The organism is Persicobacter diffluens (genome assembly GCF_036244895.1).
In the GTDB taxonomy this organism is placed as follows: Bacteria; Bacteroidota; Bacteroidia; order Cytophagales; family Cyclobacteriaceae; genus Persicobacter; species Persicobacter diffluens.
Map to the genome: position 1 here is coordinate 576,714 of NZ_BQKE01000002.1, position 115,343 is coordinate 692,056.

A 115,343-nucleotide genomic window follows, 5' to 3' on the forward strand; every position below is an offset into this window, starting at 1 on the left:
GGATGGGAACCGGAGGCAGAAGCCAAAATTATTCATACTTTCAAAGCCGTACTGGGAGAATATGAAAACGGGGTAAAACTAGACCGTAATGCAAAAAATTGCTTCATCCACTTTTTCCATATAGAAAGTGGAAAGCCAATGGGTAAAAATTACAGTCCCATCGACACAGACTTAATGATCGGGGGAGCACTTTTCGCCAAGCGATATTTCAATGAAAGTAAAGAAATTGCACACTATGCTGACCTGCTTTGGAGCATGGTGGACCAGACTGCTTTCATTGCAGATACCGATGAAGGTAAGGTAATGCTCAATATGCTTAAAAATGGAGAAAAAGGTAAAAATAGCATTGGCCCCTATAATGAGTATATGATCGTAAATTGGATGGCCAAAAATCATGGCCCGGAGGGAAAAAAACTATGGAAAAATAGCTATGAGGATCCTCAACAATTAAAACGTGCGGTCTATATTACCAATGCTGGGGAGGAAATTCCGGTGATCTCTCCTTCCACGACTCGCTTTACCTCTATGTTTACTTTTATGTTTAATTTCATGTTCGTGCATGAGTTCTCCAATAGCGAAGCCTACCGTGCCGAAATGAAAAATGCCGCATTGGCCGACAGAGCATGGTGGCACGACCGGACGGAATTAGAAGCCAAAGGAAAGCAGCCTTATGAATGGGGAACCACCGCGGGAGTGGGGCTGAAAGCAGACAAAAACGGGCAAATCAAAGAATCTTACAGCGTAGATCGTATTTGCCTGAATGACAAAGTAGGCACGCAGGCAGATCAAAACCCTTACAGAAATGTGGCACCAAGTGCCATGGCTGGATTTTCTCCGGTTTTACCAGAGATAGTAGCAGCAGACTTAATTGCGCTATGGAAAGATCCCCGTAATGTCGGGAAAATGGAATTACCCAAAAGAGCCGGCATTTCGGATGGCGGAGATTATATTTTATGGAAATATTCCTACCATGATCTGAACTGGAAACCTCATAAAGTAGAGGGGGTAGATTATGGCTGTATGCTATTAGGCATGGCTGCACTTCCTCAGCATTTAGGGCCCGAATTCTTCAATACATTTAATGATTTCTTTAATCCTGAAAGGCCCGAATATACCCAGCCATGATTAAAAATATTTAGAAAAAAGAAGGTGTCCATGACACCTTCTTTTTTATCCCTCACGATGTAATCATTAGACAAAGGAAAAAATGGCTTGATTGCGAAAAATCACTGGAAACTTGTTTAAATACAATACAAATCAAAATGTTAGTTTACTTTTTCACCAGAGAAAACCATAAAAAAGAACAAAGCAAAATAAAAGGGGGCAAAACTGCCCCCTACTAAATGAATTAGGTTTACTGTCTTGTTACCCTAATCTTAACCTACTTCAAATTAAAAATCATATTTTAAAAATCATATTATTTCTGAAAATAAAACATAGGATTAACATAGCGTTAGAGATTACACAAAAGTACTGGTTTCCAGTAAAATCCTAAATTCGTTTAAAGCCTAACAAAGCGATTTCTTCCTTCCTACAAAAAGTCGTTTAGGATTAAGCCGGATTATTCATGCATAAACCCTCCTATAGCTGCAAGGCGGAAAAAAATGAAGGAATTTTTCCTATTTCGAGTTTTTTCCAACGAAACAGATGAATAAGGAGAAAGCAAGCATGCCCAAATTTGGGCTATTATAAATCAAAGAAAATAAATTGTAATGATCTGAAATTAAACCACTTACGCTCAGTTAATAAATATAGTGGTGAATAATTCGGAATAAGCTTCCATTCAAAAGCCGGAGAAAAAAAAGGCCTAAATGGCCAAAAAAAATACAAGAAGTGGAAAAAAGCCTAGCAGGTTTATTCTTATTATTAATGCAATCCCCCAATAAGCCCTATCGCCGAAAGCCGGGACTTGAATAATTTAGGCTTTCGGAAAGGCCGGAATCAATTAATTGTTTTCATTAATATTTTTAATTGTCTTTGAATAAACGCCCTTGGCCTGTTTATTTGTCTGAGGGTTTTCATTGGAGAGCTTGTGCATTACCATGAGATCTTCTTTTAACCTCTCCAGTTTATTTAACCTTCGATTCAACTCCATCAATTTATTTTGCAATATCCCCTCCAATCGACCAGACATTTCATTTCTGGAAACTTTACAGAATTTTACAAAAATTTGACGAGTATTGATGTTATCCTGGGTCTTTTTAATTTTGAAATCGGTCTCCAAAATTTGGGTCTCAAGGTTATTTTTCATGTCTCAGTTTCGGGTTATTCTTAACAAGGTAACCTTTTCTCATAAAAATAATGATCAAAACAAAAAATTTATGACCATCGCTTATTTATACCCTTTATTGGATAAATAAGTTTAATAAAAATAGATATATTTCGTTTTGAATCCTTCATTCATTTGAATAAATCTACTTGCGAGCAAGCGCACACTATTCCACTAAATCAAAACATCATCCACCGAAAAAACTTGCCTTTAGTCAGATATCTATCCGCAAATGCCTGCTGCTTCTTAAAGTCGGCTTCTAATAATTGTATTTCAGCCAGTAATTCCCTGATCTGCAACTGAAAAACGTCTTCCTCTGCCTGCAAATCACCTAGTTGCAATTTCATGCTTGAAAGACTCGAAGCCATCGTTTTTAATAAAAGGGCAATTTCTTCATCCTCCATTTTGGGCTTTCTAAATGAGTGCCGTCGACTATCAACAAATCTGTTGTAATCCACCACAAAGCTGTTATACAGACCAACCACCTCATTAATCCGCCCATTTACCCAAATCCGATTTTGAGATATTAAATAGGAAACCCACCTCGGGTGATCTCCTCCCATAGCTTTCATTCGCTTATAGCTTCCCTCTGCTCTTTTTAGCCTGTCATATTGTAAATAATCTACTAATGAATCCTGAAAATTGAAATAAGCCGCCTCATTTGCCCCACTATATTCCGCATGAATAAAATTAGCAACTGAAAGGGGCGCATCCAAAAACTGCCACATCGGATCAAAAGGAAAATGATCCGCAATAAACACGTCGGGATTTACCAAAAAATATTCTTCAGAATAAGACGGGTAAAAAGTACCCTCCATTACATAACCTGCCCCCCAGGTACAATCCACCAAATAAAAATGCCCCTCTATTTTAATCCCATTCCAGGCATGCCCCCCTCCGGGCGTGGATGGTTTCGAAAAACCCTCTATAAGGTAAGTTTCAAGCCCGACACTTTTCGACAAAGCATGAAAAAGAATACTAAAGTGTGCACAAACCCCTGACCGCTGTTTTAATACGTGCTTTAACAGCCTTTCCTCCGAATTACCATACAGGTAATATTCGAATTCAGTATCATACTTTATCTGTTGACAAACCCACTTATAAATTTGTAAGGCCTTATCTTCCTCCATCAACAAATCTTTTGTTAAAAAGTGGGCAATTTCATCGACTTGGGTTATGGAATCAGGAACAAAAACCAATTGACTTTCCTCAGTGGTGGCTTCTAACAAAAAATACCTTACCTGCCCCAAAACTTTAGAGGGAAATAGTATAAAATGAATGACGAAAAACAGCTTACTCATACCAACTTAAAACCATGGCCAATAAAAATACTCACCTATGCGGGATTTGAAATCTCAAAATTGACCGGCTTTTTCACCACCCGCTTCACTCTGTTTGAGGTAGAATATACCGCATAAATATAAACATGTACACTAACGCCCATTCCTTTTGGCAAATCAAAAGGATAATTTACTATACCATCTTCTGCATATAGCATTTGCATTTTATCAAAATCAAACGCAAAACAATCTGAAATATCATGTTCGGATATATAGAATTTCACATCCTTCCGAGATTTATCGAGAGATATTTGCAACACATACTCCTCCCTGGTATCCAGGTAATCAAAATATTTGACCTTAATTTGTGGAAAATCTTTTAACTCTTTTCCCTTCCGGTTATATTCTTTTAAACCGAAGCAGGGCCAATCTTCCTTATAGGATCCTTCGGCTTTTAATCGTCCTTTTTGATCGTACACCTTAAATGGTCCGTCTAACTTTCCTGCCCGATAATTTGACTGCTTATAGAGCTGTCCGTTTTCAAAGTAGTAATTACTCTCTCCGTGTTTTTCATTATTATGATAGTTCAGACTTAGCCGTAACTGACCATCTTTATAAAAATCTTCAGCCTTACCCTCTCTACTCCCCTCCACAAAATTAACCCTTGACCTGACTATTTTGGTTCCTTTATAATAAGCCACCTTTTCTCCATTTCTTAGAGGGGGCTTCTTCTTCTTTTGAGAAAGAATCGCCTCTGTCATCAATTGGCGTTTGACTTCTTCACAACTACTTAAGGTCAACAAACATATCAGAATAGCAGAAACAACTCTCATCGCAATAATTAATTAAAAACAACTTAATATTTAAATCAAATATTAATAAAAAAGCAATCAATAACAAAGCAAGTATAAAAAATAATAGCACTATCAACTCCCCTTTTTATTAAATTCCATCCTGTGCATAATTCACTTCTTTGGCATTATTCATTTTCAAAAAAAGCCCGGGATCATATCGAATGTTGTGCTTCGATATTCTGCCTTTTATTTAGCATATCGCTTGATAACGAACAATAGAACTTGGCGGTGCCCAATCAAGGCAACCTATGAACTTCCTGCAAACGTCCATCAGAGCGGCATCAGGGAATAATGAGATGAGTAAAGTGATACCCTTTTCAAATAGAGGGGCCTTTTCGTTGGGGGCTACACTCGCTCTGGCTAAAAAAATCCCAATTACGACCTGCTAAGTTTGAGATGCTCACCTATAAACTTAATGCCGGTGATTATCAGCTTCCGTCCTCGATATATTAATAGCCTCAATTTGGATAAGCTGACTCGTTCATTAATTCTTCTGCTACCTTGTGCAAAACTTGATATAGGAAAAATTACTTTCATTTTTTCCCGCCCGGCAACTTAATGAGGATTTAAGTAACTACAAACCGGCTTAAACCATCAGCAAATTAAATATCTAAAGAATGGACTAATTCACAATACAGCACATTAAGAAACCGCTCTCCCCTCTGAAATTTTGTGGCTTCAATCAAAGCCCCTAAGACAATAAAATGGGATTATAACCTTTTTCTCATTCGTTTTATTTTAAAACCCCTTCTTTAAACGCCATACTTGCAACCTAGTTTGTTTTTGCAACAATATTTCATTTAATGAAGAAGATTTACACGCTACTTTTGCTGGCGATTTGCTTATCCTGCCAGGAGGCAGAAGATCCCAAATTGGAGATTTTTAATTTCGAGTATGGCCGTGGTGGAGACGGACATGGAGATGATCGAATCGGCTATATAGGGGCTGATTTGCATTTTGCCGCTGAGGTTTACGCCGAAAAAAGAATGGATGAGGTGGTGCTTTCTATCATCGATCAAAACGGAGAAGCGGTACAAATATGGGATTACTCCGACAACTATAAGGGTATTCGAAACCCTCATATTCATGAACATCCGGTGATTTCAAATGAACTCCTGGCTGGTGATTACCAGATTCAATTTAAAATTTCAGATCAGATCGGTCAGCAAACTAAAAAGATGGGAGATCTTAAACTACTTTCATCCATGGAGCTGCAAAACATTGCGGTAGAAGGAGAAATTCTACCGGGAGAAGAGATCCATATTGCATTTGGCCTGCTATCGCTTTACCCTATAAAGGATGTAAATATTGAAATCATTTCATCTCTGGATGAAACCATCTCCAATCAATACTACAATTTCAGCCATGAAGATTTCAACTATCTGCCCTTTAGCGATAAAATGAAAATTGAAGAGGCCGATGCTACAAATGAGCCTTTCCACATCAAAATAACGGCAAACGACAAAGAAAACAACACCTTAATATATACTTACTCAGTAAAATGAAACAACTTTTCAAATTATTATTCGCCCTATTGATTATCGCAGGATGCTCAAAAGCCGACGAACCAACGGATGGGACCACTCCTCCAGAAGACAACAACCCTCCATTAGAAGATCCATCTTTCCTTGAATTTGAAGGAGTAAAGCTTGCCATCTCTTATTTTCATAATACCGAAATTGAATTGCGTAAGCCACATGATGACCGTGTGGATATATTATACGGCAGAGAACTGGGATACAAATTCAAACAGGAGACCTCAAAGCAAGTAGACTATATCGTAGTTTATGGGCAGAACCATGTTGAAACCATCTTCACTGGTCTGGACTGGCATATCAACCACTGGCACACTTACGAACCTGAAATAAGTATCTCTACTCAGGTGGACAATCCAACAGTGCCCAGCTGGCCTGGAGCTTTTATCGCTTACAGATCGAAAAACTCGGGCAACTTTTTTTATACCACCAATGAAGATCTGATCCACAAGAGACCGGCCCGTGAAATCAAGGAATTGGGTACTGTTAAGGAAAGTGTAAATCCTATTCATATTGATAACATCAATATGGAGGATTATTTTGGAATCGTGGATGCGGATAATCAGATTAAAATCATCAATGCGGAAACGGAAAAAATTTTGAAAACTTATGATCAGTTCAATGAAGTTTATTCGGCTGTCCGACATGCTAAAGTTTGGAACAGAAGTTTCGGGGTATTTGCTACTGACCAGGGATTATTGCGGGTGAAAATCATCGCAGACCAGGATGACCCGAATTATCCGGTATCTGAAGAGATCATTCCTTATCCGGAAGATTTTGGAAACACCAAATTTACCGAAATGCTGTACAGAAGAGAATCACGCGCTTTCCCGGATCCATACTTAGAACATGTATGGGGAATTGATCGCAACGGTACGATTTATAAAATCAATCCAGACCCGGAAGAAAACGAAGAAGTATTCCGCAAATTATATGAAGGGGATGCCATTGAAAGCTGGTACATGGATTATGAGCGCACCTTATTTTACATTTTAACGGAAGATCACTTGTTAACTTCTCATGAAGTAAAATCTTTCGGACAAATCGCCAAGGCACAATACAAAGGTGGTGAAAATGCTAAAATCGCTGCCAGTAAGAAATTCGTTTATGTGCATGCGGAGGGCGATGCTAAAATCGATCGATTCGATGCAGAGGATTTAGTACAGTATAGCCCTATCCAATCAGAAGAAGTCATCGCTGATTTTGGAGTTTACGGCAATGTAGAAGAGCATCCGATTGATAACCACTAACAAGTACAGATAAAATTTCATTATCCCAATGCTTAAAGGTCCGCTATTTTAGCGGGCCTTTTTTTAATTCATTGCCATAATTTTGGATCCCCTGCTCAGCCAAGCTAGAACCCGACTCATATTAAAATCTGCTAAGGCTCATTTTCTTCCTATTCGAATTGAGATGTTATTCTACCTCCTTCCGAGTATAAAATCCGGAGATACTATTAATGGAAATACTAAGCCCCTATCAAAGACTTTTGACTCCATTTCCACTACTCAATCAGTATCCTTACAATCCTTGCCTAGCGTATCCCCCACTATGCGCCAACCTTTTTCATTGAGAAGTTTATCTCGGGCTATTTTTGCTACTACACTGCAATAGTTTAGGCCCTCAGCACCCACTTCAATTTTTTCTATTATTTCTTGATTCGATAAGCTGATAAGCAATTTCTCATAATTTTGCGGACTCATCGCAGTGAAATCAAGGAAATGCCCCAATGGACTGCTATTCGAGGAATAGTCGTTCAAACTCCTGAAATCCCACTTGCTGATATCTCTATCAAAAGAATGTGCACCACAAAATATCCCCTCCATATTAGCCACCTTACCTACATTCCACTTACTGATATCTCCATTAAAAGAACTAGCATCACTAAACATCTTAACCATAGATGTTACTTGATCCACATTCCAATGACCTATATCTCCATTAAAGGAGCGAGCACCCCAAAACATCCTGGTCATATCGGTGACATTCCCCACATCCCAATTACTGAGATCACCGGTAAAGGAAGTTGTGAATGAAAACATTACAGACATATCAGATACATTCTCTACATTCCAACCACTAAGATCCCCATTAAAGGAACGAGCGCCGGAAAACATCCTGGACATGTTTGTTACACTCCCTACGTTCCAAGCACTTAGATTTCCATTAAATAAACTGTCTCCCCAAAACATCTCGGACATATCGGTTACATTCTCCACATTCCAGTTACTGATATCGCCAGTAAATGAACAAGCCTCTGAAAACATCCTAGACATATCGGTGACATTTCCTACATCCCATTTACTGATATCCCCCTCAAAGGAAGTAGCACCACAAAACATCCCGGACATATCGGAACACTCCCCCACCTCCCAACTACTAATATCTCCATTAAAGGAAACAGCGCTATAAAACATATGAGACATATCCCTTACATGCTTCACATTCCAGTTACTAATATCGCCACCAAATGACCTGGCGTATGAAAACATACCTGACATATGAGTGACACCCCCTACGTTCCAAGTACTGATATCGCCATTAAACGAACTAGCGCTCCAAAACATATTGGACATATCGATTACACTTGCCACATTCCATTTACTGATGTCTCCATTAAAGGAACGAGCAAATGAAAACATCTCGGACATATCCGTTACCTTCCCCACATCCCAGGTACTAACATCCCCATTAAAGGAATGAGCGTAAGAAAACATCCCAGACATAGTTGTGACATTCCTCACATCCCAATTACAGATTCCTCCGGTAAATAAACTAGCGCCATAAAACATCTCGGACATATTAGTGACCTGACTAAAATTGGGAATGTCCTCTGCTAAACTGACTAAATTAGATGCGCCCCGAAACATTCGATTAGTGCTGAACCATTGATTACCCCCCCATTGATCTACTGAAATAATTTTGTTAGGATTGATTACTCGATACCTCCAAATAGTGGGATTATCAAAATTGATTTGAGGAAAATGACCACTAATGCTAATTTGATATTGCCCTTCCTTACTATAGGTATGCCTAATGGATTCTAATTGATCACCTCCTCTGGCGACACTACTGCCATCCCCCCAATGAATAGTATAATTGGCTCCATTCATACCAGCACTTCCGTCAATATAGATCTCGAAATCCTTACTTTCCTCCGGAATCTCAATAGTAAATATAAAAGATCTTTTTTGTCCATAAACATCTACTTTTGTAAATATACATAGCACAAAAAAATGGATAATGAATAAATATTTATTCATGGAAATAATAGACATCTACTTTTGGTAATTTTAAAAATATTATTCAGCACTTAGCCTTAACTCAATATAAGTATAATTAATAATACAAGGGTTACTTAAGAGGGCTTTATTATAAAAGAGCCCATAAACAACCACTAATCAGATAATTTCAATTATTAATCCAAATGAATTAGAGATCCCTATTATGGCGGCGTATTTTCCCCCTCTCCATCCCCAAAAAAATCCGTCAATTCACAAAATTACAAGCCAGACAAATAGTTAATTTTTAACATAAACCCCATCTCGAGATATTATTCTGCCTCAATTTGCCAAATCCTCCTAAGGGATGCTCGCTTTAACACCACCTTAAATAAGGACAAACCTCAAACTAAACTACGAAAAACCACCATTAATAAATTTAAAATAACGCCTCCTCAGCAAAATTTAGCTCCTTACCGCCGCCCCCTCCACCTTGTAAGAAATACAGTATAATTTTTCTAATATTTCACAAAACGCAAAATCACTACCTACTTTTAATAAGTAGGATTTTTTTTGCGTTTTTGAACTTATTGATTTTCAGTAAATAGGAATATAATTGGAATTTTAACAATGTGTATTAAATTTGTTTTATTTATTAGCAATGATGTTGTATTATTGCAATATGTAATCCAATGATTTTAATCGATATTAATATGGAGGCATCTGGAAAATAGTCTTAAAAATGCTGTTCTCAAGCATTTAGATCCCTCCGTATCACGAATCATTAGAATACCATACCAATCTTAACCTAATACTTATGTTTAAAAACCTACTATTATTAGGGATGGCTATGGCCATTACTAATTTCGCCTATGCGCAAAAAAGGCTATGTGCCACAGAAGAAGTTCATGAACGTTTATTACAATCTGACCCAGACTTCGCCAGAAGACAAAACGAAATTGAAAATCTCACCCGTCGCTTTGAGGAAAACCCGGAGCAATTCAGAGTCTCCGGAGATCAAATCATTATCCCCTGTGTCATACATGTGGTTTACGCCAATGCCACCGAGAACATTTCAGATGCACAGGTACAGTCCCAAATAGATCGCCTCAACAAAGACTTTGGCGCCACCAATAGTGATTATGACAACACCCCTTCGGAGTTTCAATCGGTCAGATCCGGCGACACCAAACTACGATTCGAAATTTTGGAAATCAGAAGGTTCTCTGATAGTCGCGATACCTGGGGCACAAATGATGCCGTCAAATATGAATATCCGCCTGTAGAGCCGGAACGTGTTTTAAACATGTGGGTCGCTGATATTGGCGGAGGAATTTTAGGCTATGCCCAATTTCCCGGAGGAAGCCTGGCGACTGACGGCGTGGTAATGTCACCTCAATATTTTGGAGATGCCACTGCCACCGGAGGTAGCAATTTTTATCTTTCCGCACCATTTGATCGCGGAAGAACTGCCACTCACGAGGTAGGCCACTGGCTCAATCTACGCCATATTTGGGGGGATGGCAATTGCTCGGCAGACGATTTTGTGAGCGACACCCCGGTTGCGGGCAATCCCAACTATGGCTGCCCTTCTGCTGGCACGAACAGCTGCCCTTCCTCTCCGGGAAATGATATGTTCATGAATTATATGGATTATGTGGATGACGCCTGTATGTTCATGTTCTCTGCCGGACAAGATAACCGCATGCAGGCCACTTTTGCCAATGGTGGTGGCCGAGAAGGCTTTTTATTGGATCCGATTTACACTCCTGGCGGAGGTGGCGGAACGCCAAGCTGTTCAAATACTATCGAAAATTATCCTTATGCAGAAAGTTTCGAAAGCGGTTTAGGCGATTGGACACAAGGTAGCGGAGATGACTTCGACTGGACCAGAGATGCTTCCGGCACTCCATCTTCCAACACCGGACCCGCTTCAGCCGTGGACGGTAGTTATTATATGTATGTGGAATCCTCTTCGCCAAATTACCCTTCAAAAGTAGCGGAGCTATTAAGCCCATGTTTTGATCTGAGCAATCAATCCGCTGCCGTACTTACTTTCCAGTACCACCTGTATGGTGCCTCCAATATGGGGAATCTTGCTTTGCAAATATCGGTTGATGATGGAAGCTGGACGAATCTATGGTCGATTTCCGGCAATCAGGGAAATAGTTGGAATGAAGTCAGCTTGGACCTTAACAACTATTTGGGCAGTACGATTAAACTAAAATATGTAGGTACTACGGGAAGCACCTGGCAGGGAGATATGGCCATTGATGCTTTCGCCATCAGTTCTGATGGCAGTGGAGGCTCCGGAGGTTCAGGCGGAACTACTCTGGCGACATTAACCATCACTTTCGACAATTATCCCGAGGAAACCCGATGGGAAATATTAGAGGGATCGACCGTCATCGCCTCCGGAGGCACTTATGGATCAGCGGCAGATGGCTCTACTCTGGTAGAAGACATTGCTTTAGAAAATGGTTGTTATGATTTCGTAATTTATGACTCCTATGGAGATGGCATTTGCTGTTCTTATGGAAATGGTTCCTACAGCCTCACCGCAGGTGGATCAATATTAGCCTCAGGAGGGAGTTTTGGCTCCAGCGAAACCTCCAGTTTTTGTATAGACGACAATGCACGCGCCAGTCAGTACTCCGTACGTCAGGAAGGGGTTATTCCGGAAGGTTTTGCTGTATTTCCGAATCCAGCATTCACTACACTAAAAGTTTTTATGGGAAAACTGAACAATGCAAAATATACCCTGGTGAATACCTCTGGAAAAGTATCTAAAACAGGATCAATTTCAAATACTAATAATGAAATCAATGTTTCTGAATTAGAGCCCGGATTTTATATATTACGCGTAATAGAAAAAGATAATATATTAGTCAATAAAGTACTAATACTTTAGCTGTAAGCCGAATTATTGAACGCTAGATTTAGTAAAACGCCCTAAGAAACTCCATGCTAGCTCGTTGAGGTTGGTCTTTCTGAGTTCCTAATCGGCCCATTTTGAATAGGCTTACTTCTTCCTCCTTCGTGTGCTTCTTGGTAAATACTCAAAATAGGAAAACTCCTTTATTATCTCCGCCCTGCCGCAAAGAGAGAATTTAAACGTGAATAATTCGGCTTTAAGAACGAAAAGCTGCCTTTTGAAAAAGGCAGCTTTTTTGTATTTCGAATTGTCTACTTTCTTTTTACAATTTGAACCCCATAGTACAGAGCAGCAAATTCCCATGGAAAACAATATTTTCCGTTAAATATACCTTTAACACAACATTACTTCAAAAATCCCTGCGCACGCAAATCTTTCTGAATCTGCCCGATATCATCCGGAAATTCCCCGGTGATCAGCCAATTCACATCAAAACCATTATGAATAGCCGCATCCATTAAATAATGACTACTCCCGATCAGCTTCCCCAACTCTTCCAGTAATTCATGAAATTCAATCTGGTAATCCTCATGCAATCCCTTGATCAGCGTTAATATTTTATAAGCCCGCGCGATTACATAAACACAAAGCTTGTGAACTTTCCGCGGAGGTGCCTCCTGAATATTTACAATATTATTCCGCAGCACTTCATTGAGCATCAATAAATTCAAACGCACTTCCCCATATTTATCCTTAGTGGTTTTCACATGCTCACTTATTCTTCCACTGATATCCCGCATCCCCATCATCAGATAACCTGGACTATAAAAGGATTTGGTTTCATACGTTACCCTATCGATAATCCAATCCTCCATTTCTGCCCGACGGTCTTCGGAGCTATCTTCACTCACCAATTCAAAATGCAGTTTTCGCATCAAGGCCGGATCCTTTTTAATCAGCCGCAAGATCAGCTTATCTTTTTCTTTTTCGGGTAAATTGCTTAAAGCTTCCTTAAATTCTTTATCAATGGCCATGTTGTACAGAATGAAATTTTTCATCAATTTAATAAAAAACTTTCGATTTTGGCCAGCTATAGCGCATTCAAGGAAATGCACTCCGCGGCCATTGCAAAAAACTTACCTCCGGTTTATATTCGAGAATGAAATTCCTGCTTTACCTCCACCTGTTCTTTTTTGCGACTACCCTTCATGTGAGCACGAAGGCCTGTTCGTGCGAAAATTTAACCCCTGCTTTATTCAAAGAAATGCTGAAAGAAGCTGATTTCGGAATGGTCGTCAGGCCGATCGCCATCCTGAAATTTGATGAATCCATGCAGCCCGTCTTCCAAACCAAAGGAAAAGGATCGAGGGTGAAGGTAAGAGTCGAAAAATGGGTTAAGGGACAACAATCTATCGAAGAATTAATCTTACTGGTGGGTGAAATGGGATGTCCGGAGAGTTTGGAGGTTGATCAACAATACTTTGTTTTCGGAGATCGTATTACGGAAATAGTCGCTATTCGCAATCTCCTAGAAAATTCCAATCAATCAAAATACACGCAACTCCCTCCTCCGGCACCACCAAAACTAAAAGGGAACAGGCTTATTTTTTATCATCAGCCTTCACCCATGGATACGGCCCTAAATCATATTACCCCAAATCAACTGACGGTGCTTACGGATGCCTGCCGGATATTTACCATGGAAACCCTCCAAGCTTTCCTTGAACCCACAGAGCAGAAAGTCCAAAAACAAAAACCGGCTATGGATTAATATGGCAGCCTGAATTCCCGCTGTTCCCTTCAAGGAGAAATCAGGAAGCCCCAAAAATAAAAAAAGCTCTCCAGTGTTATGGAGAGCTTTGTATATAATGATCGTATATCCCTTACGATATTATGCCATTTCTACAGCAGTCACTTCATCCTGTGACTTCACGATGTCAAGCATCAATTCACCAGTAGCAATGGTCTGACCTTCTTCAATCATAATATGGTTCACATATCCGCTGTATTCTGCAAAAATGCTGTTCTCCATTTTCATAGATTCCAAAATCATGATCGGCTGATCGCGTTCTACTTTGTCTCCGCTTTTCACCAGGATGCTTACCACTTTTCCAGGCATTGGCGCATCCATCTTTTTACCAAATTGAAGTTGTTTTACCGGCGCTGCCTTCTCAACAACCTTTTCAACTTCCTTAGGCTTGTTCGCTTCGAATTGCTTCTTCTTCAGATTAGTTAAATAAGGACGAGCAACTGTTGGGAACAATTCCAACAACAATTCTTCCTCGTAATTCTCTGCTAACTGAACGTTACCTGCATCCGCCAATTTAGGATTATCCTGCTTCTTATAGTTGCTGGTATCGAACGGGCGTTCCTCAGGGAAACCACAGATTTTCTGACGGAACTCAGGCGCCACCGGAATCGGCGTCTTACCATAATCTCCTTTCACCAAAGCCTTGAACTGGTTAGAACAGTTGGCATACATGTCCTTACCTGCTTTCAAACTCAAAGCTGCATTCACTGCTTGCGCCCCTACAATCTGACTGGTAGGCGTTACCAATGGAGGTAAACCGGCATCCAAACGTACCTGAGGGATCAGCTTCATCGCTTCATCCAAAATTTCTTCAGATTTCAACGCTTTCAACTGTGCTACCATATTGGAGTACATACCACCTGGAACCTCCGCCTCTTTTACCTTGGTATTTGGTTTCGGGAAGTTGAAGTGATCCTCTATCTGGTGACAAGCTGCAAGCAATTCGTCTTCATTACCCGCATTCACCGCAGCGATCGCCTTATCAAATAACTGATCCACATTCGCAGGAAGTTGATCAGTTAATGGGTTGAATGGTTTTGGCAGACTCGCATAAGCATCAAAATCTTTTAATTCCGCGCGAATATCAATCAATTTCTCATTGATACGTGCAACGGCTTCCATATTCACATCCAACTCGATGCCCAACTTCTGACAGAAAACGTACATCAACTGAATAGCAACACCAGCGGAACCACCTGCAAAGTTCCAGATACAGGTATCCACGATATCCGCACCACTCATTACCGCAGCCAATACCGCTGCAGTACCGTAACCAGGCGTACAGTGGGTATGGAAATCAACAGGAATGCTCAATCTTGATTTGAATTCTTTCACCAATTTCGCTACGCGCATTGGAGGAATCAAACCACTCATATCTTTTATAGAGATCATGTCAGCTCCCAGGCCTTCCAACTCTACTGCCTTATCAATAAAATATTGATCGGTAAATACTGGTTTTGGAAGTTTTTTACCTGTGAAAATAGCTTTCACACGATCCGCAAAAGTAATATCATACTGAGGATCAATGGTGTAACATACTGCACAATCGGCAATACCACCATATTTTTTTACGTATTTAATGGTCGACTTTACGTTATCCGTATCATTCAACGCATCAAAAATACGCATGATATTCAGACCATTGTTAATCGAGGTTTTACAGAATCCCTCAATAATCTCTTCGGTATAAGGCGTGTAACCAAAAAGGTTACGTCCACGCGAAAGAGCAGTAAGTTTACTAATGCCGCCAACAGCTTCATCGATGCTCTTTAGGCGGTGCCACGGATTTTCCCCGAGATATCTCATCACAGAGTCAGGCACAGCTCCACCCCACACTTCCATCGCGTAAAAGTTAGCCTCCTTGTAATCCGGAAGCAGACGCTCAACTTGATCCTGTGTCATTCTGGTCGCAAACAAAGATTGCTGACCATCTCTGAGTGTTAAATCTCGAATTAAAAGTTTTCTTGTCATTGGTCTGATATTTATTTAAGAGCAAACAGTTAGCTATCTCCTGCTCTATGAAAGTTCAAAAAAAATATTAACACTATGGTGGCAAGAAATACAATTCCTCTTGCATATAATATGATTTGAATCAGCTCTAAAGATTTGTTTATGAAAAAAAAATTAAGCCAGCGCATAGTTTAAATTAAGAATGACTTTTATCATAATATCAACCTGTTTTGAATCAATAAAATAATACTATCGATAGCATCGCATGAAAAAAAATAAATGCGCCAGGCTACCTTTTCAACACCAACTCCCTTTAACAAGAAAGCGTTTCAGTCTCAAAAAAATGGCCACGAAATAGCATCTAATTACCCGAAATTTTCGGATCGAGATCATATCAAGCTTTACCACCTCCTATAAAAATTCGAAACAACACCCTAAAAATCAAAACATTAATTACTCTAACCAGAAAAAGGAAACGGGTTATCCTACTGCCGTGCATCGTATTGCAATAAATTACGCCCCCAAAAAAGGAACAACATAAAAATTGAAATTATAGAAAAAAAGAGTTACCACAATCATACTTTCAAACGGCGCTTTTACATGACTTTTATCACCCCTAACCCACTCTTTTGTCAGTCCGGATTTAAGTTAAAATCAAATTAATTAAAAAATAACCTCACTAAAACTATACAAAAATCAATCATATATATAAAAAATATCACCACCCAAAATATGGCATAATTAACACTTCAAAGAATTCAATTTTGATTTACAACGTCAGACAACAACAATATCAGGCAAACTACAATAAATAACATACTGAAGGGGCTCACTTATTGGCTTTAAATACCTGCACGCTAAAGAACTACTACAGCAAGGCCCCAGCTCATCCAAGCGTCCTTCAATTATCCAAGCCACCAGTCATTTCTTAACTAAAGTCAATGCACCGGGGAAAAAGAGCCGCTATCTTAAGGCGTGTTTAAAAGCCAAAATTCGCAGCGAACATTTGACTATTGCAGAAGCGATAAAGGAATATTTTGAAAAAAAAGCATGACTAATATTGAGCAATTATCCAGATCGCTACCAATAACTCGAATTTGCAACCGGATGGTGTGCTTATAAACAGGCGCTTAACCATCATGAAAACAAAAGCTACTCCTATTATGAAGACCAACATTAAACTACTTCGAATCTTATACCCTATCTGGATGATCATCGGCATTGCAAGTATCGTTATTATCCCGGAAAGCTTAGCCAAATCCGAACCTATCCGCTATTTATCAGAGCACCTTTTGATATTTCGTTTAGGCATTCTAGGCAGGCTAATCACCCAGCTGTTATTCATCATCATTCCATTCTTGCTTTTCCGATTATTTGAAAAGGTAAACCAACCTCAGGCATTGCTTATGATTGCATTTGCCTACCTGAGTATCCCCCTCACGATATACAACGAAACGCATCAATTAATATTACCAGAGGTGTGGAATCAGCCCGCCATCTTTTACCAACATTTATTGCTATACCAACAAGGGCAGACCCTAACTGAACTGTTTTGGGGATTATGGCTTTTCCCGCTTGGTCGATTAACACAACTTTCCGAACAATTCCCGAATTGGATCACCGGCGCTTTATGGTTGGGGGGTTGCGGCTACCTTATCGGAGGCATTTCTAACCTATTATTCCCCGGTCTTCCCTATATTTATAGCATCAGCGAAGTACTGAGCATGGGGGAATTAATATTCATTTTGTGGATAATGATCAAAGGCCTCAAACCTATAACCCCTTCTTTTGAAGCCGACTTTTCAAACGACTTAAAGACTCCGGCTTAATTCCAATATAACTGGCAATTTGATGTTGAGGAACGCGTTGAAATATTTCCGGCCTTTGTGCCAATAATTGCCCATAACGTTCCTCCGGATTGGAAATGATAAAATGCGCTAATTGATCCTGAATACGACCATTTTGATTTTCCACCTCCTGCAAAATGAAATCTGCCAGTCTTGGAATTTTTTGACACATTTCTTTCTCAAGCTGTTCCGTCCCCACCGTTAAAATACAATCTTCCAGACATTCCCAGTTGCGCGCAGACACTTGCGTTCCCCTCTGACTGCTAAAAGCAGTCACTGAATCTCCCTCCAGGAAGAAATTAGTACTGCGATCTTCCCCTTCTTTCAACACAAACTCTCGCACACAACCCTTCAATACAAAATAACAGTGCCGGGCAATCTCCCCCTCTCGTAATAAAATGCTTCCCTTGGGAAAAAACCGAATATCGGATTCCCGAACAATCAATTCCACTTCTTCAGCGGAAAGGATATCAAAGGCCTGTAGGTATTGTTGAAGAAGATTTTGCATGATATTTAAAATAGTTAGGAACGGAATCCAAAGACTACTACAAATTAAAACTTTTAAATATGTTTCAACCTACACCCTCTTCCACAAATTCGAATAATTAAAAGTGATTCTGGCAAACTCCTCAACAATAAGTCGGCTATTTTATCAAAACAATCCGATTCTACCTCTTTTTATAGCAAATAATGGGGATCAATAACCCTTTAAACTATTCATTTTTGGTAAGATCCTTAAAAAAGCCACAAAGAATAAAAACCAACCGAAAAGCAGCCCTGCCTCATTATCACATATATACAGCTGGATATTTCCCTCATGCGATGCTACTGCAGGTACCTGAAGAAAATACAATGGAAAACTTGAAATTGGAAGACCTACTACCCATTGAGAAAATCATATTATACCCTGCCACAAAAGAATTCATATAGAAAAGGAAAAATGAAAAAAACCAAGGGCTAAATAAAAGTTTCAGATTCGTATATTTACAACAAATTCATCGATTGCAATATAACACCAATGAATAAGAAAAGAATAATTGTAGCAGGTGCGACCGGTTGGGCGGCCAGTGAATTGTGCAGAGGGATAGCGGCAGCAGAGGATTTAGTATTGGTTGCCGCAATAAGCAGAAAAAATGCTGGTGGTGATCTGAATGAAATTCTAAACCTTGGGTTAACAGCCGAAATCCCAATCTTCAAGACCGTTGAAGAAGCGGTTGAAGTTGAGGCGGATATCTTTGTGGAGTATACCAAAGCTGAAATTGCCAAGCACCATGTCATGACCGCCTTATCTGCTTCTTTGGACGTAATTATCGGTACCAGTGGACTAAATGACCGTGACTATCAGGAAATCGCCACGGCAGCAGACCGCTGTGAACAATCTGTTCTGGCCGTTGGAAATTTTGCTATTGGCGTGGTACTATTAAACAAATTTGCCGAAATGGCGGCACGTTATATGCCGTCCTGGGAAATTATTGATTATGCCAAAGCAGAGAAAAAGGACTGTCCAAGTGGCAGTGCCAAAGAATTGGCCAATCGACTTTCTAAAGTGGGTGCCTCCCAAAAAGTGATCCCCGTAGATCAAATCAATGGACCAAAGGAAATTCGCGGGGCAGATTTGAATGGCACACAAGTACATTCGGTTCGTTTGCCCGGTATTAACATTGCGCTGGAGAGCATTTTTGGATTACCGGATGAACAACTCACCATTAAGCATAATGCCGGCGGAAGTGCAAAACCATATGTCGGAGGGGCCTTACTGGCTATCCGGAAGGTCAGCAAGTTAAAAGGTTTTCAACGTGGTTTGGACACTGTAATGGACTAATCAAAACTATAAAAGGGAGGCGAATCAAGCCTCCTTTTTTTATGAAAGAGCCATCCTATTGGCATACAGAGGTGTTTTTGCCGGATTTTTATGGGACAAAAAAATCAGGCCCCAAACAGCGTTTTATGAACCAACATCATTCCCTAAGTTCCCATTCTTCATCTGCCACCATTGATTGAACGCTCTTTGTAAATACATCAATCAAAAGGGTAAATTCACTCATTTACTCTATAAACATAGCCCAAATCAAACTTGCTGAAGTCCTCGTCTAGCTGCAAGGGGAAAAATGAAGGAATAATTCCTTATTCCATTTTTTCCCAAGAAAACAGATGAAGGAGAAACAAGCAATCTTGCCCATATTTGTCTATTTATAAATCAATAGGCACAACCTTATTAAGTTGACCATAAACCTTTTAAGCCGACCTCATAAATTTAGGGATAAACAATTTGGACAATATAATAATTGAGGCCTAACAAAAAAAAAGCGGCCAAAAGGCCGTTCTCCAATAAAAGCACCAAAGCGGGCCTTTTCAATTTTATCGCAACCGAATTATATAAGCTCTTGGCCACAGCTTACCGGTGATATATACCTGATCATTGGTCGCATTATAAGCAATACCATTCAAGACATCAGCCTGTGGATTCATTTGCTTATTGTCTGCAGCGAGTTGAGAGAAATTATAGCGTTTCACTACATTCCCCGTCGCCGGATCAATCTTCAAAATATCATCTGTCTGCCATTGATTGGCAAAGATAAAGCCTTTGATATATTCCAGCTCATTGAGATAGCTCACCTTGCGGCCATTTTCCGTCACCTTAATTTCCTTAAGTACGGAAAAGGAAGTAGCATCCATGAAACGTAGGTGTTCAGATCCATCACTTATAATCAGACTATTACCATCATGCGTTATTCCCCAACCTTCAAAATCATATCGAAATTTATCTAACTTTTCATAAGTTGAGGCATCATAAATAAAGCCTGTCTTTCCATGCCAGGTCAACTGATAAATTTTCCCATCCATCACCGTAATGCCTTCCCCAAAATAGCGATCGTCCAGATCAGCCTTCCGTTCTCCAATTCCGGTGGTATAATCTATCGCCGAAATCCAGGAGGTACCATTACCTCCTGTACTTTCTAAAAGGGTGTTTTCATGAAAAACCAAGCCCTGAGTGAAAGAGCCGGTATCGTGACCAAGGGTCATTAAGACATCATAACCTTTGTCTTCAACCACTTCCTGGGTGGCATTATTATTTTGATTGTTATGCTTCTCTTCGCAGGCGGCCACTGCCATTAAAAGGCCTAGTGCCAAAATTTGTGTTTTCATAATCGAAAGATAGAAAAAATCATTTATATGCTCCAATAATATTTCCTTTAGCCATTTTTTCAGTCGGAAAAGCCATTGATTGAAAATAATGAGCCGTTGATTGATCCTTTTTCCAAAATACCTGACCTTCTCTTTAATTGGCCCTCAAATCATCAATGATTACATGAAAAACCTGATCCTGCTTTTATTACTGCTCCTCCCTTATTTATCGATGGCCCAAGCAAGCCACTTCCTCCCCTATACAATAGTAGACACTGGACAAAACCGCTGTTTTGACAACCGAAACGCTATTAGTCCTCCCCAAAAAGGGGAAGCCTTTTATGGACAAGATGCCCAACATTCAGCTCTCCCACCGAATTATCAAAAAATAGAACAGGACATCGTCCTGGATAGCAACACCGGTTTGTACTGGCAAAAAGCCTATAAAATTATGACGGTGAAAGAGGCTCAAAAATGGGCGAAAAATTGTGAGGATGGCGGCTACACCGATTGGCGTGTTCCCACTATCAAAGAAGTGTACTCCCTGCTTAATTTTAGTGGGGTAGACATCAGCGGGCCAGATATGAAGCAATTGCCAAATCAGGCTAAACCCTTTATTGATACCCGCTATTTTGATTTTGAATACAGCGCCAATGGCCCACGTATCATCGACAGCCAATTGCTTTCCAGTACCTTTTATGAGGGAAAAGTAATGGGCAAGGACCGGGCAGTTTTTGGATTGAATTTCGCAGATGGCCGCATAAAAGCTTATCCGGTGAATGACCCGCGAAGCCAATCCGGAAAACAATTTATGGTACGTTTGGTCAGGGGAAATCCGGAATATGGAAAAAACGAATTCAAAGACCATCAAAACAGCACCATTTCGGATCTGGCGACAGGATTAATGTGGAGTAAAATGGATAGCCAAAAAGGCATGAATTGGGAAAAGGCACTGGCCTGGGTACAAGAGCGAAACCAGGAAAAATATTTAGGCTATAGTGACTGGCGCTTACCCAATGCCAAAGAACTGCAAAGCATCGTGGACTACGCCAATAGTCCTCAAAAAAATGGCAAAGCCGCCATTAATGAACAATTCGATATCTCTTCTATACGGCTTTCAAATGGACAAAAAGACTATCCCGCTTTTTGGACTTCTACCACACATATCAACCAAAAGGGAGGGCGGCAGGCCATTTACATCTCATTCGGACAGGCGATGGGTTACTTTAAGCCTCCACACCAACGAAATGGAAAGGGCGTTTTAATGGACGTTCATGGCGCAGGTGCGCAAAGAAGTGATCCGAAAACCGGAGATCTTGCCAACTTCCCCCATGGTAAAGGACCTCAGGGAGATGTTATCAGCATCAACAATTACATTAGATTAGTAAGAGATCTATAATTTATGACATCAATGATTACTTTTCAGGTTACATGCAACCCGAGGACTTCATGCATTTTCAAATTGCGCAATATTAAGGTCGCAATCGGTTAGACTCCCAATAAAAATGCATGTAAGGAATAAAAATTTTTTGAAATTTTTTGAACTTGAAAAAATACAATTCACCCTATTTCAAACATTATTACTAAAGCCCATATTAGTTATTGTTGCGTTAAGTGATTAAGCTTTTTTCCAAATTTTATTCTTTAAATTGACTCTGTTTCAAAACTTTCAAAAAGCAAGAGATTTGTTATACAACAATTTTTCAATAGTTTTGGTCTTTACCAATTTTAACCTTACTCAATGAAAAATCTATTTTTACTCGCTCTTCTCCTATTGTCATTTGCTTGTACTAACAACGAATTAAAACAAGAAAATCTAACTTTAGAGGAAGAGACTACCACTTTAGAGGGTAGAGGATGTGGCACTATGGAAGTCTTTGATGAACAAATGGCCAACAATCCGGAATTCGCACACAACATCCAGGTAATCGAAGAGCAAGCTAGCAATTTCGACATCACTAAATTACGCCTGGTAAATGGTCAAATCGAAATACCTGTAGTGGTGCATGTAATTTATCGTACCAATGCAGAAAACATTTCAGATGCCCAGGTACAATCTCAAATTGACGTCCTGAATGAAGATTTTAACCTTCAAAATTCAGATGCCAGTTTGATTCCTTCAGTTTTCAGCGGTGTAGCGGCCAACGTTGGCTTAAATTTCAAATTAGATGCCATCACCCGTACCTACTCCTCCAAAAGAAGCTGGAGACCAAATGATGACATGAAAAAAGCCTCCAAAGGTGGAGTGGATCCGTGGGATCCTTCTCAATACCTAAATATGTGGGTGGTGAACAGCATCAAATCGGGAAGAAGCACCATCTTGGGTTATGCACAGTTCCCCGGGGGACCAGCGGCTACTGATGGAGTAGTGATCGGCTACAATTTCTTTGGTCGAGTAGGTACCCTATCCGCCCCTTACGATTTGGGACGAACTACCACCCATGAAGTGGGGCACTGGCTCAACCTTCGCCACATTTGGGGCGATGGCGGTTGTGGTGTAGATGATTTTGTGGCAGACACCCCAATTTCAGATGGGCCAAATTATGGCTGTCCTTCATTCCCGACTGTCCGTTGTAGCTCAACGGACATGACGATGAACTATATGGACTATGTTAATGATGGCTGTATGTACATGTTTTCTAATGGACAAAAAGACAGAATGCTATCTCTATTTGCACCGGGTGGCTTCCGTGAAGGAATGGCCATATAATTAAGAAATTAATTCCTTAAACCGATTAACCATTGGTGTACGGAAATACAAAGAGGGTGCTCAAAAAGGAGCAGCCTCTTTTTTTAACGTCAATTCTATTTAAAACGGAAATCTTATGGATCGATCAGCGAAAATTCCAAGACCATTTTCCAATCAATGATCAGGTATTATTAAGCCGGATTATTCCTGCTTAAATCCTGGTTAAGCTGCATGGCGGAAAAATCAAGTAATGCTTACTATTTCGGTTTTTTCCTACAAAACACATGAAAGACGCGAAAGCAAACTCACCCCATTTGGGCAATTAAAAATCAGATAAAATACTTATAATCACCCGACTAATCAGCCCTTGGCTTGAATCCATAAACTCAGCGGTGAATAAATCCCCCTTAGTGATTTCCCCTAACCCGTTATTAATGCCCCCGGCATACGGCCTTAGCCCAACTTACTCCCCATCCTATTTAATCAGCTAACAATCAATAAAAAACAAAATATTTCAAAAACTTGCTTCTGTACTCCACTATGAATATTTTTCTATAAGCATATACTCAAACGAAAAATTCCATGAAGCACCTGATCTTTTTTCTGGCGATTACTTTCCTTCTTACTCCTTTGAGGGCACAAGATCGGGTAACCGGTCTTACTTTTGCCAGCAGATCGGAGGTCATCGCCCAAAATGGCATGGTTGCCACCAGTCATCCACTGGCTACTCAAATTGGCTTGGATATTTTAAAAAAAGGTGGAAATGCCATTGACGCGGCAATTGCGGCCAATGCCGCTACAGGTCTCATGGAGCCTACCGGAAGCGGAATTGGGGGCGACTTATTCGCCATCGTCTGGAGCGCCAAAGATCAAAAATTATACGGTTTAAATGCTTCCGGAAGATCACCTCAGGCGCTTGACCTGAAATACTTCCAAGCTCGGAATATGGACCGCATACCAAAATTTGGTCCTCTACCGGTATCCGTTCCGGGCTGTGTGGATGGTTGGTTTGAGTTGCACCAAAAATTCGGACAGCTGAAAATGGAAACCATTTTCGCACCAACCATCCGGTATGCGGAGCAGGGCTTCCCTGTTACTGAATTAATTGGATACTACCTGACCGCTTCTTCCAAAAGATTTAAAGATTACCCCAATTTTGCGGATGTCTTTATGCCTGAAGGCAAGCCCCTTTCTAAAGGAGATATTTTTCAAAACCCCGATTTAGCACAGACCTTAAAAATCATCGCCAAAGAGGGCCGAGATGCATTTTACAAAGGAGAAATGGCGAAAACCATGGCTGATTTTTTACAAAAAGAAGGAGGCCTAATGACTTTTGAGGATTTTGCAAATCACCATTCAGAATGGGTGACGCCCATTTCTACCAATTACCGAGGCTATGATATTTGGGAACTCCCCCCAAATGGACAGGGAACTGCGGCCTTACAAATCCTCAACATCATGGAAGGCTATCCGGTAGCGGAATGGGGATTTGGCTCATCGGAATATATCCACCATTTTGTGGAAGCAAAAAAGCTGGCTTTTGAGGATCGGGCCCAATATTATGCAGATCCGGATTTTGCAGAAATCCCCATAGAGGAGTTAATTTCAAAAAACTATGCGGCAAAGCGAAGGAGCCTGATTACAAATCGGGCAGGCAAAAGCTATCCGGCGGGTAAATTAAAAGATGGGGATACCATTTACCTGACCGTAGCCGATAAGGAGGGCAATATGGTTTCCTTAATCCAGTCTAATTACAGAGGTATGGGATCCGGCATGGTGCCGCCGGGATTGGGATTTATGTTTCAGGACAGAGGGGAATTATTTTCCCTGGAGGAGGGCCACCGCAATGTAGTGGAAGGAGGCAAACGTCCTTTCCATACGATTATCCCGGCTTTTATCACCAAAAATGGAAAGCCATGGGTGAGCTTTGGTTTAATGGGCGGTGGAATGCAGCCTCAGGGTCACGCTCAGATTGTGATGAATTTAATAGATTTTAATATGAATTTACAAGAGGCCGGAGATGCACCCAGGATGGAACATCAGGGCTCTTCGGAGCCAACCGGAGAAGTAATGACCAATGGTGGTGAAGTAAAATTAGAATCAGGATTCCCCTATCAAACCGTCCAGGAATTATTACACAAAGGGCATCAGGTGGGTTACAGTTTAGGGAGTTATGGCGGTTATCAGGCCATTATGTGGGATGAAAACAAAAAGGTTTACTATGGAGCTTCCGAAAGCCGGAAAGATGGACATGCAGCAGGATACTAAAAAACGTAATGCGACTCACCTCCTCAACAGATTATAAATTTGATAGGGATTAGGAGAATTCATTATCCTTTCATTAACTTAAAGCAAATTTCATTCACAAAAGTCGAATTGAAGTAAGCATATGAACAGAATCAGCCTTATACTCTCCTTTTTTATTTCCTTATCCTTGTATTCCTGTGGAAATAATAACTCTCCTCTGCGAAATAAAGCTAAAATCCCTACTCCCAAATACCAGTTTTCAGAAATAAAATTCGACAGTCTCTCCGTAAAGAAAAAAGCATATATTCCCGTTTACAGTGATATTTACCTGATCAGTGAACAGCGAAAAGTACTTTTAACGGCAACGGTATCTATCCGTAATACCTGCTTTAACCAAACCATGTACCTGAACCGGATGGATTATTATGATTCAAAGGGGAAATTGCTGGAAAAGCATGTCACCAAAACAATAGAAATTCCACCGTTAAACTCTGTTGAATTCATCATCGAACATAAAGAAGATAAAGGAGGTGCCGGTGCAAACTATATCGTGGATTATGGCTTTGTGCAGGAAGACAATGCCCCATTAATTGAAGCCGTAATGATCGGGATTTCGGGGAATCATAGTATTTCGTTTACCAGCAGAATGGTTCCTCTGCATTGGGAGGACTAAGGCTAAATTTAATGCTGCCAATACCAAATTAATCCGAAATATTAATCCCTACATGAAGATGCTTACACTAAGGGGATTGTTATCGGATCGTTGAGAATGAATGAACTGATTTTTATAATAGCCCCAATTTTAGGGAGCCTAAGTTGTCATTCATCAGTTTCCCGGGAAAAAACTAGCAGTAGTATAAATTGCTTCCTCTTTCCCGGCATGCAACTAATTGAGGGTTTAAGGGTGAATGACTCCTGTTAAAAAAACATAAAGAATTATTCCCAAAGGCATCAAACATTCAGTACTTAGAATTCATTGGTATTCTAGAACCGATTCCTCCGATGAACAAAGGCCTGATTGTATTTTTTTTATTTACCTTCCTCTTAGGAAGCTGTGATTCCGATAAAAAAAACTGGAGCAAAAAGCACCGTATCAAAAGTAAAATGCTCCTTTTTTACAATGGAGAAATCCTTACAATGCGAGGAGATACTCCGGAATATGTGGAGTCGCTGGTGGTTCAAAATGGACACATCGTTTTTTTGGGTGATTTAAATGAGGCACACTCCCAATTCCCCAAACACCTAAAAATAAACCTGAAGGGCAAAACATTACTACCGGGATTCATTGACCTGTACAGTAACTTTTCATTTGATCTGGGACGGGCGCATTGGCAGGACATATCCCCAAAAACGATTGGAGAGGACTATCAATTATCAAATATCCTTTATCATCTTAAACTTTCTGCGGGAAATGAACAGGAATGGCTTGTTGCCTGGGGACTCAAACCGGAAAAACTATCCCCCAAAGAAAAAATCACCTCGGCACTGTTAGAGGAATATTTCCCCGATAAAAAGGTGGTGCTCATCCATGAGAATTTTCAGTCTGCATTATTAAATAGCGAAGCTTTCGAATGGGCCATGAGCAAAAACCTGCTATTCCCCCAGCCGGAAGAAATCGCAATGCTCACTAATTATTGGCTAAGAGGAGAATCCTGGCATTCGGTTTTCGACAATCTTCCTTTGGGGGATATAGAGGACAAATTAGTTCGGCTTGAAGAGATTCAAAACCTCTATGCACAAAATGGATATACCCATATTCAGGATGGAAATGCCCGATTGCAAGAGCTGATTTGCCTAAAAATAGCCGCAGAAAGACAGGCGCTCCTTCAAGATATTTCCGTTTTACTCCCTTTTAAAACTTATACCTTTCTGCAAAATGATAGTCTTGAATTTGCCATTGGAAACTATGAACACCAACTAAAAATTCAGGGGGTAAAAATTTCCAAGGAGGGGGAGGGAATCTCGAATACCTATGCTCTTACGGAAAATCTGAATCAAAAAAAGATGCTCTATGAGGCCGCTTTGGCGACCTTAAAAAAACAAATCACACTTTTAACACAAAGAAAAATCCCCATTTGGTTGAATGTGGAAAATATACCGGAGACTGATGTCCTAATGAAGTTTTTTCGATCAATGGGTTATCCGAAAGAAGGGTGGCCCAATCCTGTCTTACTCAACCCTAAACTGTCCGCTAAATTGACCGCTGCCGATATCAAATCCTTTCAGCTTGCAGGATGCTATTTATTTCCTTTGAACACCGAAAATCAAAATCTTTCAGCACCCACCCATACACCGCTGGAGCATTCTTTCTCTCACTTTCTCAAGGCTCATATTCCCACCGCTATTGGAAGCCAATATCCTTTTGGCGAATTTCGACCTTTCCTGTTAATGCAACACATGAGAAATCTTCAGCCTGACACCTTAAAAGATACATATCAGATTTTGAAATGCCTCACTGCTTATCCTGCACTTCAACTAGGGGAAGAGGAAGAAAAAGGTATCCTCAAAACCGGAGCGCTAGCGGACTTTGTCATCCTTGATCAAAATCCACTGAAGGTAGGTGCTCAAGCATTAGCGCAAATTCAGGTGACAAGAACCATAAAAGGGGGAAAGACGATTTATCAAAAAAAAGATTAGTGGCCTATTTCCCCCACCTGCCCGCTGGTCAGCACGATTAAATCCCGTGGAACCAATTTTAACTGATAACCTCTTAGAGCATATTTAAAAGCCCACCATCCGACTTCAAATTCGCATTATTGGAAGCGATTTGAAATTATTTCTCAACAATAACGCTGCAATTCTCTTAAAATAATCCCGTATCGCTTCTGCAATAATCAAATTTTAGTTGCGAATTTTGGCTTTTAAGCACGCTCATAAACCCGCACTAATATTGACGGTATCTAAATCCAATATTGCCTGATCAAAAAAAGTAGGATAATTTTTCTTCATCCCCAAAGGGGAACAACCTCCACGGATATAACCGATCAATGGCAATACTTCTTTCATGGGCACCATCTCTATTTTTTTATTTCCCGATAGCCGGGCGGGTGCTTTTAAGTTCACCTCCTGCCCCCCGGATACAAGCTACCACAACTGCCGTTTTATCCTCTCTTAAAATGAGGGTTTTAACCCGGATTATTCATGCTTAAATCTTCGTTTAGCTGTAAGGCGGAAAAATGAAGGAATTTTTCCTAATTCGAATTTTTTCCACCGAAACAGATGAATGAGGAGAAAGCAAGCTTGCTCAAATTTGGGTTATTAGTATTCAAATAAAATAAGCTTCAAAGAACTAAAAATAAGCCACTTCCGATTGGTTAATAAATTTAGCGGTGAATAATTCGGGTTAAAGATTTGCTGAATATCCTGTCCCGTTTTTACAGCCACCGACACCGCCCCTTTCCCCCTCTTTCTCCACCTCATAGGTTAACAGTTCATAAGCCACCTTATGCTTATTCAACAGACCAGCGACATTGTTTTTTTTCGCCATAGATTTAAAATTTCCTATATTGTTTTTTATAGATTGTTTAAAAGCATACCATCCGGCTGTAAATTCGAATTATTGGAAGCGATTTGAAATTATTTCTCAACAATAGCGCTGCTATTCTCTCAAGAGAATCGGGTATCGCTACTTCAATAATCAAATTTTCGCTACGAATTTTGGCTTTTAAACACCCTCTTACAAAAACAATCATTTTTATGCGCCGGTATCAGCTTTTTGAATTTGAAGATTTGCCATATTTCCCAAAAAAAATCCGGAATTACGGAACCGACTTTCTTCAATTCGTTGCCAATCAGTTTAATTTCTATGAAGGACTTATCCCGATACTTCAAAAAGGGATTCAAAAAAGTGGCCGCCATCAAATTATTGATTTGGCTTCCGGTGGAGGTGGTGGATGGAAGTCCATCATTCCCCAACTGCAAAAAGTGGAAAGTAAATTTCAGATACGATTGACTGATCTTTATCCGAATATCACCGCTTTCAAAAAGCAACAAGCACAATTCCCTGAGGTCCTTCATTTTGAGAATCAAACGGTGTCCGCTTTAAATGTCCCCTCTAATTTAAAGGGACTTCGCACCATGTTCCTCTCTTTCCACCATTTCAATGAGAAAAATGCCGTACAAATATTACAAAATGCGGTGGAAGAGCAACAGGCTATTCTCATTGTGGAGGCTCAGGAAAGAAATTTACTCAACCTGATCAAGTTTTTCTTTTCGCCGATCAATGTATTATTAACCACTCCTTTTATCCGCCCCTTTTCAATAGGCCGGATCCTCTTTACTTATTTAATTCCTATTGTACCATTTTTTGTATGGTGGGACGGATTCGTTTCAGTATTAAGAACCTATACCCTGCGGGAAATGAAGGAAATGACGGAAAAACTACAAAACAGCCGTTCGTTTGAATGGGAAATCAAAAAAATAAAATCTGGTCCGGTGGAAATCCTATACCTATTAGGAACTCCTAAAAGCAGGCAATAAATGATTTTGCTAAAATAAGGGGTCCTTTCAAGCGCATCACCAGCAAAAATTAAACTTAAACCGAATTATTCACCGCCAAATTAATCGACTACCATAAGGTGCTTATTTTCATTTCCATAAGATTGTGATTGCTGATTTGTCCATAATCCAAATTTGGGCAAGCTAGCTTTCTACTCATTCATCTGCTTTCTTGGAAAAAGCCCGAATCAGGGAACGATGCCTTTCTTTCACCCGATTTGCAGCCAAACGAAACATACACCATTTGGGCTAAAACCTCCCAAAATTAAAAAGGGGCTAAAACCTTCCCTTCCCATTCGGGTTATGCTAAAAAAAGCTATGTTGATAAAATACTATTTCCCACTTCTATTAACATTATTTTTAGCGGCCTGTCAAGCCAGTATTCAGTTCCCTCCAATTTCTGAACAAGAAAATCCGGAATATTATCCGGGCCAGATCATTTGGAGAGACCTGGTGACCAGAGATGCTCAAAAAGCCAAAGATTTTTATGGGGGTGTTTTCGGATGGGAATTCGACGCACTCTACAAAGAAGGCTATCAATATTTATTAGTGAAAAACAATGGCAAACCCATCGCCGGCATTTGGGGAGTACCCGCAAAACCCGAAGACTCTGGTGATGAGTGGATTAGTTCCGTCAGTGTCTCTGACGTTAAAAAAACGCTTAACGAATTGCAGCCATTGGGTGCAGAAAGTATTGGAAAGGTCATACACCTAAAGGGTAGAGGAACTTCCGCTTTAATCAAAGATCCCGAAGGCGCCTATATTTCCTTAATAAAAAGTGATTCTGGTGATCCTGCAAATGATATTGAGAGTAATCACGGATGGATCTGGACAGAATTATGGACTAATGATTTAGAAAAAAGTAAGGCTTTTTATCAAAATATTGGATATACCATTGAACAGGTGCCGGGCCAGGCGGTAGCGTATTGGGTCCTTAAAAATGGAGATCAGCAATGTGCCGCCATGATTCAGAATCCATTAGATAATATACGGTCCTTATGGGTGCCTTATATAAAAGTGGCCAATCCGCACATGATTTGTGATAAGGTGAAAGCGCTGGGCGGAGATGTCATTATGAAACCACAAGAAAACATTCGCAATGGAAGCGTTGGCATCTGTGCAGACCCCCAAGGCGCCATTTTCGCTGTTCAAAAATACCCACTAAACTAATCAGTCATGAAATCTGTAAAACGAATATTTCTCCTGCTGCTTTGGAGCAGCCTTTTAATGATGGGCAGCTGCATGAATCCTCGCTTATCTACCAGTGCGGGTGTTGATGTTCATTGGGGGCCTAATGGACCACAGGTAAGGCCGCATATGAATGTGGGCGTTTATGGAGGCGGACGCTTATAAAACAGTCCGCTACCATTTCGTAAAACTGACATAACACTGGGGTCGTGCTTTAAATCCACATTAGAAAATCGACCCCGTGCCTACTTCCCGTCACCCTTTTTACTAATCCTTATTTCATTTTTTAACGGTATTTATTTTTTTATCTAATTACTCCAATTCAATTATACCCCCTCCTTAATTTAAGCTTGATGGTTTCATAAGACGCTTCAGGCAAAATATTTACACACAATCCGGTAATATTGCATCATCAGAATATGTGATCTAATCACATGATAATATTCGTTTTTTAAAAGAAATATTTATTTGAATATAAAATTTCTTACTGGAATTGTATTGCCTAAAATTTACCACAATTATTAAAATGAGTTTGCAAAATTTTTACCCTTTGCACTTTTCAAAAAGAAAACTATTTCGATGCGCCACGGCCTCTTTTCTTTTGGGAACCTTAACCTTTGGACCCGCCTGGGCGGAAAAATCCGCACCAGAATTATCAGAAAATGATTTATTGGAATTAGCACTAGGCCATACCGTTAAAGGTCGTGTTTATGATGCCGTTACCGGAGAGCCCATCATTGGGGTTACCGTCGCCATTGAAGGTACCAATACAGGATCGTTCACCGACATTGAGGGTAACTTCATGGTAGACGCAGAGGAAACTGATGTTTTAGTGGTTTCATTTGTGGGATATGAAAGCCAGCGCATTACGGTAGGCACTCAAAGTCAACTGGATATTGCGCTGAAAGATGTTTCTCAGGAATTAGCAGAGGTAGTGGTAACTGCCTTGGGGATTAAGCGGACTGAAAAATCATTGGGTTATGCCGCTTCTATTGTCCCCACCAATGATTTAGCAGAAACAAAGTCTACTAACTTCACCAACTCCCTGGCGGGTAAAGTTGCCGGTTTACAAGTAGTGGGTTCCACGGGCGGGGTGGCTGGTTCTTCCAGAATCACTTTGCGTGGGGAATCTTCGCTCAACCTTTCCGCTAACGGCCCTTTATTTGTAATTGACGGGGTGCCGATTTCTAATAATACAGAAGGTTCGGGAGATTTTGCAGCCAATGCGGGTAACCTTCCGGTAGACTTTGGAAATGGCGCTTCCGAGCTTTCCTCAGATGATATTGAAGACATCACCGTATTGAAAGGCGCAAATGCGGCAGCCTTATATGGGTCCCGTGCCGCGAACGGAGTGATCATGATCACCACAAAAAAAGGACAGGATCGTTTTCAGGTCGATATCAATGCTAATATCACTTTTGAATCCTTATTGATGAAGCCTCGCTTCCAGGATCAATATGGCCCGGCGGCAGATAAATTAACCGGACACTGGGGGGAAAGAATGGACGGATCGCTTCGCCCGGTATATGGACCAAATGGCGTGGAGATGATGCCCAATATTGCCAGAGGTCATACCATGATCGAAGACTTTTTTGAAACCGGAGTGTCAGCGACTAACAATGTGGCTATTTCTGGTGGAAATGGTAAAGACACCTATCGCCTTTCCTATACGAACACTTACAAAAGTGGCATTACGCCATCCAACGAATTGAAGCGTAACAGCATCAACTATTCCGCAAAGAATCAACTAACGGATAAATTGACGCTGAACACTACCGTAAACTACATCCACTCCGGCTCTGATAATATTACGGCAGTAGGACATGGTGCAGGAGCAGTAATGTACAATTTCTACGACCGTAATGGCTTCACCCCTTTGAATGCAGATGTAAGCTGGGGAAAAAATTACTGGATGCCGGGCATGGAGCATACCCAACAATACTCCGCTCGCTATATGGAAGATGGCACCAATGGAGGAAACAACCCCTATTTCGTAGCCAATGAGTTCAAAAACACATTGGATAAAAATCGCCTGATCGCCAACTTCAATTTGAATTACGAAATCACAGAGAAACTTTCTTCCATCATTCGTGGTGGTACCGATTTCTACAATGAGCACCGAACCTCTCGTGAGGCCTACTCTTCTACCCGTAATTTGGAAGGAATGTACCGGGAAGAAAAATACGGATACCAGGAAAATAACTTTGACTGGATTACCACTTTTAAAGACGATTTTGGCGCCAATTGGAAAGGAACTTTTGTAGGGGGAATGAACCTCATGAGCCAAAAGAGAACCAACTCTATGATTCACGGCATCGGACTGACTACTCCGGGTGTTTACTCGATCAACAACTTTAAAGGTAATCCGACAGTAAGTCAGCTAAACACTGAACGTGCCATCATGGGTGTTTATGGTACCGCGCAAATGGCTTTTAAAGATTTCTGGTTTATTGATGTAACCGCTCGTAATGACTGGTCCTCCACCCTGGTAAACCCTTTTGCCGCAGAAGGAGATCAGAATAAGTATTCTTTCTTCTACCCTTCGGTATCCAGTTCCCTGATCCTTTCGGATATTATGGACATGCCAAAATTCATGAACTATGCTAAAGTGCGTGGTGGATTCGCCATGGTAGGGAATGATACCGATCCTTATATGACCTATGCCACCTACGTTTCTGGGGCATTACCGGGAACCAACACCAACCCTGGTCTTAATCCAAATGCGAACCTGAAACCGGAAATGACGACTTCTTATGAATTTGGTTTGGATGCGCATTTCTTCAATAGCCGCCTGACGATGGACCTGACTTACTACCATATGGATTCTCGTGACCAGATTTTGGTGGCGCCGGTTTCTACCTCTACAGGTTATACCGAAACTTTGCTTAACGCCGGGCATATCCAAAACCGTGGAATTGAGATCGCCTGGAATGCCGCTTTAATTGAAAACGAAAACTTCAAATGGAACTTCGGCGGTAACTTCACCCGCAACTACAATGAGATCAAATCTTTAGCACAGGACATTGATTCTTATGTAATTGCCCGACCTACAGATGGAGGTTCTTCTCCTGGTACCCAAACCGTAATCGCAGAAGTAGGCGCAAGAATGGGAGCACTTTCAGGATATGGCTACCAACGTGTACAGGATCCTTCCAGCCCTTACCACGGAATGATCATTTACAATGAAGAAGGACAGGCATTGCGTAAGGATGAAGCAGAAATTTGGGGGAATTACAATCCGGACTGGACGATGGGTCTTCGAAATGAATTCTCTTACAAGAATTGGCATTTGAGTGCTTTATTCGATATCCGTAAAGGAGGCAGCGTTTACTCTTATTTCCACTCCAATATTTATGCAGCAGGTCTGGCGGAAGAGACATTGCCGGGTCGTGAAGGAGGCCTGATGATCACCGACGGTGTTTATGTGGATGGTGACGGTAACTTCCGCGCTTTTGAGCATGAGGTAGACGCGCAAACTTATTATACGGAGAAATTTGCCCGAAATAATATGGAAGCCAATACCTTTGATGCCACCTTTGTGAAGCTTCGTGAATTGTCCATCGGATATTCCTTCCCAAGAACAATGATTGCTAAAGTGGGATTACAGTCCTTACGGGTATCGGCCGTAGGTCGTAACCTATGGATGTGGTCTAAGACCCCTTACATCGATCCGGAAAACATGACCATGAATGCGGGTTATACCATCCCGGGCTTCGAAGTAGGTCAGTTGCCTTCTACCCGCAACTTCGGCTTCAACATCAATATGACTTTCTAAATCTGATTTCATGAGGGGACCTGTTTCCCCTCTCAAAATATTATCAACATGTTTAAAAATAACAGATTCATCGCAGCTGCATTAGCCTTGGTATTGGGAATGAGCTCATGTACGGATCGATTCAAAGATATTAATACTGATAAAAATGACCCGACAGTAGTAAGTCCGGGTGCTTTGCTGGGTAATGTCATTTTTGAAGCAGGAAAAACCATTTCAGATCGGAATATGGACATCATGACGGATGTGGTGCAATATTCCTCCGGGAAAATTGGCGGTCAGCGTTCTTTTGCCAACTTTAACTGGTCACCGGATACGGGCGAAGATCTTTGGGATATGATTTATCTGAACATGACCAATGTGCGGGATATGAACGAAAAGGCCGCGGCATTGGATCAAAAAGCCTATGAGGGCGCAGCCTTGGTAATGGAAGCCTATTTAATGAGCTTAGCCACCGATGCCTTTGGTGATGTGCCTTATAATGAAGCCTGGAGTTTGGAAAGCAATATCTTGCGCCCATCCTATGATACTCAGGAATTGATCTATGATTCCCTACTGGTGAAATTGGATCGGGCCAATCAATTATTTGCAAATGATGAAATCGGCATGATCACCGGCGGAGATTTCATTTTCGATGGAGATGTGGAGGCCTGGAGAGGCTTTGGAAATGCTTTACAATTACGTTTATTAGCACGTATCATCAAGCAAGATCCTGCTCAGATAAATAAATTCGCTGAAGTCGCAAAACGCCCATTATTGACTTCAAACGCCATGTACACCTTCTCTGGCGTAGCACCGGACCTTTCTCCGGTTTCTCTTTGGAGAGAGACAGACTTTAACCTGAGAAGACTTTCTGTAACCATGGCCGAGCTAATGAATGATTTGAATGACCCGCGTCGTTCGGCCTATTACGAACGTCCGTCCGGAGAAACAGAATGGGTCGGATGCCCAATTGGTTATACTATCGCGCAATTTGATAACGACAAAAACAACCCTCGCTATGCGACCCTTAATCAAAGCTTTTTAAATAATGGGGCCTATGCCAATGCTACCTTTATGAGCTATGCGGAGCAGGAATTTCTATTGGCAGAAGCAGTATTGAATGACTGGATTAGTGGCGATGCTGAAATCCATTACAATCGAGCGGTTACCTCCTCTATTGAATTTTGGAATAATTATGGCGCCAACGGCCTTTCCGCAGCGGAATATTTAGCACAACCCACGGTGGCCTTCACCGGGGAATTGGAACAGATCCTGACTCAAAAATATATCGCGCAATTTGCCAATCCCTATGAAGCCTGGTTTGACTACCAGCGTACCGGATTTCCGTCCTTACAGCTCGATCATACGGCTAAAATCAACAATGGCGATCATCCGGCGAAAAGATTCATGTACCCTTCCTTCGAAGCCATGTCTAACCATGACAATATGCGAGCTGCCATAGATCGTACCATGGGAGGGGTTGACAATATCAATGCAAGCATTTGGTGGAGCAAATAAAGGAATTGCTTACATAAGTAACATTTCAAAAAAACTTACCTAAAAGCCATTATCTCAAAAGGATAATGGCTTTTTTATACAAGTAGTAATATTGCGTATTTAATCATTCGATTGATCAGCTTCTTGTAAATAATTAATTCACAAGCTTTTTGTCCTATTATTTTAGACTTTACCGGCTAAAAAAAAATCTAAACATTACATCTCAAAGAAATTCAACCTTTAACAAAAACAAAGACTGGCTGTATACTAAAACACGAAGTTGCTTTCAGGAAAATACCCTATGTCTATAAAAAAAACACCTCCGCACTATTTTGGACTTCAAGAGGAAGACCCTATTGAATTGAAAAGGAGCATTTCCACCTTTAACTTGTTTATCATCATTGGCATTTTGATGAACCTGTCATTTTTGGTATCCACTTTATTTACCGACAATGCCCCCTTGCAAATATATGGGCTGATGTGCTTTTTATCTGCCTTAATTCCAATCCCATTTATCTTATCAAAGAAATTTTTCTTGGCCAAAATCTTCTTTACACTTGACGGCATGCTCACTATATTTACAGGTGAAATACTCCATGCTTCGATTTCAGGCTCTTATATTTTTTTATTCGTTGGATACATATTTATCTTCTTCAATTTTGAAAGAAACCGAACGAAACTCATCATTTTTCTTTACAGTTTAAACACCCTTTTTTTATTCCTGAGCCAAACCATAAATTTACCTCCGGAAATACTAGTGGATAATCCTGATTATCATAATCAAGAAATGAAAATTGTCCTTTTTATCCTGGCAGCTGTATACTTCTATCTATTATGTAAAACTTTTTTTAAAGATTACGATGAAGCGCTTTACCAATCGCATTTACTAAATCGGAAACTAACCAAAGTGAATCAAGATCACAAAAGAACTAACAGAAGACTTAAAAACGCCCTTGAACAGGTACAACAATTAAATAAAATTAAAAACCAATTTACCAGTATTATCAGCCATGAAATCCGTACCCCGCTTAATGGCATTATTGGGCTCATCCATTGTCTAAAGGAGGATGATACACAGCCAAAGCAGGAAATCATCAATCACCTGGATCATTCTGCCCAAACGCTGATGGCTTTAGTCAATGAAGTATTAGATTTTGAAAAGTTTCAAAATGGTAATATGGAACTGAACCCGACCCACATCAACCTCAAAAACTATTTACAGCATGTATTTGACAATCATCAAGCAAATTTACAAAAAAAAGGATTAGAGGGCACTGTACTTTTCTCCGGAGAAATCCCTGAATTCGTTGAGCTGGACCACCACCGACTCTCTCAATGCCTTAACAATTTAATCAGCAATAGCATTAAATTTACCGAAAAAGGAGCCGTGAACCTGGAGGTCATTTTACACCATCTGAACGAGCAGGAATGTCACTTGGAATTTGGGGTTCGGGATACGGGTATTGGGATCAAAAAAGAAAAACAAGCGAATATCTTCCTTCCTTTTCAGCAGGAGAACAACACCATTTCCTCCAGGTACGGAGGCTCCGGTCTCGGGCTCGCCATTTGCAAAACGATCATTGACCTCATGGGCGGAAACCTGGCCCTGCAATCAACTCCCGATAAAGGGAGTTATTTCTATTTTGTATTGAAATTACCCATTCCCAAAAATATCTCTGAAAATGCCACACCAACCAACAAAGCGCTTATTTCCTCCTCTACCTTTTTCCATCACCAAAGCATATTAGCGGTAGATGACAACCCCATCAACAATTTAGTCATCAAAAAATTACTTCAAAAATATAATTTGAATATCATTTTTGCCGAAAACGGGGAGGAGGCGATCCAAAAATATAAAAAACATCCGGAAATCGACCTCATCTTAATGGACCTGAATATGCCGGTGATGGATGGCTATCAGGCTACGGCCGCTATTCGTCAACTTAATGATAAAATCCCTATCATTGCCATTAGTGCCACTATGCCTTCCGAACTCAACAAAAAGATCATCGGCAAAGGCTTCAACGCCGCCATCATCAAACCTTTTAATCCAGCTGACCTGACTGATATACTTTTTCAACATCTGGAAAAACCGGAATTAAAAAGAATAAAATAGCCCTTTAACCCGGATTTTTCATGCTTAAGCCGGATAATTCATGCTTAAATCCTCGTTTAGCTATAAGGCGGAAAAATGATGGAATAGTTTCCTATTTTGAGTTTTTTTTTACGAACCAGAGGAATGGGGAGAAAGCAAGCCTGACCAAATTTGGGCTATTATAAATCAAAGAAAATAAATGGTAATGAACTGAAATTAACCTCCTTGCACTCAATAAATATAACGGTGAATAATTCGGGTTAAGAGCGTGTTTAAAATCCAAAATTCGTAGACAAAATTTGATTATTGCAGAAGTGATACCGGATTATTTTGGAGAGAATTGCACCGCTATTGTTGAGAAATTATCCAAAATCGCTTCCAATAATTCGAATTTGCAGCCGGATGGTGTGCTTTTAAACACGCGCTAAAACTTATGATGCCTATAGCGTTTCAGAAACTCTTCCGGTGATAGGCCGAAGTAAAATTTAAAGTTGGAATGAAATAATTCCACCCTTCCATAACCTAACTTTTTCGCGATATCCGAAAAGGACATATTAGTCTGTAGTAAAAATTTCGTAGCCTCCTGCAATTTTCTTTTCCGAATGTAATCATTTGGATTTAAACCGGTTTTCTCCCGGATCATATTATGAAATGCATGGCGATCCATTTGAAGCGTTTTCACCAGATGCGATTGATTTAAATCCGTTTGCGCTAAGCGATCCAAAATCACCTCATCCACCCGATTTAAAAAAGCATCTTCATGCGCCAATAAATAATCCGGCACCTCATCCTTTTCCTCTACCGCTATCCGAAGGGCCATCCTTTTGGTAATGCGATTTAGCGCTAAACCACCCCCTATCAGTAAAAATAGCACCAACACCCCAAAAAATAACACTATTCTTCCCCAGGGAAAACGCCAGGGAAGTTGAACGGACTGTGCGGCACTCCACTTAGCCGGACCTATACTACTTTTCCATTCGATGGCTTCCATTTGAACAAAGCTTTCCTCAGAGGTCAGCAGTGCCTGTTTACTGTTAACAATCTGCCAATTCATGCTTGCATCCTTTCGCCAGGCAATAAAAGCCCAAGCCTCAGGCATTAAAGTGCGAACGCCTAATTTAAGGTCAAATCCCGCTCCGGCTTTTGCTTCCTCAACATATTGTTGGTGAGAAAAACGTACATTTAATTGCGATAAATCATGAATAGGAAATATTATCCGATGGAGCGTATCCAGCAAAAACATTTCCTCATGTTGATATAACAGATAGGCGCCATTACGATGTTCCAAATCGGTAAATGATAGGATAGTATCCCTTTGCCACTGAAATAAATCTACGGGCTGATCAGAACAGTACACCTTACCTTCTTTGAGCTCCCAGGGAGCAACATCCTGAAGGCTTTCAGGTGACTGCTCAGCAGCAACAAACTGTATTTCCACATTTAAATGATCCACCACCACACCCCAGCCCTTTTCTACCAACATCCATTTTCCTTTCGCTGGCATAGGTTCAAAAACGGCTTCCTTTAACAGATATAAATCTCCATCCTGCGTTTTAGTCATTATTCCAATTCCAGCATCGGAAAAAATAGCTTCCACCATTTTCTCCATAAAAAATGAAGCCTGCAAATTCCCGTCAGAAAAGGACACCACTTTCAGCTTGGATTCCTTTTGCAACCAAACGCCTTCGGGGGTGAGCCCAATCAACTCATACGCCTGAAAAGGTTCCGCAAAAGGATGCCAACTTAAGGCTTCCTGCTCCCAACTTAATTTATATATCTCCCCGGTCTGCACCTGCACCAAATATTCCTTCGTTGACCATTGCAATACTTTCCGAATGGGAAAGGGTGCCGACTCCAAACGGACCGAGGAAGAATCTAAATAAGCAATGTTTTCCTCACCAAAAAGCAGGCGTTGTTGAGGCCCCATCGCAAATACCTCTTGGGCATTAAAAGGTGGAAGGGCGCTACTTTGAAAAGAAAAATCACCACTACTGCACCATAATGAATCAGCGGAAAGAATAAGTAATTCCCCCTTGACCTCTTTCATTTCCATCAATCGCTCAACCTGCATCAGTTTGTGCCATTTTTGATGGTCCAGAAAATAAATTTGTCCACTGCTATCAGCCACAGCCAGTGTTCCAAAACAGGAAACCATATGCTGAGGAAAAACCGGTAGATCCGGAAGAACCGGCAATCTTTGCGCCAGCGAACTCAAACACAAAAACTGAAGCAAGGAGCACAGGAAAAGGAAGTTAGTATGCATTATCTAAATTTGAGGAGCAACCATCTCACAGGGAACAATTTAAGAATATAAAAAAACATCCATGCAAATTTTGTATAAATTTTACTTTGCGTAATAAAGAGGAAACTAATAGTGCGCTAAAGCGTCCTTTAGAAGAGAAACATCTCGTAGAAGTATCTTGAAAAGCTACAATATGATAGGGGAATTTGAAATATTCCAAAACAGATGTAATGCTATTATTAAGGAGGTAAGCTTTCTTTTGCTATGTACTAATCCAAAATCACTTCCAAATGCCTCTTTTCCTAACAAACAGTCTACTTCCTAACAAATTACCCGCTTAAAAAAAACTAAAGTATTTGATCATTTATATCAGCCTGCCACCCTACCCATTGAATTTTTTTTATGAAGTTAAAGTTGCTCATGTATTAAGAAGAAGCATATAAGCTATTCCGAAGGCCTTCCAAAATTTGAAAATGAATGAATTTGAAAAACAGTCTGGCAAAAACAAAGCCCCCAAATACGAAAACTCCCATCAAAATACACTTAACTTCCTAGGGGCAAAATCCCTAACTATCAATACGCTGGCTACCAACCCGGACTTATAAGAATTCCTCATTTAGGATTTAAATCATTAAAAAACAAAACAGTGAACGACATCATATCTCAAATACAGTTCTCCCTAAAAAATTACGCTGACCTCCCTGCCCTTTCGGATTACCAACAAAAATCCATGACATATGAAGAGGTAGGAAAGACCATCGCCAAATTGCACTTGTATTTCGAGTTGTTTGAAATTAATCCCGGGGATAAAATCGCCCTCATTGGAAAAAACTCTGGGCATTGGGCAAATATCTATCTGGCCACTTTGACCTTTGGGGCCGTCATTGTCCCCATTCTTCCCGAATTTAAAGCAGAGGACAGCGAACGCATCATTCATCACTCGGATGCCCAATTACTTTTCATAGAAGACCATTTTTTTGATCAAATGGAAACAGCACATCTGCCACAATTAAAAGCCATATTTAATCTCAGTGAATTTGAATTACTATACTCCCAAAAGAATTTCGAAAACCTCCATGACAATTATGAGCGACAATTAAAATTTAAATACCCCAATGGTATTAATGTACAGGAACTTGATTTCAGGATTCCCGAACCGGAGGATTTGGCCGTTATTAGCTATACCTCAGGCACGACCGGATTTTCCAAAGGGGTTATGCTTCCCCATCGGAGCCTGAATGGTAATATTGAATTTGCACGGGATAATATGCCTTTAAAATCAGGAAACCGAATCGTATCCTTTTTACCACTCGCACACACTTACGGTTGCGCTTTTGAGTTCTTATTTCCTTTTACTTTGGGTTGTCATATTACCTTTTTAACAAAAACCCCTGCGCCCAAAATTATCATGAAGGCTTTTGCGGAAATTCAACCGCACCTGATTTTATCAGTGCCGCTGATCATTGAGAAAATTTATAAAACTAAGATTGTCCCGGCATTGCAAAAACCCATGACGGCTTTCCTGATGAAAATGCCCATCCTCAAATCCATCGTTCATCAAAAGATCAAACAACAGCTGATGGAAGTCTTTGGAGGGAATTTCAAGGAACTGATCATCGGGGGAGCCGCCTTTAATCCGGAAGCAGAAAAATTCTTCCGACTTATAAAATTCCCATTCACCATAGGTTATGGCATGACGGAATGTGGGCCTTTGATTGGCTATGCCTCCTGGGATACCACCGTGCTCGGGGGGTCCGGCCGACCGGTAGATGCGCTGGAAGTGAAAATTGATAGTCCGGATCCGGAACATACCATAGGTGAAATTATTTGCAGGGGCAGCCACTTAATGTTAGGCTATTATAAAAATCCGGAAGCCACCCAGGCCACCATTGATCAGGACGGCTGGCTGCATACGGGTGATTTGGGGCTTATGGATGCTCAAAATAATATCCTGATCAAGGGCAGAAGCAAAAGTATGATTTTAGGACCCTCAGGAAAAAATATTTTCCCGGAGGAAATTGAATCCCTATTACTCAATATGCCGATGGTAGCAGAAGCCCTTGTGGTTGACCGTAATGGAAAATTGACCGCCTTGGTATATTTTGACCATGCAGAAATGGAACAAAATCATCTTGGAGAAAATCAAATCCCTGCTTTATTACAGCAATATAAAAAAGCAGTCAATCAAAAACTTCCCGGCTACATGCAAATTAAGGACATCAAGCTACAGGTGGAAGCTTTTGAAAAAACCCCAAAGCGCAATATCAAGCGGTTTTTATACCAGCAATAAAAAAAAGCCATGCAATTGCATGGCTTCCGAAACATTACAAAATAAACTATAGATAGGATGATATTTCGCTTTCAATCTTGACAAAAAACTTAGCCTATCGGTTCATAAATCGGCTCAATAAAAAATTATAAATAATACAATACCTGTATCATAAAGTTATTATAAAGAGCATATTTAAAAGTCAAAATTCACAGTGAAAATTTGATTATTGCAGAAGCGATACCCGATTATTTTGAGAGAATAGCAGCGCTATTGTTGAGAAATTATTCAAAATCGCTTCTAATAATTCGAATTTGTAGCCTGATGGTGTGCTTTTAAACACGCTCTTATACTTTATGGGGCAACAACAATAGAGCTGTCCACCAAGGCTCCTATTTAGAAGGCAAATGCTCCAGCTGATAGACCATTTCAGACAACTGAGCAGCCGATAGTAACTCCGGACGCTGGCGTGGTGGATAGTTTTTAAAGGTCATCACATATTCCGCCAGCTTTTCCTTAGTAGGAACGAACAACCACATTTTCTGTCCATACCAGGCCAGGTACATACCGGAATGGTCTGCAGCCTCAAAAGGATCTTGGCGCAAATTGTAAATCTTTGGCCAGGAGACATCGAATCGATGACCTGAGAACCACATATCCGGACCTTCCCCTTCCTGAATCACGAAATGGATTTTCCAATCATTCCATCGCATCGCCTGAATCACCCCATTATCCGCAATGTACATAAAAGTGTCTCGCGGCCCCTGCGCTGTTTCACCGGCCAATCTTGGAAGGAAATTATACCCATCCAAATGCACTTTATAGGTCATTTCTCCTGCCTGATGGCCCTGCAATAACTTCTCTTTTATTTCAGGCTCACCGGTAGCAGCCATTAGGGTAGGCACCCAATCTTCATGAGAAATGATGTCATTAATTTTAACCCCCGGAGCAATAACACCGGGATAACGTACCAAAAGAGGAACGCGCGTTCCGCCTTCCCAGGTAGAACCCTTCTCTCCACGGAAAGGAGCAGTACCGCCATCCGGCCAGGTCATTTTCTCTACCCCATTATCCGTAGTAAAAATAACAATCGTATTTTGATCTACCCCTAAATCCTCCAAGGCTTTCAAAAGGACGCCTACATGGTCATCCAATTCTTTCATTCCAGCCTGATAAAGCCCCATTTCATTTTGCAGTTCCGCATATTTTTCCTGTAAATGCGTCCAAACATGCATACGCGTGGTATTATGCCAAATGAAGAAGGGTTTGTCTTCTGTAACCGCCTTCCGCATAAAATCCACCGACTTTTCCAGTATTTCCTCGTCTACCGTCTCCATTCTTTTTTTGGTCAATGGCCCGGTATCACGAATGACCCCATCAGCGGAGGAATGCAGCACGCCGCGAGGACCATATTTTTTCCTAAAAGCAGGGTCACGTGGATAGGCTGGATCTTCCGGCTCCTCCTCTGCATTCAAATGATAAAGGTTCCCATAGAATTCATCAAACCCATGATTGGTGGGCAAAAATTCATCCCGATCACCCAGGTGATTTTTTCCAAACTGACCTGTAGCATAACCTAATGGCTTCAATAGTTCGGCCAAGGTGGGATCCTCTTTTTGTAAACCAATTTTAGAACCCGGCATACCAATGGTGGTGAGACCAGTTCTTAGAGGAGACTGCCCCGTAATAAATGCAGAACGTCCCGCCGTACAGGACTGCTGACCGTAAGCGTCCGTAAACAAAGCACCCTCATTAGCCAGACGATCAATATTCGGTGTGCTACCTGCCATCATGCCCTGATTATAAGCTGAAATATTCCAATACCCGATATCATCTCCCATAATCACCAAAATATTGGGCTTCTTCCCAGATTTACCTTTCTCGGCCATCACGGGAACAACCACTATTAGCCCCAGGGCTAAAAACAATACATCTTTAATAGATCTCATAAAATATATTTTCCTAATACATGGTTATAAGTGCATCACTAAAGGATAAATACATGCGGTATTGACAGGAAAAAGTCCCATTTTGTCCAACTTCGTCTACCATCCACTACAGCCTTGCTGAATGCTAATGATCGGCTCAATAGGTCAGTGAATTGATCACAGCCTGAACTTTTTTGCTTCATTTTTTATCAACAAAAAGGGTTTTTATAATGGTTGGAAAGGTGATGAGCGTTTTTAACCACGAATGGCACTAATTTCCATGAGCTATTTTCTGGAAGCACTTCGCCGTGTTGACTTACTATTTCAACCTTAGCCCGGATTATTCAGGCTTAAATCCTCGTTTAGCTGTAAGGCGGAAAAAATGAAGGAATAGTTCCTTATTTCGAGTTTTTTCCAACGAAACAGATGAATGAGGAGAAAGCAAGCTTGTCCAAATTTGGGCTATTATAAACTGAAGAAAATAAATTATAATGAACTAAAAATAGGTTACTTACTCTTAGTCGATTAATTTACCGGTGAATAATTCGGGTTAGGTCGTGTATTATTCTTTTTTTGTAACTGTAAGGTTCAGAAGTTAGATAAGTGGTGAGTTTTTTAGCCGCAAATTTCACAAATTTTCACGAATTATTTTCTGGTAACTTTTTGGTCTGTTGGTGGCTGCGATACTTTCCACTCCAACAAACCGGCCTTGATCAGTGGACGTACAGGCAAAGGTTATGCTAGCAAAAGCGAAAGGGACACGCCTCTTATTTATATTTCTTTTTTTATCAATATATCGAAGAAAGGAATAATTGAATTTATAATGAGTGAATTACCGATCTCGCTTTTCATGAAAAAGCCCTGCACTTCAAATCCTTATCTTGAACAATAAGCTCTACTTATTCATCGTAGAATTAATGGGGATATCATTAGTTTTTGTATTTTGGAATTAATGACACAAAACAACAAAACAATTTCCATTATAGGCTGCGGATGGTTTGGCTATCCTATGGCCTTAAAACTTATTGAAAAGGGTTACACTGTTTTAGGTACCACTACTGGAAAAGAAAAATTGACTTCTTTTACCAAAAATGGAATAAAGGCCTTCCAATTCCGCCTCACCGACCCATTACCTGAAGCACTGAGTCAATCAAACATCGCCCTAATCAGTATTCCCCCAAGAAGGAAGGTAATGCCCACAAATACCTATTTACAAGGGCTGGAAAAATTAGCAAATGAACTCAAAGCCGGTCAGGTCGATAAGGTCATCTTTATAAGCACCACAGGTATTTATCCAGATGATGAGCCATTAGCACAGGAAAACGCAACTGCATTAAAAAGTCCCTTTGTTGAAGCGGAAAAAATTTGGCTCGATCGATTTGAAAAATGCTTAATTCTGCGCTTCGCCGGGCTTTTTGGCCCTCATAGATTAGCCGGAAGATTTTTGGCGGCAAAGAAAGGCCTGGCAGACAAACCCATCAATATGCTTCATTTAAACGATGCGCTGGGCTTTTGTCAATATGCCCTTTCCCGGCAATTGGAAGGCATCTATAATGTTTGCAGTCCGCAGCATCCATTTCGTAGTGAATTTTATCCCAAAGCCAGTCAACAATTAGGACTGGAACCACCGACTTTTAGCCAAATTGAAAAAAGTAAAACGGTTTCTTCCGACAAAAGCCTGAAATCGGGATACCAATACCAATTCCCCAACCCTATTGAAGCCCTGTAAGCCATGAATAAAAAGGAAAAATTCCTCCCCTACACTGCTCCGAAATTGGAAGCAAAAGACGCACTTGCTGCTGCCAAAGCGTATTATCAAAAGATCAATCAAAGAAGAAGCGTTCGCCATTTTTCGGATGATCCTGTGGATCCCGAAATCATTGAAAACATCCTGAAAGCCGCTAACTGCGCGCCAAGTGGCGCCCACAAACAACCGTGGAGCTTTTGTGTGGTGAGTAATCCCGAATTAAAAAAAGCCATTCAGCTGGCAGCAGAAAAAGAAGAATATGAGAATTACCATTCCCGCATGAGTGATAGTTGGCTTAAAGATTTAGAAATCCTCGGCACCGACTGGCATAAGGAATTTCTTTCCATTGCCCCCTATCTCATCATCGTCTTTAAAAAGTCCTATGACCTCATTAATGGAGAGAAAAAGAAAAATTATTATGTCAACGAATCTGTTGGCTTAGCCTGTGGCTTTTTGATTAATGCCATCCATGAAGCCGGACTGGTAACCCTTACCCACACCCCCAGCCCCATGAATTTCCTGCATGAATTACTAGAAAGACCTGAAAATGAAAAGCCTTTTCTATTACTTCCGGTAGGCTTTCCGGCAGCGGATGCTGAAGTACCCAATTTGAAAAGAAAAGATTTGGACGAATTTACCTACTGGTATCAATAAACCTAAAAATTAAGGCACACCATCCCACTTTTCTGAGCCTGTACCGATGGAAAAATCAGAAACATCCTGCATCTTTGACGAAAATTAAATCATGAGCAAGACATACATCAACTGGAGTGGAGGAAAAGATGCTTCCTTTGCGCTCTATCATTTTTTGAATGAAAACCCGGGAGGAATAGGAAAAATTTTAACTACTATTAGCGAGGAACAGCAGCGCATCACCATGCATGGGGTCCGCAAAGAATTACTGGAGATGCAAGCCGATGCCTTAAACATCCCGCTAAAAATGGTACAACTTCCTCCTTCAGAGGATATGGATAGTTATAACCGTGTAATGGCAGAAGCCATGCATGAGCTTAAAGCCGAAGGATTTGAACAAGCCATATTTGGAGATATCTTTCTGGAAAATTTGAAAGCCTATCGTGATGAAAAACTGGAAGCCTCCGGTATTAAGGGCATTTACCCGCTTTGGAAAAAAGATACCCATGCATTGCTGAAAGAATTCATTGCACTGGGATTTAAAGCCATAACGGTATGTGTAAATGACCGTCTCCTGGGAGAGGAATTCATTGGCCGGATCATTGATCAGGAATTTCTTGACGCGCTTCCCGAAGGTGTGGATCCTTGTGGTGAAAATGGAGAGTTTCATACTTTCGTTTATGATGGGCCAATTTTCGAAAAACCTCTTCCTATTAAAATAGGAGAAAAAAAGAAATTCACTTACCCCAAAAAAGAAGGGGATAATTGGGACCACACTTATTGGTTTTGTGATTTAGAAAAAGCATAATGACTTCCACTAAAAAAAGCATTTTAGGCCTGCTATTGGTAGTTCTCTCCCATTTTACTGTCCAGGCGCAAATTGGATTAATGGGCGCAATGGATAAAGAAATTGTGTTGTTAAAATCCAAAATAGAAAATTTAGATTCCACCCAAATTGGTGGACAACAATTTTATTCAGGAACGCTTTCGGGCCAGGAGGTAATCCTCTGCAAAAGTGGCATAGGCAAAGCCCAGGCCGCCATGACCACCACACTACTGGCTACCACATTCAAGGTCACGCAAATATGGTTTACCGGAATCGCAGGAGCGGCAAAGCCGGATCTTGAGGTCTTAGACATCGTAATCGGAAATGCCTTTTTCCAACACGATTTTGACACCCATACTTTCGATGGGAAAGTGGGACTTGCACCGGGGGCCGATGAAAATGGCTTTTTTTACCCCTCCATGGGTTTACAACAAATGGCTTTTGAGGCTGCCGTAAAAGCCTTTGGGACTGAAAAAGTCCATGAGGGACTTATTGTCACCGGAGATCAGTTCATCGATGATCCCCAAAAAATCAGAATGCTTTTTGAAACATATGGCGCAAGTGCTGTGGAAATGGAAGGAGCTGCGGTCGCTCAAATTGCGCAAAACTTCCAAATTCCATATGTAATAATTCGAAGCATTTCGGACAAAGCTGATGGAAATGCAACGCAAACCTATCAGGAAATTGCTCGAAAAGCAGCGAAAATATCCGAAACTGTAATTTTAAATATGATTTTGGAAATAAATTAAAAATTTTTCAAAATTATTAGCATTAATCTCATAAATTGGCGCCTATTCCGTATTAATCCTAGTTTTTAACGGCTTTTATCAGGAAAAATCGTTAATAAATTCACAATAAATATGGAGCAATTGTTTGAATAATGAAATCCATTCACTTAATAAAGCTAATTTAGAAATGAAAAGAGCATGGTTAATCCTTTGTATTTGTAGTGTACCTTTTTTCTACAATTGTGGAGGAAAACAACAAAAAGACCAGCAGGATGAGACGGAGGTCGTTACAGACGCTGAAGGCAATATTATTGAAGAAGAGGGAGAAGCAAAAAAACAAGCTCCTTCCAAACCTTCCAATAGCAAGCCCAGCAACGGCAACAATATTGCTTCCACTCCAAAAGAAACTACTCCTGCTCCTGCCCCAAAGCCGGATCCTCTTTTTGTTCCAGCAGGAACAAATCTAGTGATCAACTTGAATAATGACTTATCGACTGCAAGCAACGCTAGTGGTCAGGCATTCAGCGCTAAAGTGGCTGCCCCTATTTCTGTTTCCGGAAAAACAGCCATTCCAAAAGGAGCGGTGGTCAATGGAACCATCGTTGCTTCTAAAAATGAAAAGCGTTTGGGTGGTAAATCTGAAATGAGCCTTACCCTGAGCAGTGTTACGATCAATGGGCAGAAGTATAAATTGAATACCGAAACTCTGGCGTTTTCTGGTAAAAACCAAACAACCAAAACGGTAGGAACAACCGCAGCAGGCGCTGGTGTTGGTGCTGCCGCAGGAGCAATTTTCGCTAAAGATAAAGGAAAAGGCGCTGCCATTGGTGCAGGTGTTGGTGCTGCTGCTGGTTTAGGTGCATCTGCTCTTAAAAAAGGAGAATTGGTAATTGACAAATCAGCGCCTATCTCTTTCAAAATGAACAGTGGTATTTCTGTAGCGCAATAATGTGCTCCCTAAGTAAGTGAAAAAAGCCCATCTACCTTTACCGGTAAATGGGATTTTTTTGTGTGTTAAAAGTCATAAAGGCTTCGCCTGAGCTAAAATAGAAAGTTAAGCCGGATTCCAAATGCTTAAATCTTCGTTAGGCGGAAAAAAGCAATAATCCCTTCATCCAGTTTTTTCCAATGAGTCAGGTGATGGAGAGGAAAGCAAGCTTACCTACATTTGAGCTATTCAAACCGCTGCAAATCTAATTGCAAACCGCTGGTAGTAATATCTTTTATCAAGTTGCTAAATCTAGTGGTGAATAAATCAGGTTAGAGTATGTTTTAAAGCCAAAATTCGAATTTGCAGCCAAATGGCATGCATTTATGCTCCTAAATTAGTATCTCCTTCAAACACGGAAGCATGCTCATTCCTCCATGGCCATTTCATACACCCATGGATCAAAGGCTTCAGCCACGTAAATTTCCTCCTCTATTACTTCCCCCAAAGGACATCCCTTAACAAGCGATAGTCGGTGATCCATCCGTTGAATTCGCAATAATAATTCACGCGGGTGAAAAGGTTTTTTTAAATAATCAAAGGCTTTAGCCTCAAAGGCACTTTCAATGGAAACCAAGTTTTCATTACCGGAAAGCACCATTACCTGTTCCGGGAAATATTGCTTGGATAAATGTAAAAAGTTGAGAAGTTCAAAGCCGGAGTGGGGCCCGATCTCTAAATCTACTATAAAGAATTCAGGCTGAAGGCCGGAAATAAGGGCGTGCATGGCCGATTGCAAACTAGAAAATTCATGAATTTCATAATCATCTTTAAGTGCATGTTGCACGATTTTTAAAATCATGATATCATCATCTACAACAAGGATTTTAGGTTTTTCTTTAGTCATGAGTCTTACAATTTATAATGCTAAACGCATCAACATGCCCCCCAATCATTACCAACCATTCCCTTGTGATAAAATACTATACAACAATAATGTATCTGCATGTAATAAATGACCTGAACGAAACGTCTCAAATTGGGAAAACCCTTAATTTTTTCAGAGAATGATGAAAAACACACATTTGCGCATTTGTCAGGACTTTGAATATATCTAACACAACCACCATAAATGATTATTCCAGCTTGTCCTGCTATAAGGATGCTAGAAAATATTACATCATCAAAAACTATAGCTTAAAGGTGAAAATAGGTCGTGAACTTGCATTGATCTTGTAAGCTTAAATCAAAAATTATAGGATTCAATTTTAGAAGAAAAACACCTTTGCTACACTTGCTTCATCCGAAAAAGGCGAAATAGAGGTTATTACACTCCGAAAAGCATCCATACAGCAAACAATCAAATATTGAAGTGCTTACCTTAATAGAAGGGAATTATGACCAATGAAAACCAAATTGGGTGGTGAAAATAGTGACCACTTGGCATAGTTATACCGTTTTTACAAACTGGATGTTAAAAAAATATTGAATAAATGCTATGAAGCAAGCTGAGTGTTTTTACGTTGATTTTCACTGTCACCCAGCGCTGAAGCCTTTTGGGAAAAGCTTTAATAAAACCGCCGGAGAGAACTCCGACAATTCTAAGTCATGGAATAGTATATGGCACTACAATCCTCCTAATCTCTTAAAAAAGGGAATTAATTACCTTTTTGGCCTCACCAAATTTTCTCAGGCCAATTTCACCAGTATTTCAAAAGGCAATGTAGGGCTGGTCTGTGTATCCCTTTATCCTATAGAGAAATGGTTCCTGGAAAACAAAATCAAACATCGTTTCAGCCAACAACTCCTATCAAATATTGCCACCGGGATTGGCATGAAAAGAATAAAATATCTGCAAAAGATTGAAGATTATTTTCAAGATTTACAAGCTGAATACGGATTTTATCAACAGCTTGATAAAAAAACCATCACCATAAAGGGGAAAAAATATAACTACAAATTAATCCGCTCTTTCGATGAATATCTGAAAATCGCTCGAAATCCGGAGCCTAGCTGTTCCACCATTTGTGTGATCATGACCATTGAAGGTCTTCATGTATTAAATACAGGACTTGGTAAAAACCCTCAAGAAGAAGAAGTCCTGCGAAATCTCACGACCATTAAACAGTGGACATTCTCCCCCTTATATATCACTTTTGCACATCACTTTTGGAATCACCTTTGTGGCCATGCTAAAAGTTTGGATGGCTTTGTAGCGAGGAACACGGACCAAAGTGAAGGACTCAACACAGGCTTCACCCCTTTGGGAATGACCGTCCTTGAACAAATGCTTTCGGAGGAAACGGGCAGGAAAATATTAGTAGACGTGAAGCACATGAGTGCAACAGCGCGCTATCAATACTATCAATGGCTACAGCACCATCCCAAATATGCCGATACACCCGTGATTGTAAGCCATGGTGCAGTAAATGGCTTACGCTCTTTTTTTGATCAAAGGTTATCAGACCAACCGCAGGCAGAACGATTTTTAAAAGAAGACATTAATTTCTATGATGATGAATTAATACTAATTGCGAAGAGTAAAGGAATATTTGCCCTACAAATTGATGAAAGGAGATTGACCTCCAAAGAGTCCCTAAAAAAAGTAAAACATGCCCTTAAACGAAAAAACATTCTGACTTACCGATCAAAATTGCTTTGGGATCAGATCCAATACATTGCCCAATTGTTGGACAGCAATGGTATGGAAGCCTGGAACAACATCGCCCTGGGCACTGATTTTGATGGGATTATCAACCCATTAAATGGAATCTGGACCGCGGAAGACATGCCTGATTTAGCATTCCATCTCCAGGAGCATGCTTTCAATTTCTTAAAAGAAAACCGGTTAAAACTATCCGACAATTACCTGCCCGCACAGCAAATTGTCCAAAATGTAATGAAAAATAATGCCCTCGCTTTTATCCAAAGGAATTATTAAACCTCGTCAATCTCCCTTATATTCAGCGGGCTACAACAAATAATTCATTATCACCCCATTGGTTTTTACACATTTATTAATAGCCCAAATTTGGGTAAAATTATTTTATCCTCATTCGACTGTTGCTTTGGCAAAAAAACTCGAAACAAGGAATTCCCCTCCATTTTCCAGCTAAGCAGCTAAATGAAGACTTAAGCAGGAATCATTTGAATAAATGTGAATTTAACACCCATGGAGTGAAAATGGAGGTTATCGAGCCAAACCCAATTTAAAAGTACGCTTCTTGATTTTCTTATCCTGAAGTTTTCTCACTAATGGCTTACCCATTCCTCTTTTTACCGCCACAAAAGCACAGAAATCCAACACATCAATTTTTCCAAGCTCCGACTTTTCCAAACCACCTTGCTGACAGCATAATCCCACCAGGTCAATTTTATTCACTTTATCCTTTTTCCCCCGACTAAAAAAGATGGTCTCCCATTGCGGATGCGCCGGAATAGGAATTCTTTCAGGAAAATCAAAAGTAACTAAACCTTGGGGTAAATAATCAATTTCTTCCTCAGCCGGGAAAATGTATACCTTCCCGTCACGATCTACACGGGCAGTCCGACCATTTCGGTGCGTAAAGGTAGCTGCCTTTCGGGGCAATTGATAATGCACCACATGTTTGACCCCATCAATATCCAATCCACGGCCAGCCAAATCTGTGGTAATCATCATCCGGCAGCTTTCATTGCGGAATTTAATCAAAGCGCGCTCCCGGTCATGCTGATTCAAATCACCGTGATAAGCCACTGTAATCAATCCTCGCTTTTTCAAATTTTCCTCCAAACGAGCCACCGCATCTTTATGATTACAAAAAACAATGGTAGATTCTTCCCCAATTAGAGAGAGTAAATCACAAAGTTTTTCTGTCTTCTCCTCAGGAGCTGCATTTACTTCATAAAAAGTAAAACGTTCTTTGTTCTCCGTCTCGGAGAAATCCAACTTATGACTTTGTTGAAATTTTAGAAATTCCGGAATTTCAATTTCATCTGTCGCTGAAACCAAAACCTTTTGCGCTACTCCGGACAAATGAAAAAGCATATTGCTAATTTCTCCCAAAAATCCAAATTCCAGCGATTTGTCAAACTCATCCAAAATCAAATATTGTACAGTGGTCGCATCAAAGGACTCCTGGTCCATATGATCCAGGATACGGCCAGGGGTGCCGACCAAAACTGCGGGCGTATGCCGAAAATTATTCAACTCCGTCTGCCATGGATGGCCGCCATAAACACTATTGATCTTAAAATTGGTCCTAAGCGCCTTAAAAACCTTCTCAATTTGCAAGGCTAATTCCCGTGAGGGACTGACAATCAGCGCCTGCACTCCTTCTTGCTCCGGATCCAGTTGTTTCACCAAAGGCAGGAGGTAAGCCAAAGTTTTGCCACTACCTGTTGGCGCGATTAATTGCAAATGAGGATGAGCTGCAAACTGCTCCAACATCGCTTTTTGCATGGGATTTAGCTGACTAATTCCCATATTTTTCAAGGCACTTACAAATTGCTTTTCCATTCTTGCCAATTTCCGCTAAAGTCGGTGATATTCATAATTGATTTGATAAAAATCTGCCGGATTTACCCAGGATAAAAACCAGGGTGGCATACTCCGGACCAATCCATGAGTTTCTATCCAGTTTTTTTCCTTCCAGGATCTCCCCAAAGTGGAAAGTGAAAAATAAAACATCATGGCCTGCTCATAGGTGGTGAGCTGCGCCTGCAACATTTGAATATAAGAAGTTCGCTCTTCCTCTTTCAAAAACTTAGCGACCTCCACAAACTGCAGGGTATGGAAAAGATGTCGGAAATAATTACTCAATTTGGACTGATGCCCCGTATAAAAGGCTACATCTGGATCATATTGGCTTTTCAAAGCCAGTAAACTTTCAAGTACGTTCTCACTCAGCCTATTCCCCAAACGCCTTTCTAATAATGGCTTTAATCCAAAAACGGACTGTTCACTCACTCCAAAATAGAAACACAAAAAAGCGATATCTAATACCTTTTCCTGATAGATTTTTGGGTCCTGATGTTCCTCCTGGGGAATCAGGTCACGGACCTGTTCACTAAGCTTCAGACATTGACGATGCAGTAATATAAATACGGCGCGACCATGAATAAACTCCCCACTTGAAAGCATAGGATCTCGGTGACTCATCTGGTTGACATTCTCGCGATGAATTTTCAACAATTCAAAGAATTTAGTTTCAAATTGCTGTCGCTCAAAAATGCGTTTTTGCCATTTAATGGTTTCAAATATCAAGACAAAACCCACCAATGAAAAAACGGGTCCGACGACCCCAGCCATCAAAGCCCCGTACTCACTCCAAAGGGAGGAGGTATAATGCCCTTCTTCCGATTGAAAAATGGGATTTTTTGCCATTAACAACATAAAAGTAATGCCGAAAATTGCCAAAAAAGTGACCAGCAGAATGGTCCAGTTTACTTCCTTTATTCGCTTCATTCCTCTTCTTTACCGGCTGCAAAGCTAAGGAAAATAAATCAGGAGTGAAATTATATCTGAAGGAGGGAGGGCTTCCGAAGCAATTCCCATTTTTCTGAAAATCTGATAAAACAGAATTTTAGAGCGTGTTTAAAAGCCAAAATTCACAGCGAAAATTTGAAGTATTGCAGAAGCGACACAGGATTATTTTGAGTGAATAGCATCGCTGTTGTTGAAAATTTCCCGAAATCGCTTCCAATAATTCGAATTTGCAGCTGGAAAAAAAGAAATAAAAAAATCAAGGCTGTGAAAAATTTAGACGAGTCATTGGACGAAATCCACCAAGGCAATATTTGCAAAATAAGGCAGACTAAAAATGATTTTGAGGAATAAGGCTGTGAAGCCTTCCCTTTTGATTACAGAAGCCATGACTTTTCGCCAGTTGATGAGGGCCTGAAATTTTTATGCTCGGCACGAAGCCGATTAGAATATTCAAAATAGCCATAAAATCATTCGATTCCATTTATGTAATAAGTATAAAAAAAACACATCCACTTTGGAAATTACCATACGGATGTTTATCTCCCAACCAAATTCATTTTACCAATAATTCTTTATGCAGAAGCACCTTTAATAAGATTAAATCAAAATAATATTTCTAATAGCGCTAATTCGGGACTGAATATTCAGTGATTTTGTGTATCAAAAAACCACCTTATATGGTGAAAAGATGATGAATATCTTGAAAATAAGGGGGGAACTTGAAAGCATTTATCCACCTCAAGACTCATTTTTAAGAGATTTTTGATATTGCCGTCTAGTATAGCCCGCAAGTGAAATTTGAACTGTACCAATAATAAATAAAGCAAACGGTATCGCTTCCTGCCCACGACATTCCCACGCCAGAAAATAGATACTAATACCAGCAATAATGAAAGGAACAAAAGAATATTTTGAATATAGCTTCATGTTTTTTTGCTCTTAAATTAATCAAAATAATTAAAACCCAAAACCTACATCCACAAAAAACAAAGTACTTTCCTGCGAATGTCCAACCGTGGCCGTAAAGGCAATTTTATCTAAAGGACTGAGATAAATCCCACCTCCATACGCTCGATGCCAGGTACCCGAAACTTCATCCTCAAGCCATATCCTACCGAAATCATAAAAAGCGGTCAAACCAAATGTCATCGGAAGAATACTGTTCTTAAAGTCAAAAAGGTCAAGTCGCATATCTGCATTATTCCAAAAGGAGGACCTTCCCCAGAACCGATCTCTACGAAACCCTCGCATATCATTCTTCCCCCCCAACTTATTGGACTGCAAATAATGATAAGTCCCTTCATTATGTTCACCCCCGATATGATAAGACAATGTCAGATCTTTGGGGATGGTAAGGGTTTTATAAAGGGAGAAGGAAGCCGCAAAATGCGCATAGCTCAAATCATCATATCCAATATTATGATTCCAGGAAGCAGTTCCCCATAGATCAAAGCCCTTCTTTGGCATGGATTGACTGTCCCGACGGTCAATTTGAAATCTTGCAAAAGGCCCTAAATGATTCATAGCATTAAAGGCCAGGGGAATAGCTTCAGACGACTGAGATTGCACAAAATAACGATCATCAGAAAAGCTATTATTTTCACTATCCGTATAGATGTAATTCAGCCCCAGATTAAAATCCATATGAGCAGGCAAAGAAAAGCGAAAAGAAGGGCTGATCCGATGATAGGTATATTGGAATCGATAATAATCATCAGAAAATTCTTCCGAAAATTCAGATTTATTCCCAAGACCAAAGAAGTTAGAATTCTTAGGTGCACGAAGCTCAACATCCCAAAAAAGATCTTGCTTTCCGATGACATCCGTATATTTTCCACGGTACTTCACTTTAAAAGCCAAACGAGAAGTGATCGCTCCCACCAGGTAATGCTTGGACGCATAAGGTTCCTTCCGGAAACCATAATGTGTCCAATTCACCCCTCCTCCTAATTGCACACCATCATCGGGTACATAACCCGCATATAATAATGGAAATACCTGATCATATTTAAATTCCCGACGATTATACCGCTGGATTTCTGGATTTTTGGAAATTCGTTTCTTTAAAGCATGCCCCATTCCTTCAAATTCATTATTTTCAGCCTGATCGTAAATAATGATATTCTTTTTTATAGGCTTCGTCATACTGTCTACATATAGATTCCGATCTTCCCCACCAATTACGCGAATTTTAGTTTTACTTTTTCCCTGGCCTTCAAACACATATTGATCTTCCCCATTCATGCCAAAAAGTCGGATCTCACTTGTTTCCTCCGGGCTAAATGTTCGCTGATATAACTGCTGGCGCAGCTTCCCTTTCTTGGATATTTTATGAAGACTAATTTCTGTATCGCCATTTTCAAAAGGTTTTACCCTAAGCTGTTCTCGCTTATGTGAACCCAAAATCGTCACCTGTTTGGCCAAAACCTGATAATAATTTTCCGCAAATTGTGGCAGCTGATTTCTTCGGGCAATAAGCTTAGTCCGAAATTCTGCAGCTCGCTTTTGATATAAGGTATCCGGAAGCGCCTTCAGGGCTGAATCAATTACCTCATCGGTCAATTGCTTTTGAATGTGCAAAGCCTCCCTTTGAAAATCTTCCTGATTAGCTTCGGATAAAAAGTGACGATCAAAATAACGAGCATTAAAGTTAAAGCCTTCCTCCCAACGAATGGTCTCGTTAAAACCTTCAATTTTAGGCAGAATATATCTGGAGGAAGCTATTCGTGGCAAAATACCCTCATTAATGAAAAATACCTGATCCCGATCCCTGGGCACTGGCCGGTACAAATGTCCTTTGCCGCTTTTTATTTCCACCCAGCGCCATTGATCATCATGCCGATCCCAATCCCCAATCACCATGTCAAAAAGCCGGTTACGCAGCACAAAATCCACATCCACCTGATTGTCATTATCCTCTTTAAGCTTCTCAATGACCTTCGCAGTGGATATGATCTTTTTGTGATTCCCAAAACTCTCCACCTGCCCGGAATTTTTTGAGGGACGCTCCTCAAAGAGATAAAGCTTATCCGCGGCAATTTCCTGATAAATCCCAAAGCGAGGATCATTTCCAACATACACCACTTTAGGATTAGTATGATAAATACCCACCGCATCAGCCATTTTAGGAACGACCAAAGCGGAATAGGGATAAGAAGCAGAAATTTGATCCTGCACCACCTCGGTGGCAATAGTCCCTATCAGCATTTCCGGTACTGCTTTTACCGGGTCCTTATCAATAGAACGTAGTACATATTGATTACCATTTTTATCCTCCAAACGAAAAGATAGGGTCGTCATGCCCCCGCCTCTTTGCACGATCTTCAATCCCCCTTTCTCCTGGTCCAAATGAAAAACCGGAACTTTCACCGGCGTGGCCCAATCCTCCCGGTAATTTTCTCCCATCCATTTAATGCGGGACTTTCCAGCCAGGTACTGAGTCGCTGCCGGTACTGTAATGCTATCCTGCATCAGTCTGCTATCCGTCACCTCCGGCCGGACCTTTACCTTTTGTTGGTAATTATCCTCATAAAGCAAGCCCATCTCATTATAATAACTGATATTTACCTTACCCTTTTGGAAAAACTGAATTTTCGCAAAACCTCTTTCCGAAGTGGCAAAGGAACTCAGTGCGCCTTTTTTTACGGATGCCTTTACCGGAGACTCTTTTGAGCCGGATCCACTCACAATATACCGATGTTCCCCTACCTGAAAATGCTGCAGTGTATGCTCATGGCCGGCCGCATAAATCAGGGCATCATGTTCCGCAAAAATCTTTTGAAAAGCATCTCTCATTTGACGGTTTAGCGGATGCCCGAAATCCTGAGGGCTTACCCCAGCTTTTCTGGACAAAGGATAAACTGATCCTACCAAAGGAAGAGGAAGGTAAAGCCAGGGGACCTTATCTGTAAATGGAAAAATATGGCTTTTTAGCGGAAAATAGCCTCCATGTGCCCCATGAGAATACATTGGATGATGTCCCACCACCACCAACTGTTTGAACTGGTTCCGGAACACGATATCCTGCAATGCCAAGAAAACATCCTCATTGCTCCTACATTCGCAGTCCCTATCCAGGGATAAATCCTGATGGCCGTATAGCAGCCACTGAGTATCCAGAACAATAAGCGTGATATCCTCATTCAGGGTAAGCTCTATCGGATCCGGGCAACCACCAGGCGGCAGGAAAGTAGAATCCCCCAATAACTGATTGACATAATTTTCCTGTTCGGCTAGCCGCTCCAAACCCGAACGACGCCCCTGCGCATAATCATGATTACCGGGAATCATTACTACTCGGGTGCTATAATTTTTTAAATCCTCTATTTGCGCCTTAATAATAGCTTCAGTTCTGGCTCGATCCTCATCTTCCCTCTCAGGCATACCGTTAGGATAAATATTATCGCCTAAAAATACTACAGCTGAAGGGGCAGATTCATCCGCTATTTGCCGAAACAATTCTTTCAGCCAGGGATCCCCTTTCTTTGCTGCTCCGCCATCCCCCAACAAATAAACGGTATAGCTTGTCCCTTGAGCAAAAACAATATTTACACAAAAAAATAAGAATATAAATAAGTATCGTTTTTTATTCAAAGTCGTCAAATGCTAAAATTACCCCATGTTTTTTCTTTCCTTTTTCACTGGCTATAAATAGCCGGCCCTCAGGACTGAAGCAAATTCCCTCTGCCTGAGGGAAGCGGCCTTTATCCAGCTTATAAACTTTTATTAACTGGCCGTTTATTTCATGAACAACGAAAAGTTCTTTCGAGCGATGAGACAAAATCCATACCTCAGGTCTTTTAGGATGACAAGCAATTCCGGATAGTCCTGTATCACCATCCACCGGTAATTGATACGCCAATAGCGCCTGCTTAGGAGCTGATGGATCTATTTGATAAACTGCCTGAAAATCTTCCCATTCTCCCTGCAATCCCGCATTTCCTTTCAAGGCCAAAAGCAATTGTCCATTGTGATTAATGGTTAAGCCTTCAATATTATTGCGCTTGGTAAAGGGCAATATGAATTTCTCTAGTTTTCGGGAATTCGCATGCATCTTAAAAAGCGTACCATTACTCTTTACACCATAAAAATAAGGTGCCACATAGGCCGCCCCTTCAAAATCGCCTCGCTTTTCAAACTTCATTTCCTCGAGTAATTTGCGTTGGTCCAAATGATAAATAAAAAAGGAACCGACCTCATCATTAATGGTCACCAATTGATCATCTCCATACCAGGCCAAACCAGATATTTCATCCAAAGCATCCGGGAGCTCCCACAGATCCGCCTCCATTGGCATTGGAAAAGTTGGTACACCTCGATCGACGGAAGCAGGCTGACAAGCCTGAAGCATACAAAAACCTCCAAGGGCTAAAAAAAAGTATTTAAAATAAATTTTCCACATATTGTTAATAAATCTGCTCTGGGGAAGAAAATTCGCCTTTTCAACCCGCCTATTCATTTGACTGATCTTAATCCCCTATCATAGATGATTTGACTTCCTCTAAAGAATAGATGTCCGATTTTCTTTAAAATATCATTAAAAAAATCCTGATCCAAAATTTGACAAAATTACCACTAAGCATTGGTTCAAATTTCTAGTCATCCCATCGACTGCCATTTTCCTCATCTTCAGCCTCCTATTTTAACCATGATAAAATTAATTTAGCCTGTCGTACCCGAGAAATACCATCCGTTCCCCGATTCAGGAAAATTAATGATGATTTATCAGGACATACGGGAAAGGCCTCCCATTATCCTTAGCAATCAAATAAAAATAGAAATGGTTATCCTTAAAAATGGAGATGAACCCGCAAAAATAGCGAGTCAAATGCTTTTATAAACAGATCAGGCGAACACATGAATCTGGTTTGATCGAGAAAACAGGACTGAACATTTGTCCATCATTTATTAAGTTATTGGCGCAACTAACCTCCAGACGAAATAATTATTCAAAAAATGGAATCTCCTTGCCCAAGATTAAAATCAGGGGCAAGGGAATACTCCAATTATTCCACCCCGCGCATTTATCAAATCCCTATACCCAAATGGCAATCTCTCATGCTCAGCGAAAAGGGCAATTTCTTCACCCATGATTTTAATCTTGGGTGAAAAATTAGAGCCATCCCAAGATTGAAAAACCACTATTCCCCAACATCTAAAATCAAAAGCACAGACTTTCATACAAAAGGATCATCATTTAATTCAAATCCTATATTCCTTGCCCAAGATTAAAATCAGGGGCAAGGGAAATCTCAATCATCCGACCCCGTGCATATATCCAATCCCTATACCCAACTGGTAATCCCTCATGCTCACAAAAAAGGGCAATTTCTTCGCCCATGATTTTAATCTTGGGTGAAAAATTAGAGCCATCCCAAGATTGAAAAACCACTATTCCACAACATCTAAAATCAAAAGCACAGGCTTTCATACAAGAGGATCATCATTTAATTCAAATCCTATATTCCTTGCCCAAGATTAAAATCAGGGGCAAGGGAAAATCTCAATCATCCGACCCCGTGCATATATCCAATCCCTATACCCAACTGGTAATCCCTCATGCTCACAAAAAAGGGCAATTTCTTCGCCCATGATTTTAATCTTGGGTGAAAAATTAGAGCCATCCCAAGATTGAAAAACCACTATTCCACAACATCTAAAATCAAAAGCACAGGCTTTCATACAAGAGGATCATCATTTAATTCAAATCCTATATTCCTTGCCCAAGATTAAAATCAGGGGCAAGGGAAAATCTCAATCATCCGACCCCGTGCATATATCCAATCCCTACACCCAACTGGTAATCCCTCATGCTCAGGAAAAAAGGCAATTTCTTCGCCCATGATTTTAATCTTGGGTGAAGAGTTCTAATCCTGAGCGCAAGAATCATCACTCCACAATCACACTCTGAATTTCCCAATCAGCATTGGTCTGATCCGGTACCGGCTGAAGGCCAATTTGATGCAGATGTTGCTTGCGTGTCATAAAGCGAGATAAGGGGATGATAATTTCCTGCCAGCCATCACCCTGTTTCACTTCTGCCGTGATCCATTCTTCCTGATCCCAATCCACTTTTTTCGGCGCCACGCGTGTAAATCGCTTCGGATCATCATAACCATTGAGGGCGAGCTTAATGGACTTGGTCCCGGACAGATTTTTTGTTACGATTTTCACCTGCTCACATAAATGAATCGGCGTGTGGATGAAAGGGGTGGAAGCTATGATGGCGCCCTCCGAAGCAGAAGTTCCGAAAAGCGTATTTGCAGATTCATTGCGGTTCACGGCTGTTGCATGTTCACTTCTCCAACCTTGAGTGCTATGTTCAAAATTATAAATCCGGCCGGGTAAAGGATACTCAAAATTATTTTCGGGTATGTAAACCGTGTGGTCATCATTAAAATAAAGCGGACGGATTTGAACACCACGATAAAAGGCATTGGTTTCATGATTCTCTTGCATGGTGTACCACTGCCCTTTCCACTCAAAAGCACAGCCATGGCCTCCGTCAATAAATTCTCCTTTAAAAGTATATGGTCCTCTTATATTTTTAGACATGCTGTATCGAAATCCCCAGGACAAATAATACCAGTCTCCTCTTTTGAATAAGGTCGGCTTGTCTCCTGTAGGTTTACGACTGCCATCCTCATTATAAATCATGAGCTTCTGTGGCTCCTCCGCCAACGAAAGCATGTCTTCTCCCAGTTTAGCGATATAATATTGCCCTGCCCCAAAAATGATAAAATGCTCCCCATTCTCTTCAAAAACCTCCGGATCATAGGACTTGGTGGAAGTTAGCCCTTCCGGCAATAAAGGTTTTCCTAGGGCATCTTCCCACGGCCCTTGCATGGAAGGCGCCACCATCACGCCGGTATTGATATTTCGATTAGAAAAATACCAATAATACTTGCCGTCTTTGGTGGCTAGATCACCGGCCCAGCAGTTCGGCAGATCCCCGATATAAGTTTGGGTGGGCAAAATATTCAACTGATGCTCCCAGTCTTTGAGGTTCACAGAAGACCATAACTCCCAGCGGTCCATCTGGCAGTAATCCACAATATTCCAATCACGATCGTGGCCACACATCGCATAAAGGGTATCATTTACAATCAACACATGGGGATCCGCCAATCCACGATCAGGTGCGATGGAATTGACTGAAATGGCATTGGGGTTAAATCCCGGAATTGAAGAATCGGTTTGCACCGGCTGGGAGGAAGTTCCACATGAGGCAAGACCCAACATCAACAGGCCTGCACTCCATATTTTTTGTATCATCAAAAAATCAAATTAGCTCAAAAAATGAAGTTCAATCAATAACCGCCCATTCAAGTACTAAACAATGCATTGAAGAAGCTTTATCGATGTGCTAAAATAATGTTTCAAACGACCTCCTTGGGTCAATTATCATGGGCTAAACAGGGGGAAAAGCGGAATCACCTCACCCAAATAGATTAAATCCTTCCAGCAGACGAACCAGCCACCGAGGAAAACCATCCGGCCACTTTTTATCCTGAAAGTAAAGCGGTAAGGCGAAAGTTGAGCTATTTGAAAGTTGATGGCTATTCCCCTTCGATTTATGCCACCCATTTCACTCCAAACTTTACCAATCATTTCAATTCGTTGAGGAAATCATCGTCCACCTCGCTCCCAGTGTTCGCCAATCCAATTGCCCTCCTTCATTCAAAAGTGAGGCATAGATCGGTTTCCATCCATCATTGGAGCATAACCTCCTGAGCTAAGATGAGTAGACCAATTACAACACCAAATTAACGTCCGGCCGGAAGAGGACAAGCATTGTACTAGCTATGCCATAGGTCCCCTGCTCGCTTCTGCCAAAGCCCGAAAGGCCTATGCAGGGAAATGAGGGGGGATGGTGGTGTTCAGGAAAAGAATGAGGATTCCGCCTGGAAGGGAATCCTTTTTTGTATTTTGAGCAATTAGCTTTAACCGCCTGATAATCAAAAAATCTCCAACAAGGCACTTGGCGGATTGGATTGGTTTATATTATTCTTTTGTAATCCTATTGACATAATACTCAAAATGAGGGTCTTCAATGCCTGTAGATACATTTTTAATAATATATGCGATTGAAGGATTTTCACTGTTATAGATAATTTCAACTTTATCGGTTTTTTCAAATCGTAGAATATTAGAGGATTGCTCTCTTTCATATTCTTTGCCAGCAATGGAGTATACAAATTTTATATTGCTGGTAGAGCGTTCTCCAAACTTTCTACCAATCCAGCTTATTCTCCCTGTTCCAATTTGATACTTTTCCTTTTTCAATATCACAGGAAAGTTTAAACCACAAATATGTTTTTCAGGATTTGTTTTATCATATACCACGATAAAATGCTCGCCTACTTGCAAATCTCCGATTTGGCTTGATTTTACCAAGCGCGTCCCCTTATCATTTGCTTTATAATAAATAAAATAATGGTATCTTCCGCTATGCCAATTTGTTTTTTTAATGGTCCCTATAGTTTTAACCGCATTTTGTTCCTCTATTTCGACAGGTCCGGAAATAAAAATAAACCATAAAGTAAAAATGGTTGATCCAATAAATACTACTAGCAAAGAATCCCTCAGTTGGGTGGACTTTTTATTCTTAGAATTTTTCTTTCGCTTCATTTTCTATGTTCTTTGAGAATGGACTTTGAGTTACCAGAACTATCATCCATCTTTCCCACATCCAATATTACAACTTAATACAATCCTAAACAATTTAAGCTCCCGCTACATATACCAAACCATAACCTAGGGGGCTACCATCTAAATATCAGAAGATTACACCTATATCAATCTGAAGCTAGAGAAACATATCCATGGCTTTTTAAAAAGCATAGCCCAAAGAAGCTCCTCCATAAAGAGGAATCGCACTACCACAACAGCCCACAGGTGGCACATAAAAAAACCGAAACATCAGTCCATTTTCCCAATTTTGATAGCGGTATCCGATCAGCGTCTGCAGGCCATTTTGAAACGCTTCTCCCTCTCCCGTAGTGCGGAAGGTCCTAGCATCGTAATTCACCAGATAATTAAATCCCAATTCCAGACCGGACCTTTTACCAAAAATCAAACTCCCTCCGGCAAAGGAAGAGAAGGCACTGGAATGATCAATCATTCCTGCACCAGCCCTTAAAGAGGTGGTCCATTTAGGTTTTAAATTAATATATCGCTCATACCCTAAACCATATCCGGCGACCATGGCACCGCCCATTTCGGCAAAGACCACATTATGCCTCTTAGAGCTGGATAGCTGTTGTGCATTCCCCGGATTAAATACAAAAAGAAACAGCACTAAGAAGATATAATATTTCATAGTAGGTGGTTTTTAAAAACGAAATATATAACCCCCTACTCATTAAAACAATAGAACACCAACTCTTTAATCACCTTAACACTTACCCCCATTAAAAGGGATAAAAATAACCATCAAATACGAGGAGTTTACTTGTTTATCCTTGCTATCAATAGATCACCCTTCCGTCTTCTCCAAACCCAACATTACAACTTAAACACAAAGCCGGAAAAATTGAACTCCCGCAACCAAAACCTAAGTTTGCTCTAATTGAGAAGATTCTACCGTTAAAACATTTTTTTTAAACACCGCCAAATAAAGGATGTTCAAAAAAGTAAAAATATTAATTCCGATGAAAAATTCTTTGGAATTAATAGCAAGACCAAATTGACCTGACAGTAAAGAAATACTGAAATCACGTTCAGGTAAAAATGTAATTAAAACTTCGGCTCCAGTAGTAAAATGATAATGAAAACCATTAATTGTAAATCTGAAAATTTGCAAAACTAAAGCAAGCATTAAAACATTCACATCTTTCATTTTCCAAAGCCTATACCCTCCAACAATGCAAGCTGAGAATAGAATAATACCTAAAAAAAAAGTAAATCAGATGTAAACCTGCTAGTTGTGCAAGGTAAATGAACTCGGCAAAAATCATATAAATACCGAGTAACCCTCCGATTATATGAGAAAAACTAACCGCAATTCTAATGACATTATTCTCCACTAAATCAGTCATAATTAACTTTATACTAAATCAAATGCTCGATCGCATACTAATAAGCGATCTCAATAAATAAACTACTATACCCATGACACTAAGGCAAAAAAATAATTACTCTCCACCACAGCAAAACAGGCGACCTCTCAAAGGAAATCGCCTGCTTGATTTGCCGTTAGCAATATAAAAAAACTAACTTATATTTTTTGAATATCAATGCTATATCGCTTCAAAAGCTACTGCCTGACCACCGCCCGGCGCCAGTTTAATGTCCAGTACATCTGTAGCCCCAAGCTCCACTTCCCGGATTTCGACTGCATGTGGGTTAGTTTCCCAATGCGCATCTTCGGCATCTCCATAGATCGTTACCTTATATCGTTTATCCGAATTCAGGAAATTCAAAGGCACTGAAAAATCCCTTGCTTCCTCATTGGTCGTACTTCCAAGGTACCAGTTATCCGTACCACGCTCCTGCCGTGCAATGGTAAAATATTCCCCGATTTTCCCATTAATCACTTTGGAGTCAGACCAGTTAGTTGGCACCTGCTTAATAAACTCAAAAGCAGGATTATCAACATAATTCTCAGGTAGATCCGCCGCCATCGGCATCGGACTGTATAATGTCAGGAAGAAGGCCAGCTCCTTGGCGATGGTCGAGCGCACGCGCACTTCAAATTTAGCCCAGGACTTCTGTGGCAAGAACATATTAAAGATCCCTGGGGTATAATCAATCGGCCCACCTAAAATCCGTGTAAAAGGCAATACCACTCCATGCTGAGGAGAATTCCCCACACTCCAGGCATTATATTCCTGTCCTCTCGCCCCTTCGCGCGCCATCAGGTTCGGATAGGTTCGCTGCTCTCCGGTAAACTTAATAGGTTCATGATTAATGATCATCAACTGATGTTGAGCGGCAGTTTGTACCATCTTTTTATAATGGCGTACCATATATTGTCCGTGATGATGCTGACGGTAAGTCTTGGTATCATAATCATAATTGACATCACCTGTATAGCCTACTTTTATGGTCTTAATGCCCAAATCATGACACATTTTATACAGACTGTCCATCGCCGGTTCGTAATGATCAATATCACTGATGGTTTCATGATACATCATCATCCGTACTCCTTTGGATTTAGCATATCGACAAACCTCTTCCAGGTCAAAATCATCGGTAGAAGTTTTCCAGTCAAAAATGCCATAGCCCGTCCACGAACCTTCCATATCATCCCAACCTTTATCCCAGCCTTCAATCAATACATCCGGAATACCATGTTCAGCGGCGAAGTCAATATAAGCTTTCGAGCTCTCCGTCGTCGCTCCATGTGGATGCTTGATCGGTTTTCCAAACTGCGTCTTTTCCGCCCAGGCGGTTTTGCCAATATGCAACTCCCACCACAAACCAATATATTTGTACGTCTCGATCCAGTCGGTATTTTCATAGGCACATGGTGGATTCAGGTTCATGATCATGTCCGATTCCACCAGTGCCCCGGCACTTTTTCCGATCTGAATCGTACGCCAAGGCGTATGCATAGGAGCGGAGGTACGCACCAAATCGCCGTTCAGCCATGGGGTCAAATGCGCCTTCAGCTTCGCCCCCTGTAAGGTGTTTTCCAGGTTCATTCCAGCGTAATCCGTCAGGTCAGCCTCGTGAATACTCACAAAAAGATCGTCCTTCACCTCCACCGTCAAAGGCGTATTACACATATTTGGTCGCTCCTCTTTATCCGGTCGTCTTTCAAAAGCAGTACTGTCTCCAATGGCTGAAATGGGAGAGGTATAATAGACCTTTTCATAATTATCAAAATCCGCAAAATTCCACCAGGCTTTATAATCTCCACTGAAGTTAAAGCTGGTCAGCTCATCCATAATGATAAAATCCTGTAGCTTCTCCTGAGTGGGGAAGCCATAACGAAAAGCTACTCCATCATCGAAAGCCCGTAGCTCTATATCCATCTTGATGCCGGAGGCCTTTTGTTCCAGATGCACCACCATTTCATTATAATGATTCGCCACCGTTTCCCGCTGGCCCCATATCGTTTTCCATTCTTCCTGATGGGTGGAAGTTTCCGATCCCAACACCTTAAAACCTTCCGAAAGTGTGGTGTTTTTCAGTTCAAAGCCCATTGCCGAAGGCTGTAGGATTTCAAAATCACTGGAGGATACCGAATAAAAAGGCTTTCCGTTTTCATCCAGCTTCAAACTGATTTGTTGTGCCCCATCCGGAGATTTTAAAACAAAAGATTGTGGACTGGTACAGGCAGTGGCCAGCATCACCGCTAGCAGACTAAAAAAGTATCTCATATTCAAAAAAATATTCTATAATTATTGCGCTGAAATATAAGTTAATCTGACATTGATTTATTGAACTTTTCATGCGCCATTAGGGTGGTAAAGAATTTAAAAGCGAGGGAGAAACCTTGTATAAGTGATAAAATCCGCTAAATTAATTTCCCTAAGAGCCACTCAACCAATAAGCCAATAGACATTCCTTTAATATTTGAATTCACCATAGCCAACTCCCCCTTTCAGAGCAGAAATTCTAGAGGGAAATAATCGATATTATCGACACACAAAAACCACAAGAAGCTGAATACTGCCCACTTACGAAGCACATTTTTTTATGCAAAAATAATCCCTCCATCATCAATAGTCCATCAAATCCGAATTCAAAAATCAAACAGCCCAAAAGGAGATATGCCCGAAAGTGGTGTTTGAGGGTTGAAAAATAGCGGCAAAATTGGTTGATTTAAACGCCAATAAAAAACAAGCCAAAAATTTGCCACCATGAGCGAAATTAATCAAATCCCACCGATTTCGGAAGCAACTCACGATCTATTAACAGAGACGATTCGGGCAGGAGCCAAAGAAATCATACGCCTTGCGGTTGAGGCGGAGTTGGAGGAGTATTTAAAGCAATTCCGCGACCTTAAAACTGCTGATGGAAAAGCCGAAGTAGTCCGAAATGGTCATTTGCCGGAACGAGAAGTTCAGACAGGTATTGGCCCGGTAACGGTCAGAGTTCCAAAGATTCGTTCCAAAACAGGAGCCCCGGTTTCTTTCCAATCGGTTCTGGTTCCGCCATATGTTCGAAAATCGAAATCACTGGAGGCTGCGATACCCTGGCTTTATCTCAAGGGTATTTCAACGGGGGAAATGAATGATGCTTTAGAAGCGCTCTTAGGCCCCGGAGCCAGCGGTTTGTCTTCCAGCACTATTTCCCGTTTAAAAACAGAATGGGGAAAGGAATACGATGTCTGGCGAAAAGCCTCTTTAGCGGACAAGAAGTGGGCTTACATTTGGGTTGATGGAATCTACAGTGGTCTAAGGAAGGAAGATGATAAACTTTGTGCACTGGTCGTTATTGGAGTTGACAGTCAGGGAAGGAAGCATTTTTTAGCGATTGAAGATGGGGTCAGAGAGTCAAAACAAAGCTGGAAAGAGGTATTACTCGAACTGAAACACCGCGGTATGAATGCGCCTAAATTAGCGATTGGTGATGGGGCGCTGGGCTTTTGGGCAGCATTGGAAGAAGAATTCCCTAAAACAAAGGCGCAACGCTGCTGGATGCATAAAACTGGCAATGTTTTGAATTGCTTACCCAAATCGGCTCAACAAAAGGCTAAGGACAAAATCCATCAAATATGGATGGCCGAAACCAAAGAAGAAGCAGATAAAGCATTTGACTTATTCATAGATACTTATGAGGCAAAGTATCCAAAAGCTGCAATTTGTTTACAAAAAGACCGTGATGAATTGCTAAATTTTTACGACTTTCCCGCTGAACATTGGCAAAGCATCCGAACCACCAATCCGATAGAGTCCTCTTTTGGGACGATCAGACATCGTACGAAGCGATCAAAGGGTTGTCTGGATCGGGACGGAATGCTCCATATGATATTCAAACTCGGCATGTGTGCGGAGAAAAACTGGAATCGAATACGGGGCTATAAAACCATTGAAAAAGTAATCAGAGAAGTTAAATTTAAAGACGGCGAAGAGATCAAACAGGCCGCTTAACTTCGACCTCCTGAACACCACTTTTGGGCATAGCTCGCCCAAAAGCATTCCACTAAATTTCGCCCGTACCCAAGTTTACTTATCCTATGCTCTGCTTGTTCTCTCCAACCGCAAAACAGCATTTCTCCTCCCAGGGTAATTTGGCAAAGTGCTAACCTAGCCTGTCGAAAATATCAAAAAAAAGCGATTCCAAAAAAAAGGCTAAATTTAAGTTGCTAAACACCATCTAACCTAATCGGGATCGCTTTGAAGACTAAAATTAAGAAACTAACCTCAAAAACAAAAGACAAGCAAGTAAGCGCTAAAGCTAATCGAAGAAAGCATCGACAGAAAATTCATCGTCAGGCTCCAAAAATTGATCACCATAATTTTGAAGTTAAAGAAGAAAAGTGCAAAATGGCAAAAACTTTCTTTGGGGAAAAGGTCAAGAATCATAGCTATTACTCCGCCATCATGACTCTGGCGCTCATATTATACTCAGAAACCAACATGAGTCTCCGGGATATAGAGACGGTACTACACCTTTTCATTCAACAAATGAAGATCAATACCAAAAGCCCGGACCACTCCACTGTTGATTATTGGGTGAAAAAAGCCGGAATTAAGGCGATCAAGACATTTGATGAAAAGGAAGCCTGCGTGTTGATTTATGATGAGAGTATTACCTTTAATGGTAAGAAGTTATTTCTGGTACTTGCCGTACCTTTGTCATTTTCAGAACAGCAGGAACCCTTACGTTTTGAAGATTGTCATTTAGTTTATTTAGGAGCTAAAAAGGGGTGGACCGGGGAAATTATCCATAATGAATTGGCACCTATAGTTTCAAATATGCATGTACAATATATATTGAGTGATAAAGGTTCAAATCTCATAAAAGCCGCTGAATTACTGTGCATACCCCATATTTTTGACGTCACACATGAGGTAGCTAGAACGTTGAAGAACTTGTATGAAAAAGACGAAAGTTATCTCAATTTCATCCATTGGGTAGGTGATATTCGAAAGTTACTGGCCTGTGGAGATTATGCTGATTTAGCGCCACCCAAGGTGAGGTCTCATTGCAGGTTTCATCAAATTGGCGAGTACCTCAAGTGGGTGGAAACCATTGTCCACAAGTTGGATCACATTGCCATGAATACTCGGGGAGCGGTTCAAAACCTGATGAATGTCCACGTTCATAAAGACTTTATTAGTGATTTGAAGGCAATAACACCAATGATCAAAGGAGTGCTTAAAATTTGCAGATCCGAGGGAATCACCACAAAGTCTATTTCTAAAATGAATAATCTTCTAACAGAAGTCATTAGAGAGAAACCCAAAAAATTTGCTAATCAAATCTACCAATATTTGCTCGATATGCGCAAGAAGTATGAAGGGGATATTCCATTTTGTTGCAGCGCAATAATTGAAAGTGTATTCGGAAAATACAAATCTAAGATGAGTAAGCATCCTAAGAAAATGTTCACTAACCACATGCTAACCATTCCCCTGTTTTTCATTAAGGAAAATGAAATTAATGAGCTAATTCACCAGTTTTCGACCGTTAAGGTAGAAGATATCAAAAGGCCTGATGCCGTGGAGCAGGCCATGCAAAGGGAACTACTCGTCGCCTAAATTGGATACTCGTTTTTAAAGGATTTTCGACAGCCTAGTGCTAACCAGTCAAAGTGAGCCCTACTCCTGTAGGCAAAACACACAAAAGGATATTGTGGTCCAAAACTGCCACTATAAAGATGCTTATGACAAGCAGAAAAGGCCACCCCTTTTCTGGAGATGGCCTTTGCTTATTGAACAGTATTAATGCGGTAATTGAAATACCGGTCAGTCCATTGACCAACCGGTTTTTTCATCATTATTGCTTCATAATTTTTCTAACCACTATTTCTCCTCCTTCAGTTGTCAACCTTAATAAGTAAACTCCTGTCGGAAGATTCGTCAGTGATATCTCTTGTTGCTGTTGCATGATGGTTCCCTCCATCATTACTGCACCCAGCGCATTAACCAAGTCGAAATGCTCAAACTTCAATGCCGTTGAGTACACCGTCAGCTGATCAGTAGCAGGATTCGGATAAACCTTCAAACTGCTGGCATCCTGAGCGGATAGGGGTTCACTCACCACTTCTACCTGAAACGGTGCGCCCACTTTCAAGCCGTAAGGATCTGTGGCATAAACCATGGCGATCCCTTTACCTTCTTTCAGCGCTGATACCTCCATCATTCCCACTTCATCAATGACGATCTCCATCCAGTCCGCTTCGATTTCCACCGTAAAGGTTAACTTCTGATCTTCCGGATCCATGAAGTACTCCATCAAATCCAGGCTCATTTCCTCGGCTTCATACAATACCACATTGGGTAAAGCCTGAACAAGCACCGGAGCTTCATTGGCCTGAACCACCAGCTTTCGGCTTACAGAAGATTTATCCTCGCCATCCGTTACGGTCATATGCAATACGCCCTCGCCCACATTTACTGAAACGAAGTTGATGCCTTCATCCAATACCTGAACCATAGCTGAAGTTCCTTCCAACTGTACGTCCACCAACTGCATTTTCTGTCCGTCCGGATCAGTGAAGAAATCCGTGATTTGGAACAACTGATGGTTTTGATTCTCTACTAGATAGAAGGTTTCTTCGGTGGTTGGGATGGGGGCACGGTTGACGTTTTCTACTTCTAAAGTAAAGCCAAAAGTGCTACTTTGTCCATGAGCATCTGCCAACTGGATTTCATACTCATGTGTCCCTACAGATTCGAAATCAGTGCGAATGTTCAGCGAAAGTGTATTGGTGTCCGTAATTTCCACCGTGCTGCCCTCCAATCCTTTCACCAGACTACAGTTCATCTCGTCCTGATCCGGCTCAAAAATTTCCAGGGTCACCGCCCGCTCCTCATTCTCTTTCATCTTCACCACCGACAAACCACTGTTAAATTTCGGTGCTGTGTTTTTATACAAGTGGAAGGTGGTTTGTGCCATTTCCTCAGAAGGTTCATTGGTCATATAAGTCACCATCGCATAGTTATCCTTAGCACCGGCTTTGGAAGCATCCATGGATACCGTCACGGTAGTCGTATTTCCTACTTCTACTTCACCCTCAGCCGCAATTAAATCTAACCACTGCAATGTGGAAGTGGCATAGGCAGCACATTTCAGGAATGCTCCCTCATATCTGGCTGTAGCAGGGGTCCAAAGACCTGTATCCGGATCAATCCAATAAATACTATTCGGATATTCCGAATCATATTCCGGCACATCCCAAAGGCCATAGGCCCCATAAATCTCCTCCGGAGCGCTTAAGGCTACAAAGAAGGTTTCACCAGCATTAATGGTAACCGGGGTATTCAACTCCAGCATTTCCCATTGCCCCCAATAGGTGTCTTCAGAGGCAGTGGCATTGAAGCGCTGCGTATGCAATACCTGCGCAGTATTAGGATCATCACTCCCTACTAAGATTTCCAACTGAATCACTCCCTGAGCTGCCGGTGCATTTCTGAAGTTAAATCCGAAATGACTCATCAGGAAGGCTTCCTCTTTATCATTGACCATCTTGTTGATCAATCGGTTATACGGAACGTTTAAGAAAATTTCCTTACGAGAAGTGGCGGTCGGTAGATTCAGATATAAGCTATCCACAAACGCTTCGCTACCACTAAAAGAATGAATTCCCTTTTCCACACTTTGCGCCTGAACATTCGAGAACAGCGGTTGCTTTATGGCTTGCGAAATGGCCATTTGCGAGGGAGGAAGAGGTTGATCCTGGCGGAAATAAGTTACCGCTGTATGGTAGCGCAAAGCGCCATCTCCCTCATTCGAAACCTGCACATTGGTTTGAGCGGATTCAGTAGCCAAAAGACTGAAGGTCGTCTGCTCCTCGTCCTTCACTAGGACCGGAGCACCAATTACAGTTGCCTCAAAATGTACCTTACTCCAGATCATCTCCCCATTCAACTCCACAACAAATGTCAGACTGTCCACATAAGTTCCTAATTCCGCAGGGGTGATTACGGCTTCCATTGGGATGCTGTCATAAGCATTCAAATATTGCGCATAAGAGAACATGCCCTCCTCGTCCTGTCTTGGCCAACTGCCCTTCAATCGATTAATTGTGAAATAAGGACTCTCTAAAACTACTCCTTCTTCTCTTTCATAGAACCAACCCAGAATTTTTATCGCATCATTTCCTTCATTTTTTAGATTGAAAGCAATGATTGCTTCTTCAGGGGTTTCCCGCTGATCGATTGCCAGCGGCCCGAAGTCGATCGTTTCCGGTAGGGCCAATTGCGCTTCTCCATCCACCTCCATGGTAACTTTTATCGTCTTTCGCTCCGCTTTCGGATCATTGGTATAGACCGTCAGGTATTCCGAATAAGATCTTTTAGCTTTGTCTGCGGCATTAAGGTGATAAGGAATCTGAATCTCTTCCCCATTCTCTAAGGTACCGTGAATAGGTGGATAAAATTCTACCGCCACCTCTTTACCTCCATGCTTCAACAGGTCCACTTCTCCGCTGTGATTTGAGCGGGTACTGTGCAGTAAACCATAATTATCACGATGGGCTGCAATGGCCACATCATAAACATTGCTATAACGTCCCATATCCTTATACTGCATTTTGATTTTTCCATCCTTATGCAGGATAATCTCAAAGGTTAACAAGGTATTCTCCCATGGACGGAATCCATCCAAATAAGGCACCTGCTCAAACTGAATAACCGCATAATCCTCAAAAGCCTCAAAGTAGATACCTGCGTAATCATTCTCAATAGCCGGTAGGGTAATATAAAATTGCCCCACAGCCGAGATTACATATGGCGTTCCGGCATAAGGGTCCGGGTAATTCATCGATGGAGTCAGGGATATTTCCGTCGTTAAAGAAATAAATCCGGAAGGCATAATAAAAATCCGGTCATATTCCTTGCCGAAAAAGTAAAAACTAAATGGCAGCTCTTCTGTCTGGTAATAGGAAGAAGGAAGCAAGGCCAATCTTTTTCCGGTTTCGGAAATATCCACCCAGTCATAGCTTACCTCATCGGTAAATTCATTATCACTGGAAGTATATCCAAAATTATATTCTCGTAAACGATATTCCGGCACCAAATCGGTTTGTAAAAAACTGGTAGAGGACGTAGGCATAATCCGGTAATCCAGTGGAGCCTCATCGCCTTCAGCCGCATTTTGGAAACTTACCGAAATATCTTCGGTTGCAAAAGGTGCTAAAGTTCTGATCACTTCCTCTCCCCCGGCAATTTCAGGAGCGGCATAGCTTGCAGCTGTTAAATTCAGGGTGAAAACGCCTTCAGGTGCATCGGTATGCAGACTCATTTGAGCGGAAATATCCTCTACTGCCACAGGCGCATAAGTAATTTCCACTAACTCCTCTTCACCGGCCTTTACCCGCAAAGGCAACTGTGCATTGGAGCTAAAACTCTCCGCATCCACTTCAATATCCGTCACAAAGTAATCCTTTGAACCTGTATTCTTCAGGGCGATCACCTCTGTATGCTCACGACCAAACATGGTGGTCTTAAAGGTCAGGGCATCGGTAGAAATTTCAGCGATTGCTAATCCATTGAAGTCCACCTCAACAGGAATGATGACTTCCTCATTTCCTACCGCATTGGTCAAAACCCTAAGGTATCCAAAATGAAGGCCATCGGTTAAAGGTTCCAACATCGGGTCAACGGTTACCGAAATGGTAGTGGACTGATCCAAGCCAACTGTTCCAGACTGTGCAGTAGTGGCGGCAAACATTTTCACTGATGGCGGGCTAATACGATAAGCATCTCCGGCCTTGACCTTTGGGTCCTTGTAAACCATTGTCGCCCCTTTATTTCGCTGCTGATTAGCGAAACCAATACAAGCATATTTGGAAAGCTCGCCAATAATCTCCTTGTACCTGTATTCTACTTCCCCATTTTTATACAATACCATTTGCATGGTATAAGCATCTTCTGTTTCTAAAAATGAGTTTTTATAAACATGATCGTACTGCACAATCACGTAATCCTCAAAGGCCTGGTAATAAATTTCCGAATCATCACCCAACTTGGTGCTCATCCATAAACCGGCCAATATGCCTTTAGGTCCATATTGATAGGGCAGTTCATAAGGATAATTCTCTGGCTTGGATGGTCTTTCAAACATGATGAAACCATAAAGACCAACATAAATTTGTGAATAATACTCACCATAGAATGGAAATTCAAATGGCAGATCAATCCCCAAAGCATTGACGGATTGACTCATAATATCCTGCCCAATCGCCTGACCGTTAGCGGAAATATCTTCCCAAACACCCGTTTCCGGTCCCTGAGGATCATAGTTACTTTTATAGGTATAAGTCTCCGCTTTCACCTCACCCAAATGGTCTTCCGTCAATTGCGGCAATTCAAATGATAAAGGATAAGCGCCGGTGTTGGTCAGACTCACCTCAAAAGTAGTCGTTTCCCCGTGCCCCACTGTCATTTCCGTACCATTGGTCGTATAGCTCAGGGCCGAGCCTTCAATTCCTAAGGCAGAAACCAAAGCATTTAACTGCAGATCATCACTGTTAATGGTAATATTGCCATTGTACTCCCCGACTTCCATCGGCTGACAAACGACCGCTAACCTGACTTGTTTACCCGGAGCGATGGAAAATGGCGCATCAAATACGGGGTAGAATACCTCATTATCTGAACTTACGGACTGAATGGTAACATCAGATAGACCATTATTTATCAATGCCAACTGTAGTGTATCTCTGCGTTCCAAAAAGACATTACCATAATCCAGCCAGTCTTTGGCAAGCTTCATTTCCTCAGGCTGGCCAATAATGTTGAGCTCCACCTCACTTTTTACCGTTTTGCCCGCATTTTGAATAACCAACTCTCCGGTATGCTTTCCATTGCGGAGTTTGGCGACATTCATATCTAATTTAATCTCCTGCTCAGAAATTCGGTTCAGCTCCCCTTTATTAGGAGAAAGGCTCGCCAAAAATGTCCGGCCCTTACCTAAATCATAGGCACGGATTTTCATCGTTACTGCCTCAAAATAGCTTTCAATCGGAATATTAACCTCCTCGCCATAATCAGGGTCAATTGAACCGATATATTGGGTAAAACGGTCAGGTCCCCACATTAAATCTACCTGCACCAGCGGATTAGATCGTGGATCAAAACGATAGGTAATATAGAATTGCTCCCCGGCCTCAAATGGAATAGCAGTTTCCAAAGGCACAAAGATTTCCTCCATCATCCCGATTCCTGCATATTCATATTGACCCGAATAAAGTATTTCGCCCGTTCCAGGGCCAATACCAGCGGTCCTGACCTGAATCTCCATCGGATATTCATTTTCATGCAAAAAGGCGGCAAATATTCCGGCATGGGTCAAAAGGAAATCATCCTGTCCCATTGGAACCGTAAACTTAGAGGCAATATGGAAACCATTCAGGCCTGGTAAATAGGCATCTCCCGCGCTACCGTTATTATCCTGCCAAAGGGCATCTTCAAAACGACCAATGGGACCATTTTTTTGTCTCTCCGCCCCAGGAACGCCACTATCTAGTGGTGTGATTTCATTGCTTTCCTTTTGTGCGTTGGCCAAAGTTACCAACTGCAATGCCTGCCCTCTGCTTACATTTTTGGCAGCAAGGGTATCCTGTGGGATTATTACCAAAGGCGACATGGAAGGTGCAGGACTTCCGGCTTCTTCATCATGTCGATATTCATATAGATTGGCAATCCAGGGAGTAGAACCTTCCGTCGTGTTGGATAATACCAAATTAGTACTTACCGCTGAGGTATTGGAAACATCTACAAAAAACTGAATCAAATTTTTATCCAATTCCAGCACTGGTAAAGGGGTGGTGGAAGCCGTAATAATCTCGGAGAGGTCCGATTTATTCCCTAGCGGATCCATCGCCTGTATGGCCATCCAATAAGCGGTTTCCGGAGATAGTCTGTTCATCGTGTAAACACCTTTCTCCCCCGGATTTCCAGCTACCTTAATGGTCATTTGATGGATTTGATCCAAATCGCTATCCACAAATGGTGCATCCCAAATATGCAAGGTATAGCTATTGGGAGGGTATTTACCTTCCACGGTAGGAATGGTCCACTCCATCGTCAGGGAAGTTTGCGAATTATCCACCACCGTTAAATCCACAACAGGATTCACTGGGCTATCGGCTACCACTCTTAAAGATTGATACACATCCAACTGTCCCTGACCCATTTGACCAGCATAAGCGGGATCAAGTCCCGGCATTGGAGCGGCCGAGTTTACAAAACGGTCCTTCACCATGTCAGGCGTCATACCCGGGCCTCCATATTCTGACAAATACAAGGCTACTGCACCAGAGACATGTGGACAGGCCATAGAGGTTCCTTGCAAATGCCCGTAAGCATTTCCTGGCATGGTACTCAACACGCCATGGTAAGCATCATAGCGCATATCTCCCCCAGGAGCAGAAATGTCGACATAATCCCCATAGTTGGAGAAATAGGAACGGTTACCATAGGCTTCTAAGGAAGATACCGCAAATACGCCCGGATAACATCCCGGATAATACTGGGCATCGGAATCATTATTACCTGAAGCAAAAATGACAATACCACCGACCATCGGGCCCACCTGATTACCATTTTCATCCAATCCTGCCTCTGCAATAAAGTAGTCAATAGCGGCTAATTCCTCCGGCTCAACGACATCAGGAACTTGATACCCCCAGCTATTTTGAGAAATTGTAGCCCCCATATCTGCCGAATATACTATTCCAGGGCCAGCGTAGGCGGCAAACTTTTGTCCGTCAACTTCGTCAAAAATCTGGATTGACATCATCTTCACTCCGTCACCGTTACCAGTACCTCCGGCTACACCCGCAACTCCGACACCATTGTTGTTCACCGCAGCAACGGTACCCGCCACGTGCGTTCCATGATAATGCGGCGTAATTTCCCCCTGATCCCACACATAGTTATAGCCGTAGACATCATCAATATAGCCGTTACCATCACTATCCTCTCCCGGGGTTCCATTCAGCTCTGCCTCATTGACCCACATGTTCGCACGTAAGTCCTCATGACGAACATCAATACCGCCATCCACTACCGCGACAATGATGTCTCCTTTACCTGCTGTAATCTCCCATCCTTTAAAAAGGTTGACATCTTCCCCTGGAGTGGCTCCATACTGACCGGTGTTGTTATAATGCCATTGCATCGGCAATAAAGGGTCATTGAAAGGCATATTGCCATTTTGCTGCGCCTTTTGGGTAACCTCTTCCATTTGTTCTTTGGAAAGAATCACCGGCTCCGACGGACTCAACACCTTCTTCAGTATAGGTTTTACGATTTCGAATTCATTCAGATCCTGAAAATAAGTCATTTCAGCATCGACAGATACCCTTGGATCAAAGTCAATCTCATACCAAAGATGTAAACCGTATTTCTCGTGCTTTTTTTCAAACTTCCCTGCAGGTGGGAAAACACGCTTCATGTTTTTGGCATTCGCATTGGATAATGCCTTGTCCACACTTTGTATACCCATTTGTTGCACTCCCGCAGTACGCTGAGCATTGGTCAATGGGAGGGCTTGTAGAGTAGCCTGCATTTCCGGCTTAAATTTGACCCGGATTTTTCCGGGCACGACACTCTCGGGAGTGTATTGCGCCTTTGCCCTCAAAGGGGACAAATAAAGCATCAAAATACTACAGAGTAGTATCCTGAAAAAGGTAAAAAAGGATTTCATAAAAGTTAAGGATTAAATGATAAAGAATTCTTCCTGAAATTCTTCCTCTGAAGGAAAAACTTCAACACTACTTATAGGTAAATGATGTTCACCGGATTTGCACCAGCGCATAAATTTTTCCACTTCTGCTTGTGGCCCGGACAGATGGAGCTCGATTTTTTCATCGGAAATCTCCTCTCCAAACCCTTTGATACTGGTGGCGGATAATTGCTTTAAACAATGAAACAAAATACCGGTATTCGTAAATGATCCGGTCAGGATGACTTTCATAAAAGATTAAATTATTCTAAATATTATGAGGTAAAATTAACATTTGATATTTTTTTTGAATAATTATCAACATCTACATATTGTATACAAATCAGGATAGAAAACAAACACTCAACGCTGACTTACAGCTCTTTATTGCTTTTGTAGACATATATTATATGGTCAGACATTGTATACAGTGGAAGAATCACGTTTCATTTAAGGATAATTTTTGCATTAATTGCCGGCTCAATAAAAAGTAAAAGACACACCCCAATCTACTGTATGAGGCAATCCAAATCTACCCTTCCACTATACATTTTCATCAGCATATTACTTCTGTTTTATTCAAATTCTGTTTGGGCGAATGAATTAAATTTTAATCAACGTTTTCCAAACTCCAATAAAACGTCAGGCATAGCCTTAATCGCTGAAATTGAACAAATAACTGATTCCCTCCCCTCCCTGGATCAAAAATGCCGCTGGTTATTAGAGGCAGGCTCCACCCTGGGCCAATTAGGGAGGTGGCAGGAAGGAAAGCATTGTATGCTACTTGCCAGGGGGTATGCTCAACAGTCAGATTCCCATCTTCAGGCCGCTGTCCTGTATTACCTGGGGTTATTTGATATTCAGCTCAATGTATTTGACAAGGCCCTGGAATACTTATTTGAAAGTCTGGAAATCCGGAAAGAACAGGACAACCCCAATGAAGAACAAAAAATCTATAACGCCCTTGGGAGTATTTTTGAAATTATCAGTGAATACCAAAAAGCCATTTATTATTACCAGAATGCCTTAGCGCTTTCAAGCTCCGGAAAAAGTAAAGCCTACATCCACAGCAATATTGGGGTTTGCCAAATGAATAATCAAAATTTTAAGGAGGCGGAAGACCACTTACTGAAAGCAGATTCCCTCATTTCCCTTACCTCCACTCCTTATGGGAAGGCTAATATTATGGTGAATTTGGGAGAAGTATATCGCAAGAAACAACAACATTTGAAGAGCGAACATTGCTTCAGAGAGGCCGAACGAATCGGAGCGGACTACCCCCAAATTATCGGGGAGGCACAAATCGGACTGGGCAATATCTATTATGATTTAGAAAAATATGATTTATGTGAAACATACCTCCGTCGAAATTTGGAAAACATCAGCTCTCATACCAAAATCAGTGCCCTTAAATTATTAGCGGATATATCCCGTAAAAAAGAGAATTTCAGACAGTACGCAGATGATTTCTCCTCCTATATCACCCTAAAGGACAGTGTTTATCAGGTAGATAAAATCCGCAAATTAGCGACCCTTCACTATGAATTTGAAGCCGCCATCAAGGATAAAGAAATCAGTATTTTACAAAAAGACAATGAATTGCAGAAGCGTCGGGTTTACCTACTTTTTGCCGGAGTTTTGCTTGGGGTATTACTGATCATCATCCTTTGTTACCGCTATGTGTTAATGATCAAACAAAAAAATCTGGAAAAGGCGACCTATGACAAATCTCAGATTCAAAAAATGAGATTGGAAGAAAGTGTTTATGCAGAAAAGAAAATCCGGGAATTACAGCAAAAAAAGTTTGAGGAAACTATGGCTTCAAAAAGTAGAGAATTGGCTTCCAATGCGATTCACCTCATTAACAAAAACAAAGTACTTCAACAAGTGAAGCAAAATGTAAATCAATTGACCCTTCAAAATGCAGATCAAAAAAACCTTATAAAACAGATCAATAAGCAAATTGACGGGTGTTTAAATCCGCAACAAGACTGGGAGCAGTTTAAAATTCACTTTGAAAAAACACACCCCAACTTTTTTGCACGGCTTAAGGAGGATTTCCCTAAACTGACCGAAAATGATCTCCGCTTTATGTCTTTCCTTCGGGCCAATTTCAGCACCAAGGATATTGCCAATGTATTGAATATTGACTACCGATCTGCTAATATGACAAGATATCGGATTCGCAAAAAAATCGCACTGGAAAACGAGCAGGATCTGATGGAGTTCGTAAGAGCTTATTAAAGCAATAAAAAGAGGCTATCTCGAATGAGGAGACAGCCTCTTTTTGATGATTTATAAACCTTCAAAACGCTTTCGCTTGGCCAGCAGAATATGATCACACACCAGCACTAATTCATCCTTTTGGTTAAAGATCTCGACATGTTCGTTAACCTGCCCCAGTTCCGGACGCTTGGTGTCTTTCTTCTCTGAAATGGTTACCACCACCCGAATGGTATCGCCAATATGCACCGGCTTAATGAATCGCAAACGATCGTATCCTTTGGAGAAAGCCTCGGGATTGATTTCTGTGGCGGTCATACCGATACCCACAGAAAAGGTCAAAGTTCCATGCGCTATACGTCTTTCAAAAGGCTGCGTCTTACACCATTCCTCGTCCATATGGTGAGGGAAGAAGTCTCCGGTATGTCCCGCATGAACCACAAAGTCCGTCTCGGTAATCGTTCTCCCCAAAGTTTCTCGCTTATGCCCTAATTCGTAATCCTCGAAAAATTGTGATTTAATATGCATTTCAAAAAATAATGGCTTTTAAATATTATATACTATAATCTGGATTTTCACCTCCTTTAGCAGAAGACGCATAAGCACTTTCAACCGTGGCCATCGTGCGCGCCACATCCTCCACACTCGTCGGTAAGCTATCCGTACTGCCTTCCACGTATCGCATCAAGGAAGCCATGGTCCCCACAAAAGCATCCGGAAACCAGGAGCCCTCCAGTGCTTTGGTTTTCCACTCCGGCGTTTCCCCCTCTTTAACAATGCAATACTCAAAATGATCCGGCACCCCATCAGGATAGTTTAGCAATAGGCCCATTTTCGCCTTGATCGCACCTTTGGTGCCTTCCCACTTAATGAAACTTTCCTGGTTTTGCGCACCGAAATTATGATCATGATTGGCATTAATCACCGCATGAAGCGCATCGCCATAATCCATGATCGTTGTGGTACGAGTTGAGGACATCGGCTTGCCCGGATTCCGCAGGGTCTTGCTGTATACCGTTTGTGGATCACCTAAGAAGGAACGGATCAGGTCCATATAATGAATGCTATGCTGCTGAATTTCCAATCGAGAATGGTTCACCACATTCGGAAAATATTCCCATGGAGTATAAGTAGTTAATCTCACTTCCATATCATATAACTCCCCTATATGTCCACCTTCAATCAAAGATTTAGCGGCCATGACATAGGGAGCGAAACGCAACTGACAGTTGATGGCAGCTTTCAGCTTTTTGCGTCTACATACTTCCAAAATATCCAGGGTTTGCTGATAGTCATCCCCCATAGGCTTCTGAATCAAAACCGCAGCACCATCTGGTAGCTTTTCCAAGGTCGGTACAAACTGATTCGGCATCAAAGTCAAATCATAAACCGCATGTTCCGGAGCATCAGCCACCATTTCCTCCACGGTATCATAAACAGAAGGAATTTGGAAACGCTCGGCCAGTTCTTCCGCTCTTTGACGGGTACGATTGGTGATCCCGGCTACCTGAAAGTGTACTTTCTGATAGGCTGGAAGGTGGGCATCGCGCACAATACCTCCTGCCCCGATGATATAAATGGGACGTTTTTCCTTAGGCAGGCTAATGTCATATTTAATTTCCATAAGGCACTACAGTTTCGTTTTCAATTTTATTGATCGCCTGTTGACTTTCCGCCAACAAGGCTGAAATATCATCCTGCGTATCTCTTACTCTCAATACTAATTGGTCGATGACCTCACTTATGCTTGCCCAATTACTTTTTCGGGGCAAGGTCTTACTGTTTTGGTGTAAAGCTTCCAGCTTATGGTAATAGGGAATATCCTGATTTACCTCCGTGTCAAACCAAGTAGACTTCCGGCAACCAATTCCACCATTCAAAGTCAATCGCTTATCGTTTTGTGCGTTGGTGGCAAAACGAATAAATTCATAAGCCCACTGCTTATTCGTACTCCCGCTACCGATGGTATACATCCAGTAAGCATTCAGGGAAACGCCTTTCATATCCGCCTCAGCTGCAGGTACAGGCGCGATATCCACTTTCCCTTTCACCTTACTGCCTGGATCCACCTCACACATGGAGGCAAAGCCGAACCAATTCACCATCATGGCTACTTCCCCGCGGGAAAAAGCCAGTCCGGCCTGCACAGAATCCAGCTCACAGCTATCAGGATGCAATAGGTTTTCGCTGTTGAACAACGTTCTGTAAAATGACAGGGCATCCTCCGCCGCCTGATGTTGAATATTGACCCGCCCCTGATCATCCGTCAGGCTGCCACCACGTGCCCAAATCTGCAAACAAAGGTCAAACACGGTATTATGCCCATCGGGATATCCGGCGACCACCGTTCCATAAAGGTTTTGTTCCGGCCGGTGAAAAAAAGTAGCGATTTCTATTAATTCACTCCAGGTCTCCGGTACTTTCAAGGCCTTGCCAAAACGGTCGCGGAAAGCGGATTGTTCAGCGGGATCTTCAATAAGATCCTTTCGGAATACCAGGCATTCCGGTCCGTCATGAAAAGGCAAACCATAGGCCGCGCCACCAAAGGTTTGCATCTTCAGCAATGCCTCGGACCAGGCCTCCGGAAATCCTTCCGGAGGGTTTTGATCCATAAAAGGACTCAGAGAAACTATTGCGCCAGTCTCCACTGCTTCGGAAATCCAGTCGGTATTCAGTAAGGCAATGTCCCAATCGCCGGAGGCCAGTCCGTTGGTCGCTCCCAATGTCGCCTCGTACAAGGGGTGAAGATCCATCGGAATAGCTTCCAATTCCAAGTCACAGCCTGTTTCTTCACAGAATTGGGCCCAAAATTCAGCAATACTCTGCTCAAAAGGACCGAATTTCCTGACTGCGATTTTCATTACTCCTGACATAGGCCGGCCAGTTTCAAATCTTCGATAATGGCTTCTGTATGTTCTCCCAGCTTAGGACTTCCCTTCTCCGAAAATAAACGTTCTCCGTCCATGCGAATCGGGCAACGGGTGGTATGGAAAGTGTAGCCATCGCTCATTTTCACTTCCTGCTCCATCTGCAGGCTTTGGTAGGCCTCCGTTTTGCGCAATCTTTCCCAATCCAGCACATTTGCACACCAGATATCAGCGGGTTCCAGAATATCCAGCCAGTATTGCGTACTTTGCCCTTCCAGATGCTTTGCCAGGATCATTTTGATATCATCACGCTCGGTAAACCAACTGTCGCGATCCGTAAAGTCTTCCAAAGCAGAGCAATTCAAAAGCATTCCCAGGGTTGGGATTTCTCCCATGGCCAGGGCCAAAAAGCCATCCGCAGTTTGATAAACCCCATACGGAGCTCCCAAATAAGCATGGGCATTATTGGAAGCCGTACGTTCGGTTGGTGCTCCTCCATCCTGGAAGAAGGTGGTCAGCATTTCGAATTGTAAATCCAGGATGGATTCCATCATGCTGGCCTGCACCAATGCCCCTGCTCCGTTTACCCCTCTTCTCACCAATGCGGCTAGGATGCCCTGTGCCAAATGCGCCCCGGCCAACATGTCTACAATGGCCATACCTACCGGTACCGGACCTTCTCCTGCATTTCCACTCAGGCTGGTCAGCCCTGAAAGCGACTGTACCAATAAATCCTGGCCGGGCTTTCCCGCCCATGGGCCACTCTTGCCATAACCGGAAATTTCACCGTAAATCACTGCCGGATTTAAGGACTTGATGGTTTCATAATCCAGGCCCAATCGATCAATCACACCCGGGCGGAAATTATGCATCACCACGTCCGCTTTTGTCAGCAATTGTTTTACTAATTGCAAATCCTCCGGCTTTTTAAGATCTGCGCAGAAACTTTCCTTATTCCGGTTTATGGCATGGAAAATGGAAGAATCACCGTTCATTTCCACATTCGATACATATAAATTCCGACAGATATCACCTGTTTCCGGACGCTCCACCTTTATGACTCTTGCCCCCATATCGGCCAATCGTAAACTTGCGGAAGGGCCGGACAAAAACTGGCTTAAGTCCACTACTAATATATCTTCTAATGCTTTCATGGATTATGCATTTATCTTTAAACCAAATTCTTCTTTTATGCGATCCGTATGCTCTCCTACTCTCGGAGCAGCCTTTTTTGAAAAATATTGTTGACCATCCAGGCGAAGTGGGAAACGAGTAGTTTTGATCTTTTCACCGGCAGTGGTAACAACCTCCTGCTCCATCCCCAATTCCTGATAACCCTTATGCTGAGTCAATTGCTGATAATTCAAAACATCGGCACACCAAATATCCTTCGCCTCCAACATTTCCAACCAAATGGAAGTAGGTTGTTCTGTAAAAATCGATCTAAAGAAATTCATGATTTCATCTCGCTTTTCAAACCAGCTTTCTTCCAGCTGATAAGCATCCGGAAGAATCACCTGAAGGTGATCTGCCAGCTTTGTAACCGGCATCATGGCAATGGCAATATGTCCATCCGCGGTGGGATATACCCCATATGGGGCGGCCAAATAAGGCTGGGCACTCCCCTTCTTAGCGCGAACAGGCGCCTTACAATCATCATTCAAATAGGTGGTTAAACCCTCAAACTGTAGATCAAGCGTGGACTCCAAAAGGCTCACTTCCACCAGACCACCTTTGCCGGTTTTTCCTCTGCGCACCAATGCAGCAAGGATCCCCTGCCCCAAATGTACCCCTGTCATGATGTCCGAAACTGCCAAGCCCACTGGCGTTGGGTTACTATCTTTATTTCCGGATAGATAACTCAAGCCTGATAGGCTTTGCACCAATAAATCCTGCCCGGGCTTTTTCGCCCAGGGCCCCTCAGCCCCATAGCCCGTCACCACGCCATAGACGAGTTTAGGATTAATTTCCTGCACTGTGGCATAATCCAAACCGATTTTCTCCATCACTCCCGGACGGAAATTATGCGTCATCACATCTGCCTGCGCGATGAGTTTTTTTACAATGGCCAGATCCTCGGGATCTTTCAGGTTGGCCGCAAAAGATTCCTTATTTCTGTTAACGGTATGGAAGACCAGACTGTCCCCCTCAATAAAAATATTTTTGATCGCAATCTGACGACCTGCCTCTCCAGAGCCAGGTCTTTCGATTTTAATCACTCTGGCGCCCAAGTCTGCCAGCTTCAGGCCCGCTGACGGGCCAGCCATAAACTGACAAAATTCAAGTACGGTAATACCCTCTAATGGCTTCATACTAATTGCTCCTGTTGTTTTGATTCCTTATACAAATCATTCAGCTGCGATAACAATTCCTCCGCATTCCCCCCATTCATCATGAACTCACGAATTGGCGCTCCTGCACGATCCTGAAAATACATATGCCCAAAATAACGCGGACGTAAAAAGGCACGGTCCAAGGTAGGCAAAGTATCTTTGAAAAAGTCCTGCGTTACCGCATTTGTGTGTGTATTCAACCAACTTTTACGATGGCCGGGCTGCCCGCCATTGTCAAAGAAAATTCCGGACTGCGTCTCAGGACAACCCACAAATTCGGCATACTTAGCCGCTATTTCGACATTTTTACATTGCGCAGAAATCGCCAGACCGGTACCCCCAATGGTGGAAATCAATGGCTGTCCTTCCAGGCTCACCATATCCATAAACTTCAAGGACTTACGCGCATATCCACGACGGGAATAATTGGTATAACCATAAGCAAAAGGACAATACCAATACTGATCCGTTTGGGTCATCATTTCAAAAACCCGAATTGGATTCGCCTCATAACTCTCCGCAGACATATTTTTCCCAAGTGCCCTTAAAAGCTCCAGGGCCTTTAATCCTGTTTCCCTGGAAATCACCTCGTCCTCTTTCAGGCATACATCTTCCCCCAGGGTCGAACAAATCATATAAAAATTCATCAAAGTATCCTGAGGAATTCCTGGAACAGCTACTTTTCCTTCCTCTGCCAGGGCTAACAAATCTTCATAAGTCTTTGGCAAAGCTCTGCCAGCATTTTCGAACAAATCCATCCGCGCAGCCGCTACCGGAGTAGCCGCATCAATAGCCAGGGCCCACTGTTTTCCATCATACTGATAACTTTCGAAAGAATGCCCCACGGAATTCACCCGCTGGTCCTCTATAAAAGCCGGACTTAATACCTCATTCAAAGCGACTACCTCTCCCGTACGGGCCGCAAAACCCGCCCAAGGATGGTCGATCACCAAAAGGTCATAACGAGCGGCCAATTCATTTAAAGGTTCATCGGCAAAAGCCTGTAGCGAACGCTTTTCCCAGACAATTTCCACTTCAGGATTTAATTCATGAAAACGTTGCGCTGTTGCGACAATGGAAGTAAATCCTCTGCTGTGATCCCAGGTAATACCACGAAGTGTTACTTTATCAGACATAAGTATATATATTAATGATTTAAAAATTCTTCAGAACCCAGCATACTTCCGTAGGTAATGATCATAAAGGAAGCCACCAGTATACATAAAGCAGTAATCAATATCTGATAGGTCCGATTGGAAACCCCCTTCCACTCTTTCATCAAAACCCCTACCAAATAACTAAAAAATACCAGCATGGTCATATGTATCGCCCAACTGGCAAATTTGAAGTTCCCCATGCGCACATGTCCCAGTCCGTAAAAGAAAAACTGCAAATACCAGAAAGCTCCGGAAGCAATACAGAGCGTCATATTTAAAAGATATTGTTTCAGGCCAATGGCTTTTACCTGTACAATTTCCCGAATGGTTTTTTGGCGAATACTTAGTATAAAAAACCAGCAAAAATTCGTAATAAAAGTACCACCAGTGGATAATATCAGATTGGCATTTCCTTCAAAATGTCCGGCACCATTAGCCGCTGCTATTTCCGCAACCGGTGCGCCCACTTCCAATGAAACCCCAAAAATGGCTGACAATACCCCGGCGATCACCGCTAAGGGCAAACCTTTCTTTATATTAAAGGAAGCCAGACTTCCTCCCTGTTTTTTTAAATCTTGTTCTTTTCGATAACCGGCCCATCCACAGGCAAAAACTCCCACAAAGGAAATCAGCATTCCGGTCAGTACTACCATTCCGCCCGGCTTGCTAAAGTGCTCAATTAATGTTCCATGAATCAAAAGTGGGATAATGGTCCCTAAAACGGCAGACAATCCAATCGAAATCGTATAAGTCAGAGAATAACCAATATTTTTAATGGCATAGCCAAAGGCCATTCCTCCGAAGCCGTACACCATCCCTAATAAGGTCGCATTAATTAAAACCTTCTGCGGCGCCTGACGAAAAACCTCAGCCAGGTCCGGTACCGTCAGGTACCCCACCACCAAAGGTAAAACCAACCAGGCAAAAGTGGCCTGCACCAGCCAGTAGGTATTCCACGATAGCTGCTTAATCTTTTGAAAGGGAAGATAACAGGAAGCTGCTGAAACGCCTCCCACCCCGTGCAACAGGGTCCCCATGAGCGGGTTCGAAGAAATCATTTGTGAAAAAATATTTATATTTGAAAAAATTCATTCATATTTGAATAACTCAAAGGTAGGAATCTTTTTGCAAATCCCAACTTTTAGCTATTATATTTGTCTATGGAAAAGGAAAAAACCTCCAAATATGCCGCTCCTGCACTGGAAAAAGGTTTAGAAATTTTAGAACATCTATCGGCAACCGGAATCTCCCAAAGCCAGAATGAAATTGCTCTGGGCCTGGATCGGAAACCAAATGAACTCTACCGGATGCTGATGACGCTGGAAGAAAAAGGTTATATTATTCGAAATGAGAAAGACGGCAAATACCGACTGTCTTTAAAGATGTATAACCTTTCGCATATGCACTCTCCATTTGATGAATTAAAACGGGTGTCACTCCGCCCGATGCAGGAACTTTCAGAAAGTGTCAGGGAGGCCTGCCATCTGGGAATTATGGTCAATGGCGCCTTGATGATCATTGCCCAAAGCCCTAGCCCGGAAGCAGTTTCGATTTCCATTAAAGAAGGTATTCATTTTCCCTTGCTGCAAACCGCCTCAGGCAAAATGCTGCTCTCCCAAAAAAATGAAAGTGAAAGAGCGGCTATCCTTCAAAATCATCCGGATTTCAATGCCATGGAAAAACAAGAACAAGCAGCATTTCTGGAATCGGTGAAATTAATAGAGAAGGAGGGCTTTTTTATATCAGCGAGTAAATTAACCCGCGGCGTAACGGATTTAACGGTTCCTATTGGTCATCCAGAGGCAGAACCGGTAGCTGCCCTAACCATTTCTTCCTTTTCGGAGCATGGATCGGATGAAGAGCGACATTTAAATATTATTCAACAAATGCTGGAAGCTAGAAAAAAAATACATCATTCCATGGGCTTATGAACACCATCCGTTCAAAGCACAGGAAGCTGAAAATAACTATTAGTACTTCCTGCCAATGGCTTTAAAAATAGCTGACAGCAAATGCCTCTTCCATACCGAAGGGGCTTTTTTATTCCCGTTGGATCATCCCCGAGAGTATACTCAAATTATTCAAGCCGAATTATACATGCTTAATTAACAAACTGTGTGGATAGCAAAGTCAAACGTTTTATCCCGAATTATTCACCGCTAAATTTATTAATTAATCGCAAGTGGATTATTTTCAGTTCATTTTAATTTATTTTCTTGGGGTAATAATTGCCCAAATTTGGGCAGGCTTGAATAATCCGGGTTAAGCATGGTCCGGTGTGCGCCTCGCTCAGGGATGAAGGCAGAGGCGCAGCCGTTTGTGGAGCTCTTTATTTGCGGGCAAACCATGACGCATTCGTAGGCCTTGCCCGCAAATAAAAGCGACTGCCGCCAGCCCGACCGACGTCAGGAGGGGAGCGCCATAAAATAATATACGATATCATTTATATAGTCACCGGTGCTGCCTGATGCCACCTAACTCCCGGCCGGATCAATGGGGATCAGATGGTTTTCTGAAGCGATACCTTATGCCCACGGAGCCTCTCAGGATATGGTCCGATTCTGAAAAAATAGGCGCTAATTCAAGATGAAAACCGAAATTTTTCTGGACAAATGGATAAACATTCAATCCCAAAGGAATTACCAGACCCTGGTACCAAGTTGTCCTGCCGCCAATACCGGCATAAACTTCATACTCCTCCTCTTGAAAAATATCATAGGTTACTACGCCCTCAAAGCTAAAATCATCAAAACTAACATCCGTCCCAAAACGGACTTCCGGCTTGATTCGATCCTTGATTTCATAATGCACACCAAAAAATGGCAAATTTGAAGAATGAAAATCAACACCCAACTGAGCATGAGCGAGTATGGGAAAAGATAAAAAAAGTAATAATAGGAATTTCTTCATAAGTAGTAAACTATCTAAAATTGATGATCGCTAATGCGCTTCGTGATGCGTAATCCGGAATTAAAATCAAATTAAGGGGACTGGGGAAATATATCAATTTTTCTGGTTTAAAAAATCCCTCAGCCCCAATACATCCCCATAGAATGACCCTTAAATTCAAAAAGAAACATTATAAAAATCTAAAAAAAGTCATCAAAAGATTGCCCGAGAGTCCTTACAAAGCAGCGTAAACGCCAAAAATCAGGGATTTTTAAAAATCGATTAGCGCATTTAAAAAGGTCATGAAATCCGGTTTTTGGGAGCAGTCAATTTTAACCCGAATTATTCACGGTTAAATTTATTGACTAAATAAATAGCTTGTTTTCAGTTTATTATGTATTATTTTATTTGATTTACAATAACCCCAATTTGGGCAAACTTGCTTTCTCCTCATTCATCTGTTTCGTTGGAAAAAACTCGAAATAGGAAACTATTCCTTCATTTTTTCCGCCTTACAGCTAAACGAGGATTTAAACTTGAATAATCCGGGTTAAACACCTCCTGATCTTTTTCTCTCCGTCCACTTGCGATCCATTATTATTGGAATTGACATCCCTATGGCAATACCGGAAACAATTAAAAAAGCTTTGGCTAAAAAGCTTATGGTATCCACCAATAGTTCCGGCTGGGCGGATGGGGCTACCAAATTTAAATTTACCACTCCCATCAAACCTTTATAGGCAAAAACACCCGGCACTAAAGGAATAATGGCAGCAATGCCAATTACCGAACCCGGAACATGCACCCGATGCACCCATATCACGGACCAAAACCCGGCGACAAATGCCCCAAGGAAAGAAGCCAGCTCAAAAGAAAAACCGAAAAACTGGAATAAACCATTTCTGGTCAGGACACTCAGCGCCCCTCCGGCAAATATCATGGGTAAGGTTCTTTTCGGTACATTAAACAAAAGCCCAAACCCCAGAGCAGCCAAGCCCCCAAACAATAGAAAATTCAATATTTCGGCAATCATCAGTTACTGATGTTTAAAGTTGAAATGACTAGTAAAAACCCTAAAGCAATCGACATTAAAAGCAGGAAAGCCACCATTCCCCTACTGGTGCCCATTAAGGTAAAACCATCTATCAGATCATCCACTGTATTAATCAAAGGAACGCCGGGAATGAGAAAAAGCACCGCCGCCATCATGGCATGATTAGGGGTTGAACTGTATGGCAAAAGTGCGTTTAGAGAGGCGATCCCACTGGCCACCGTGGCAGAAACCAATACGGTAAAATATAAATTTTGATGGCGATGGTGCAGTTCCTGTCGGATGAATAAAGCCAATGAAGAGGCCAGGAAGGTAAAAGCCAAGGCATAGAAATCTCCTCCTAATAATTTACAAAAGGCGGCACATGCCAGCGCCACTCCGGCGATCACCACCGGTCGAGGGTATTGCTTTGGTAAATTCGACAATCGATCCAGCTCCCTTTCATAATCTACCAGGGTAAAGCCCTCCCAGAAACCTTTCCAGATCATGCGACTCAGGCCGGAGATTATTTGCATATTCACCCCATGATGGAGCACCTTGTGCATGCGGTAATAATGCCGCCCGTCCTCCTGATAACAAATCATAACGGTACGTAAAGTAAAATGAAATTGTAAATGATGCTGATCCATTCCAAATATGGCAGCCGCCCTTCTTAGATTTCGTTCTAAACGGTTGCTATTGGCTCCGCTCCCTAAAAGCATCTCTGCGGTCCGGAATAATAAATCCAGCTTTTTTTCGATCATCGCAATAATTGATTATGCAGCGTGTAAGAGATATCACCTATCTCAATTTTTTGCTAATTAAAACTCCCAATAAGGAGATCCTATGAGTAAAGGACTAAAAGGAAGTGATAATTGTTAATTATTAAACATTTTGGGATAATTTCAATATTTCAAACAACATTCCCCCCGTGAAACACCTGTCAAGAAATATTATGGGCGTTTCCATTTTAGGAAAATACGGATAACCATTGTAGCCCGAATTATGCATGCTTCCATTCGGGTACAGCTGCATAAAAGGAAGGATGACGGAATTTTCCCTGTTTCACTTATTTCCTATAAAGCAGAGGGAGATGGAGAACCCAAGCTTAGTCCGATTTAGGCTATTGAAAATCGAAAAAACAAGCTTAGCGATCTGTAAAAGGTCACTTAGTCCGATATAATCAACCTATCGGTGAATAACCGGGAAAAAGCCCTATTCCTGATTTCCACAGCCCTCAGCCAGAGGGTTAAAATGCAAAAGTTCCCTGAAAATAAGACTCCTAAAACATCTTCTTCGTCACGAAAATGACAAGTGGAGCGCTAATCTATAAATGTCATATCCCTATGCAGATACAATCGTTTTAAGCTTAGACGAAGTTTTCCCCATAGCATTTTTCTAAAATTCAATCAGATAAGCATGAATGTAATGATCACAGGAGCCAGTACAGGCTTTGGGAAATTAACCGCTGATCTTTTACTCGAAAAAAGACATACGGTGGTTGCCAGCATGAGAAATGTGAACGGAAAGAATAAAAAAGTAGCAGCTGAATTGACTGCTAAAGGCGCGACCATTGTAGAACTGGATGTGACCGATGAAGCATCCGTTGAAAATGCTATATCAGAGGCCATTGAAAAAGCCGGCCATATCGATGCCATTTTCAATAATGCCGGTCTGGGGGTTTTGGGTATACAGGAAACTTTTACCATTGAGGATTGGCAAAAGGTTTTTGAGGTTAATGTTTTCGGAGTACAACGTGTCAATCGTGCGATTCTTCCCCACTTTAAAAGTAGAGGTACCGGCTTGTTGATCTATACTTCCAGCTTACTAGGACGAATGGTACTGCCTTTTTATGGCCCCTATAACGCCTCAAAATGGGCATTAGAAGCCATGGCAGAAAATTACCGGGTGGAATTGAACCCTTTGGGAATAGACTCCTGTATAGTGGAGCCCGGCGGTTTCCCTACTGATTTTTTTGGTAATTTATTACAGGCTTCAGATGCAGCAAGAGCAGATAGCTATGGCCCAATGAAAGACAGCCCGAAACAACTTTTCGATAGCTTCGAAGGAGCCCTTGCTCAAAATGAACTTCAAAAACCCTCCTTAGTGGCCGAAAAAGTATTGGAACTCCTCGAAATGCCTGCTGGGGAACGCCCTTTCCGCAGTCCGGTAGATAAAATGGGCATGGGGGATCCTATTGTAGGCTATAACGAACAACTGGAAAATATTATGAAAGGCATCTACGGCAATTTTGGAATGGATGCCATGCTTAACCTAAATGAATAATACAGCATGAAACTTTTTAAGGACTACCTTTTGGGTAAAATTACTTTAAAGAACCGCATTGTAATGGCTCCCATGACGCGTAGCAGAGCAGAGGAAAATATTCCCAATGATTTGATGGCCACCTATTACGGTCAGCGGGCAACAGCCGGATTGATCATCACCGAGGGGACTTCCCCCTCCCCTAATGGATTGGGCTACCCACGAATTCCGGGTATTTTTTCGGAGGGGCAAACGGTCGGCTGGAAAAAAATAACGGATGCCGTCCATGATAAAGGTGGAAAAATCTTTCTACAGTTGATGCACACCGGAAGGGTTTCCCATCCATTGAATATGGACAAAGACGCAAAAGTCCTGGCTCCCTCGGCGATCACCTTGAGTGGGGAAATGTATACCGATCAGAAAGGAATGCAGCCCTACCCGGAACCGGAAGTCATGACACTTGAAGACATTGAGCAAGCAAGGCAGGAATATGTAATAGCGGCCAAAAATGCCATTAAGGCTGGTTTTGATGGCGTAGAACTTCATGGAGCCAATGGGTATTTAATGGATCAGTTTTTCAACCCCTGCACAAATCGGCGTACGGATGATTACGGAGGAAGTGTGGAAAATCGCAATCGGTTCCTGGTAGAGGTAGCTCAAAGCGTTACTGATGCCATAGGGAAGGAAAAAGTAGGCATCCGCCTTTCGCCTTATGGGGCCTTTAACGATATGACCGTTTTTGACCAAATTGATTTCGCCTACGAATCTTTGGCCAAAGCCTTAGGTGAAGTGGGCCTTACCTATATTCACATTGTAGATCATCAGGCCATGGGTGCGCCCGAAGTGCCGGAAAGCATAAAGGTAAAAATCCAACAGGCTTTTGGTGGTGATATCATCCGGAGTGGCGGCTTTGAATCTGCCGAACAGGCGGAAAAAGTGCTGGAAAGTGGCCAGGGTCAGTTGGTGGCCTTTGGGCGTCCGTTTATCGCCAATCCGGATTTAGTGGAAAAATTACAAAATGGGGAAGCGTTGAAAGCCCCTGATTTTGACACCTTCTACACGCCGGGTTCTAAGGGCTATACCGACTATTAAATCCAAAAGTTGTTGATTTTTGTCAGCACTAATAAGGAGATAAATGATTATCTTAATAGGGTAATGCATTTGTCTCCTTTTTTTGTAAAAAGATAAATGCCTGTCCGAAAGAAAGAAATTTATAGGTGGTCCTGTTTCAAAATCGAAGAATTAAAACGCATACCGGATATTCACCACTGGCGGACAATCACTATTTCATAAAACCCTGAAAAAATAATCATGGACAAAAAAATCATACTCGTTACCGGTGGTAATCGGGGAATAGGCTTAGGCATTTGTGAAGGCCTTGCTAAAATGGGACATCAGGTAATTCTAGCCAGTCGGGATTTAAAAAAAGGCACAGAGGCTGCACAATCTAAAAGTATAGCCGCGAAAGTAGTCGAGCTAAGAGTAAGTGAGGAAGCCAGCCAAGGCCGGGCACTTAAAGAAATTGAGGAAGAATTCGGCAGGATAGATGTGTTGATCAACAATGCCGGTGTTTTTTCCAACCCGGCTGGCTTTAGCGATACGCCTGTCCAACATGGGAAGGAAGTATTTGAAACCAATGTGTGGGGCCCCTGGGGAATGAGTTGGGCGGCACTTCCCTTATTGGAAAAAAGTGAGGAAGCCCGCATCATCCACATGAGTTCCGGCATGGGCGCCATGGATAGCTTAGCGGAGGGAGGTTATGCTGCCTATCGCTTTTCCAAAGCCTCACTGAACATGATGACCATCCTGATGAATAATCAGCTGAAGGGAGTTGCAGTAGTAGCGATGTGTCCGGGATGGGTAAAAACTGATATGGGGGGTGCTTCAGCCGAACGCACGGTGGAACAGGGGGCAGATACGGCAATATGGCTGGCCACTGCAGATACTATTGAAGCCGGGAAATTCTACCGGGATAGAAGCGTAATCCCCTGGTAAAGCAATATTGGAGCGTGTATTAAAGCCAAAATTCAAAACGAAAGCTTGATTTTTACAGAAGCAATACCCGATTTTCTGGAGAGAACAGCAGCGCCATTATTGAGAAATTATCCAAAATTACTTACAATAATTCGAATATGGAGCCGGATGGTGTGCTTTTAAGCATGCTCTAAACACGCTTTCTGGGAACTTAGGCAACGCCAGATTCATCAAATCTAAACTAAGAACTTGTTTGAAATACATTGACAGCATTAAGCCGGATTATCCATGCTTAAATCCTCCTATAGCTGTAAGGCGGAAAAGAGGAAGGAATAATTTCCTATTCGAGTTTTTTCTAACGAAGCAGATGAATGAGGAGAAAGCAATCCTACCCAAATTTGGGCTACCAGAAACTTAACAGATTCAACCATAACCCAAAAGAATACAGTCTATTGCGACGAACCCTAAAACTAGCGGTGAATAATTCGGGTTAATTCTGATTTTCGAAGAGCCTGAATTTAGCTAAGCCGGGTTTCTTCTTCGTCTATGCCTCCCTGAGAAATATCGAATTAGGGAAATCCCTTCCTTTGCCCCGCCTTGTGGCTAAGAAAATTTAGGAAAAAACGAAAAAAGGAGTTGAAAATCAACTCCTTTTTTTATGATAAACTCATTCTTGTTCTATCTAAAATTGAAAAATATTTGAAAGCGTTTTAGATAAATAATATTCCCCGCTTCCATTTTTCGATTTCTTTTTCGGACTTAATAAGCCCTTTGTTTCCAGCGTGTTTAACAGTTCCAAATCAATCATTTGTTCTGCATCTGATTTTTCAAAGAACATCCGGTATAAATCGGACTCCCTTTGTTCCACCATGACGGTGCGCTGAAAATTCGCCTTTAAAAATTCTACTGCCCCGGAGTACTGTTTAACCGTAAAGATTTCATTCATGGTAATACATTCTATAGTAGATCAATCCTACCCACCATATCCACCCGACCGCATAAGATAGTATTTTTTAAGGATAGCAAAAAGGATTCCTAATATAAAACATAGATTTACCTCAAGTATTTTGAGAAATAAATCCCCTGTTTTCTATTAAGAATCCCTGCGCTATTTAAGGAGTTAAATAAAACTCTTATTTTCAGTCCCTTTAATCTTGGTATAAATGTCTTTTATCGACTGCTCCTGATCTTTCGGACAAATCACCAAAACATCATTCTCGTCTACCACAATAAAGTTTTCCAGGCCTTTCACTACCGCCAATTTACCATCACGTACTTTGATCAGGCAGTTATTGGTATTCTCGGTCACCACATTGCCATGAACGGCATTATTGGCCAGGTCATACTCTTTATTTTCATAAATCGATTTCCAGGTACCCAAATCCGACCAGTTAAACTGTACCGGCAAAACTTTTACATTTTTGGCTTTCTCCAAAATAGCGTAGTCTATGGAGTCTGAAGGGCAAACTTCATATCCGGAACGAATTTGTTCCTCTTCTTGCGCTCCATAATATTCAATACCCTCAAAAATCGCATTGATCTCCGGTGCATTTTGTCCCAGACTCTTAATAATGGATTCCACAGACCAGGCAAAGATCCCGGAGTTCCAAAGAAAACCACCATGGGCTAAAAACTCCTTGGCTTTCTCCAGGTTTGGCTTTTCTTTAAACTGAATCACCTCGGTCAGGCCATCACTATTTTTATCGTATTCGATATAACCATAACCGGTATCAGGGCGGCTAGGCTGGATACCGAAGGTCACCAAAATGTCCTTCTCCTGTACATTGGAAAAGGCATGTTGCACTGCATTTACAAAAGCATCCTCATTCAAAATCAGGTGATCGGCAGGGGCTACGACCATATTCGCCTTCGGATTCTTCACTGCAATTTTATGCGCGGCATATGCAATACAAGGCGCGGTATTTCTCAACACCGGCTCGGCCAGTATCTGATAATCATTTATTCCGGGCAACTGCTCTTGTACAAGCTCCGCATATTGCTCATTGGTAATAATATAAATATTTTCTTCATCACAAACCTTCGCCAGGCGATCATAGGTCAACTGCAATAAGGAACGACCCATTCCTAACAAATCCAAAAACTGCTTTGGTTTTTCTGACTTACTCAATGGCCAAAGACGAGAGCCTACCCCTCCGGCCATAATCAAGGCAAAATTATCTTTTTTATTCATGATTGATGTGTTTAGCATTTCCAATAGAAAAAAATGCCTGTCACTTTTGTTTTAAAATGCTGCCATTGAAGGTGCATTTTCAGGCATGATTTCCCCGTATTTGAGAGCAAAATAAAGATCTTTTTTTGAGCATTCCCTATCCATTGTCATTTTTTCGAAGGATTACAATGTTTCTGCTCAGACTATTCCCCTCCTCATCCACCACAAACACCTGATGCCGACCTTCTTCCGCCTGAAATTCCATTTGATGATAACCCGTAGTTTCCCCTAAGAACTTCCCTTCCATACTCCAGAAAAGACGCGAATCCGGCTTTTGATGGGCAATTTCCAAGACCACCGCCGAAAGTTCCCCTCCCAGCTCCACCGGCAGATAAAGCGTGACATCGGTTTGCGGATAAACCCATTGCATCATTTCTGGCCCCAAGCCATTAGCCGCCTGAGTGGAATGATACAAGGCGTGCTTTTTCCCATAATATTGTCCCATAATTGGGGGTAATTGAAAAACTTTTTCCGCAACCTTACCTGCCTCATAGTTCAGACGATGCCATGGACAGGGCTTCAGATGCTCCGCCATTTTCGGCCCGAAGACCCATTCCTTTTCCTCACAATGTGGACCGGCACGATAGCCCGATTTCGGGCAAATGGCTACTTTCAAAAAATCACTCTCCGGGGCCCGGAACCACTCCAATGAAGGCAATAAGTCAAAAATACTGAACATCACCGGAGCCGCCGTACGAACGCCCAGTAAACCATCACGGCCGGTGCCTTCCGCATTTCCTACCCAAACACCCACCACATATCCGGCATTCACCCCAATGGCCCAGGCATCACGAAAGCCCTGACTCGTGCCCGTTTTCCAGGCAACAGGCTGGGCGGAGGAAAACCGCTTCCATTGGCCAAATTCATCCGGACGCTCCACCTCCGTCAGGGTATTCAGGGTTTTGTAGAGCGTAGCGGCGGACAAGGTGCCTGATTCGGACAAATCTCCCTCCAAAGCTCCCCCGCCCTTGATATAATGTAATGGCGCATAATCCGAGGTCGCATAGCGCAGGTCCCCCGGACGCTTAAAATACTGATTCAGGGCATTTGCCATGCCGGCATACATACCCGTCAGTTCCGACAGCGAACTTTCTGATCCCCCCAGAATAATCGACAAACCATAATGGCCGGGAGCATTCACCAGACTGTGCATGCCCAGATGCTTGAGGATGAAATTGAACTTCGGGTAAGAATATTCCCGCAACATATGGATAAAAGGCACATTCAAGCTGCGACAGAGAGATTCACCGGCCGGCACCGCTCCTTCATAATGCCCACTGAAATTCTTCGGTGCAAAGCCCGGCAAAAAGGTGGGATAGTCCGGCAATAAAGACTCCGGCAACAACTGTCCCTCCTCCATGGCTGCAGCAAAAAGAAAAGGCTTCAACAGACTCCCCGTTGAGCGCTGCGCCTGCGCATTGTCCACATATTCCGCATGCACGCCCCCCACGCCGGGTACATTGCCCACATAAGCCAGCATCTCTTTGCTATTCACATCAGCGACCACCACCGCCATATTGAAAATCTGATTGGCGGCATACTGCTGCCCGTACTGCTTCACGATCCGATTGACCTGCTTTTGCAGGGCCACATCCAAAGTGCTGTTCAAATTTTGACCGCCATGCCCGTCTTTTCCAGCCTGCATCAGCAAATGCGGGGCGTGTTGGGGCAGGGCTTTTGGTGCAATGGGCGTTCGCTCCGCCTGCGCCAGTTCAAAAGTCATCGCATCCAGCAGTCCTTCTTCACGCAGTGTACGCAACAGCCGATTCCGCTTGCTTTGTAGCTGATCATCATTCTTCCCAGGAAAAATCAGGGCCGGCGCATTGGGCAAAACCGCCAGCGTGGCACTTTCCGACCAGGAAAGCTCCGAGGCCGACCGACCAAAATAACGCCATGCCGCCGCTTCGAGGCCCACGGTATTCCCTCCGAAGGGTGCCCAAGCCGCATACAAGCGCAGGATTTCCTCCTTGCTGTACAGCATCTCCAACTTCAGCGCCATCGCCATCTCCAACAGCTTCTCCCCATAAGTACGTGCCTGCCCCTTCCGGCCAAGGCGAATAGTCTGCATACTCAGCGTAGAGCCACCACTGACCACCCGACCGGCACGCATATTCGACCAGGCCGCACGGGCAATGGCCAGAAAATCCACCCCCGGATGCTGATAAAATCGCTCATCTTCAAAGTGCAACAAACTCCACTTAAATTTCTCCGGCATGGCCTCAGCAATCGGGAAACGCCATTGTTCATCCGCCGCAATCTGCGCACTGAGCAATTGCCCCTCCCGACTAAACAAGACCGTGGAGAATGGCCCCTCCTCAAACTTGGGCAGGGGCAACCACCAGAAAAAAAGACCTACCAACCAGCCAATAGCCGTCAGCCAAAGCCTCCTTTTGCTGAATAGCGAACGCCAATTTATTTTTGGGGGGCTGCCGGACAAGCCGGCACCGGGCTGGCGCGGCTCGCTTTCAGGGCGAGGCGCTACGCCTTTAGCCTGCCCTGAAGAGCTCAGACAAGCCCGCTTCATCCCTGCCCCGTCCGGGCTTATCGCCCGGTGGGGTTCCTGAGTTTCGCCGGACGAGGGATACTGGCACTGTTGGAGCTCCTTTTGGGCCGCCTGACCGCGTAGCCGGCGCGCCCCAAAGAGCGACTGCCAGTAGCCCGGTAGTGAGCCTGGGCGAGCTACGGCCCCAAAAAAACAGCCAATAGCTTTTCGCAGTACCGATTTTAGGTCTTGTAGTTGATGACGGATCAGTTGAATATATTGGGTGAAGGGTAACCTCATTGCTGTTTGCGTTTTACGCCTCTGACAGCCTCCTCGGTCCATGGATCTTCCGGCCAGCTATGCTTGGGATAACGTCTTTTCAGGTCTTTCTTGACTTCGAAATAGGCATTTTCCCAAAAGCTTTTGAGGTCACCGGTAATCTGGACAGGCTTAAATCCGGGCGAAAGCAGATGCATGAGCACCGCATTTTTTCCGCCATTCAACTTCGGCGTTTCGGCGAGGCCAAAGACCTCCTGCAGGCGCACGGCCAGGACCGCCGGGCTACCATCCTGCTGATAATCGAGCTTGATTTTAGAACCGCTGGGGACTTCAATACGCTCCGGCGCCAAGCTATCCAACTCCTGCTGATGCTCATATTCCAGCGCATGCGTCAGGATATCCTTGAGATTGAGCTTGCGCAACTGATGCTCTTTTTTAATGCCTTTCAGATAGGGCGACAACCAACGGTCGGCTGTCGTCAGCAAGGTGGCGGTGGAATAATCGGGCCAGGACTGATCGGGATTCCACTGACGCAGGGAGCCGATACGCGCCTGCAACTGCTGTACTTCCTCACTGAAATCCAGCATTTGCTGTCCGTGCTTAGGGATAGCCTCCAGAATGGCTGTGGCGATCATCTCCTCATCATCCAGCGGGATGGGCACCGAACGCAGGATGATGCTGCCAATGCGCAGTTCTTTATTAGCGACGATGGCGCCCTCTTCCACATCCCATTTCACCGTTTCCTTCTCCTTCACCATGCTGGCCAGTTCTTTAGGGTCCATGGGCGAGGCCATGAAGATTTTCCCCATGCCTTCGCGGGCATCGATATGGGCCACGGCCAGCCAGGACTCATGGGCCAGATCATCGCGGTGGCCGATCATGGCGATTTTGCCATTGGCCAACTGGAACTGGGCATTATTCCCCGGACGGGCGCAGGCGATACGCTCGGGATAGGCATTGGCCAACAGCCAGCCGGTTTCGAACATATCCACGGCGCCATTGTCTTCCCGTACCTCGAAAATTCTTCGGTAAGAATCCGCCAATTTGCTGATATGTACGAAGCGACGATTCTTCCCGCTATCTTTACGGAAGCGACGCAGCGCCTCCACTCTTAAATTAATATCGGTTCCGGCCTCCTTCGGCAAGGGGTCGCGCTCCTCCAGAAGGGCGGCTAAATCGGAAGCCAGCGGTAGCAGATCATGCTCCTCCGCACGGATCAACATATGGGCAATCCGTGGGTGGCAAGGTAACTTGTGCACCTGATGCCCATGATCGGTCACCACACCATCCACCAAAACTTCCAGGTCTTCCAAGGTCTGCTCGGCCTGCGCCAGATGACCCGCAGGCGGTGGCGACAGCCAAAACATCTCCTGTACATCTTCAATGCCCCAGGCAGCAAGATCCAGACGCATGCTCGCCAGATCGGCCTGCTCAATCTCCGGCAGGCGGTGCTCACTCAGTCGCTCCTGACTTGCCCGCGTCCACATGCGGTAGCAGACACCCGGTCCCAAACGCCCGGCACGACCAGCACGCTGATCCGCCGCATCTTTGGAGATACAGATGGTGGTCAGGCGCGACAAGCCCGTGTTGGGATCAAACTGCGATACCCGCCCAAAGCCGGTATCAATCACCACGGAAATGCCCTCAATCGTCAGGGACGTTTCGGCAATGGAAGTGGCCAGCACCACCTTTCGACGGCCTTCCTTATCCGGGAATAAGGCGGCCTGTTGCTGACGAATTGGCAACTGCCCGTACAATGGCATGATGCGGAAGGCGCCTCGCAAGGGCTGTAATAACTCTTCCACCTGACGGATTTCTCCCTGCCCCGGCAGGAAAACCAGCAGGTCTCCATCATGCTGATTGGCCACCTGAATAACTTTGCGGGCCGTAAGGTCGGCCATCAGGCGTTGGTCCACCTCTTCCCCATAGTGGATATCCACCGGATGCTGTCGCCCGTCGGATTGCACCACCGGCGCACTCAGGCCTTTGGCCAACTGAGGCATGTCCAGGGTGGCCGACATCACCAATATGCGTAAGTCTTCCCGAATCAACTGCTGACTTTCCCGACAGAAGGCCATGGCCAGATCGGCATGCAGGCTGCGCTCATGGAATTCATCGAAGATCACCATGCCCACGCCTTCCAGCGCATTGTCCGAATGGATCATGCGCGTCAGGATACCCTCGGTCAGAATTTCAATGCGGGTATTGGGTCCCACCTGACTGTCAAATCGTACCCGGTAACCCACGGTCTCACCCACTTTCTCCCCCAGCAATTCCGCCATACGATAAGCGATCGAACGGGCGGCCAACCGCCGGGGCTCCAACATATAAATCTTTTTACCTTCCAGCCAGGGCTCATCCATCAGCGCCAGGGGCAATAAGGTGCTCTTACCCGCCCCCGGAGGCGCTTTTACAATCAATGTATTGTGCTGGGCCAACTGCTCCTGCACCTGTGGCACTACCTCCCGAACCGGTAAATCTATAGCTTGATACGAAAATGACATACGATAATCTTTAGCCTGCGAAGATAGGGATTTTTGATCAGCGGGGGAAGGGAATGTGGCGATGAAGAGGGCTTCTGCTGGTGAAAGCACCAATTTCAGGAGTGAATATGAATTTTTTAATGAGCGTGGTGTGGGATGAATGAAATGAAACCACCAATTTCACAAATTAACACGAAATTTTTGATAGCCGTGGCGCGGGATAATAGCCACGAATGAAATGATGAGGCGTGGATGGGTTGGGGATGCGTGCCAGTCTAACGCTGGTCTAAGTGTTACAGGGAGCAGAACGAGCAGCACAAAGACCTTCTTTTACAAAATTCCATGGAATAGGTCGTAGTCGCCGCGCTACAGCCTTACAAGACTTTGAAGTTCAGCATGCGAAGACTACGACCAGTGGGGTATCATTTGAAAAAGTAGGGGTGCAATCTCTCACTGGGCTTAGTGTTACAGCGAGCCGTGCGAGCATCACTAAGACCTCCTGTCACAAAATTCCGTGGACTAGGCCGTAGTCACCGCGCTACAGCCTTACAAGACTTTGAAGTTCAGCATGCGAAGACTACGACCAGTGGGTGATTACCTAAAAAACTCTAAATTTTTATTATTCGCTTTAATAAAGAATTTGTTCCTCTCACTGGGCTTAGTGTTACAGCGAGCCGTGCGAGCATCACTAAGACCTCCTGTTACAAAATTCCGTGGACTAGGTCGTAGTCACCGCGCTACAGCCTTACAAGACTTTGAAGTTCAGCATGCGAAGACTACGACCAGTGGGGGGGATTACTCTCACTGGGCTTAGTGTTACAGCGAGCCGTGCGAGCATCACTAAGACCTTCTTTCACAAAATTCCATGGACTAGGTCGTAGTCGCCGCCCTACATCCTAACAAAACTTCGAAGCTCAGCGAACGAAGATTACGACCAGTGGGTGCGTACCAGCCTAACGCTGGGCTTAGTGTTACAGCGAGCCGTGCGAGCATCACTAAGACCTCCTGTCACAAAATTCCGTGGACTAGGCCGTAGTCACCGCGCTACAGCCTTACAAGACTTTGAAGTTCAGCATGCGAAGACTACGACCAGTGGGGGGCTCAGCGAACGAAGACTCATACCTTTGTAAATAAGGAAGGAGACCTACGACCAGTGTTTTTTTTTCGGAGCAATGTAGGGAGGCAGGGAAATGTTTTGATAGGTGGAATGAACAACTGTATGGCTGGTGTCTGAGAGAAAAAATTAGCGCACTAAAAAAAACAGCATACCAGTGCCTGTTAGTATGCTGTTTTGGGGAAAGTCGCAGAAGAGAACGTAATTTTTGACAAGACATCAGCCGACCGACTCTCCACTAGAAAGGCTTCATTTGATATCAGTCAGCAGTTTTCGTTAAGCTCGCAACTATCAAAAGTCACGATACCCTAATAGGATGCCAAACAGCTGAGCCAAATTAGTCGCCTCTTTTAAGCGCTATTTAATATATGGAAAGCGGAAGTTTCCACTATCTGGTATATCCAGCGATTGAAAAATCCGCTTTTATTATCTATTTATTTTTCTGAAGCTGACTATAGATCCAGATTAATACGTACGCCTGCTTTGACCCATCTGCCGGGTTGTTCTACAGCGACGAAATCAATGTAATCCCGGTCGAAGAGGTTTGAAGCCTCGACGTAGACCATATAGGCTTTCTTCTGATAATAGATACGGGCATCGACAAGCCAGAAAGGTTCAAATGGGTTTTCAGTACTGACATTTCCATCACCCAGTTCCCAAGTACTATAGGCTCGGTCTTGATATCGGATTTGCCAATTAGCATAAATATTTTTGTAGATATTATGATCAATCCCCATGCTGAGTTTGTGTTTCAAGTTGGATAGCGCATATTTTGAGATTTCAGCAGGGTTGTCATTCTGGCGCGCATCAAGGTAAGAATAGCTCAGACTGATCTTCCTGATGGGCATTGATTTTCCAAAAGTGACCTGAGGCAAATATTGTACAAAAGCATCCACGCCGACCGTTTCCAGTGACTCGATATTTTGTACTTGAAAAGGCTCATCATCAGATGCTCTTACCCAGTCAATAATATTTCTACCATTCCTTCTGAATGCGGATAGACTGGCATTTAAGGCCGAATTACCGAATTTAAGACCTCCTTCAAAAGTATAAGATTCTTCTGCTTCCAAATCAGGATCGCCAAGGTCTGTCGGGCTGGAATAGAACATATCCGTGAAAGTAGGCAAGCGCATTGCAGTGTTAAAGGAACTGAAAATGCTCAAACCATTTCCAAATTTATAGGAAAGATCCACACCCGGAAACCAGTTGAAGGTATGGGGATCAGCTTCATATTTGCTACTCCAGTTGGCCATCATTCCAGCAGAGATCGTGAACTGATTGATGTAAATATTGTGCTCCAAATACGCTGAAATATTATTTCTAGAGACAGACTTGTTAAAATAAGCATCCTCTCCGGGTACTTCCTTTTCTTCGTCCATATCAAAGCCCAAATTATTGCTCAGGATATTCTCCGATCTGAAATCCACACCAAAAGCGGTAACCCCGATAGACGATGCGTATTCTGCCGAAAGGTTGGCCCCATAAACATCCGTCATATGATAATTGTGGTCGGTATACCAGTCTGCGGCGTTTTTAAAATCTCGAAACAGTTCAAAGCGGTCCTGGCTTCTGTTCCAATAGATCAATGGGGTGAACTTGATGGCCGTATTGGAGGTGAACTTGACGCTGGTATACAAGGAAGAATTTTCTTCGAATTGATCAGGGTAGTTAGCCGAATAGAAAGTACTTGCACCAAAAGCTTTGTCGCCATAACCCAGCTGTACATCCAGATCTCCGGCATTAGTCGTTAAATTTCCTCTATAGTAAATGCTTTTCTGATTAAAATCGGTATTGTGTGCAAAGCCATCGCTTCCGCTGACACTTGTCGAAACGAAATTGGTGAGTTTGCCGGTGTTAAAGGTGCCCGAAACGGAAGATTTAGCCGTACCGTATTGGCCAGCCATCACATGAACGGACAAATTATCTTTTTTGGAGGTATTGGTGATGATATTGATCGCACCACTGAAAGCATTCGGGCCAAAAATACGGGAGCCTGGTCCTTGAAGCACTTCTATGCTTTCTACGGCTTCCATGTCGATCGGGAGATTGAGGTTGAGGTGTCCGGTCTGCGGGTTATTGATATTGACACCATTCAGGAGTACGAGGGCTTGATCAAAAGAACCGCCTCTGATTCGGATATCTGCTTGAATACCCATCGGTCCTCTCTGTTGAACGTCTACGCCAGCGACAAATTCAAGCAAGTCTTGAATACTCTGTACGGGCGCCTGTTGCAATTGGGCTTTGGTGATGACCTGTACGACTCGGGCTTGCTCGGAATAAACGGTAGCTACTCTTTGTGTCTGCACCACCACTTCATTAAGCTGGATTTCCTCTTCGGCATACTCGTCTCCAACTTTAGTCTTGTTTTCAAGTTGCTCAGGCGTTGTTTGTGCCGCGAGTCTTTGTGAAAAGCTACCCAATATACCAATGAGCAGCGCACAAATTTTGATCTGCTTTCCCAATGATTGGAAAACAGCGTATCCCTTACGGGACCAGTGTTTAAAATAAACCATATTTAAAAATTAAAATTTCAATAAAATATGGGCGCAAAAATAGTAACCAACCTGAACAAAATCCGCTAAAGTTGAAAAAAAATCAGGGTAAAATTTATTGAAGGGAGTAAATGCTTAGAGTGTGCTTAAAAGCCAAAATTCGAAGCGAAAATTTGTAGCATAGTGAAAGCGATACCCAATTATTTTGAGAGAATAGCAACGCTATTGTTGGGAAATTATCTAAAATCGCTTCCAATAATTCGAGTTTTCAGCCGGATGGTGTGCTTTTAAACACGTTTTTAGTTTCCGGAGGAGACCTCTACGCTGGTCTTCGTATTACAGCAAGCGGTGCAAGCATCCCTAAGCCCAAGCCTGGTATTCTTAGCGCTTAGTGATATCCTCTGTAGTCGCCGTGGAGCTGTCCATGGAAAACTGCTGTTGCTATGACTACGACCTGGATCGGGGTCGTTCTTAGGAGGCTTAGCGCGAAGGCTGAGAGAAGGGGACGGCCTAAAGAGGCACCCGTCTTAATTAAACGATGAGCACTTAGTTCTTGCGCTGTTAGTGTGAAATTTGGCTATCAAAAAAACGATTTGGAATACCCTGCAAAGTTAACCCGGATTACTCAAGCCCAAATCCTCGTATAGCTGCCAGGCGGAAAAAATGAAGGAATAGTTTCCTATTTCGAGCTTTTCCAATGTAGCAGATGAATGAGGAGAAAGCAAGCCTACCCAAAATTGGATTATCGGAAATTTGATCGGACAAATGACAACTAAATGATAAGCAGCCTCTTCAGGTAGATCCAAAAACTACCGGTGAATAATTCGGCTTAATATTATTTGTATTTTATTGTAAATATTCATGCTAATGGCCTGTCGCATGAAGTGTATGGAGGTTTAAAGGTGCTGACTTTCCAAATTGAGCAGACCCAAAGCGTTGAATTTGTTTTTACCTTTTCATTTTAACGCCAAAGCTACGAACCGAGCAAAATGAGCTGACCTCCATATGCTTTATTGTGGTTGGTTGGCATTAGTTATTCTTCCCATACTCCAAAATTGATTCTAGAAAGCGTATCATTTTCAAACTTATATTTTGTATAGCTATCACCTCTCTCGTCTAGACAAACAGAAACTTGGTTGATTTTTTTAATTGTTGAATCTGCGAATTGAAAATAGCGATTAATAAATTCTGTTTTAGTCATTCCAATTTTGATTTCATTTAAAAGTGTTAAATCATTGTCAGTAAGTTGACCCTTGCCAAGGAACAATTCAAAATGGTCAGAATATTCTGATTTCCATTTTACAAGTCTAACCATATTTTGGTTTTTACTAAAAACAATTGTTTTCGATTCCCCTCCTGTTTCATATGAAATTTCATAATCTGAGAGATAACCCGAAATATCACTTTCAATTAATAATCCAAATGGGTTATACAATTCTTCTAAACAGCATAAACTAACTGTCGAATCTTTAAACGCCAAAAAATATCTATCACATTCACCTTCAGGAACACGCTCCTTAATTTTCTTATATTTGGAAGGAGCTGCCTGTGTCTTGTCGATACTTAATTCCCTTTTTTTATTTATTTCTGTCTTAATTGAAGCTATATCATTTAAAGATTTTGCCTGTCTATTTTCTTCACATCCAATGAAAATAAGTAATACGGCTACGCATAAAATATTCTTTTGCATCGTGGTTTTTACTTAATACCAACGGCCTGCCGCATGAAGAGAATGTAGATTTAACCATTCAAACTCCCAAAATTGAGCAAAGCTAAAGCGTTGTATTTGTTTTTTATTTTTAAAGCCAAATCAAGGATTTGGCGTTGGTTTCCGAAGTAACATACCTACTAAAATTAGTCGGACTCCATATGCTTTATTGCGGTATGTTGGCAGCTGCCATCTTTTATTATTTAATAATTCTTAGATTGTCGTTTCCTAAATAAAATTCAACATTATCGATTTTATTAGGCAACGTTTTATAGTTTTCTACATTTAGTTTTTGCTTAAGAAACATAGTATCTTTGCATGCCTCAGAAGTCTTAACACTGTCCCAATTAAAAGCATAATGATTGTTTTTCAAGCCATACGTTCCTAATGTCATGGCATGTCCAATTTCATAAAAACAACTATAAATGAATGAGCTATCCTGATTTAGGATTATGTATGAAGAATGCCATCGTCCATGGTTTGCAAATTTATTTAAAGACGGTTCCTCTTTTACAAAGTTCATATTTAAAAATCTTTCTGGCATCTTAAATTCCTTCTTGCTATATGCATCTTTAGGGTGTCTAAAGTCATTCTTAGAACTATAAACACAAGAAATTAATAGAATATTTAAAATCAAATATGCAATTATTTTGCGCATCATGTTTTTAGTTGCTGCCAACGGATCGGCTAGCAGCTGTAGCTTTGGTTTATGTGTTGGCCCTGCCTTTTGGCAAGCGTTTTTTTTATTTTTCACCGAGATGCCATTTTGATAGTTCCCAGTTAGGATCTGGATCCATTCTATAATCAAATGGCCTTGGGTGTTCTTTTGTTTCAATTATTCTTTTAAGTTCTATATCGGCTATTTCTGGATCATGAATTTTCCAGATCAATTCTCTTGTTTTATTCCATGTAAAACGCCCTAAGAATAATCCATTTCGTTGGCCCAAATTATCACCTTTTAGTAAGTCTTCAAGGTGTTCACAGAATGGATCGGTTTCTTCTCTTTCTTTTTCAGAAGGCATTCCGTTCTCAATTAAATCATCATAGTAAATCATAATTGACAAATGATAACCGAATACTTCTCTTTGTTTGAATTCTTTAAGTGACGAGGTTATAATTCCGATTCCAGGTAAATCATCTTGTTTGAATTCAATGGTAGAGAAAACTTCTTCTGGAAAGTAAACTCTAACTTCATTAGGGCTGAGGTCTGAGTTTTTGTTTTCTTCTTTTTTCTTAAATAATTTATCGAAAATTCCCATTATTTTAATTTATACTTGCCTACGTTAAGTATATGTTAAGTAGGCGATTGCGGACTTCAAACTTATCAAACCATTAGGATTTTCAAGTGGCTATAACCATTAATTTTACTACTATCACGCCTATTTGCATATACATTGTTGTGGGCAGTTGTTACTTAAGTTCTTCTAATATTTTCCTTAATCCTTCATCAGTATCATCCGCTATGTTTTTAAAATCAAAATCAGCTGGAACAGTATATTTTTCAGTTAAAATCCCATCCTTTAATCTTAAGTAGGTAAATTCAGAAGCCTTAAACTCAAAATAACCTGGTAAGTTCTCATCTTCCTCGTTCTTTCCATGCCGAATAATAAAAATACCAGAAATCCAATCACCAAACACTTTGTTGTCAACTAATCTATTTGGAAAAATATCCACCAAATCAACCGAGAATTTATCAATAGAATAAAACCCCGTGCCCGTGTGTAATTCTATATTGGTCAACAATAGACTGTCGTTATTAAAAGTCCATGTACAAAATGGAGCCCCACTTTTCTCAAAATTCTCCCAATTATACGGCCATTTTAAGTGGTCGTTATCGAAAAATGATAGTACGGGACTTAAACCCGAATTACCGCTTAAATACCCTCCTTTAGTATCAAGTGCTATTGTATCATTTTCATGTATCCGAAAATAGTATGAGATATAATTATTATTTAGGTATAACATTGAATATTTTGCCATCAAATCATGGTTAGAAGTATCTTTTCCCGAAATCTTTTCGATTTGTTTAAAATCCTTATCAGTGAACTCTTGTTCATTAACTACCCTGCCATATTTGACATAAAAATAATAAGACTTCTCTACTTCCCAATGCTTCTTCTTATTTCTTTTTTCTCCAATTATTACACCAGTAAACCAATCGGCAAATACCTTGTCTTTATATGACAAAGAGTCCGATTGTGATTTTACTTTAAATTTCTCAGGCTTAAATTTCGCCTTTTCAATCTGTATCTCTTCTAAAAATAATTTATCATCTGAAATCTCCCAAATAGCAACATGTCCACGATAATTGGCTGTATGCAACATTGTAAACGGATATACAATGTTGTTTTGAGAATAATAAGTCTCAAGCGGAGAAGGATGTCCCCAACCTGTTGATAGAGTCAATTTTTTTCCATCGTAATGAAGGAAATCAGGCTCTTGCTCTGTAGCGAGTACTAATCCTGAATTTATTATTATGAAAAGTATAAAAATCAGTTTTTCCATGATGTAATTTTATGTTTGCAGTATCGTGTCTTCAATTGCCCACAACGGTTGGCGGTATGAAACGTTGGGGCTCTCGGAGTTACTTCACTATCAAGCTACAACAAACTCTGATGTGAGAACCGAGGCCAAATAACCACTTAACCCCAATGTTTCATGACCGCGTGTTGGGGTGAGTTATTATAGTTTAATTATTATTTCACTTCGTGTCAAAGGATCAAATGCTCTCTTCTGCTCGTAATAAAAGCAGGACACTATGTCTAAAAATATTTGATTTTTAAATTCTGTTTCAATGTCTAATGTGGAGTATGTTAATTCTATAATCTTGTCATCTTTCTCAAACAAATAATCAAGAATCATTATATTCTCATTATTTCTAACAAGTTTAGTAATCGAGTAGTAAGTAGTATCCTTATCTGTAGCAATCTCAAAGGTATAATGCCTTTTTAACCTTTCTTCTTGTGCAAGTTTATTAGTTGAATAATCTAGATACTCTTTCATATTCATTTTTATACTGTCTTTAATGTTATATGTAACAGCGAAAAATTTAGATCTTTTTATTGGACTAACAGTTTCAAATGTTGCTTCAAATACTCTTGGAGTCTCCTTATTTACATGCCATATCTTTGGGTAACTCATCTTTATTCCTTTTATGGGATCTCGAAATATTATCCAATCAACAACCATTGAGGTATCTCTATGCAGAGTATAAATCCAATTATCAATGCGCATTCCCTCTAAAAACCTTCCTTTTGAAATATTCTTTCCATTTGTTAAATCAAAATTCCAGTCATTTGTTTCCAATCCTGTATCATTATCTGTTTGACCAGTTAATGTAATGGGTTCACCATCTAAATAGTATGAAGATAAATATGTATACCCAAACTCATCATTCTGACAAGAGATCAGTACGAAAAACATAATTACCTGTATAATATATTTAGTCATTTTCATTATTTTAATTCACCCCAACGATTGTATAAACTCCACTCCTATTGCTTATATTCCCCTTATTTACACAACCTTGTTTGTATAAGTTATTTATTTACCAATATAATCATATTCATTATCGATCTCCCTAAATTTTGATTTTTTTAGGAATCGAATTGTTCGGACTCAAACCCATGCCCACTTACGGAAGGATTCAAAAGGGTGATCCCTATAGTAAAAAATCAAGCATTATGATTCTACTACAACAAGAAATCCACCCACTAGCTCTGATGATTGGATACTATTGGCTTTCCAATTACATCCAAGAAAGAAAAATAAACTTCCTTAGAAGTAGCTAATTCCGAAAACTCCAAGCCCACCAGCCCAATAGTTAAATTGTACTTTTCACACTTTTTAGCATGGAGAGAGCATTCAGGAGGCTAATAAATTTGTTCAATCCAAAACAAAACACCGTGGCATATATCCACAGCATACGTCAAAAAATGATACCTTTTTATTCCTTACCCTTTACCGGCCAAAGCATGGTCAGAACGGCCTGTAGCCTAGCTTATCCTACAGTTCCCTGCCCAAAAAGTGTGCATAGTCCTTTTACATCCAATTTAACCAATAAGAAATGGTGCTTCTTTGAGAGGCTACATTATTCAAAAATATACTAGCTCATCGTCAACAAAAGCGCTGATAATTAAGCGAGTTGCTACCCCTTTGAATTAATTCAAAAATATAAAAAAACTCACGGCTCCCCCCCAAAACAATCTCTGCCCCTGCCAGCTATTCCTATATGGCACTGAACAAAGGGCACCGAAATATCATCGAAAGACTGCTAAAGGTAGGGGCGAGCAAGAGCGAAATTGCCCGAGCTTTGGGGGTGCACCGCAGTACGGTAACACGGGCATTACAACGAAATTCCAATCCGGGAGGCGGTTATGATGCGCAGGTGGCGCAACGACTGGCAAAGGTGCGGAAGATTCTGGCGGTGCCCGGCACTAAAAATCCTATTGCCCTGCGCCACTTGCGTGGGAAAACCCTGGATCAGCAATTATACCATCGCCCCACACCTTACCACCATTGGTTCACCCATTATCGACTCATCGAATGGCCCTCTTACTTTTTAAAAAGCTATTTGCGGGTGCGCAGTGAATTTCCGGATGCACACTTTGGACTCTGTAATCGCAAAGTCACCAGAGGCCATTATTTTAAACCCCTGACCCTCCTCACCTATTACCGTCCCCTCTTCGAGTGGTACTGGGCCTTCCTTGATAAGGTGGAAGCCAATATGCAATTCGACCGACTGATGGCGGATATTCTTGCGGGCAAGATGTTGACGCCCGTACATCCTCTTGAGACGGAATGGCCTTCGCTTGCTGCCGCTGGATAACTACGTCCGAAATTTCCAAAACCCGCTTTTTTCCCTGAAAATCCGAACGAATTACAGCAAAAACTGACGTGCCCGACTACCTATTCCAATTGTTACTGGTGATTGCTCCTGCGCTTAACATTTTTGAACCCTCTAAATGAGACATTTCCGGCTTTTCCTGATTTGTTGCGAATGCTCACGTGAAGGATTTTTTTCAAAAGGCGATCAAGAATACAGTATAGCTTGAGTGGGGAAGGCCGGAGCTAGCTTTGGAATTCGGGCTTTGGAGGAAGGCGGGCCCTTAAAAAAAACAGCATACCAATGTGGATTAGTATGCTGTTTTGAAAAATGAAGGAAATGTGGATGATGGCCTATCTAAAGCCAGCCCCTATTTTCCATTTCATTATGAAACGACTACAATCCAAAATGATTGATCGGCCCATTTCCTTTTCCCAGGATTTTATCCTTTCCGGCCGCAATGGACTCATTTACAAAGCGGCAAGCTTTCCTGACGGCTTTCTCCATGGAATCCCCCAAAGCTAAAAAGGTGGCAATACCAGAAGACAAACTGCATCCGGTGCCATGGGTGTTTGAGGTATCAATGCGTGGGTGAATGATTTTATGAACCACCTTGCTATCGTATTCAAACAGCATATCCACCATGGAAGCGGTCTCTGTTTCCAAATGCCCCCCTTTCAACAAAACAGAGGTAT

78 protein-coding genes and 1 pseudogene (2 of these 79 cut by a window edge) are annotated in these 115,343 nt (G+C 42.0%); 33 read left to right on the forward strand and 46 right to left on the reverse strand.

The window, feature by feature from the left end:
* On the forward strand, positions 1–1,125 hold the 3' portion of the coding sequence (locus tag AAA970_RS16905; protein ID WP_338238069.1) for a hypothetical protein. The gene continues 234 nt to the left of window position 1, outside the view; 1,125 of the gene's 1,359 nt are visible here — the last part of the coding sequence; its start codon lies beyond the left edge, outside the window; it ends in the stop codon at positions 1,123–1,125.
* Between the two features lie 820 nt (positions 1,126–1,945).
* Here AAA970_RS16905 and AAA970_RS16910 read toward each other — a convergent pair.
* The 3 genes from AAA970_RS16910 to AAA970_RS16920 all read right to left on the reverse strand — a co-directional run bounded on the left by AAA970_RS16910 (position 1,946) and on the right by AAA970_RS16920 (position 4,382).
* Positions 1,946–2,251 carry a hypothetical protein gene (locus AAA970_RS16910; protein WP_338238070.1) on the reverse strand — a complete coding sequence of 102 codons (306 nt, stop codon included), beginning with the start codon at positions 2,249–2,251 and terminating at the stop codon, positions 1,946–1,948.
* Between the two features lie 197 nt (positions 2,252–2,448).
* A complete protein-coding gene (locus tag AAA970_RS16915; RefSeq protein WP_338238071.1) occupies positions 2,449–3,570 on the reverse strand; it encodes a transglutaminase domain-containing protein in 1,122 nt (373 codons plus the stop codon).
* 35 nt (positions 3,571–3,605) lie between these two features.
* Positions 3,606–4,382, reverse strand: coding sequence for a toxin-antitoxin system YwqK family antitoxin (locus AAA970_RS16920; protein ID WP_338238072.1), 777 nt, complete (start codon positions 4,380–4,382; stop codon positions 3,606–3,608).
* An 824-nt stretch (positions 4,383–5,206) separates the two neighbouring features.
* On the opposite strand from AAA970_RS16920, the gene AAA970_RS16925 reads away from it, so the two are divergent.
* Both AAA970_RS16925 and AAA970_RS16930 read left to right on the forward strand, forming a co-directional pair.
* Complete coding sequence (locus AAA970_RS16925; protein ID WP_338238073.1) at positions 5,207–5,908, forward strand: DUF4625 domain-containing protein; 702 nt, start codon at positions 5,207–5,209, stop codon at positions 5,906–5,908.
* Positions 5,905–7,188, forward strand: a complete 1,284-nt coding sequence (locus AAA970_RS16930; protein WP_338238074.1) for a hypothetical protein — start codon at positions 5,905–5,907, stop codon at positions 7,186–7,188. Before AAA970_RS16925 ends, AAA970_RS16930 begins: the two co-directional genes overlap by 4 nt.
* A 258-nt stretch (positions 7,189–7,446) precedes the next feature.
* On the opposite strand, the gene AAA970_RS16935 is transcribed toward AAA970_RS16930, so the two are convergent.
* Positions 7,447–9,216, reverse strand: a complete 1,770-nt coding sequence (locus AAA970_RS16935) for a BspA family leucine-rich repeat surface protein (protein ID WP_338238075.1) — start codon at positions 9,214–9,216, stop codon at positions 7,447–7,449.
* A 760-nt stretch (positions 9,217–9,976) separates the two neighbouring features.
* Here AAA970_RS16935 and AAA970_RS16940 point away from each other — a divergent pair.
* Positions 9,977–12,070: a M43 family zinc metalloprotease gene (locus AAA970_RS16940; RefSeq protein WP_338238076.1), complete on the forward strand. Its 2,094-nt coding sequence runs from the start codon at positions 9,977–9,979 to the stop codon at positions 12,068–12,070.
* Between the two features lie 368 nt (positions 12,071–12,438).
* On the opposite strand, the gene AAA970_RS16945 is transcribed toward AAA970_RS16940, so the two are convergent.
* A complete protein-coding gene (locus AAA970_RS16945; RefSeq protein ID WP_338238077.1) occupies positions 12,439–13,092 on the reverse strand; it encodes a hypothetical protein in 654 nt (217 codons plus the stop codon).
* Between the two features lie 101 nt (positions 13,093–13,193).
* On the opposite strand from AAA970_RS16945, the gene AAA970_RS16950 reads away from it, so the two are divergent.
* A complete protein-coding gene (locus AAA970_RS16950) occupies positions 13,194–13,805 on the forward strand; it encodes a hypothetical protein (protein WP_338238078.1) in 612 nt (203 codons plus the stop codon).
* A gap of 120 nt (positions 13,806–13,925) precedes the next feature.
* On the opposite strand, the gene AAA970_RS16955 is transcribed toward AAA970_RS16950, so the two are convergent.
* The gene (locus tag AAA970_RS16955) at positions 13,926–15,815 is read right to left on the reverse strand and encodes a biotin/lipoyl-containing protein (protein ID WP_338238079.1); all 1,890 of its coding nucleotides are present in this window, start codon (positions 15,813–15,815) and stop codon (positions 13,926–13,928) included.
* Between the two features lie 1,118 nt (positions 15,816–16,933).
* Here AAA970_RS16955 and AAA970_RS16960 point away from each other — a divergent pair.
* Positions 16,934–17,623 carry a DUF4386 domain-containing protein gene (locus tag AAA970_RS16960; protein WP_338238080.1) on the forward strand — a complete coding sequence of 230 codons (690 nt, stop codon included), beginning with the start codon at positions 16,934–16,936 and terminating at the stop codon, positions 17,621–17,623.
* On the opposite strand, the gene AAA970_RS16965 is transcribed toward AAA970_RS16960, so the two are convergent.
* Positions 17,568–18,149 (reverse strand): Crp/Fnr family transcriptional regulator, encoded by a 582-nt coding sequence (locus AAA970_RS16965; protein WP_338238081.1) that lies wholly within the window; start codon positions 18,147–18,149, stop codon positions 17,568–17,570. The genes AAA970_RS16960 and AAA970_RS16965 overlap by 56 nt on opposite strands.
* Positions 18,150–18,659: 510 nt before the next feature.
* Between AAA970_RS16965 and dapB the strand changes: the two genes are divergently transcribed.
* On the forward strand, positions 18,660–19,463 hold the full coding sequence (gene dapB, locus AAA970_RS16970; RefSeq protein ID WP_338238082.1) for a 4-hydroxy-tetrahydrodipicolinate reductase: 804 nt from the start codon (positions 18,660–18,662) through the stop codon (positions 19,461–19,463).
* A gap of 536 nt (positions 19,464–19,999) precedes the next feature.
* On the opposite strand, the gene AAA970_RS16975 is transcribed toward dapB, so the two are convergent.
* Positions 20,000–20,788, reverse strand: a complete 789-nt coding sequence (locus AAA970_RS16975) for a glutaminyl-peptide cyclotransferase (RefSeq protein ID WP_338238083.1) — start codon at positions 20,786–20,788, stop codon at positions 20,000–20,002.
* 163 nt (positions 20,789–20,951) lie between these two features.
* Between AAA970_RS16975 and AAA970_RS16980 the strand changes: the two genes are divergently transcribed.
* From AAA970_RS16980 to AAA970_RS17000, 5 genes are all read left to right on the forward strand, one after another.
* Entirely contained in the window at positions 20,952–22,166 is a 1,215-nt protein-coding gene (locus AAA970_RS16980; protein WP_338238084.1) for an Lcl C-terminal domain-containing protein, read from the forward strand.
* 342 nt (positions 22,167–22,508) lie between these two features.
* Positions 22,509–23,477, forward strand: coding sequence for a zinc metalloprotease (locus AAA970_RS16985; RefSeq protein WP_338238085.1), 969 nt, complete (start codon positions 22,509–22,511; stop codon positions 23,475–23,477).
* Positions 23,478–24,038: 561 nt separating this feature from the next.
* Positions 24,039–25,724 carry a gamma-glutamyltransferase gene (ggt, locus tag AAA970_RS16990; protein WP_338238086.1) on the forward strand — a complete coding sequence of 562 codons (1,686 nt, stop codon included), beginning with the start codon at positions 24,039–24,041 and terminating at the stop codon, positions 25,722–25,724.
* Positions 25,725–25,845: 121 nt separating this feature from the next.
* The gene (locus AAA970_RS16995; protein ID WP_060687676.1) at positions 25,846–26,376 is read left to right on the forward strand and encodes a DUF3124 domain-containing protein; all 531 of its coding nucleotides are present in this window, start codon (positions 25,846–25,848) and stop codon (positions 26,374–26,376) included.
* 431 nt (positions 26,377–26,807) lie between these two features.
* Positions 26,808–28,340 carry an amidohydrolase family protein gene (locus AAA970_RS17000; protein WP_338238087.1) on the forward strand — a complete coding sequence of 511 codons (1,533 nt, stop codon included), beginning with the start codon at positions 26,808–26,810 and terminating at the stop codon, positions 28,338–28,340.
* Between the two features lie 234 nt (positions 28,341–28,574).
* Here AAA970_RS17000 and AAA970_RS17005 read toward each other — a convergent pair.
* Positions 28,575–28,775: pseudogene (locus tag AAA970_RS17005) on the reverse strand (YbaK/EbsC family protein); the annotation flags it as partial.
* Between the two features lie 271 nt (positions 28,776–29,046).
* Positions 29,047–29,190: a hypothetical protein gene (locus AAA970_RS17010; RefSeq protein WP_338238089.1), complete on the reverse strand. Its 144-nt coding sequence runs from the start codon at positions 29,188–29,190 to the stop codon at positions 29,047–29,049.
* A 209-nt stretch (positions 29,191–29,399) separates the two neighbouring features.
* On the opposite strand from AAA970_RS17010, the gene AAA970_RS17015 reads away from it, so the two are divergent.
* The 6 genes from AAA970_RS17015 to AAA970_RS17040 all read left to right on the forward strand — a co-directional run bounded on the left by AAA970_RS17015 (position 29,400) and on the right by AAA970_RS17040 (position 38,755).
* Entirely contained in the window at positions 29,400–30,182 is a 783-nt protein-coding gene (locus tag AAA970_RS17015) for a hypothetical protein (RefSeq protein WP_338238090.1), read from the forward strand.
* Positions 30,183–30,518: 336 nt separating this feature from the next.
* Entirely contained in the window at positions 30,519–31,370 is an 852-nt protein-coding gene (locus tag AAA970_RS17020) for a VOC family protein (protein ID WP_338238091.1), read from the forward strand.
* 6 nt (positions 31,371–31,376) lie between these two features.
* Positions 31,377–31,553: a hypothetical protein gene (locus AAA970_RS17025; protein WP_338238092.1), complete on the forward strand. Its 177-nt coding sequence runs from the start codon at positions 31,377–31,379 to the stop codon at positions 31,551–31,553.
* A 361-nt stretch (positions 31,554–31,914) separates the two neighbouring features.
* Positions 31,915–35,163, forward strand: coding sequence for a SusC/RagA family TonB-linked outer membrane protein (locus AAA970_RS17030; protein ID WP_338238093.1), 3,249 nt, complete (start codon positions 31,915–31,917; stop codon positions 35,161–35,163).
* Between the two features lie 48 nt (positions 35,164–35,211).
* Positions 35,212–36,660, forward strand: a complete 1,449-nt coding sequence (locus AAA970_RS17035) for a SusD/RagB family nutrient-binding outer membrane lipoprotein (RefSeq protein WP_338238094.1) — start codon at positions 35,212–35,214, stop codon at positions 36,658–36,660.
* 280 nt (positions 36,661–36,940) lie between these two features.
* Positions 36,941–38,755: an ATP-binding protein gene (locus AAA970_RS17040; protein WP_338238095.1), complete on the forward strand. Its 1,815-nt coding sequence runs from the start codon at positions 36,941–36,943 to the stop codon at positions 38,753–38,755.
* Positions 38,756–39,158: 403 nt separating this feature from the next.
* On the opposite strand, the gene AAA970_RS17045 is transcribed toward AAA970_RS17040, so the two are convergent.
* The gene (locus AAA970_RS17045) at positions 39,159–40,997 is read right to left on the reverse strand and encodes a helix-turn-helix domain-containing protein (RefSeq protein WP_338238096.1); all 1,839 of its coding nucleotides are present in this window, start codon (positions 40,995–40,997) and stop codon (positions 39,159–39,161) included.
* A 625-nt stretch (positions 40,998–41,622) separates the two neighbouring features.
* Here AAA970_RS17045 and AAA970_RS17050 point away from each other — a divergent pair.
* On the forward strand, positions 41,623–43,266 hold the full coding sequence (locus AAA970_RS17050; RefSeq protein WP_338238097.1) for an AMP-binding protein: 1,644 nt from the start codon (positions 41,623–41,625) through the stop codon (positions 43,264–43,266).
* 371 nt (positions 43,267–43,637) lie between these two features.
* Here AAA970_RS17050 and AAA970_RS17055 read toward each other — a convergent pair whose 3' ends face one another.
* Complete coding sequence (locus tag AAA970_RS17055) at positions 43,638–45,194, reverse strand: arylsulfatase (RefSeq protein WP_338238098.1); 1,557 nt, start codon at positions 45,192–45,194, stop codon at positions 43,638–43,640.
* 931 nt (positions 45,195–46,125) lie between these two features.
* Between AAA970_RS17055 and AAA970_RS17060 the strand changes: the two genes are divergently transcribed.
* The 5 genes from AAA970_RS17060 (at position 46,126) to AAA970_RS17080 (ending at position 50,056) form a co-directional block, all read left to right on the forward strand.
* A complete protein-coding gene (locus AAA970_RS17060; protein ID WP_338238099.1) occupies positions 46,126–46,902 on the forward strand; it encodes an NAD(P)-binding domain-containing protein in 777 nt (258 codons plus the stop codon).
* A 3-nt stretch (positions 46,903–46,905) separates the two neighbouring features.
* The gene (locus tag AAA970_RS17065) at positions 46,906–47,574 is read left to right on the forward strand and encodes a nitroreductase family protein (RefSeq protein ID WP_338238100.1); all 669 of its coding nucleotides are present in this window, start codon (positions 46,906–46,908) and stop codon (positions 47,572–47,574) included.
* A gap of 91 nt (positions 47,575–47,665) precedes the next feature.
* Entirely contained in the window at positions 47,666–48,361 is a 696-nt protein-coding gene (locus AAA970_RS17070) for a Dph6-related ATP pyrophosphatase (RefSeq protein WP_338238101.1), read from the forward strand.
* On the forward strand, positions 48,361–49,128 hold the full coding sequence (locus tag AAA970_RS17075) for a 5'-methylthioadenosine/adenosylhomocysteine nucleosidase (protein ID WP_338238102.1): 768 nt from the start codon (positions 48,361–48,363) through the stop codon (positions 49,126–49,128). The genes AAA970_RS17070 and AAA970_RS17075 overlap by 1 nt, the downstream gene beginning before the upstream one ends.
* 166 nt (positions 49,129–49,294) lie before the next feature.
* Positions 49,295–50,056: a hypothetical protein gene (locus AAA970_RS17080; protein ID WP_338238103.1), complete on the forward strand. Its 762-nt coding sequence runs from the start codon at positions 49,295–49,297 to the stop codon at positions 50,054–50,056.
* 406 nt (positions 50,057–50,462) lie between these two features.
* Here AAA970_RS17080 and AAA970_RS17085 read toward each other — a convergent pair whose 3' ends face one another.
* Positions 50,463–50,942, reverse strand: a complete 480-nt coding sequence (locus AAA970_RS17085) for a response regulator (protein ID WP_338238104.1) — start codon at positions 50,940–50,942, stop codon at positions 50,463–50,465.
* 591 nt (positions 50,943–51,533) lie between these two features.
* Here AAA970_RS17085 and AAA970_RS17090 point away from each other — a divergent pair.
* Positions 51,534–52,976 (forward strand): membrane dipeptidase, encoded by a 1,443-nt coding sequence (locus AAA970_RS17090; RefSeq protein ID WP_338238105.1) that lies wholly within the window; start codon positions 51,534–51,536, stop codon positions 52,974–52,976.
* Between the two features lie 249 nt (positions 52,977–53,225).
* On the opposite strand, the gene AAA970_RS17095 is transcribed toward AAA970_RS17090, so the two are convergent.
* From AAA970_RS17095 to AAA970_RS17140, 10 genes are all read right to left on the reverse strand, one after another.
* Complete coding sequence (locus AAA970_RS17095) at positions 53,226–54,533, reverse strand: DEAD/DEAH box helicase (protein ID WP_338238106.1); 1,308 nt, start codon at positions 54,531–54,533, stop codon at positions 53,226–53,228.
* Between the two features lie 15 nt (positions 54,534–54,548).
* Entirely contained in the window at positions 54,549–55,481 is a 933-nt protein-coding gene (locus AAA970_RS17100) for a putative phage abortive infection protein (protein ID WP_338238107.1), read from the reverse strand.
* Between the two features lie 978 nt (positions 55,482–56,459).
* The gene (locus AAA970_RS17105) at positions 56,460–60,095 is read right to left on the reverse strand and encodes a metallophosphoesterase (RefSeq protein ID WP_338238108.1); all 3,636 of its coding nucleotides are present in this window, start codon (positions 60,093–60,095) and stop codon (positions 56,460–56,462) included.
* The gene (locus AAA970_RS17110; protein ID WP_338238109.1) at positions 60,088–60,903 is read right to left on the reverse strand and encodes an SdiA-regulated domain-containing protein; all 816 of its coding nucleotides are present in this window, start codon (positions 60,901–60,903) and stop codon (positions 60,088–60,090) included. Before AAA970_RS17110 ends, AAA970_RS17105 begins: the two co-directional genes overlap by 8 nt.
* An 807-nt stretch (positions 60,904–61,710) precedes the next feature.
* Positions 61,711–61,932: a hypothetical protein gene (locus tag AAA970_RS17115; RefSeq protein ID WP_338238110.1), complete on the reverse strand. Its 222-nt coding sequence runs from the start codon at positions 61,930–61,932 to the stop codon at positions 61,711–61,713.
* A gap of 458 nt (positions 61,933–62,390) precedes the next feature.
* Positions 62,391–63,776: a family 43 glycosylhydrolase gene (locus tag AAA970_RS17120; RefSeq protein WP_338238111.1), complete on the reverse strand. Its 1,386-nt coding sequence runs from the start codon at positions 63,774–63,776 to the stop codon at positions 62,391–62,393.
* Positions 63,777–64,505: 729 nt separating this feature from the next.
* The gene (locus AAA970_RS17125) at positions 64,506–65,132 is read right to left on the reverse strand and encodes a hypothetical protein (RefSeq protein WP_338238112.1); all 627 of its coding nucleotides are present in this window, start codon (positions 65,130–65,132) and stop codon (positions 64,506–64,508) included.
* A 202-nt stretch (positions 65,133–65,334) separates the two neighbouring features.
* The gene (locus tag AAA970_RS17130) at positions 65,335–65,823 is read right to left on the reverse strand and encodes a hypothetical protein (protein WP_338238113.1); all 489 of its coding nucleotides are present in this window, start codon (positions 65,821–65,823) and stop codon (positions 65,335–65,337) included.
* 234 nt (positions 65,824–66,057) lie between these two features.
* Positions 66,058–66,342: a hypothetical protein gene (locus AAA970_RS17135; RefSeq protein WP_338238114.1), complete on the reverse strand. Its 285-nt coding sequence runs from the start codon at positions 66,340–66,342 to the stop codon at positions 66,058–66,060.
* Positions 66,343–66,742: 400 nt separating this feature from the next.
* On the reverse strand, positions 66,743–68,833 hold the full coding sequence (locus AAA970_RS17140) for a glycoside hydrolase family 97 protein (RefSeq protein ID WP_338238115.1): 2,091 nt from the start codon (positions 68,831–68,833) through the stop codon (positions 66,743–66,745).
* 483 nt (positions 68,834–69,316) lie between these two features.
* Here AAA970_RS17140 and AAA970_RS17145 point away from each other — a divergent pair, with 483 nt between their 5' ends.
* Positions 69,317–70,549 (forward strand): IS256 family transposase, encoded by a 1,233-nt coding sequence (locus AAA970_RS17145; RefSeq protein ID WP_338238116.1) that lies wholly within the window; start codon positions 69,317–69,319, stop codon positions 70,547–70,549.
* A 246-nt stretch (positions 70,550–70,795) separates the two neighbouring features.
* Positions 70,796–72,163, forward strand: coding sequence for a hypothetical protein (locus AAA970_RS17150; RefSeq protein WP_338238117.1), 1,368 nt, complete (start codon positions 70,796–70,798; stop codon positions 72,161–72,163).
* Positions 72,164–72,401: 238 nt separating this feature from the next.
* On the opposite strand, the gene AAA970_RS17155 is transcribed toward AAA970_RS17150, so the two are convergent.
* Both AAA970_RS17155 and AAA970_RS17160 read right to left on the reverse strand, forming a co-directional pair.
* Positions 72,402–80,279 (reverse strand): S8 family serine peptidase, encoded by a 7,878-nt coding sequence (locus AAA970_RS17155; RefSeq protein ID WP_338238118.1) that lies wholly within the window; start codon positions 80,277–80,279, stop codon positions 72,402–72,404.
* Positions 80,280–80,291: 12 nt separating this feature from the next.
* Positions 80,292–80,549 (reverse strand): acylphosphatase, encoded by a 258-nt coding sequence (locus tag AAA970_RS17160; RefSeq protein WP_338238119.1) that lies wholly within the window; start codon positions 80,547–80,549, stop codon positions 80,292–80,294.
* Between the two features lie 264 nt (positions 80,550–80,813).
* Between AAA970_RS17160 and AAA970_RS17165 the strand changes: the two genes are divergently transcribed.
* Entirely contained in the window at positions 80,814–82,541 is a 1,728-nt protein-coding gene (locus AAA970_RS17165; RefSeq protein WP_338238120.1) for a tetratricopeptide repeat protein, read from the forward strand.
* A 51-nt stretch (positions 82,542–82,592) separates the two neighbouring features.
* Here AAA970_RS17165 and AAA970_RS17170 read toward each other — a convergent pair whose 3' ends face one another.
* The 7 genes from AAA970_RS17170 to AAA970_RS17200 are packed head-to-tail and all read right to left on the reverse strand — an operon-like array spanning position 82,593 to position 89,935.
* The gene (locus AAA970_RS17170; RefSeq protein WP_338238121.1) at positions 82,593–83,048 is read right to left on the reverse strand and encodes a MaoC family dehydratase; all 456 of its coding nucleotides are present in this window, start codon (positions 83,046–83,048) and stop codon (positions 82,593–82,595) included.
* Between the two features lie 25 nt (positions 83,049–83,073).
* Complete coding sequence (locus AAA970_RS17175) at positions 83,074–84,144, reverse strand: Gfo/Idh/MocA family protein (protein ID WP_338238122.1); 1,071 nt, start codon at positions 84,142–84,144, stop codon at positions 83,074–83,076.
* Positions 84,134–85,393 carry an extracellular solute-binding protein gene (locus AAA970_RS17180; protein ID WP_338238123.1) on the reverse strand — a complete coding sequence of 420 codons (1,260 nt, stop codon included), beginning with the start codon at positions 85,391–85,393 and terminating at the stop codon, positions 84,134–84,136. The genes AAA970_RS17175 and AAA970_RS17180 overlap by 11 nt, the downstream gene beginning before the upstream one ends.
* Complete coding sequence (locus AAA970_RS17185; RefSeq protein ID WP_338238124.1) at positions 85,381–86,541, reverse strand: CaiB/BaiF CoA transferase family protein; 1,161 nt, start codon at positions 86,539–86,541, stop codon at positions 85,381–85,383. Before AAA970_RS17185 ends, AAA970_RS17180 begins: the two co-directional genes overlap by 13 nt.
* A 3-nt stretch (positions 86,542–86,544) precedes the next feature.
* The gene (locus AAA970_RS17190) at positions 86,545–87,699 is read right to left on the reverse strand and encodes a CaiB/BaiF CoA transferase family protein (RefSeq protein ID WP_338238125.1); all 1,155 of its coding nucleotides are present in this window, start codon (positions 87,697–87,699) and stop codon (positions 86,545–86,547) included.
* Complete coding sequence (locus AAA970_RS17195; protein ID WP_338238126.1) at positions 87,696–88,856, reverse strand: ABC transporter substrate-binding protein; 1,161 nt, start codon at positions 88,854–88,856, stop codon at positions 87,696–87,698. The genes AAA970_RS17190 and AAA970_RS17195 overlap by 4 nt, the downstream gene beginning before the upstream one ends.
* 11 nt (positions 88,857–88,867) lie before the next feature.
* Positions 88,868–89,935 carry an L-rhamnose/proton symporter RhaT gene (locus AAA970_RS17200; RefSeq protein WP_060687583.1) on the reverse strand — a complete coding sequence of 356 codons (1,068 nt, stop codon included), beginning with the start codon at positions 89,933–89,935 and terminating at the stop codon, positions 88,868–88,870.
* A 102-nt stretch (positions 89,936–90,037) separates the two neighbouring features.
* On the opposite strand from AAA970_RS17200, the gene AAA970_RS17205 reads away from it, so the two are divergent.
* Positions 90,038–90,808, forward strand: a complete 771-nt coding sequence (locus tag AAA970_RS17205; protein ID WP_338238127.1) for an IclR family transcriptional regulator — start codon at positions 90,038–90,040, stop codon at positions 90,806–90,808.
* A gap of 559 nt (positions 90,809–91,367) precedes the next feature.
* Here AAA970_RS17205 and AAA970_RS17210 read toward each other — a convergent pair.
* From AAA970_RS17210 to AAA970_RS17220, 3 genes are all read right to left on the reverse strand, one after another.
* A complete protein-coding gene (locus AAA970_RS17210; protein ID WP_338238128.1) occupies positions 91,368–91,787 on the reverse strand; it encodes a hypothetical protein in 420 nt (139 codons plus the stop codon).
* 529 nt (positions 91,788–92,316) lie between these two features.
* A complete protein-coding gene (locus AAA970_RS17215; protein ID WP_338238129.1) occupies positions 92,317–92,799 on the reverse strand; it encodes a threonine/serine exporter family protein in 483 nt (160 codons plus the stop codon).
* Positions 92,799–93,560: a threonine/serine exporter family protein gene (locus AAA970_RS17220; RefSeq protein ID WP_338238130.1), complete on the reverse strand. Its 762-nt coding sequence runs from the start codon at positions 93,558–93,560 to the stop codon at positions 92,799–92,801. Before AAA970_RS17220 ends, AAA970_RS17215 begins: the two co-directional genes overlap by 1 nt.
* A 655-nt stretch (positions 93,561–94,215) precedes the next feature.
* Between AAA970_RS17220 and AAA970_RS17225 the strand changes: the two genes are divergently transcribed.
* The 3 genes from AAA970_RS17225 to AAA970_RS17235 all read left to right on the forward strand — a co-directional run bounded on the left by AAA970_RS17225 (position 94,216) and on the right by AAA970_RS17235 (position 97,056).
* A complete protein-coding gene (locus AAA970_RS17225; RefSeq protein WP_338238131.1) occupies positions 94,216–95,082 on the forward strand; it encodes an SDR family oxidoreductase in 867 nt (288 codons plus the stop codon).
* Positions 95,083–95,088: 6 nt separating this feature from the next.
* Positions 95,089–96,153 (forward strand): alkene reductase, encoded by a 1,065-nt coding sequence (locus tag AAA970_RS17230; protein WP_338238132.1) that lies wholly within the window; start codon positions 95,089–95,091, stop codon positions 96,151–96,153.
* A gap of 219 nt (positions 96,154–96,372) precedes the next feature.
* Positions 96,373–97,056 (forward strand): SDR family NAD(P)-dependent oxidoreductase, encoded by a 684-nt coding sequence (locus tag AAA970_RS17235; RefSeq protein ID WP_338238133.1) that lies wholly within the window; start codon positions 96,373–96,375, stop codon positions 97,054–97,056.
* A 661-nt stretch (positions 97,057–97,717) separates the two neighbouring features.
* Here AAA970_RS17235 and AAA970_RS17240 read toward each other — a convergent pair.
* From AAA970_RS17240 to AAA970_RS17285, 10 genes are all read right to left on the reverse strand, one after another.
* Positions 97,718–97,981, reverse strand: a complete 264-nt coding sequence (locus AAA970_RS17240; protein ID WP_338238134.1) for a hypothetical protein — start codon at positions 97,979–97,981, stop codon at positions 97,718–97,720.
* Between the two features lie 174 nt (positions 97,982–98,155).
* The gene (locus tag AAA970_RS17245) at positions 98,156–99,226 is read right to left on the reverse strand and encodes a mannose-1-phosphate guanylyltransferase (protein ID WP_338238135.1); all 1,071 of its coding nucleotides are present in this window, start codon (positions 99,224–99,226) and stop codon (positions 98,156–98,158) included.
* Positions 99,227–99,362: 136 nt separating this feature from the next.
* Positions 99,363–102,047 carry a penicillin-binding protein 1C gene (pbpC, locus tag AAA970_RS17250; protein WP_338238136.1) on the reverse strand — a complete coding sequence of 895 codons (2,685 nt, stop codon included), beginning with the start codon at positions 102,045–102,047 and terminating at the stop codon, positions 99,363–99,365.
* On the reverse strand, positions 102,044–104,530 hold the full coding sequence (gene hrpB / locus AAA970_RS17255) for an ATP-dependent helicase HrpB (protein WP_338238137.1): 2,487 nt from the start codon (positions 104,528–104,530) through the stop codon (positions 102,044–102,046). Before hrpB ends, pbpC begins: the two co-directional genes overlap by 4 nt.
* A gap of 1,545 nt (positions 104,531–106,075) precedes the next feature.
* Positions 106,076–108,136 carry a TonB-dependent receptor gene (locus tag AAA970_RS17260; protein ID WP_338238138.1) on the reverse strand — a complete coding sequence of 687 codons (2,061 nt, stop codon included), beginning with the start codon at positions 108,134–108,136 and terminating at the stop codon, positions 106,076–106,078.
* 1,012 nt (positions 108,137–109,148) lie between these two features.
* Positions 109,149–109,805, reverse strand: coding sequence for a hypothetical protein (locus AAA970_RS17265; RefSeq protein ID WP_338238139.1), 657 nt, complete (start codon positions 109,803–109,805; stop codon positions 109,149–109,151).
* 217 nt (positions 109,806–110,022) lie between these two features.
* Entirely contained in the window at positions 110,023–110,577 is a 555-nt protein-coding gene (locus AAA970_RS17270; protein ID WP_338238140.1) for a hypothetical protein, read from the reverse strand.
* Positions 110,567–111,082, reverse strand: a complete 516-nt coding sequence (locus AAA970_RS17275) for a DUF695 domain-containing protein (RefSeq protein ID WP_338238141.1) — start codon at positions 111,080–111,082, stop codon at positions 110,567–110,569. The genes AAA970_RS17270 and AAA970_RS17275 overlap by 11 nt, the downstream gene beginning before the upstream one ends.
* Before the next feature lie 151 nt (positions 111,083–111,233).
* Positions 111,234–112,328: a hypothetical protein gene (locus AAA970_RS17280; protein WP_338238142.1), complete on the reverse strand. Its 1,095-nt coding sequence runs from the start codon at positions 112,326–112,328 to the stop codon at positions 111,234–111,236.
* Between the two features lie 177 nt (positions 112,329–112,505).
* Entirely contained in the window at positions 112,506–113,273 is a 768-nt protein-coding gene (locus AAA970_RS17285; protein ID WP_338238143.1) for a hypothetical protein, read from the reverse strand.
* Between the two features lie 781 nt (positions 113,274–114,054).
* On the opposite strand from AAA970_RS17285, the gene AAA970_RS17290 reads away from it, so the two are divergent.
* Positions 114,055–114,651, forward strand: coding sequence for a helix-turn-helix domain-containing protein (locus AAA970_RS17290; protein WP_338238144.1), 597 nt, complete (start codon positions 114,055–114,057; stop codon positions 114,649–114,651).
* Positions 114,652–115,044: 393 nt separating this feature from the next.
* Here AAA970_RS17290 and thiD read toward each other — a convergent pair whose 3' ends face one another.
* Positions 115,045–115,343: the final stretch of a bifunctional hydroxymethylpyrimidine kinase/phosphomethylpyrimidine kinase gene (gene thiD, locus AAA970_RS17295; RefSeq protein ID WP_338238145.1), read on the reverse strand. It continues 505 nt past the right edge of the window; 299 of the gene's 804 nt are visible here — the last part of the coding sequence; the start codon falls outside the window, past its right edge; the stop codon is at positions 115,045–115,047.

Coding starts and splice junctions, on each gene's coding strand:
- AAA970_RS16910 (WP_338238070.1), bottom strand. CDS start 2,251: ATGAAAAATAACCTTGAGACCCAAATTTTGGAGACCGATTTCAAAATT.
- AAA970_RS16915 (WP_338238071.1), bottom strand. CDS start 3,570: ATGAGTAAGCTGTTTTTCGTCATTCATTTTATACTATTTCCCTCTAAA.
- AAA970_RS16920 (WP_338238072.1), bottom strand. CDS start 4,382: ATGAGAGTTGTTTCTGCTATTCTGATATGTTTGTTGACCTTAAGTAGT.
- AAA970_RS16925 (WP_338238073.1), top strand. CDS start 5,207: ATGAAGAAGATTTACACGCTACTTTTGCTGGCGATTTGCTTATCCTGC.
- AAA970_RS16930 (WP_338238074.1), top strand. CDS start 5,905: ATGAAACAACTTTTCAAATTATTATTCGCCCTATTGATTATCGCAGGA.
- AAA970_RS16935 (WP_338238075.1), bottom strand. CDS start 9,216: ATGTCTATTATTTCCATGAATAAATATTTATTCATTATCCATTTTTTT.
- AAA970_RS16940 (WP_338238076.1), top strand. CDS start 9,977: ATGTTTAAAAACCTACTATTATTAGGGATGGCTATGGCCATTACTAAT.
- AAA970_RS16945 (WP_338238077.1), bottom strand. CDS start 13,092: ATGAAAAATTTCATTCTGTACAACATGGCCATTGATAAAGAATTTAAG.
- AAA970_RS16950 (WP_338238078.1), top strand. CDS start 13,194: ATGAAATTCCTGCTTTACCTCCACCTGTTCTTTTTTGCGACTACCCTT.
- AAA970_RS16955 (WP_338238079.1), bottom strand. CDS start 15,815: ATGACAAGAAAACTTTTAATTCGAGATTTAACACTCAGAGATGGTCAG.
- AAA970_RS16960 (WP_338238080.1), top strand. CDS start 16,934: ATGAAAACAAAAGCTACTCCTATTATGAAGACCAACATTAAACTACTT.
- AAA970_RS16965 (WP_338238081.1), bottom strand. CDS start 18,149: ATGCAAAATCTTCTTCAACAATACCTACAGGCCTTTGATATCCTTTCC.
- dapB (WP_338238082.1), top strand. CDS start 18,660: ATGAATAAGAAAAGAATAATTGTAGCAGGTGCGACCGGTTGGGCGGCC.
- AAA970_RS16975 (WP_338238083.1), bottom strand. CDS start 20,788: ATGAAAACACAAATTTTGGCACTAGGCCTTTTAATGGCAGTGGCCGCC.
- AAA970_RS16980 (WP_338238084.1), top strand. CDS start 20,952: ATGAAAAACCTGATCCTGCTTTTATTACTGCTCCTCCCTTATTTATCG.
- AAA970_RS16985 (WP_338238085.1), top strand. CDS start 22,509: ATGAAAAATCTATTTTTACTCGCTCTTCTCCTATTGTCATTTGCTTGT.
- ggt (WP_338238086.1), top strand. CDS start 24,039: ATGAAGCACCTGATCTTTTTTCTGGCGATTACTTTCCTTCTTACTCCT.
- AAA970_RS16995 (WP_060687676.1), top strand. CDS start 25,846: ATGAACAGAATCAGCCTTATACTCTCCTTTTTTATTTCCTTATCCTTG.
- AAA970_RS17000 (WP_338238087.1), top strand. CDS start 26,808: ATGCTCCTTTTTTACAATGGAGAAATCCTTACAATGCGAGGAGATACT.
- AAA970_RS17010 (WP_338238089.1), bottom strand. CDS start 29,190: ATGGCGAAAAAAAACAATGTCGCTGGTCTGTTGAATAAGCATAAGGTG.
- AAA970_RS17015 (WP_338238090.1), top strand. CDS start 29,400: ATGCGCCGGTATCAGCTTTTTGAATTTGAAGATTTGCCATATTTCCCA.
- AAA970_RS17020 (WP_338238091.1), top strand. CDS start 30,519: ATGTTGATAAAATACTATTTCCCACTTCTATTAACATTATTTTTAGCG.
- AAA970_RS17025 (WP_338238092.1), top strand. CDS start 31,377: ATGAAATCTGTAAAACGAATATTTCTCCTGCTGCTTTGGAGCAGCCTT.
- AAA970_RS17030 (WP_338238093.1), top strand. CDS start 31,915: ATGAGTTTGCAAAATTTTTACCCTTTGCACTTTTCAAAAAGAAAACTA.
- AAA970_RS17035 (WP_338238094.1), top strand. CDS start 35,212: ATGTTTAAAAATAACAGATTCATCGCAGCTGCATTAGCCTTGGTATTG.
- AAA970_RS17040 (WP_338238095.1), top strand. CDS start 36,941: ATGTCTATAAAAAAAACACCTCCGCACTATTTTGGACTTCAAGAGGAA.
- AAA970_RS17045 (WP_338238096.1), bottom strand. CDS start 40,997: ATGCATACTAACTTCCTTTTCCTGTGCTCCTTGCTTCAGTTTTTGTGT.
- AAA970_RS17055 (WP_338238098.1), bottom strand. CDS start 45,194: ATGAGATCTATTAAAGATGTATTGTTTTTAGCCCTGGGGCTAATAGTG.
- AAA970_RS17060 (WP_338238099.1), top strand. CDS start 46,126: ATGACACAAAACAACAAAACAATTTCCATTATAGGCTGCGGATGGTTT.
- AAA970_RS17065 (WP_338238100.1), top strand. CDS start 46,906: ATGAATAAAAAGGAAAAATTCCTCCCCTACACTGCTCCGAAATTGGAA.
- AAA970_RS17070 (WP_338238101.1), top strand. CDS start 47,666: ATGAGCAAGACATACATCAACTGGAGTGGAGGAAAAGATGCTTCCTTT.
- AAA970_RS17075 (WP_338238102.1), top strand. CDS start 48,361: ATGACTTCCACTAAAAAAAGCATTTTAGGCCTGCTATTGGTAGTTCTC.
- AAA970_RS17080 (WP_338238103.1), top strand. CDS start 49,295: ATGAAAAGAGCATGGTTAATCCTTTGTATTTGTAGTGTACCTTTTTTC.
- AAA970_RS17085 (WP_338238104.1), bottom strand. CDS start 50,942: ATGACTAAAGAAAAACCTAAAATCCTTGTTGTAGATGATGATATCATG.
- AAA970_RS17090 (WP_338238105.1), top strand. CDS start 51,534: ATGAAGCAAGCTGAGTGTTTTTACGTTGATTTTCACTGTCACCCAGCG.
- AAA970_RS17095 (WP_338238106.1), bottom strand. CDS start 54,533: ATGGAAAAGCAATTTGTAAGTGCCTTGAAAAATATGGGAATTAGTCAG.
- AAA970_RS17100 (WP_338238107.1), bottom strand. CDS start 55,481: ATGAAGCGAATAAAGGAAGTAAACTGGACCATTCTGCTGGTCACTTTT.
- AAA970_RS17110 (WP_338238109.1), bottom strand. CDS start 60,903: ATGTGGAAAATTTATTTTAAATACTTTTTTTTAGCCCTTGGAGGTTTT.
- AAA970_RS17115 (WP_338238110.1), bottom strand. CDS start 61,932: ATGAAAGCCTGTGCTTTTGATTTTAGATGTTGTGGAATAGTGGTTTTT.
- AAA970_RS17120 (WP_338238111.1), bottom strand. CDS start 63,776: ATGATACAAAAAATATGGAGTGCAGGCCTGTTGATGTTGGGTCTTGCC.
- AAA970_RS17125 (WP_338238112.1), bottom strand. CDS start 65,132: ATGAAGCGAAAGAAAAATTCTAAGAATAAAAAGTCCACCCAACTGAGG.
- AAA970_RS17130 (WP_338238113.1), bottom strand. CDS start 65,823: ATGAAATATTATATCTTCTTAGTGCTGTTTCTTTTTGTATTTAATCCG.
- AAA970_RS17135 (WP_338238114.1), bottom strand. CDS start 66,342: ATGAAAGATGTGAATGTTTTAATGCTTGCTTTAGTTTTGCAAATTTTC.
- AAA970_RS17140 (WP_338238115.1), bottom strand. CDS start 68,833: ATGAGATACTTTTTTAGTCTGCTAGCGGTGATGCTGGCCACTGCCTGT.
- AAA970_RS17145 (WP_338238116.1), top strand. CDS start 69,317: ATGAGCGAAATTAATCAAATCCCACCGATTTCGGAAGCAACTCACGAT.
- AAA970_RS17155 (WP_338238118.1), bottom strand. CDS start 80,279: ATGAAATCCTTTTTTACCTTTTTCAGGATACTACTCTGTAGTATTTTG.
- AAA970_RS17160 (WP_338238119.1), bottom strand. CDS start 80,549: ATGAAAGTCATCCTGACCGGATCATTTACGAATACCGGTATTTTGTTT.
- AAA970_RS17165 (WP_338238120.1), top strand. CDS start 80,814: ATGAGGCAATCCAAATCTACCCTTCCACTATACATTTTCATCAGCATA.
- AAA970_RS17170 (WP_338238121.1), bottom strand. CDS start 83,048: ATGCATATTAAATCACAATTTTTCGAGGATTACGAATTAGGGCATAAG.
- AAA970_RS17175 (WP_338238122.1), bottom strand. CDS start 84,144: ATGGAAATTAAATATGACATTAGCCTGCCTAAGGAAAAACGTCCCATT.
- AAA970_RS17180 (WP_338238123.1), bottom strand. CDS start 85,393: ATGTCAGGAGTAATGAAAATCGCAGTCAGGAAATTCGGTCCTTTTGAG.
- AAA970_RS17185 (WP_338238124.1), bottom strand. CDS start 86,541: ATGAAAGCATTAGAAGATATATTAGTAGTGGACTTAAGCCAGTTTTTG.
- AAA970_RS17190 (WP_338238125.1), bottom strand. CDS start 87,699: ATGAAGCCATTAGAGGGTATTACCGTACTTGAATTTTGTCAGTTTATG.
- AAA970_RS17195 (WP_338238126.1), bottom strand. CDS start 88,856: ATGTCTGATAAAGTAACACTTCGTGGTATTACCTGGGATCACAGCAGA.
- AAA970_RS17200 (WP_060687583.1), bottom strand. CDS start 89,935: ATGATTTCTTCGAACCCGCTCATGGGGACCCTGTTGCACGGGGTGGGA.
- AAA970_RS17205 (WP_338238127.1), top strand. CDS start 90,038: ATGGAAAAGGAAAAAACCTCCAAATATGCCGCTCCTGCACTGGAAAAA.
- AAA970_RS17210 (WP_338238128.1), bottom strand. CDS start 91,787: ATGAAGAAATTCCTATTATTACTTTTTTTATCTTTTCCCATACTCGCT.
- AAA970_RS17215 (WP_338238129.1), bottom strand. CDS start 92,799: ATGATTGCCGAAATATTGAATTTTCTATTGTTTGGGGGCTTGGCTGCT.
- AAA970_RS17220 (WP_338238130.1), bottom strand. CDS start 93,560: ATGATCGAAAAAAAGCTGGATTTATTATTCCGGACCGCAGAGATGCTT.
- AAA970_RS17225 (WP_338238131.1), top strand. CDS start 94,216: ATGAATGTAATGATCACAGGAGCCAGTACAGGCTTTGGGAAATTAACC.
- AAA970_RS17230 (WP_338238132.1), top strand. CDS start 95,089: ATGAAACTTTTTAAGGACTACCTTTTGGGTAAAATTACTTTAAAGAAC.
- AAA970_RS17235 (WP_338238133.1), top strand. CDS start 96,373: ATGGACAAAAAAATCATACTCGTTACCGGTGGTAATCGGGGAATAGGC.
- AAA970_RS17240 (WP_338238134.1), bottom strand. CDS start 97,981: ATGAATGAAATCTTTACGGTTAAACAGTACTCCGGGGCAGTAGAATTT.
- AAA970_RS17245 (WP_338238135.1), bottom strand. CDS start 99,226: ATGAATAAAAAAGATAATTTTGCCTTGATTATGGCCGGAGGGGTAGGC.
- pbpC (WP_338238136.1), bottom strand. CDS start 102,047: ATGAGGTTACCCTTCACCCAATATATTCAACTGATCCGTCATCAACTA.
- hrpB (WP_338238137.1), bottom strand. CDS start 104,530: ATGTCATTTTCGTATCAAGCTATAGATTTACCGGTTCGGGAGGTAGTG.
- AAA970_RS17260 (WP_338238138.1), bottom strand. CDS start 108,136: ATGGTTTATTTTAAACACTGGTCCCGTAAGGGATACGCTGTTTTCCAA.
- AAA970_RS17265 (WP_338238139.1), bottom strand. CDS start 109,805: ATGCAAAAGAATATTTTATGCGTAGCCGTATTACTTATTTTCATTGGA.
- AAA970_RS17275 (WP_338238141.1), bottom strand. CDS start 111,082: ATGGGAATTTTCGATAAATTATTTAAGAAAAAAGAAGAAAACAAAAAC.
- AAA970_RS17280 (WP_338238142.1), bottom strand. CDS start 112,328: ATGGAAAAACTGATTTTTATACTTTTCATAATAATAAATTCAGGATTA.
- AAA970_RS17285 (WP_338238143.1), bottom strand. CDS start 113,273: ATGACTAAATATATTATACAGGTAATTATGTTTTTCGTACTGATCTCT.
- AAA970_RS17290 (WP_338238144.1), top strand. CDS start 114,055: ATGGCACTGAACAAAGGGCACCGAAATATCATCGAAAGACTGCTAAAG.